Origin of the sequence: Ruegeria arenilitoris (genome assembly GCF_013031355.1) — a bacterium.
In the GTDB taxonomy this organism is placed as follows: domain Bacteria; phylum Pseudomonadota; class Alphaproteobacteria; order Rhodobacterales; family Rhodobacteraceae; genus Ruegeria; species Ruegeria arenilitoris_C.
The window spans coordinates 167,062-273,633 of record NZ_WPZO01000006.1; the positions used below are offsets into that span (position 1 = coordinate 167,062).

Sequence of the window (106,572 nt, forward strand, 5' to 3'; positions counted from 1 at the left end):
CCAATTCCGCCACATCCTGAACGCCATAGATGTATTTCGCGATCCAATAGAGCGATTGCAGATCGCGCAGCCCGCCCTTGCCCTCTTTGACATTTGGTTCGACCATATAGCGCTGGCCTTGCTTCAGGTGACGCTCGTCGCGCTCCTGCAGCTTGGCTTCGATGAATTGCCGCTCGCTGCCCTTGAACAGGTCGGATTTCAGACGGGTGTCCAGTTCAGCCCCAAGTTCCTTATCCCCGGCCAGATACCGCTGTTCCAGCATCGCGGTGCGGATGGTGAAATCCTCGGTGCCCAGCCGCAGGCAGTCCTTGATGGTGCGCGAGGAATGGCCGACCTTCAGCCGCAAATCCCACAGGATATACAGCATGGATTCGATCACGCTCTCGGCCCAGGCGGTGATCTTGTAAGGCGTCAGGAACAGCAGGTCGACGTCAGAAGCCGGAGCCATCTCACCCCGCCCATAACCTCCAACTGCTATCACGGCGATCTTTTCCCCCTGGGTCGGCGTGGCCAAAGGGTGCAGAACTTCGCTGGACACCTGCATCGCCGTACAGACAAGGCCGTCGGTCAGGTAGGTGTAGGAATGGGTCAGCGGCCGCGCGTCAAAGGGGCGCTTGGCAAAGGCATCGGCAATGGCCTGACGCCCGGCTTTCTGGGCGTCACGCAGAATGCGCACAGTCTCATTCCGCCGTGCGCCGTTGTCCGAGGCCTTGTCGAAGGCTTCCGACAGCTGCGCCATGACGGCGGCGCTGTCGAATATTTCATCGGCCGGGCAAATCAACTCACCCTTCGGGGTGAGTGTCAGCACCGGTTGATCAGAAACCGGCGCCTGTGAAGCTTTGTGGGGCAGGGTCAATCACTACTACCTGTTTATTCTGGATCGTGGCGACTGCCAGACCGCGTTCATTCGTACCGTTCGGACGCAGGCGGAAGATGCCGCCGACGCCCTGGAAACCGGCGTTCTGTGTGAGCGCCGAGGCGGTCAGCGCGTTGGATTTGCCCTGGCTGACCAAAGCGGCGATGGCTGCGATACCGTCATACGCCAGGCCGCTGATCGGATGCGGGGCTTCACCATAAGTGTTGTTGTACCGCTGGCGATAGGCCTGCGCCTTGGATGGATCAGGCAACGCGAACCAGCCGCCCTGTACGCCCGGCAGGTCCAGTGTCTGCGGTGGGATATCCCAGCGTGTCAGGCCAATAAATTGCGTGTTCGCCGGAGAAACGCCCGCTTCGGGCAACAACTGGGTGAAAAGCGGCAACGCACCAGCCGTGGTTGCCGTCAGGAACAGGGAATCCGCGCCCGACGCGTCCACGGTGGCTTTGACATTTGGAACTGCGTTGATCACGCCTTGCTGCGACCGATCATAGCCAATCGAGCCCGCGTTGTTCACACGGCTGCTGGCAATTGCATTGGCAATGGCGCTCTGGCCCAGCCGACCGGCAGCATCGTTGCTGTGGACGATGACCATCCCGTTCTTGCCCTGAGACCCGGCAAAGCTGACCAGCCGATTGGCTGTGTTGTCGAATGTCGGCCCCAGCACGAACACGTTGCCGCCAGCGATGCTGGTGTTGTTCGAGAAGGACAGCACATTGACGTTGTTGTTCAGCACGGCCAGGCCTGCGGAATTTGCCGCTTGCGCATAGACCGGCCCCAAAATGATTTTGGCTCCGTCGGCGACCGCCCGTTGCGCAACTTCGGCGGCCGTATTCGAGCTGCCGCGTGTGTCATAAACACGCAGATCAATCTTGACGTTCTGCAGGTCGGCCATCGCCAGACGGGCTGCGTTTTCAAGGCTGCGCGCCAGTTCTGCATCGCCCGACTGACCCGATCCGGCGGGCACCAGCAAGGCGACGGGGACAGGTTCGGAAGTGTTGATCGAAGGCCCGCCGCCAATGCCGGTTGTCTCACAAGCGGCCAGAAATGCTGCGGTTGCCAGTACGGCGGCGGTACGCGCCAGTTTGCGAACGGGCTTGCAAACGGTAAACATCTGAATGAAAACTCCCTGTCCCGGCGGCTTGGGGTACCACCAATCTATTGCGCCGCGATAATAAACGTCACGCTGTGAGGGTCCAGCTTTGAATTTCCAAAAAGTCAGATTGGGCGCCGGCCTGTATTTTGTTGCCACTCCGATCGGAACGGCGCGCGATATCACGCTCAGGGCGTTGGACGTGCTGGCCTCGGCGGATGTGATTGCCGCCGAAGACACCCGCAGCTTGCGCCGATTGATGGAGATTCATGGCGTCCCCCTCGAAGGGCGGCGCATCCTGGCCTATCACGACCACAGCGGCGCGGGTGCACGCGGCAAGATTCTGGACGCGCTGAGCGAAGGAAAATCAGTCGCCTACGCATCCGAGGCCGGAATGCCACTGATCGCTGATCCCGGCTATGATCTGGGGCGGCAGGCGGCTGAGGCCGGGCATGTGGTGACCTGCGCGCCGGGACCGTCGGCGGCTTTGATGGCGCTGACCTTGGCGGGTTTGCCGACGGATGCGTTCTTTTTTGCTGGGTTCTTGCCCAATGCCACAGGTGCCCGCCGAACACGGATCGAGGCGCTGCGTGACGTGCCCGGGACACTGGTGTTCTACGAATCGCCGAAACGTGTCGCGGCCTGCCTGTCGGATCTGGCCGAGGTGCTGGGAGAAGCCCGCCCCGCCGCGATGTGCCGCGAACTTACCAAAAAGTTCGAAGAGGTCCGGCGCGGGTCTCTGGGCGAACTGGCGGCAGACCTTCAAGGGCAGACGGTCAAAGGTGAGATCGTCCTGCTTGTGGCCCGCGGACATTCGGAAACTGTTAACGAATCCGACGTAGAAGAGGCATTGAAACGGGCCTTGGAAACGCATTCGGTGCGGGATGCGGCGGATTTGGTGTCGGAAATGTACAAACTGCCGCGTCGTCCGATCTATCAGAAGGCCCTGAAACTGGGAAAGGGGTGACATGACCGCGCGTTCCGTCCGAAGTTCGGTTTCCTATAACGCCGGACAGGCGGCGGAACAGCAGGTCGCATCCGAATACGAACGGCGCGGGTTCTCAATCGCGCATCATCGCTGGCGCGGGGCCGGGGGAGAGATCGATCTGATCGCCCGCAATGCAGACGGCGTCGTTTTCGTCGAGGTCAAGAAAAGCACCAGTTTAGAGGCGGCCGCGGCCCGGATCAGCCGCCGCCAGATGGACCGGATCTGTGCCTCTGCCGCGCAGTTTCTGGAAACGCAGCCGGGCGGACAACTGACGAATGTCCGGTTTGATGCGGCCCTAGTGGACGCCTCGGGGGCTGTTCAAATCATCGAAAACGCCTTTGGTCAGGCCTGACCCCCATTGAACCCATGGCCCCGCTGGGCCATGTATCTGGCGTGAAACTGAGGGACACGCCATGAACATCGCCTTTCAGATGGACCCGATCGGGGTCGTGGATATCAATGCAGACAGCTCTTTCCGCCTGGCCGAAGAGGCGCAGGCGCGCGGGCATTCGCTGTTTTTCTACGGGCCCGACCAACTGGCCTATCAGGAAGGGCGTATCACCGCGCGCGGCCACGATATGAAGGTGCAACGCGTGGCGGGCAACCCAGCCGAGCTGGGGCCTGAGCGTGAAGTTGATCTGGCCGATTTCGACGTGATCTGGCTGCGTCAGGACCCTCCGTTCGATATGCACTACATTACCTCGACCCACCTGCTGGACCGTTTGAAAGGACAGGCATTGGTGGTCAACGATCCGTTCTGGGTGCGCAATTACCCGGAAAAACTGCTGGTTCTGGATTTCCCGGACCTGACGCCTCCGACAACGGTTGCGCGTGACCTTCAGACGATCAAGGCGTTCAAGGAAAAGCACGGCGACGTGATCCTGAAGCCGCTTTATGGCAACGGTGGTGCGGGCGTGTTCCGACTGGATGCGAACGACCGCAACCTGACCTCGCTGCACGAGCTGTTCACCGGTTTCTCGCGCGAACCGCTGATTGTTCAGAAATTCCTGCCCGATGTCAGCAACGGCGACAAACGCGTGATTCTCGTGGACGGAGAGCCCGTCGGCGCGATCAACCGGGTGCCCGCCGCGGGCGAAACACGCTCGAATATGCATGTGGGTGGCCGTCCTGAAAAGATCAGCCTGTCCGAGCGTGATCTTGAGATTTGTGCTGCGATTGGTCCGTTGCTGAAGGAAAAAGGACAGGTCTTCGTGGGGATCGACGTGATCGGCGACTACCTGACCGAGATCAACGTGACCTCTCCGACCGGTATTCAGGAACTGGAGCGGTTCGACGGCGTGAACATCGCCGAAAAGATCTGGCAGGCGATCGAGGCCAAGCTTTAAGCCGCGACCTTGGCGCTGATGCGAAAGCTCAGCGCCTCGGCCACATGCGGGCGTCGGACATCCGGCGCTCCCTCCAGATCGGCAATTGTCCGCGCCACCCGCAGAATGCGGTGAAAAGCGCGGGCCGACAGGCCGAAACGCTCGGCAGCTTTCAGCAGCAGCTCTTTGCCCTCGGTGTCAGGGGCGGCGATCTCTTCCAACACATTGCCTTCGACATCGGCGTTTTGCCGGGTCGTCGTGCCAGCGAAACGGTCCGCTTGGATGGAACGAGCCGCTTCGACGCGCGCCGCCACAGTGGCAGAACTGTCACCCGAAGGCGGTAGATCAAGGTCGGTGAACCCGACCGGCGGCACCTCAATCCTCAAGTCGAACCGATCCATCAACGGGCCGGATATGCGGCCCAGATAATCCTCGCCGCAGACCGGCGCGCGCGAACAGGCGCGGGCGGGGTCGGTCAGATACCCGCATTTGCAGGGATTGGCGGCGGCCACCAACATGAACCGGCAGGGGTACTTCACATGGGCATTGGCGCGGGCGACCATGATCTCGCCTGTTTCGATCGGCTGGCGCAGGGTTTCCAGCACGGTGCGTGGGAACTCGGGAAATTCATCCATGAACAGAACGCCATTATGAGCGAGTGAGATTTCCCCCGGTTTCGCCCCCTTGCCGCCGCCGACGATAGCGGCCATCGAGGCCGTGTGGTGCGGCTCGCGAAACGGGCGAGTGCGGCTGATGCCACCTTCGTCCAGCAATCCGCACAGGGATTGGATCATTGAGGTTTCCAGTGCCTCTGTCGGGGTCAGTGGCGGCAAAATTCCGGGTAGGCGCGCGGCCAGCATGGATTTACCCGACCCCGGCGTGCCGATCATGATCAGGTGGTGACGCCCGGCGGCAGCGATTTCCAACGCGCGTTTGGCGCGTTCCTGTCCCTTCACATCGCGCAGATCCCGCGCGCTTGGGGTAAGATTCACCTCACCGGGTTGAGCAGCAGGCAGGGGCGATTGGCCCGAGAAATGGCGTACCACATCACCCAGCGACCCGGCTCCGATTACCTGCGTGGCGTCGACCCAAGCTGCCTCGGTGCTGGAGGCTTTGGGGCACAGCAGCGTGCGGTCCTCGGCCGCGGCTGTCATGGCGGCGGGCAGGGCGCCGACGACCGGGACCAAGGAGCCATCCAGAGACAGCTCGCCCAGTGAAACCGACCCTTCGGCGGCATCGGGTGGGATGATTTCCAGCGCGGACAGCAACGCCACCGCGATGGGCAGGTCGAAATGGCTGCCCTCTTTCGGCAGATCGGCGGGGGACAGGTTGATGGTGATCCGTTTCGATGGCAGCGCGATGGCCATTGAGCTTAGCGCGCTGCGGACGCGGTCGCGAGCCTCGGATACGGCCTTGTCGGGAAGGCCGACGATGGAAAAGGCGGGCAGGCCCGGTGAGACGGCGCATTGCACCTCGACCGGGCGGGCATCGACCCCTTGGAAAGCAACGGTATGAGAACGGGCGACCATGAACGACCTTTTTGGTTAACAGGTCGTTGCTGCCATGGCTGTGGTTTAAGAATCGTTAACGGCTTCTCTCATTGCGGTGAATTTTGGCCACGCGCCCGGGTCCGCGACGGTTTTGTCACGGCAGAACGCGTTGCAGACCCCCCAACGCCGCCCGTTCAATTCCAGAAAATGCGTGACTGGTTTGCCGGAATAGGGGCATGTGGCGTTGACTGAGGGACCGTCTTCGACAGGGGTTGCGTCCGAAGGCCCGCCGATTGGCCAGGGTTGCGATGGCAGGTTCATCGCATAGGGAAACGGATCATACGTCACGGTCAGCCCCATCGCGCGCCATTGCCGAACCGGTGTGTCTGCCAGAAGTTCCAGGCAATAGGTGCGGTTTGCCTCGGACACCGGCAATCCATACCCGATAATCCGCGCGGCAACTGGCGTGTAAAAAACGTCCGCCAGAGAATAATCGCCGAACAGCGGACCGGTTTCTGCACCGGATACAGCGCGCGCATGGGCCCAGAGCGTTTCGATCCGGTCCAGATCGGTCAACGTCTCGGGGGATGGGTCAAACCCCTGCCAGCAGTGCTGAAGCTGCATCGGGCATTCTCCGCGCAAGGCGTTGAACCCGGCTACCATCTCAGCGCAGAGCCACCGGGCGGTGGCGCGTGCCGTAGCATCCCTTGGCCACATCCCGGCCTCGGGGTGGCGTTCGGCCAGGGTCTCGGCCATAGCGAGGCTTTCGCCCACGACAGTACCGTCGGGCAGGCGTAGGGCGGGCACGAGGCGCGCAGGGGCAAGGGCTTTCATATCCTCGGCCATGGTGCCGGAATAAAGGCCGATCATGTGGTTTCGATAGGGCAGGCCAAACTTTTCCAGCATCAACCAGCCGCGCATGGACCAGCTGGAAAACAGGCGGTCTCCGATAAACAAATCATAGGTCATGCCGTAACGATGGCGTGGTATGATCAATCAGTAAATCAGTGATTTGTGCGGGGTATGATCACGGGAGGTGATTGATCCGCCCCACCGACCAGCGGTTGCCATGATGGGTGATATCTGTGACCGAGAGGTTGTCGATCCGGTGGCTGAACGCCTCATAGGCCGAGATATCAAGGGCGCGCTGGACCTGCGTCAGAATCACACCGAAATGGGCAACAATGACCAGATCGCGCCCGGTATGGTCGGCGATCAGGCGGTCGATCACGGCATCGACACGTTCGCGTACCTCGTTCCAGCTTTCTCCCTCGGGTGGGCGCACATCGCCGGGGTTGTCCCAATAGGCAAAGGCAAGGTCGGGGTCTTCGGCCTCAATGTCTTTGAATCCGCGCAATTCCCATGTGCCGAAATGAATCTCGCGCAGGTCACGGTGATGCGACAGGCGCTGGCGTGTGCCTTGAATGGCCGAGGCCGTATCAACAGCGCGGGACAGGTCGGATGAAATAACCAGAGCGCCTTCGGGCAAATGGTCGTGCAGACGCGTAATGGCAGCCTCATCGCTGAGATCGGCTGGAATGTCGGACCAGCCGACCATGGTCTTTGCATGGGTCGGTCCGTGACGCACAAGGTGCAGGCGGGTCACGGTAACTGTCCTTTCAGAACCAGCGGCAGACCCGCGGTGACCTGCACCGTCAAATCGGCCTGCGCCGCCAGAGCAATGTTTAGCCGCCCCTGCGCTTCGCGGAACCGGCGGGACAGGGCGTTGTCTGGCACGATGCCGTGCCCGACTTCGTTCGAGACGATCACGATGGGCGCGCGGCAGGCGCGCAACGCCTGCAATAGTGTTGTCTGAGCCGCCTCCAGATCGTTTTCAGCCAGCAGGTGGTTGGTCAGCCACATGGTCGCGCAGTCGATCAGGCAGATATGCTCAGGGGTCAGGTCGCCCAAAGCCGGACCAAGATCCAAGGGGGCCTCGACTGTCGCCCACCCTTCGCCGCGCTGGGCGATGTGGCGCTGCACCTTGTCGCGCATCTCGTCATCAAACACTTGTGATGTGGCGAGATATATCAGATTTTTTCTTGATGAAACAACAAGTTGCTCGGCAAATGCCGACTTGCCCGAGGCCGCGCCGCCCAGCACAAAGGTTAAATCCGGATACACTATAATTACCTTTCATGTGATCCGCTCGGTTTTGTTCTGCGTATCGACCATAGGTCGGCAAGGCAAGCCCGGCCACGCGCCTGCGAAAAGGGGAGATTTCCATGGCACTGGACAATGCGAACGATTTCTCGATGTCCCGGCAAGCGATGAAGGCCGAACTGCTGGACGCAGAGACAGAATTGCGGCTCGCTTATGCTTGGCGTGATGAGCGCGACGAACAGGCGCTTCACCGGCTGATCACCGCCTATATGCGGTTGGCAATTTCGATGGCGGCCAAATTCAAACGCTATGGCGCGCCGATGAATGATCTGATCCAAGAGGCTGGTCTGGGTCTGATGAAAGCCGCAGACAAGTTTGATCCGGACCGCGGCGTGCGGTTTTCGACCTATGCGGTCTGGTGGATCAAAGCGAGCATTCAGGATTACGTGATGCGCAATTGGTCGATGGTGCGAACCGGATCGACCTCGTCCCAGAAATCCCTGTTTTTCAACATGCGTCGGGTTCAGGCGCGTCTGGAACGTGAGGCCGCGACCGAAGGGATGGATCTGGACCGCCACCAGTTGCACCAGATGATCGCCGCCGAGATTGGCGTGCCCCTGCGCGATGTCGAGATGATGGAAGGGCGGCTGTCCGGCTCTGATTTCTCGCTGAACGCGGTGCAGTCGGCGGATGAGGACGGGCGCGAGTGGATTGATGCACTGGAAGACGAACGTGCGCAGGCCGCCGAAACGGTCGAAAACAATCATGACACCGAACGGCTGCGCGAATGGCTGGTGACAGCGATGCAGGCGTTGAATGACCGCGAAAGGTTCATCGTGCGCGAACGCAAACTGCGTGAACCGGCCCGGACTCTGGAAAGCCTTGGGAAGGAACTTGGGCTGTCCAAGGAGCGCGTGCGTCAGCTCGAGGCTGCGGCGTTTGTGAAAATGCGCAAGAGCCTTGAAGCTCAATCGCGTGAGGTGCAACACTTCATCGCATGAGACAGCTTGCGATTCTGCTTTGTGCACTTGTGGTTATGGCCCGCCCCGGCCATGCTGAGGATCTGATACCCGATGACGTTCTGACCGCGATGATGTCGGCGGACGTGGTCATTCTGGGCGAGGTTCACGACAATCCTCAGCACCATGTCATTCAGGCCGAGGCGTTGAAGGCCGTGAAGCCCTCAGCCGTTGTGTGGGAGATGGTGACCGAGGAAGGTGCGCAGCGTCTTGCGGACAAGGCTGTCTCCGACCCCGAGGAACTTGCGCGTATTCTGAAATGGATCGAATCCGGCTGGCCGCCACTCAGCATGTATTACCCGGTGTTTCAGGCCTCGGACGCGCCGGTTTATGGCGCAATGGTCCCGCGTACAGCCGCCCGTGCGGCGATGGAGCGGGGTGCAGCCACGGCCTTGGGGGCGGATGCGGCGCGGTATGGTCTGACCGTTCCACTGCCGGCTGACGAACAGGCCGTGCGCGAGGCCGATCAACTGGCCGCTCATTGCAATGCGATCCCGGAAACCGCTTTGCCGCAACTGGTCGCCATACAGCGGCTGCGCGACGCGGTTCTGACCCGCGCCATCTTGCGCGCAACGGATGAAACCGGCGGACCGATTGCGGTGATCACCGGCAATGGCCACGCACGCAAGGATCGGGGCATTCCGACCTTTCTGGCTCGTATGCGACCGGGGTTGAAGGTGTTTGTACTGGGCCAGTCCGAGGACGGCTTGGTAAACGGGGAATTCGACGCGGTGATCGACAGTCCTATCGTTGAGCGCGAAGACCCTTGCCTGGCTTTTGAAACACAGAATTAACCGCTGGAACTGTCCGGTCCGCTTGCCTAATGTCGGGACCGACCAGGACGGGAAGGGTTCATCATGCTGGCATCGAAACGCATTCTGCTGATCATCGGCGGTGGGATCGCGGCGTATAAGTCGCTGGACCTGATCCGGCGTTTGCGGGAACGCGGCGCGTATGTGACACCCGTACTGACCCGCGCGGCAGAGGAATTCGTGACGCCCCTTTCGGTGTCAGCTTTGGCCGGAGAGAAGGTCTATCGCGACCTGTTCGACCTGACGGATGAGGCCGAGATGGGGCATATTCAATTGTCCCGTTCGGCTGATCTGATTGTTGTTGCACCGGCGACTGCCGATCTGATGGGCAAGATGGCCGGGGGGCTGGCCAATGATCTGGCCTCGACCCTGCTGATGGCAACTGACACGCCGGTTCTGTGTGCGCCTGCGATGAATGTGCGGATGTGGGATCACCCGGCCACTCAACGCAACCTGAAACAGTTGCAGGCGGATGACATCCGTTTTGTGGGCCCGAACGAGGGCGATATGGCCTGCGGTGAATATGGTCCCGGACGCATGTCGGAGCCGTTGGAGATTGTGGCCGCGATCGAAGCGGAACTGGGTGATGGTCCGCTGAACGGCAAGCGTGTGCTGGTGACCTCGGGGCCGACGCATGAACCCATCGACCCGGTACGCTATATCGCCAACCGCTCGTCCGGGGCGCAGGGCGCGGCGGTCGCCCGTGCGATGGCCGCGCTGGGGGCTGAGGTGGTGTTTGTAACCGGCCCTGCAGATGTACCGCCGCCAGACGGGGTTCAAGTTGTGCCGGTGGAAACCGCGCAACAGATGTCCGACGCGGTTGATGCGGCGCTACCTGTCGATGCGGGTGTGTTTGCGGCGGCTGTTGCCGATTGGCGCGTGGCCAGTGCCTCAGACAAGAAACTGAAGAAAAGCCGCGACGGATTGCCCGTGCTGGAGTTTGCCGAAAACCCCGACATCCTGAAGCGTGTCTCGCATATGGACAAAGGCCGCCCCGCGCTGGTCGTTGGGTTCGCGGCTGAAACGGACGATGTGATCGAACACGCCACCGCCAAACGAGGGCGCAAGGGCTGTGACTGGATTGTAGCCAATGATGTCAGCCCGGCGACGGGGATCATGGGCGGGTCCGAGAATGCGGTGATCCTGATTTCAGACGACGGCGCCGAGGAATGGCCGCGCATGGGCAAGGATGAAGTGGCCAAGCGTCTGGCACGTAAGATCGCCGAAGCGTTGATCAGCTAAACCAAAGGAGCAGTGATGGTTGCTATTCGTGTGATCCGAGAGGAAGGGTCTGATCCGTCAGTCCCGCTGCCATCTTATGAAACCTCCGGGGCAGCCGGGGCGGATGTGCGGGCGAATCTGCCGGACGGGGCCTCGATCACGCTGGAACCCGGTCAGCGCGCCTTGGTGCCGACGGGGCTGCGTATTGAAATCCCGCAGGGGTTTGAAGTTCAGGTGCGTCCCCGTTCTGGCTTGGCGCTGAAACACGGCATTACCCTGCCCAACACTCCCGGCACGATCGACAGTGACTATCGCGGCCCGCTGGGCGTAATCGTCCTGAACGCCGGGCAAGAGGCGTTCGAGCTCACCCATGGCGAACGCATCGCCCAACTGGTCGTCGCCCCCGTGGTGCAGGCCGCGTTCGAGCCGGCGGAGGCGCTCAGCGACACAGTCCGCGGTGCGGGCGGGTTCGGCTCGACCGGGCGAGGCTGATGCTGCTGGTCCTGATTCTGGCTGCGGGTCTGTGGGGCATCGGCTATATTGCCGGAGTGTCCCGGACTGCCCGCATGACCTCGGTCGGGGTTCTTCTGCTGGGCGTCATAACGGCTCAGCTGGTACTGCCGGATGGCCATCCGTTGCGTGAGGCGACTGGCGGCTCTGCGGCGCTTTGGCTGATCTTGGGTGGCGTGGCCATTCTGGTTCTGGTTTACGGAAGGGTGCTGAAAGCGCTGAGAAACCGCGCAGCCCCTGCCGCCGCCAAGGAGCCCGCTATGCCATCCGACCAATTCTCTGAAACCGAACTGGAACGCTATGCCCGCCACATCGTTTTGCGTGAGCTGGGCGGGCCAGGTCAGAAGAAAATGAAAAAGGCCCGCGTTCTGGTCATCGGCGCCGGGGGGCTGGGAGCGCCGGCCCTGCAATATCTGGCCGCTGCCGGAGTGGGCACAATCGGCGTGATCGACGATGACGAGGTCGAAAATGCCAACCTACAACGGCAGGTGATTCACCGCGATGCCGATATCGGGATGCCCAAGGTCTTCTCGGCCCAGCAGGCGATGGAGGCGCAGAACCCCAACGTCACCGTTCTGCCCTATCACCGTCGACTGACCGACGAAATCGCCCACGACCTTTTCGCTGACTTTGATCTGATCCTCGACGGCACCGATAACTTCGACACCCGCTATCTGGCCAATCGAACGGCGGTGGCGCTGGGCAAGCCGCTGATCTCAGGCGCCCTGTCACAATGGGAAGGACAGCTCAGCGTCTTTGATCCTGCCAATGATGCGCCCTGCTATCAGTGCATCTTCCCCGAAGCCCCGGCCCCCGGTTTAGCCCCTTCTTGTGCCGAGGCGGGTGTGATCGGCCCGTTGCCCGGTGTGGTCGGTTCGATGATGGCGGTTGAAGCGATCAAGGTGATCACCGGGGCTGGACAACCCCTGCGCGGCGAGATGCTGATCTATGACGCGCTCTATGGTGAAAGCCGCAAGATCACCCTGTCGCGCCGTGCCGATTGTCCGATTTGTGGCGCTGGGGCGTAACCCGCTCTGGATCATCTGGCCTGCCGTTCCTAATTCTGTGGTCAAAGGAGACTTGTATGACCAATCCGATCCTGTCCGACTGGACCACGCCGTTTGAAATCGCGCCTTTTGCCGACATTGCCGATGACGATTTCGCCCCCGCGCTGGATCAGGCAATGCAGGCCCATAACACCCAGATCGACGCGATTGCGGGCAACCCGGACGCGCCCACATTTGCCAACACGATCGAAGCGCTTGAGGCTGCGGGCGAGGAGATGGACAAGGTTCTGTCGGTGTTCTTCACCGTCGCCGGGGCTGACAGCAATCCGGCGCGCGAAGAGTTGCAGCGCGAGTTCTCGCCCAAGTTGGCCGCGCATTTCTCGGGAATTTCCTCGAACAAGGCTCTTTTCCAGCGGGTGGCCGACCTGTGGGCGCGCAAGGACGAACTGGACCTGACCGGCGAACAGGCGCGGGTTCTGATGCTGACCCATCGGGGGTTCGTACGGTCCGGTGCGGCGCTTGAGGGTGATGAGGATGCCCGGATGCAAGAGATCAAGGCGCGGCTGGCCTCGTTGGGGACCTCGTTTACCCAAAACCTGCTGGCCGATGAGCGCGACTGGTTCATGGAACTGTCCGAGGATGATCTGGAAGGTCTGCCGGGTTTCGTGGTGGATGCCGCCCGTGCCGCGGGGCAGGAAAAGGGAGCGGCGGGACCGGTGGTAACCCTGTCCCGGTCCCTGATCGTACCGTTCCTGCAATTCTCGCCCCGCCGTGACCTGAGGGAAAAGGCCTATCGCGCCTGGACCGCGCGGGGGGCCAATGGGGGTGAGACCGACAACCGTGAAATTGCAGCCGAAATTCTTCAGCTGCGCGAGGAACGGGCCAAGCTGCTGGGCTATGACAACTTCGCGGCCTTCAAGCTGGAAACGGAAATGGCTCGCACACCGGACAAGGTCCGAGACCTGCTGATGCAGGTGTGGGAGCCGGCCAAGACCCGCGCTGATGCGGACGCCGAAACCCTGACACAGATGATGCAGGAAGACGGCGTCAATGGTCCGCTGGCAGCATGGGACTGGCGTTACTATGCAGAGAAACGCCGCAAGGCCGAGCATGATCTGGATGAGGCTGCGCTGAAACCCTACTTGCAGTTGGACCGTATGATCGAAGCGTCCTTTGCCTGCGCCAATCGTCTGTTTGGGTTGGAGTTTGCACGGCTGGACGTGCCGCTCTATCACCCCGATTGCCGGGCATGGGAAGTCACGCGCAACGGACAGCATATCGCGGTGTTCATCGGTGATTACTTTGCGCGGGGATCGAAACGCTCGGGTGCGTGGTGCAGTGCGATGCGGTCGCAGGCCAAGTTCCCCAAGGTGCAGGCTCCGGTCGTGATCAATGTCTGCAACTTCGCAAAGGGGGACCCGGCGTTGCTGTCCTATGACGATGCGCGCACGCTGTTCCACGAATTCGGGCACGCTCTGCACCAGATGCTGTCGAATGTGACCTATGAAAGCATATCGGGCACGTCAGTTGCGCGGGATTTCGTCGAATTGCCCAGCCAGCTTTACGAGCACTGGCTGGAGGTGCCCGAGGTTCTGGCCGAGTTTGCAACCCATGCCGAAACCGGCGAGCCGATGCCGCAGGACATGCTGGAGAAAGTGCTGAAGGCCGCCAATTTCGATCAGGGGTTCCAGACGGTGGAATATGTCGCCTCGGCTTTGGTTGATCTGGCGTTCCATGATGGTGCAGCCCCAGCCGATCCGATGGCAAAACAAGCTGAGGTGCTGGCCGGGATCGGGATGCCGCAGGCCATCGGGATGCGCCACGCCACGCCCCATTTCGCGCATGTTTTTGCAGGCGACGGATATAGCTCGGGCTATTACAGCTACATGTGGTCCGAGGTGATGGACGCCGACGCCTTTGCCGCGTTTGAAGAGGCGGGTGGGGCTTTTGACCCTGAACGCGCCAAGGCGTTGGAGGACAACATCCTGTCCACCGGCGGTTCGCGCGAGGCCGAGGACCTTTACCTGGCCTTCCGCGGACGCCTGCCGGGGGTTGAAGCCCTGCTGAAAGGACGTGGCTTGATCGCCGCCTAGTAGCCCAAATCACGATCCACGAGGTGCAGGAAGGGTTCGCCTTCCTCACCCCGCCGGATGTTTTCGCAAATCACCTGCGCTGCCGTCACGGGCCGCGTTTCCGATGCGATATGCGGTGTCACCGTCACATTCGGGTGCGCCCAATAGGGGTGGTCTTCTGGCAAAGGCTCGACTCGGAACACGTCCAGCGTTGCGTGGCCGACCCGACCCGAATTCAGAGCCTCAAGCAGTGCATCGTCGTCGATCAGCGGCCCTCGGCCGGGATTGATGATGTGTGCGCCTTTGGGCAGCAGGGCCAGTGTTTCGGCGTTCAGAGTGTTTGTGGTGGCCGGTGTGTCCGGCAACAGCAGGACAACGATTTCGGCCTGTGACAGGGCGGTGCGCAACCCGTCTTCGCCATGCAAACAGGTGACGCCGGGAATGTCCTTGGCGGAACGGCTCCAACCGGTGACGTCAAAATTCAGCGCGGCCAACGCGCGGGCCGCAGCCTCGCCCAACGCTCCAAGACCCAGAATGCAAACCCGGCGTTCGGTGGCCAATGGCGGTGCGTCAGGTGTCCAGACGCCGTCCTGAACAGTGATGTGCTGATCCATCCCAAGGTGATAGCGCAGCACATGGCCCACCACCCATTCGGTCATGCCCTGCGTCAGGCCATGGTCCACCATCCGTGCCAGCGGGACGGTCAGGGTGTCGTTGTCCGCGATCTTCTCAACCCCGGCCCAGAGGCTGAGTACGGCCCTCAGCCGCGTGTAGGGGGTGAAATCCAACAGCCCGCCGTTCGGGGCATAGACCACATAGTCGACCTGATCCGGCTCCAACTCGGTGCTCAGGCGAAAATCCAGCCCCGCTTCGGTCAGGTATTTGGTCAGCAGCGGCTCATAGACGGGCCACAGGGCAGGGCGCGCGGAAAACAGGATGTTCACGGGCATGGGGGGCCTTTCGGATCAGCGAGGGCGGTGGATATGGGCGCTTTGGACAATACCGAAGGCGGCCATCAGAACCAGCATGGCCGAGCCGCCATAGCTGACCATCGGAAGCGGTACGCCCACAACAGGGGCCAGTCCCATCACCATCGACATATTAACGGCAAAAAACAGAAAGAAGTTTAGCGCGATGCCCAGCGTGACCAGCGACGAGAACCGATCCTTGGTCGACAGCGCGGTGACCAGACAGAAGATCAGGATCAGGCCATAGAGGGTCAGCAGGGTGATGCCGCCGACAAACCCAAACTCTTCGGCTAGCGTAGTGAAGATGAAGTCAGTGTGTTTTTCGGGCAGGAAATTCAGCCGCGATTGCGTGCCCTGCATGAACCCACGCCCGTTCCAGCCCCCGGACCCCAGCGCGATCTTGGACTGGGTGATGTGATACCCCGCGCCCAGCGGATCGGTCGAGGGATCAAGGAAGGTGTCGATCCGGCGGAACTGATAATCCTTGAGCAACTGCCACTCGGTCCCGCGGCTGTTGAACACGGTGGCGATCAGGCCGACCACGGCGGCGATGACAGCGGCGAAATAAGCCCAGTGAACACCGGCCAGGAACATCAGCCCTCCGCCTGCCGCTAACAGCAGGATTGAGGTGCCAAGATCGGGTTGTTTCAAAACGAAGAATGTGGGGATCAGGATCAGGACAACCGGGATCAGCACCCAAAGTGGGCGCGACGTTTTATGAGATGGCAACCAGTCGTAATAGGCCGCCAAAACCATGACGAGCGCGACTTTCATGACTTCGGACGGTTGAAGTCGCATGAAGCCAAGGTCGATCCAGCGCTGCGCACCCATGCCGACCGTTCCGAAGAACTCTACAAACACCAGCAGAGCGATCGAGACGAGATAGGCCAGCACCGACATGTTGCGCCAGAACCAGATGGGCACCAGCGCGATAATGAACATGACGGTCAGCCCCAGCCCGAAACGCTCCATTTGCGGCTCGGCCCACGGCGTCCACGACCCGCCGGCCACGGAATACAGCATCAGGAACCCGGCGCTGGCCACGCTGATCAAAAGCAGCGTCAGCGGCCAGTTCATATACAGGAACTTGCGGAACCCCGAGGGCGTGGATTTTACGGCGTATTCAAGATAGCTCATGCGCGGTCCTTCTCGGTCGGACGCGCTTTGGGGCGACGGTCGCCCTCCAGCCGTTTTTGTTGTTCCTTAATGCGGTCTCGGTCGGCGGTCGGATAGGCCTCGAGTGGGGGTGTGCCGTTATAGAGCGCCTGCAGCATGATATCGCGGGCCACCGGAGCGGCGGCTTTGGAACCGCCTCCGCCATGTTCGACCACCACGGCCACGGCATATTTCGGATTGTCATAAGGCGCAAAGCTGACGAACAGGGCGTGATCCCGGCGTTCCCAAGGCAGGTCTTCGTTGCGGATCACGCCCGCGGCACGTTCCGCCTTGGTGATGTTGCGGACCTGACTGGTTCCGGTTTTACCTGCCATGCGGAACTCGTCCGCGATGATGCGGCTGCGATACGCAGTGCCGCGCCGGTCGTTTGAGACCGAGAACATCGCCTGGCGCACCTGTTCCAGATTGTTGCGGTTTACGGCCAGCGGTTCACCTGCGCCCGAGGGCTGTTCTACGCCGTTTACCGAGCGTACCAGACGCGGGGTCACTGCGCGCCCAGTGGCTATGCGCGCCGTCATCACCGCCAGTTGCAGCGGCGAGGCTAGCATGAAGCCCTGACCTATCGAGGCGTTTGCAGTGTCACCCACCAACCAGTCCTGCCCGTGCACACGCTGCTTCCATTCTTGGTTCGGCGCAAGTCCGGCGGCCACGGCGGACATCGGGATATCGTGTTTGACGCCCAGCCCGAAGATACGCGCCATGTCAGAGATCTTGTCGATCCCCACCCGCAGGGCCACGTCGTAATAATAAACGTCGCAACTGCGTTTCAGCGAAGTTTCCAGATCAACCGTGCCATGCCCGCCCCGTTTCCAGCAGTGGAAGCGGCGGCTGCCTACCTTCAGGTGACCGGGGCAATAGACTGTGTTCGAGGGGCCGATCACACCGGCCTCAAGCGCGGCCATGGCAGTGATCATCTTAAAGGTCGAGCCCGGGGGATAGGTGCCCTGCACCGTCTTGTTCGCCAGCGGACGGTAGTTGTCCTGGGTGAGTGTCCGGTAGTCGGCGACTGAGATACCACGCACGAACAGGTTCGGATCGAAACTGGGGGCCGAACTGATGGCGCGGATATCGCCGGTTTCGCAGTCGATCACCACGGCAGCGGCGCTTTCACCGGCCAGCCGGGCCTGCGCATATTGTTGCAGGTCGGCGTCCACTGAAAGCTGCAGATCGGCTCCGGCGGTGCCTTCCTGCCGGTCCAGTTCGCGCATCACACGGCCGGTGGCGTTGACCTCGACCCGCTTGGCCCCGGCCTTGCCGCGCAAAGCGATCTCTTGTTTGGCTTCCAGCCCGACCTTGCCGATCTGGAACCGGGGGATGCGCAGCACCGGTTCGGGATCTTCGATCTGGCTCAGGTCATAATCGCTGACCGGGCCGACATAGCCGACCACGTGGGCGAAGTCCTCATACCGCGGGTATTGCCGGGTCTGCCCCACTTCGGGGATCACACCGGGCAGGGCCGGGGCGTTGACGGCGACCTTCGAGATATCTTCCCACGTGACCTGATCGGCCAGCGTGACCGGCAGGAACGGGGCTGACCTGCGCATCTCAGTTTTGGCCCGCGCGATCTCATCCTCGGTCAGGGGGATCAATTGGGACAGTTTGGCAATCACCTCGTCCACATCGCCCGCATCCTCGCGCACCATGACGATCCGGTACGAGGGTGAGTTCTGCCCGATGACTTCTCCGTTCCGATCATAGATCCGGCCACGGGTGGGCGGGATCAGGCGGATGTTGATCCGGTTTTCCTCGGCCAGCAGGCGGTACTCATCGGCCTGATCCACCTGCATGAACCGCATTCGCGCGGCCAGCCCGCCGATAAAGGCGGCCTGCAACCCACCCAGTATCAGTGCTCTGCGAGGCAGGCGCTTGTAGGCGAGGCCCTGGGCTTTGGGTTTGCGCTGCTTCATCCCCGCGCCCCCATTGCGCCGGTTTCGGCCGAGGATTTACGCCGCACCCCGAATCCGTTCTGGCTGAGCAGAACGATCAGAGGATAAACCGCAATTGTCAGAACCACTTGGATCACTACCGGCCCCAATGCTGCCTGTTGCACCGACAGAATAGCAAGAATGATGCGATTCAGCATAAAAACAGCCGTGATGACCACGGCGACGGTGGTCCACTCGCTGACAAAGCCCGAATCCCGCAAACCAAACGCGGCCGAGCGCAGGTAAGCGGCGCCCAGAACCACCAGCGCCGCCAGCAGGCCGGGCGGGCGTTGCAGCAACAGATCGGACATCAGCATGACGAGGGCGACCAGTAGCGTCGGCACATACTCGGGCCGCCGCAGCATCCAGGCAAAGGTCAGCGCGATCAGCAGATCCGGAAAGGGCCAGCGGTCCGGTTTTGTATCCAGTGGCAAAAGGTGCAGGAACAGGATCAGTGCGGCCAGAAACAGGTACAGGCCCCGCTTGGACCAAAGCTGCGAGGTTTGGCTATCCATCACCCACCTCCGCTGGAGGCAGCGCGGCTTCGGGCTGGGTGGGGCCAACGATGCGGCCCGGGTCCCGAATGGTGGGGGCGGACTGGTACCGCAACACACGCAGGAATTCGAGCCGTTCGAAGTCTGCCGACAGACGTACCCGCAGACGGCCTCCGGGGTCGGCGGTGATCTGGCCGATCAGCAGGCCGGCCGGGAATACGCCACCATCGCCTGAGGTCACAACACGGTCACCGGGACGGACCAGTTCGCGGTTCTCCAGAAACTCGACGGCGGGGGCTGGGGTATTGTCGCCAGTGATCAGGGCGGTTTGGCCCGAGGGCTGAATGGTTGCCGGGATCGCGCTGGAGGCGTCAGTCATCAGGATCACCCGCGCCGTGTCCGGGCCCACGCCCGAGATGCGCCCGACCACACCGATCCCGTCCATCGTGGCCCACCCATCGGTGATGCCGTCGCGTTCACCCACGTTCAACAGCACGGACTGCCGGAAGGGCGAGCCGCTGTCAGCCATCACAACCCCGGTGATATAGGTCAGGCGTGGATCGAGGCGCACATTGTTCAGGTCCAGCAGCCGGGCGTTTTCCTGTTCCAGCTGTAGCGCGGCCTCTTTCCAGGCGCGCATCAGGCGCAACTCGCTGCGCAATTCCTGGTTCTGTTCGCTCAGGCGCTGATAGCTTTGGAAGTCGCGGGCCAGATTGACGACGGCAGTGACCGGGACCATCGCCCATTCCATCGACGGCACGACCCGGTCGACGACCTGTGCACGGAACCGTTCAACCCGCGGGCTGTCGATACGCCAGACCAGAAAGATGGCCAACAGGCACAGCACCACGATCCCCAACAGCAGGCGGCGCAAGGGGGTGGTGTATTCGTCGCGCTGTGATCGGTCTTTTGCCACAGGTTACCTTCCCGTGCTGCTCGTGCCGAGTTTACCCTAATTTTAAAGGGTGCGCGCCTTAGCTTTCGTAGTCAATCGCGTGGCGCAGTTGTTTTTCGTATTCCAAGGCCTTGCCGGTCCCCAAAGCCACACAGTTCAGGCTTTCGTCGGCAATCGACACGGCCAGACCGGTCTGTTCGCGCAGGGCCAGATCCAGATCGCCTAGCAGCGCACCGCCACCAGTCAGCATCACACCCCGGTCCACGATATCCGCAGCCAGATCGGGCGGCGTGGTTTCCAGCGCGGTCATCACCGCCTCGCAAATCTGCTGGACGGGTTCCGAAAGTGCCTCGGCCACTTGGGCCTGGCTGATTTCGATTTCCTTGGGTACGCCGTTCAGCAGGTCGCGGCCACGGATATGCATCGACTGGCCGCGGCCATCGTCGGGCATACGGGCGGTACCGATGGTGGTCTTGATGCGTTCTGCGGTGGATTCACCAACTAGCAGGTTCTGCTGACGACGCAGGTACGAGATGATGGCCTCGTCCATGCGGTCTCCACCAACGCGGACCGAGCGGGCATACACGATGTCGCCCAGCGACAGAACCGCAACCTCGGTGGTGCCGCCGCCGATATCGACGACCATGTTCCCGGTCGGATCGGTGATCGGCATCCCTGCGCCAATGGCCGCAGCGATAGGTTCAGCAATCAAGCCCGCGCGGCGGGCGCCAGCGGACAGAACCGACTGACGGATCGCGCGTTTCTCAACCGGGGTCGCACCATGGGGGACACAGACAATGATTTTCGGTTTCGAGAAGGTCGAACGTTTGTGCACCTTGCGGATGAAATGTTTGATCATTTCCTCAGCAGTGTCGAAATCGGCAATCACACCTTCACGCATCGGGCGGATCGCTTCGATCGAACCGGGTGTCCGGCCCAGCATCAGCTTGGCGTCTTCGCCAACGGCCAACACTTTTTTGACGCCGTCCTTGACGTGATAGGCCACCACGGACGGTTCAGACAGGATCACGCCACGCCCCTTGACATACACCAGGGTGTTTGCCGTCCCAAGGTCGATAGCCATGTCCGCTGTGAACAGGCCGCCCAGATTGCCAAAGATCCCCATGTTTCCCCTGATCCTGTATGTCGGTTTTTCTACTGCCCGCGACTCGACGGTTCCGGGACGGATGACTTATAGGGTGCCAGCACGCCCGGTAAAAGGGCTGATTCCGCGACAATCAGCACCTTTCCGCCTTATTGAGAGGGACTTTAGAAGGCAACATGCTCTCTTATCAACACATTTACCACGCCGGGAATCTGGCTGATGTGCAAAAGCACGCTTTATTGGCAATTGTGCTGGAGTATCTGACCCGTAAAGACAAACCGCTGACCTATCTGGAAACCCATTCGGGCCGGGGTTTGTACAAGCTGGACGCGGCCGAAGCGGTCCGCACGGGCGAGGCCGAGGCCGGCATCCGGCGCGTCCAGCAGGCCAAGTGGTTTGACGCGGACCATCCGCTGGAACAGGCGATCCGCGCTGTTCAGAATAGGCATGGGGCTGAGGCCTACCCCGGATCGCCGCTGATCGCCGCCAATTTGCTGAGAGATCAGGACAGCCTGCATTTTGCCGAGCTGCACCCGCAGGAACATTCCGTGCTGGCCATGGCGATGTCATCTTATGGGGCCAAGGTGTACCAGCAGGACGGGTACGAATTGGCGCAGTCTCTGCTGCCCCCGACGCCACGACGCGGTATGATGCTGATCGACCCAAGCTATGAGGTGAAGTCGGAATATGACCGACTGCCGGGGATCATCGGCAAACTGCATCGCAAATGGAATGTAGGTGTGATTGCGCTGTGGTACCCGATCCTGACGGACAATCGCCACACTGCGATGACTTCCGCCCTGAAATCTCTGAATCTGCCGAAACCCCTGTGCCACGAAGTCAGGTTTGACCCTGTGAGGGAAGGGCATCGCATGGTGGGGTCGGGTATGTTCATCATCAACGCGCCATACGGCCTTGAGGATGAAATGGCCCGCCTGTCAACGCTGTTCAAATCTCTGAGAGCTTAATTTTTGAAAAGGGGTGGTGCTCCCGCCTCGCTTGCCCGCATCAAAGATGCAGCCAACCGAGTTAGGCCCGGCAGCGCGCCTGCGGCGCGCTGCCGGGCCCAATACCCAAGAAGGGTCGGCGAAGCCGGGCCGCCGCGGGTGCGGGAGTCCCTGCCTGTCGATTAAGTCAGATCCTTGTAGCTGATCTCGCGCGCGTCAGCGCCGGGGCCGGTTTTCTCGCGACGCACCTTCAGCCGGTTCAGTGCGTGGATATAAGCCTTGGCCGAGGCCACCACCGTATCGGTGTTGGCGGATTGACCGGTGGCGATCATACCATCCTCTTCCAAGCGCACCGAAACCGTGGCCTGCGCATCGGTGCCTTCGGTTACCGCATGCACCTGATAGAGCTGCAGCCGGGCGGTGTTCGGATAGATCACGCGGATCGCCTTGAATGTCGCATCCACCGGCCCGTCGCCGTGTTCGGTGGCGATGACATCCTGGCCGTCCACTTCCAGTTCGACTGTCGATTCCGCCTGACCGCCGGTGCCGCAGGTGACCTTCATCGACACCAATTGCAGATGGTCGTTGCTCTCGTCATCATCCAGCGTCATCAACGCAATGAGGTCGTCGTCGAACACCTCTTTCTTGCGATCAGCCAGATCCTTGAAACGAACGAAGATGTCTTTGAGCTGGTTGTCACCAACCTCATAGCCCAGCGTTTCCAGCTTATCACGCAACGCCGCCCGGCCCGAATGCTTGCCCAAGGGCAGAGATGTCCCCGACAACCCGATATCCTCGGGACGCATGATCTCGAAGTTTTCGCGGTTCTTCAGCATGCCGTCCTGGTGGATACCGCTTTCATGCGCAAAGGCGTTCTTGCCGACGATGGCCTTGTTGAACTGCACGTTGAAGCCCGACACCGTCGCCACGCGGCGCGAGATGTGCATGATCTTGGTGGTGTCGATGCCCGTGTTCCACGGCATAATGTCGTTGCGGGTGCGCAGCGCCATCACCACTTCTTCCAAAGCGGTGTTGCCTGCCCGTTCACCCAAGCCATTGATGGTGCACTCGATCTGACGCGCACCGCCAGCCACGGCGGCCAGAGAGTTCGCGGTCGCCATGCCAAGATCGTTGTGGCAGTGGGTGGCAAAGATCACCTCATCCGCGCCCGGAACCGTTTCGATCAGTCGCTTGATCAGATCGGCGGATTCCAACGGGGCGGTATAGCCGACCGTGTCGGGGATGTTGATCGTGGTCGCGCCGGCCTTGATCGCAATCTCGATCACGCGGCACAGGTAATCCCATTCGGTCCGGGTCGCGTCCATCGGCGACCACTGAACGTTTTCGCAGAGGTTGCGCGCGTGGCTGACGGTTTCGTGGATTTTCTCGGCCATCTCGTCTTGGGTCAGGTTCGGAATGGCGCGGTGCAGCGGAGAGGTGCCGATGAAAGTGTGAATCCGGTTTTTCCCGGCGTGTTTCACCGCCTCCCAGCAGCGATCGATATCGGCGAAGTTGGCGCGGGCCAGACCGCAAATGCGGCTGTTTTTCGACCGTTGGGCGATTTCCGAAACCGCTTTGAAATCACCCTCGGATGCGATGGGGAAGCCAGCTTCGATGATGTCGACGCCCATTTCGTCCAGCAGCTCGGCGATCTCGAGCTTTTCGTCATGGGTCATGGTTGCGCCGGGGCTCTGCTCGCCGTCGCGCAAAGTGGTATCGAAGATCAAGACGCGGTCTTGGTCGGTCACGTTGGTCATGGGATTCTCTTTCTTCTTCTGTCCTAAAGCCTATGGCGCGCGGGCGTCCTCCTCTGAGCGGGCGCGCCGGATGGCACGCTCAGAGGCGGATTAGGATCAGTAGGCCACGCAGAGACGCACCGCGAAGGGCGGTGTCGGCGACAAGGATATCTGCGCGGTTGATCATGGGGATGAGGTTATACAGAGCCGCCCCGGAATGAAAAGAGCAATTTGCGACGTAACTGCAGGTGAGCGGTTTCTTTTCCGCGCCGCATTGATCCGCGCGGGCAGGCGGCTAGGTGGTTCGCCATGGAAAAAGCACTGATCATCGGCGCATCAGGGGGGATCGGACAGGCTGTGTGTCAGCGCTTGCGCGGGCAGGGCGTGGCGGTGACCGGCCTGTCACGTCCGACAGACGGCTTTGACCTGACTGACTCTGATGGTGTGGACCGCACTCTGAGTGCACTCACCGGGTCGTTTGATCTGATCCTTGTCGCGACTGGCGCGCTAGAGATCAATGGCGCGGCCCCTGAAAAGACCATCCGCGCCGTATCTGCACAGGCGATGATGGACCAGTTCGCCTTGAATGCCGTGGGTCCGGCCTTGGTTCTGAGCCATGCGGCACGCCTGTTGCCCTCTAATCGCCGCGCGGTCTTCGCCGTGCTTTCGGCGCGCGTGGGCTCGATCGGGGATAATCGGCTGGGCGGTTGGGTCAGCTACCGGGCGGCGAAAGCGGCAGTTAATCAGATCGTTCGCACGGCGGCCATCGAACTTGCCCGCACCCACAAACAGGCGATCTGTGTAGCGTTGCATCCCGGGACGGTGAAAACAGAGTTCACCCGGAAATACCTCGGACGACATCCAGCCGTTACCCCGGATGACGCCGCATCGAACCTGTTGGGCGTGATGGGGCAGCTGACCCCGGCCGATACCGGCGGTTTCCTTGACTGGGCGGGACAACCGGTGCCGTGGTAGCGGTTTTGCTTCAGCCGTCAGAACTGTCCGGGCCTGACGGGGTCGTCTCGGGGGCCGCTTCTGGAGCGGCATCGTTTGCCGTTGCCAGCGTGCCGTTGTTCCAAATGCCGGATTCCGTTTCGCCGTTGGCATAGCGTACGGTGCCAGCGCCGTGGCGTTTCGCGTCCACGAACGTGCCTTCGTAGACATCACCGTTGGGATAGGTCGCTGTCCCTTCTCCGGTTATCTTGCCTTCGGTCCATTCCCCGGAATAGGTGAACCCGTTCGCCATGATGATCTCGCCCTGCCCGTGGCGTTTCCCGGCCAGAAACTCTCCGGAATAGGTGGTACCGTCAGGGTAGGTGGACAGCCCGTTCCCCTGCCGCAAACCATCTGCCCAGTCGCCCTCATAGCTGGACCCGTCTGCCATGGTCAGAATGCCCTTGCCATGGGTTTTGGCGTTCTGAAACTGGCCTCTGTAGACGGTGCCGTTGGGATAAGTCGAAACCCCTTCGCCTTCGATCACCCCTGCGATCCAGTCCCCTTCGTAGGTCGAGCCGTCCGGATAGGTGATAAGGCCCTTACCCTCGGCCAGATCTGCCTTGAAATCCCCGACATGGACCGAGCCGTCCGGGTAGGTCAGCTCGCCCAGCCCTTCAAGCAGGCCTTCGGTCCATTCGCCGGTATAGAGGAACCCGTCCGTGCCGGTATAGGTTCCCTGCCCATGGCGCAGATCGTTGGCATAGTCGCCTTCGTAAACATCGCCTTTGGCATAGGTCATCTTGCCTTTGCCTTGCCGCCGACCTTCTGCCAACTCGCCCTCGTAAAGGTCCCCGTTGACATAAGCCAGGCGCCCGGTGCCGGTGATGCGATCTTCGACCCAGTCGCCGACATAGGTCATCCCGTCGGAACGGGTCAGGCTGCCCTGACCGTGGCGCTGACCATTGCTGATGTCGCCTTCGTAAATGCTGCCATTGGCATAGGTCACCTTGCCCTTGCCCTGTTTAACGCCTTCCACCCAGTCGCCGTCATACCCGTAGCCGCCCGGTTCGCTCAGCACGCCTTTGCCATGATGTCGGGCGTTCTGAAATCCGCCCTCATAGCGCACGCCGTTGGCGTATATGGCCGTGCCTTCGCCATTGATCGCACCGTCAGCCCATTCGCCGTCGTAACTACCACCATCGGCATAGATGATCTTGCCACGCCCCTCGGGCTGACCCTTGGCGAACATCCCCTCATAAATTGAGCCGTCAACGTAACGGGCGATGCCCGCGCCCTTGATTTCACCCTCGACCCATTCGCCGCTGTATTCGAACCCGTTGGGCAGGCGGTAGGTGCCAGTCCCGTGGCGCAGGCCGTTTTCAAAGGTGCCTTCGTAGACGCCCCCGACCTCGTCATCCACCTGAACGTCCTGTGCGGTTGCACCTGCAGCAATCAGAGCCATCGCGGATGCGGCAATTGAAAGGCGAAAAGCGTTCATGATCGGTCCTGCCTGTCCGGAGTTCTTCCTTTTTCGCAAAACTACGGCACGCGCAGGGGCAGAGCAACGGGTTTTGCCGCATTTGCCTTTCACTCGCGCAATGATCTGCTAAATGGCAGTAAGACCGACGAGGGCAAGAGGGCAGCATGGCCGACCGTTTCCGCATCACTCTGGCGCAACTCAACCCCACCGTGGGGGACATCGAAGGCAATGTCGCCAAGGCGTTAGCCGCGTGGGAACAGGCGCGCGAGGCCGGGGCCGATCTGGTGGCGTTCCCCGAGATGTTCATCACCGGCTACAATACGCAGGATCTGGTGATGAAGCCGGTGTTTCATCAGGCGGCAATGGCAGCGGTCGAAAAGCTGGCCGCGCAATGTGCCGACGGCCCGGCGGTGGCGATTGGCGGTCCCTGGGTCGAAGGCGGCAGCCTGTATAACGCCTACCTGATCCTCAAAGGCGGCCGAGTTGGCAGCAAGGTGCTGAAACATCACCTGCCCAATGAAACCGTGTTTGACGAGGTGCGCCTGTATGACTCCGGTCCGTTGGGTGGGCCTTATGCGGTTGGCAATACGCGCATTGGCAGCCCAATCTGCGAAGATAGCTGGCACACGGACGTGGCCGAAACGCTTGAAGAAACCGGGGCCGAATTCCTGCTGATCCCCAATGGCTCACCCTATTTCCGCAACAAATACGACGTTCGCCTGAACCATATGGTCGCCCGCGTGGTCGAGACGGGCCTGCCGTTGATCTACCTCAACATGGTTGGCGGGCAGGACGATCAGGTCTTTGACGGGGCCACCTTCGGTCTGAACCCGGGCGGAGAGCTTGCGTTCCGGATGCCGGTTTTCGATGAGGTTATTTCCCATATCGACCTTGAGCGCGGCGATGACGGTTGGCGCATCGTGCCGGGCGAGATCGTGCCGCAGCCTGATGAATGGGAGCAGGACTATCGCGCGATGGTGCAATCGCTGCGCGATTACATGGGCAAGACCGGGTTCAAAAAGGTTCTGCTGGGCCTGTCTGGCGGGGTTGATTCCGCCTTAGTCGCCACCATTGCCGTGGATGCCATCGGGGCTGAGAATGTCCGCTGCGTGATGCTGCCTTCGGAATACACCAGTCAGGCCTCACTGGACGATGCCGAGGCCGTGGCCAAGGCGCTGGGCGTGCACTACGACTATGTGCCGATTTCGGACAGCCGGGCGGCAGTGGCCGAGACTCTGGCCCCGCTTTTTGCAGGTCGTGACGAAGACCTGACCGAAGAAAACATCCAGTCCCGCCTGCGTGGATTGCTGTTGATGGCGATCTCGAACAAGTTTGGCGAGATGTTGCTGACCACTGGGAACAAATCCGAGGTCGCGGTGGGTTATGCCACGATCTACGGCGACATGAACGGCGGCTACAATCCGATCAAGGACTTGTACAAAACCCGCGTTTTCGAGACCTGCCGCTGGCGCAATGCCAATCATCGCGACTGGATGATGGGTCCCGCGGGCGAGGTGATCCGCCCCTCGGTCATCGACAAACCCCCCAGCGCTGAACTGCGCGAAGATCAGAAGGACAGCGATAGTCTACCCGATTATCCGGTTCTGGACGCGATTCTGGATATTCTGGTCGATCAGGAGGGCTCGATCGCCGATTGCGTGGCCGCCGGTTTCGACGAGGCCGACGCGCGGCGGGTCGAGCATCTGATCTATATAAGCGAGTACAAGCGCTTTCAGTCCGCCCCGGGAACGCGGCTGACTAGCCGGGCGTTCTGGCTGGACCGCCGGTATCCGATTGTGAACCGCTGGCGGGACCGGGGCTGAACTGAGCGGGAGTCGCTTAAAGACGTCAATAATGATGTTTCGTAATTCGATCTATTTTTCCAATGATTGGATTATTGTTTCCCAAAAGCGGATAACGTTTTGATTTTCCGGGCGGTCAGGAAACTGATCGCTTGAAATTGAGACATTTTTTTGCCACATTTTGGCTTAATTGACGCCTCACATGGGGCGGTGTGACCTCAATTCGATGTATGAACTGTGGCGCACATATGGTGAATATCTGAGTTAACGATTTGGTGTTATTATGTATGAGGGATATGACAAGCCGCTTCACCCACCGTTAAGGTACAAGTCTATGGAATCCGAGGGGCGGGTTCTGGACGAGGCCAAGCTTGACACGGCGATTGCTGATCTTCTTCGGGAAGAAGAAAGCGAAGAGCCCGAGCCTGCGGCCGAGGCAGCGAAACCCAAAGCGGCCTTCCCGATTCTGCCCGAACAAGCGGAATTGGACGAAGAGGTGCAGCCCTGCAATACTGGCCTTGCGGCAACCTTGCGCCAGAAATGGGCCGAACTGAGCGGCGCCGCGTAAACTTCCAGTGAATTCAAGCAGTGCGGCGCGGGTTTTCTCGCGCCTGTTGGCGTGTGCGCCACAGCTGCAAAAAAACATCTCGCCTGCGGCAGAAGGCATGTTGCCTAGGCGCCTGTCCCACGCATTCATGGCGGCCCGAGCCATGATGTAAGAGCGGTTGATGCCCGGTCCCAAACCAACCCCCGTCGAACCCGATCTGCACCTGCCCAAAACCGTAGACGTCGTTGTCATCGGTGGCGGAATCATCGGTGCATCGACCGCGTTGGAACTGGCTGAACGCGGGGCCTCGGTGCTGTTGTGCGAAAAGGGGCAGATCGCGGGCGAGCAAAGCTCTCGTAACTGGGGGTGGGTCCGTCTGGGGATGCGTGACCCGCGAGAGATTCCGCTGATGGTCGAGTCGCTGCATCTTTGGCAGGGGCTGGATCAACGCGTCGGGCGAGAAACGGGTTATACGCGCGCGGGCATCCTGTTTGGCGCTTCGGGCAAGCGCGGCAGAGGCAACCTGGAACGTTGGTTGCGCCACGTGGACGGGTTGCAGACCGGTGCGAAGCTGGTTTCGGGGGCCGAGTTGAACGATCTGCTACCGGGCAATCAGGTCTATCATGAGTGTGCCCTTTTTATGCCGCAGGATGGCCGCGCGGAACCGCAACTGGCCGCCCCCGCAATTGCCGAGGCAGCGCGTGATCGCGGTGCCGTTCTGATGACCAATTGCGCCGTCCGCAGCGTCGATGCCAGGGATGGTCGCATCGCAGGTGTATTCACCGAACGAGGCCGCGTGGCCTGTGACTACGTCGTTCTGGCGGGCGGGGCCTGGTCGCGCCTGTTTGCCGGGAACGCGGGGATCGACCTGCCGCAATTGAAGGTTCTGAATACGGTTCTGCGGACCTCACCGGTGGAAGGACCGGAAGCGGCGCTCTGGTCCGACGATTTTGCCATGCGGAAACGGGCGGACGGGGGCTATTCCATCGCGTCGGGGCATGAAAACACGGTGGATATCGTGCCTGACAGTTTTCGGTTGGCGCGGCAGTTCCTGCCCGCATTTGCACAGGAATGGCGATCGCTGCGGTTTCGTCTGTCAAAGCGTTGGAGCATCGAGGCGCAGCAGGACCGAACCTGGCTGCCCACAGATGTCTCTCCGTTCGAACACTGCCGCGTGCTGGACCCCGAGCCCTCGCCCAAAGCTCTGCGGCAGGCCTGGGCCGCAGCGCGCAAAGGGTTCCCGGTGTTGGAGCAGACCGAGCTTGTCCAAAGCTGGGCCGGCCTGATTGACGTCACACCGGATGCGGTGCCGGTGATCTCGGGCGTAGATCACTTGCCGGGCATGTTCATCGCAACCGGGTTTTCGGGCCATGGGTTTGGCATCGGCCCGGCAGCGGGCCGTTTGATGGCTGATCTGGTTGCTGGAACCCCGCCCTGCGTCGATCCGGCCGCCTTCCGCCTGTCCCGTTTCACGGATGGCTCAAAGGTGCGGCCGGACCCCGGATACTGAAGGCCTAGCCCATCATCTGATAGCTGACCGGCACAAACCGGAACCCGTCACCACGGGTTTCGACAAAGCCAGCGGCAGGGAAGGGCATGTGATAGCCGATCATCGGCACCTTGTCGGCAGCCAGCATTCCCAGAACATTGCGCCGCGAGGCAGTGGCCGCCGCCTTGTCCATGTCAAACCGCACTTCCCATTCCGGATGGGCAAAGGACCAGACATAGTGGTTGGCCAGGTCGGCGGTCAGAACCAGCCGCTGACCGTTGCTTTCCAGATGATAAACCGTGTGGCCGGGCGTGTGCCCATACGCCGCGACGGCGGTGATGCCCGAGGCAACTTCACCGCCGTCTTCGACAAATGTCATTTTCTCGGCCAGTGGTGTCACCTTGGCGGCCACCAAATCTCCGACCCGGTTTCCTGCCTCCTGCGCCGCCCAGAAATCATACTCGGGTGATGCGGTGACATAACGTGCATTTGGGAAGGTCGGCGCGTCATTCGTGGTCATACCACCGATATGGTCGGGGTGCATGTGGGTGATGACAACGACGTTGATCTGATCCGGGGTGACACCCGCATCCGCCAGCGCTGCCTGAATGCCACCTTTGCCAAGGCCAGTGTCGAACAGCACCAATTCGGACCCGGTATTGACCAGCGTCGGGGTGAAGAAGAACTGCGCCACGTCCGGCGAGATGAAGTTGTCGGCCGACACCTTGGCGAAATCCTCATCCGAGGCACCACCGCCGAAAATCTCTTTGGCCCCGTCACGTGGCAGGCTGCCATCCAGCAACGTGGTGACGGTGAAATCACCCAGTTTGAAAGATTTGGCGATGGTCGAGTTCGCCTTGGTCTCAGTTCCCGCAGCCAAAAGCGGGGTCGCTGCTGCGGCAAACGGCAAAGCAGCCGCAGAGCCCAGTGCGGCGCGGCGTGTGAGTTTGATGGTCATTGTGGTTCTCCCTGTCAGAACACCTGTAGGTGAGTTAGGACGGCAAGAGGTCCTTGCCAGACTATACCCCTATGAAGTGGGCTGTGTGGATGAACATGTCGTGTTAATTCTTGTTCATGCCCCGATCAGAAAACAAAACCGTCCCCTCTGGAGAAAGTGTCGAGCGCTTTTTGTCGGCCGTGGAACCGGCGTCAAAAGCCGCCGACGCGAAGGTGCTGAACGCCCTGTTTCGCAAAGCGACCGGGTTTGAGCCCGTCATGTGGGGCCCATCGATCGTGGGCTATGGCCGCTATCACTATCGCTACAAATCCGGGCGTGAGGGCGACTTTCTGGCCACAGGTTTTTCCCCGCGCAAGGCGGCACTGTCGATCTACATCATGCCCGGCTATGCGGACTTCGGCGATATCCTGTCCCGGCTGGGCAAGCACAAGCTGGGCAAGTCCTGCCTCTATGTGAACAAGCTGGCGGATATTGATCTGGACGTTCTGGCCGAGTTGATCCGCGCCGGGCTCGAGGATCTCGAGCAGCATTGGCCAGTCGAACCGACCTGAATTGCTTGTCGGACAATTCTCCAATTGGGTCGCTGCAAATGGTGTTCGTCTGGACAATTGGCCCGTCCTGTGACATGAGCCGCGCCAACAGGAGACACCCATGACCACCACCCGTTTTGCCCCGTCGCCCACCGGTTACATCCACGTGGGCAACCTGCGCACCGCCCTGATGAACTATCTGATCGCCCGCAAGGCCGGCGGCACGTTCATCCTGCGTATCGACGACACTGATCCCGAGCGGTCGAAAGAAGAATATGTCGACGCCATCAAGCAGGATATGGAGTGGCTGGGCCTGCATTGGGACCGGATTGAACGTCAGTCCGACCGGCTGGACCGCTATGCCGAGGCCGCCGACAAGCTGCGCGAAATGGGCCGGTTTTACGAGGCGTTCGAAACGCCGACCGAGCTGGACCTCAAGCGCAAGAAACAACTGAACATGGGTAAGCCGCCGGTCTATGACCGCGCCGCGCTGAACCTGTCGGATGCCGAGAAAGAGGCCCTGCGCGCCGAACGCGGCAATGGTGTCTGGCGCTTCAAGCTGGATCATGAACGGATCGAGTGGAATGACGGCATTCTGGGCGACATCTCGATCGATGCGGCTTCGGTCTCTGACCCGGTTCTGATCCGCGGTGACGGTCAGGTTCTCTATACAATTGCGTCCGTTGTCGACGACACCGAGATGGGCGTGACCGATGTGGTGCGTGGCTCGGACCATGTTACCAACACCGCGACGCAGATTCAGATCATCGAGGCGCTGGGCGGAACCTGCCCGCGTTTCGCGCACCATTCATTGCTGACCGGCCCGCAGGGTGAGGCGCTGTCGAAGCGTCTGGGCACGCTAGCCTTGCGTGACCTGCGCGAACAGGGCGTGCAGCCGATGGCGCTGCTGAGCTTGATGGCGCGCCTGGGCTCGTCCGATCCGGTTGAGCTGCGCTCGGATATGGCGGAACTGATCGAAGGGTTCGACGTCAACCGTTTTGGCGCGGCGCCGACCAAGTTCGACGTGCAGGACTTGTTCCCGCTGACCGCCAAGCACCTGCAATCGCTGCCGCTGGCCGATGTTGCGGATGCCGTCGCCGAGGCTGGCGTCCCGGCAGAGTTGGCCGAGCCCTTCTGGGCGATGGCGCGTGAAAACATCACCACTCTGGGTGATCTCAAAGGCTGGTGGGAGCTGTGCCGCGACGGTGCGGAGCCTCTGATTGCTGATGAGGACCGCGACTTCATCGCTGAAGCCGTGGCTCTGCTGCCCGAAGGCCCGTTCGATGGCGAGACCTGGGGCACCTGGACCAAAGCCGTGAAAGAGGCCACTGGTCGCAAGGGCAAAAGTCTGTTCATGCCGTTGCGCAAGGCACTGACCGGGATGGAACGTGGGCCGGAAATGGCGACCCTGCTGCCGCTGCTGCAGGTAATCCGCGCGCGCGGCTGATAGCAACAGAACAGAATTCAGAAAGGCGGGGTTCAATGGCCCCGCCTTTTTCTATGCGGTCTGTACGATCGAAACCGACAAACGATTTAGACGGTCATCGACGAATTCCGTCTCGGCCGGTTTCAACTGCTGGTGCCGGGGATAGCGGGGTTCCGCCCGGTCGTTCAAAATCGGCGCGTCCCATCCATCGGTCGTGGCAAAGAACTGGTCCGCACCGTCCTCACCAAAGGTACGCAGATACCCCTGCACGACCACGTCGATATAACTGAGCAACAGCGGATGGCGATTGCTCGGCTCGGCGTGACGGCCCTGCGGCACCGCGTAAACGGCGATTTCAACATCATGGGACAGGGGGTGCGTGACGGCGTGGGTTGTGGGAACCCGGTCATAGGCCCATTCCCGTTCGTCCAGTGCTGCCCAGTCGTTTTTCGGAACATGGGCGATCATCCCCTCGATCAGGGATTCGGGGTCCGGGATTGCGGTCAGAAAGGCCACGGGGCGCAGGTCGGTGTGCCGCCACGCCCGTCGCCAACCCTTCAATTGCGCTGGATGTGGGTCGGGAAAATCATGGGTCGCAAGGTTCACGAGGCTGCCATAGCCAAAGAAATAGGGGTCTGCCATGCGCCGTCAGGTCCTTTTTGAGCGATTGATGTATGTCAAACCGCTTTTTTGTCGGACATGCAATAAGGTCGCATCTTGAAATTTGGGAGGTCTCGATGAGGATTACCAAACGGACAAATATCGCGGTGCGCCTGTTGATGTATTGCGCGGCGCATCAGGATCGGCTGGTGACAAAGGCCGAGATTGCCGATGTGTGCAACATTTCGGAAAACCATCTGGCGCAGGTGATCAACCAGCTGAGTCAGTTGAATTACCTGAGCACGCAACGCGGTCGCAACGGTGGCATGTCTCTGGCACGTCCGGCTGATCAAATTCGCATCGGCTCGGTGTTCCGCCATGTCGAAGGCAACCTGCCGATTGCCGAATGCTTTGCTGATGCAGACAACACCTGCCCCCTGACGGATGCCTGCCGGTTGCGGCTGGCGCTGCAGGACGCGGCCGAGGTGTTCTATGCCTCGCTGGACGAGATTACGCTGGACGCGCTGGTATGCGACAACGACCACTTGCTGCAAATCCTGCAACCGGTCGCCTGCGTGCGCTGAGGTCAGTCGGTGGCCCGCAGAATGCGGGCCGGGCGTACGGCCAAGGGACGCAGGGCAAAGGCAAGGCCCGCGCCCAAGGTCACCAAAATGCCGGCCAGAACGATGCTGAGGGCTGAGGTCCAGATGACCGAAAAGCCGGTGTCGAAGATGTAAGTGGCAACGGCCCATCCGCCCAAAATACCGGTCAGCAACGCAACGGTCCCGGCCGCCGCCCCAAGCAGGGCCGAGCGCAGGGCAAAGCTGATCAATATGCGCCGTCGGTCCGCGCCCAGCGTCTTCAGGATCGCGGATTCGTACCGGCGTGCGGTTTCACCGGCGGCGGCGGCTCCGATCAGCACCAGAAAACCGGTCAGCAAGGAAATCCCTGCGCCGTACGAGGTCGCTGCGGCCAGCCCGGCCAGCAGGCCCGAGACGCGGTCAATCGCGTCCCGCACCCGAATTGCGGTGATGTTGGGGAACTGGCCTGCCAGATCGCGCAGGATGTCGGCCTCGGCCTGTTCTTCGGCATAGACGGTGGCGATGAAACTGTGCGGTGCCCCGGCAAGGGCGGATGGGTTCATCGACATGATGAACCCAATGCCTGCGGTCGAAAAATCGACCTCGCGGAAAGAGGTGACTTCTGCGGTGATGTCACGGCCCAGAATGTTCACGGTCAGTTCGTCGCCAAGGGTCAGGCCCATTTCCTCGGCTTCTTCTGCGGCAAAACTGACTTGCGGCGTGCCGGAGTAGTCCTCGGGCCACCATGCGCCCGCGGTGATGCGGGTGTTTTTGGGCGGTGTGGCGGAATAGGTCACGCCGCGATCCCCATCCAATACCCAGTGATCGCCCGCGACATCGCGGGCGGGCTGGCCGTTGATCTGGGTGATGATCCCACGCAGCATCGAAGCGCTTTCAATGCGGCTGACGGCGGGGTCGGTTTCCAGCCGTTCGGTAAAACCGGGCATCTGGTCTTTTTGAATGTCGACAAAGAAATACGACGGGGCCACGTCGGGCAGGTTGCCCGAGATTGCATTGCGCAAGGTGCCGTCGATCTGGCCAACAGCGGCAAGCACCGAAAGGCCCAGCCCCAGCGACAGCACGACCGAAGCGGCCCCTTCACGCGGGTCCGAGATCGCCGACAAGGCCCATCGCAGAGCAGGGCGGCCACGGGCGGCTGTGGTGCTGACGCGGGCCAGTTTTCGGATCGCAAAGGCAGAAAGGGACAGCAGAACCAATGCGCCCACCAGCCCTGCGGACGTCCAGAGCGTCAGGCGTACTGAACCGCTAAACCAAGTGGCGGACGCGATCAGCAGAGACAGCCCGAGCCCGGTTGCGACCACGAAGGATGAGCGTGGAAGGGCGCGCGCCGATGACAACGCATCGCGGAACAGGGTCGCGGCGCGGACCTCCTCGGTTCGCGCGAGGGGCCAGAGGGTGAACAGGAACGCGGTCAGCAACCCATACAGAGCGGCCTCGGCCAGGGGGCGTGGGTAGAGCGTGAAAACCGCAGGGACGGGCAGGCGGACCTCGATCAGTGGGGCCAATGACAGGGGCAATGCCGCCCCCAGCGCGATCCCCAACGCAATGCCGATACCCGACAAAACCCCGATCTGGATCATGTAAGTTTGGAATATCGTGGCACGATCCGCGCCCAACGTGCGCAGTGTGGCGATGGTTTCGGTCTTTTGCGCCAGATAGGCCCTGACGGCGGCTGATACGCCTATGCCACCTACCGCCAGACCGGACAGGCCTACCAGAACCAGAAAGGCACTCAGGCGCGCGACAAATTCGGCAATCCCCGGCGCTCCGTTGCGGGCATCAGTCCAGCGCATTCCGGTGCCTTCGAAGCTTTGTTTGGCTTCGGCGGACAGCAGTTCGAGGTTGGCCTCTGGTGGCAGGTTCAGCCGGTATTTGGTGGAAAACAGCGTCCCCGGTGTCAACAGGCCGGACGACTGCAGATCCACGGTTCGGACCAAAGTGCGCGGCCCCAAGCCAAAGCCATCCGCAGCGCCGTCGGGTTCATGGATCAAGGCAGCCGTCAGCACGAAGTCCTGTGTGCCAAGCGCAAAGCGGTCTCCGACAGAGAGGCCCAGCCGGTCCATCAGCACCGGGTCCATGACCGCTCCGGGCGGGCCCTGTTGGTCGGCCAGCGCTGTGGAAAGCGATTGGTCGGGCTCCAGCTTTGGCGTGCCCAGTAGCGGATATGCTGCATCAACGGCTTTCACCTGTGTCAGGGCCCGCTGGGTTTCGCCTCCTTGTTGCACCACGGCCATTGAGCGGAAATCCACAACCTCGGACACTTCGGTCGCGGTTTGTTGCATCCACGCGCGCTCGTCATCGCTGGCGAAGCGGTAGGTGAATTCCAGTTGCGCGTCCCCGCCCAGCAACGCCGCGCCTTCCTGCGTCAGCCCGGTCTGTATTGCAGATCGCACCGACCCAATAGCGGCAATGGCAGCCACCCCAAGCGCAAGACAGGCGAGAAACACCCGGAAACCCCGCACACCGCCGCGCAATTCCCGGCGCGCCAGACGCCCGGCCAGACGCAGGCTCATTCTGCGGCCTCTTGGTTCGCGTCCTCCGCAATGGTGCCATCCCGTAACCGGATCACTCGGTCACATTTGCGGGCCAGACTGTGGCTATGGGTGACCAGAACCAGCGTGGCGCCGTGCCGGTCACGCAAATCGAACAACAGGTCGACAATGGCCGCACCCGTTGTTTCGTCCAGGTTCCCAGTCGGCTCATCTGCCAGCAGGATCTGGGGGCGCGGGGCCGAGGCGCGCGCCAGCGCCACCCGTTGCTGCTCACCCCCCGACAACTGCGCGGGGTAGTGGTCGCGCCGATGCGACAGGCCCACCGCGTCCAGTTCGGCCTCGGCACGGGCAAAGGCATCCTTGTGCCCGGCCAGCTCCAGCGGAGTGGCCACGTTTTCCAGCGCCGTCATGGTGGGGATCAGGTGAAAGTTCTGAAACACCACCCCCATCGTATCGCGCCTGAATCGGGCAAGCGCGTCCTCGTCCATCCCGGACAGGTCATGGCCCAAAGCAATGATTTCGCCCCCAGTCGCTTGCTCCAAACCGCCCATCAGCATCAGCAGTGATGACTTGCCAGAGCCAGACGGCCCCACCAGACCCAGCGTTTCGCCTTGGGCGACGGTCAGCGTTATGTCATGCAGGATATTCACCCGGCCGGCATTGCCATCCAGCGACAAAGCGGCATTTTGGAGCGAAAGAACGGGTGTCGTCATGGGTCTTTCCGGATGGGGACGGTCAATTGGGATATGGAGCGGTTCAGATGTTGCGCAAGGCTTTGATGTCGATGCTGTTTGTGTTCTGCGGCTTTGCGGCCACAGCCGAGCAGGTGGTGATTGCCGCTTTAGGGGATTCGCTGACCCAAGGCTATGGGCTGCCCGAACAGGACGGCTTTGTGCCTCAGTTGGACCGTTGGCTGCAGACGCAGGGCGCGGATGTGCGCTTGATCAACGCTGGTGTGTCCGGGGACACCACCGCAGGCGGTGCGGCGCGGGTGGACTGGACCCTGACGCCGGATGTGGACGGGATGATCGTGGCGCTTGGCGGCAACGACCTGCTGCGGGGTGTCGACCCGGCAGTGTCGCGGGCCAATCTGGAAACGATTGTCAAAGCGGCGGGTGCGGCGGATGTCGGTGTTCTTTTGGTCGGAATGCAGGCGCCGGGGAATTACGGGGCCGACTACAAAGAGGCGTTTGATGCCATCTACCCTGATCTGGCGGGCCAGTATGAAACCAGCTACGCCCCCAGCTTTTTCTCCGGCCTGACCGCTGAGGGCGACCCGGACGCCGCCCGCCGCTATATGCAGCCGGACGGCATTCATCCGAATGCAGATGGCGTGGCTTTGATCGTCGAAAACCTGGGACCTTACGTGCTGGAGCTTGTCGCCGCGGCCCGGAAATAGTCAGACAACGGTCACGACGGTCCCGATCGGCACACGTTCATAGAGGTCAATCACGTGTTCATTCATCATTCGGATGCAGCCGTTTGAGACCGCATGACCGATGGTTTGCGGCTGCGTGGTGCCGTGAATGCGGAAATAGGTATCGACGCCATTCTGGAACAGGTACAGCGCCCGCGCGCCCAACGGGTTGTCGCCGCCACCGGGCTGGACATAGTCATTGTCCTTGAACCGGGCATAGGTGATGGGCTCGCGTTCGATCATCTCGTCGGTCGGGCGCCAGGTTGGCCATTCTTTTTTAACGTCGATGGTGGCGGTGCCGGTAAATTCCAGCCCGGCCTTGCCAACCCCGCAGCCATAGCGGACCGCCTTGCGCGGTTCCGTCACGTAGTACAGATAGAAAGACCGGGGTGCGACCAGCAACTGACCCGGCAGGAACTGCTTTTTAATCCGCACAAATTGCGGTGTGGGGTCGTATTCGACAGCTTTCTTCTTTGCCGCCGCAACGCCGGGCACGAGGCTGGCGGCTGCGGTCGCGGTTAGAAAGGTACGGCGCGTGAACATGGCAGCTCTCTTCAAAACAACAGACAAATCTTGATACCAATGTCGGAAGGATAACCGATCTGGTCAATTGCCGTCGGGAAGTAAACCGATTGTGATGTCATCACGGGGACACACATTCAGGCGCAAGCGCGTAGGCAGGCCCGCGGTCAGAAAAGAAAAGGGCAGAGATCGCTCTGCCCTTTCAAAAGCTTATGCAAGCACGATGTTGTCGGCGCTTTCGCGGCCGTCACGACCGGCGCGCAGCTCGTACGTGACCTTCTGGTTGTCGGCCAGACCGGTCAGGCCCGAACGTTCCACGGCCGAGATGTGAACGAAGATGTCTTTGCCGCCATCTTCGGGTGCGATAAAGCCGTAGCCTTTGGTGGTGTTGAACCATTTTACGGTGCCTGCGGGCATATCCGTGTCTCCTGTTTAGTGCTGCCCACGGAGTTGCGGCAGCCCGGCGTCGTTGTCTGGATCGATAGACTGAGCGCCGTAGAAGGAGACAGTAGGTCGAAATAGAAAAACGTTAGCCCTTTAGATATGGCATCGGCAACGGCGCGGGGCAAGGGAGGAGTCCCGTCCTAAAGGAAACTAAAGATCCGCGAATATCCGAAGTGGATAATCAATCTGGTCTGATGGGGCCGCGCGAAAAGTTACCGAAAGCACGCCCGGAAAACAGGCAGGGCTGGATCAAATTCCGTACATTTCGCTTTCGGTAGGAAACATCAGCCGGATCGCGTGCAAGCTTTTGTCGGACAGAGCAATGGGTTTTCCACCACTTTCGGGGTGACCACCCGCATCCGCCTGGTTGACATGTGGAATCAAGTCTTCGCGCCGTGAAAAAGCGGAATACCTGGGTTTCTGTAGCCGGTTGGAGAGCCATCCATTCAGTTCATCTATGTTTTCGAGCCGAAACAGATGATCGACGTGGTTAACACCCGCCCGGTCAATGGAATAGGCCTCAAGGCTGAGGGGCGACAGGTTCTGTGTGGAGATCCAACTGGGGGCCAATTCTTCCCACCCGTCCCTCATGCCCAGTTTGCCGTGCTGGACCCAGTCCTCGAACTCCATCGTCGTAGTTTCGTCCCAACCGGGGTCAAAGTTGTAGCGGCACTCGGCATCGGGTTTGAAAAACCGGTAGCAGGACCAAAGTAAATCAACCGGGTTTCTCGTGGTCATGAAATACGAAAGCCCAGCGTGTTCGGGATACAGTTCTGCCAGCTTTGCTTTGACATAAGGGGCAGTGTCGTGGGGGTGAAAATGCTCGGATTGGTACGCGATGTCGACGGCAAAATCTCCGGCTTTTTCTGACATGTGTCGGGTCAGATATCTGCGGACCGATGTGGAGCCACAGCGTGGCTTGGATATGAACACAAGCCCTTTCGAGAAAAGCACTCTCACAGAATTGATCCTTTGTTACTTGACATCCCCTCTTGTCGAGATGGTGACAGATTGAACCAGATTTGAGTAGTTGCCAAGTCGACCGAATGAGTTTCACACAGAGAGACCCCGGCCGCGGACGACCGGGGCATGGCCATTGCGCACGCAGGCCCTCTTGCGTTGGCCTCCCGCGTTTTGAAAGATCTTGGCGGAGCCCGACCAAAGAGGGCACCAATTGGCGATGCTCAGTCGGTGGCAGGCAATTTAGCCACGACGTTCCTGTATTGGGCCGATGCAATAAAACATTCCGGCAGCTGGTCGATCATCTCATCAATCGGGTCATACAACCGATCGGCGCTGGTCTTGAACTCTTCCGGGATGTCTTTTGGGGTTCGCTCGCGCCGTTTGGGCGGTGTGAATTCCAACCCGGTAAACCGCGAAATCGTTTCCTGATGGTCCCAAAGCGCGTCATAGCGAACGCATAGAACAGGAACGTCTTCGAACGTGACCCATTCCTTGATCTGCTTTGCCTGCTGCAGCACGTCGCGTTCGAACAGCTCATCATAGGTGCCGGTGGCGTGCAGATGATAGAAGTGCTGATCAATCCAGTCCGCGCCGTATCTTTCCATTGCGGAAAAGACGGAAAACGCTGAATCCTTGGTTGGCCCGAAACAAAAAACGACCCGGGTATTCTCGGGCCATGTGGATAGCGGCTGAGGGAAGTCGTGTGTCTTGTACACGCACGGAGCGTAGAATTCCGTGTCACTCAGCCGGGCAACAAAATCCACCTTAATGGCTGATACCGGATCGATCTCTTTCAACGCCTCAGCAAGAGCCAGAAAGGTCAACGTACTGCCTGACCGGCCATTGCTGGCCACAATAACGCAGTTTTTCGGTGCGTTTTGTGGAATGCGCTGCAGCCGCCGAATAGCAATCCGTTTGCGGACGCTGCGCTTCCACTTGTCGACGCGTTTATCGATAAAGTCGATCATCGTGCGAATTTTTTGTGCTTGAGGCGCTTGGGCTCCAGCGCATCCGGACCCAGACGGCGTTTCTTGTCCTCTTCGTAGTCTTCGAAGTTGCCTTCGAACCATTCCACGTGGGCATCGCCTTCAAAGGCCAGGATATGCGTGCAGATACGGTCAAGGAAGAACCGGTCGTGTGAGATGACCACAGCGCAGCCCGCGAAATCGACCAGCGCGTCTTCCAGCGCGCGCAGGGTTTCAACGTCCAGATCGTTAGTCGGTTCGTCGAGCAGCAGCACGTTGCCGCCCTCTTTCAGCAGACGGGCCATGTGGACGCGGTTGCGTTCACCACCCGATAGCAGCGAGACCTTTTTCTGCTGGTCGCCGCCCTTGAAGTTGAAGGACGAGCAATAGGCGCGGGAATTGACCTGTGCGTCGCCCAACTGGATGATCTCGGCACCGCCGGTGATCGCCTCCCACACGGTGTCGTTATCCTTGAGGTCGTCGCGGGACTGGTCGACATAAGACAGCTCGACCGTGTCACCCAGCGTGATGGTGCCACTGTCGGGCTGTTCCTGACCGGTCAGCATCTTGAACAGGGTCGATTTACCGGCACCGTTGGGGCCGATGACGCCGACAATGCCGCCGGGGGGGAGGGCGAAGTCCAGCCCTTCGATCAGTTGCTTGTCGCCCATGTGTTTCGACAGGCCCTCGACCTCGATCACCTTGCCGCCAAGGCGCTGGCCATTGGGGATGACGATCTGGGCGCGGGTGAGCTTTTCGCGCTCGGACTGCTCAGCCAACTCGTTGTAAGCGTTGATCCGGGCCTTGGATTTGGCCTGACGGGCTTTTTGGCCCTGACGCATCCATTCCAGTTCGCGCTGCAGGGTTTTCTGCTTGGACTTATCCTCGCGCGCTTCCTGCTCCAGCCGTTTGGCTTTTTGTTCCAGCCATGCGGAGTAGTTGCCTTCATACGGAATCCCGCGGCCGCGGTCGAGTTCCAGAATCCAGCCGGTGATGTCATCCAGGAAATACCGGTCGTGGGTGACGATCAGGATGGTGCCCTTGTAGTCGATCAGGTGCTGTTGCAGCCAGGCAATGGTCTCGGCGTCCAAGTGGTTGGTCGGTTCGTCGAGCAGCAGCATGTCGGGCGCTTCCAGCAGCAGCTTGCACAGCGCCACGCGGCGTTTCTCACCACCCGAGAGGTTGGCGATGTTGGCATCGTCCGGCGGACAGCGCAGCGCCTCCATCGAGACGTCGATCTGGCTGTCCAGATCCCACAGGTTTTCCGCATCGATCGCGTCCTGCAGGGTGGTCATTTCCTCCATCAGCTCATCCGAGTAGTTCTCGGCGATCTCCATGGCGATCTCGTTGAAGCGATCGACCTTGGCCTTTTTCGCGGCCACGCCCAGCATGACATTCTCGCGGACAGACAGCGATTCATCCAGCTGGGGTTCCTGCGGCAGATAGCCGACCTTGGCACCCTCGGCCGCCCATGCCTCACCGGTGAAGTCGGTATCGAGGCCCGCCATGATCTTCATCAGCGTCGATTTACCCGCGCCGTTGACGCCGACAACACCGATTTTCACGCCGGGCAGAAAGCTCAGGTGAATGTTTTCAAAACACTTCTTGCCACCGGGATAGGTCTTGGAGACACCCTGCATGTGGTAGACATATTGATAGGCGGCCATGTCGCGTCCTCTGGGTCGGGGAAATTAGGTTGGCCGGTGTGATAGCTGATGGTTTGGGTGGGGGCAATGGGATTGCATGCTGCGACAATTATGGCCGTCAAGCGGGTTTGCACCGCGCTGATGATCGCCGTAAACCGGGCTGAAAATGCAGCAGGCGGTCCGGATTTGGCAAACGCAGGGGTGAAATGCAAAACAGGTTTGGCGCTGTTTGCAGCGCTGTGTTTTGCGGTGCTTGCGGGTCTGCATCTGGCGCGGCCGATCCCGACGGGTCCGGATCCCGTGCTGCTGGGGTTTTCAGCAAGCGATATCTGCGGGTATGGCGAGGCGGAAACGCAGTGCCCGACCTGTGTGCTGGTCATATCCGCCCTGCCGTCCCTGTATCCAAGCCTGGCCTCCGCTTTTCAGGCCGAAGGCGAGCGGATTGCGGTCCGCTTCGATGAGGCTCTTGTCTCACGGATGGTTCTGACGCCGTATTCGGCGCGATCTCCGCCTTTCGTCGTGTGATGAAATCACCAGAGAAATCTGGGAACTCACTACGAAAAAAGGAAAAATCATGAAACTTTTGAATATTGTATCCGCAGCGGTCATTGCCGCTGTAACCGGAACCTGTGCGCTGGCGCATGCCACCTTGGAAACGCAAGAGGCCGAAGTTGGCAGCTTTTACAAAGGCGTGATGCGCGTTGGTCATGGTTGCGACGGGCAGGCGACCCTGAAGATGCGGATCGTCATCCCCGAGGGCGTGATCTCGGTCAAGCCGATGCCCAAGGCGGGGTGGGTGCTGGAAACCGTCACCGGCGATTATGCACACAGCTATGACTATTACGGCAAAACCCTGACCTCGGGCGTGAAAGAGATCATCTGGACTGGTGAGCTGTCGAATGATCACTATGATGAGTTCGTGTTCCGCGCCAAGCTGGACGGCTCTCTGACGCCTGATCAGATGTTGTTCTTCCCCACTGTTCAGGAATGCGCCAGCGCCGATCAGCAATGGATCGAAATCCCGGCTGAGGGACAGGACCCGCATGAATTGGAACATCCGGCACCGGGTCTGCATTTGAAAGCGGGTCACAGCCATAACCACTAGGCCCGAAACCTGATACAGGAAAAGGCGGTGCGAATTGCATCGCCTTTTTTTGTCGAATCGATGGGTCAACTGGAAATGAGGCTGCACAGATGTCCAAACTGGCAGAATTGATTGCAACATGGGCGCAGCCCGGCCGAATTGACTGGATCGGAATGCGTCCCGAACGCAGGGCTGGGATGCAGGTTGCGGACAGCGTCATGATCTCGACCAGCGGCCTGGATGGTGACCGGGGGCGTGCCGGCAAGCGGGCGGTGACTCTGATCCAGCAGGAGCATCTGGCGACGATTGGGTCCTATCTGGGGCAGGGGCCGGTTGCCCCCGAAATTCTACGGCGCAACCTGGTGGTGTCGGGGATCAATCTTGCTGCGCTCAAGGGTCGTGAGGTGCAGGTGGGCAAGTCGATCCTGCGCTTTATTGTGATCTGTGCGCCGTGCAGCCGGATGGAGGAGGCGCTGGGTAAGGGCGGGTACTCGGCCGTGCGCGGGCATGGCGGGTGGTGTGCCGAAGTGGTGCGGCCCGGACGGGTTCGGCTGGGTGATCCTGTGCAACCTGTTGATTGACAAGCCGCTTGAGTTCTGAACATCAGCAAGGAATGTTGCGCAGCGCCATTCCATATGCACGACCGGGGCAGGTTATCGGTCTGTTTGGCGGGTCATTTGATCCGCCGCATCAGGGGCATGTGCATGTAACGCTTGAGGCGATGAAGGCCTTCGGACTGGATCGGGTGTGGTGGCTGGTGTCACCGGGCAATCCGTTGAAAGAACGCGGACCTGCGCCGTTGCAACGGCGGGTCAGGGCCGCGCAGGCTGTCATGCAACATCCTCGGGTCGAAGTGACAGATATCGAGGCGGTGACCGGAACACGTGCAACCGCGGATACATTGGCGGCGTTGCAACGACTTTACCCGCAGGTGAAATTCGTCTGGCTGATGGGTGCCGATAACCTGGCGCAGTTCCACCGCTGGAAGGATTGGCGCCAGATCATGGACAGCGTGCCGGTCGGTGTGGTGGCGCGGCCGGGGGATCGAATTTCGGCCCGCATGTCTCCTGCAGCCCGGCTGTATGCGCGCTATCGCATCGACGGTCAGGCGCGGCATCTGTTGGGGCGGGCGCAGGCTCCGGCGTGGTGTTTCGTGAACGTGCCGATGGTGGATGTCAGCTCGACCGAGCTGCGCACGCGTGGCGAATGGGATGGCGGGGTGTTGCCTGAATAGCCAAGATGCGCGCATAATCGCATTCAGTGGTTGTTTGCTTGTGATCTCTGGGATTTTAATTGACCCATGGTTGATCGTCTTTCACGTCGTTTGTTTCTTGCCGGGTTAGGGACCTCGATTTTTGCGGGTCCGGCTCTGGCTGATGCCCCCGTGCAATCGTTGCGGCCTCAGTTGCGGGGGGAATTGCCCACCGGAGCAGAGCGGCTGATTCAATCCGCAGGGCTGAGAGGCGAGGTGGCGTTTGCCGTCGCTGATGTGGAAACAGGCACGCAGCTTGAAGAGTTTGGCGGCGATCAGGGCCTGCCCCCCGCCAGCGTTGCCAAGGCGTTGACGGCGCTTTACGCGCTGGACGTTCTGGGGGGCGACTACCGGTTCGAAACCAAATTGATCGCCGATGGTCCGATTGAAAACGGCGTGCTGCAGGGCGACCTGATCCTTGTGGGGGGCGGAGATCCCCTGTTGGATACTGACGATCTGGCGGCATTGGCGGCCAATCTGCGTGAGGCTGGGATTGCCGAGGTACGCGGCGCGTTTAAGGTTTATGACGGGGCGCTTCCCTATGTCTTCAGCATCGATCCGGGGCAGCCGGATCATCTGGGTTACAGCCCGGCCGTCAGCGGCATTGCTCTGAACTTCAACCGCGTGCATTTCGAATGGAAGCGCGGCGGCACAGGTTACGATGTGACCATGGATGCCCGCACGGCCCGTTACAGGCCGTCCGTGGATATGGCATCAATGCGGGTCGAAAAGCGGAGCCTGCCGATTTACACCTATCAGCCAAGCGCCCGGCAGGATCGCTGGACGGTGGCCAAAGGTGCGCTGGGCAATGGCGGCGCGCGCTGGTTGCCAGTGCGCAAACCGGCGCTTTACGCAGGGGACGTGTTCCGCACGCTGGCGCGGGTGAATGGAATCGTGCTGGGCCGTGTGCAGATCACACGCGAAGCCCCGCAGGGCACAGTTCTGGCAGTGCATCAAAGCGACCCGCTGGAGAGTATTCTTCAGGGCATGCTGAAATACTCGACCAACATCACAGCTGAAATGGTTGGAATGGCGGCTTCGAAAGCGCGGGGTGCTGAGCTGCAGGGTCTGGCTGACTCAGCTGACGAGATGAACCGCTGGGCTTCAGAAACCTACGTAGTGCGCGGCATCGCGATGGTGGATCATTCGGGGCTTGGTGATGCGTCACGCGTCGCGCCTGCTGATCTGGTGACAGCTTTGGTCAAGGCGCATAAGGACGGGGCACTTCAGCCGCTGCTCAAGAAATTCAAGCTTTTGGACAGTCAGGGGCGGCCGGTCAAGGATCACCCGATCAGAGTGGATGCCAAGACCGGTACGCTGAATTTCGTGTCGGGGTTGGGCGGGTTCATCACGGCTCCGGATGGATCAGAGCTGGCCTTTGCCATCTTCACCGCAGATGTCGGTCACCGTGCGACCATCCCCCGTGCGTTGCGCGAACGCCCCGACGGCGCGCGCAGCTGGAACAACAGGTCGCGCAAACTGCAGCGCGCGCTGATCGAACGCTGGGGGATGCTGGCGGGCAGCTGAGATCAGGTGGTGTGGCGCGCCCGTGCGCCGCGCTCGATTGCGGCGGCGTGCAGACGGTCGATATTCAGCTCGTACCGGATTTCTTCCAGCAGGCGTAGCTCGGTTTCGGCAAGCGACCCATCCGCCGCGGCCACGTCACAGGCCAGCGCATAGGCCGTTTCGTGCAGCCGCTCGGGCAAGTTGTCGCGGATCAGGCCGAACAGGGCATCCAGCCCGTCCTCTTGCTCGAAAAGGTCGAACACGGTTTGTGACACGCGACGGGTGCGGTCGATGTCATATTCGGCAAATACCGGCAGCATGTTGACCGCGCCTTCGATCTTGACCAGCTCGGCTGTGCGGATGGTCTCATCTGAGGCAGAGACCGCAACCATGATCGCGACAAGGCAATCCTGTGGGGACATCGGGTGGGGTACTTGTTCGGTCATGGTGTCGTCCTGATTGGTCTTTTCTGCGCCCGCACGATAGGAGGGCTGGCGGGCAGGTTCAACGGATTTTGCCGGATTGGGTCACAGAATGGGCAACGGCCCCCGCGTTTTGGTCTGGCGCAGCACGAAATTGCTGCGGGTGTCACGCACCAAACCAGACTTCAGCAACCGCTGCATGATGAAGTGTTCAAGGTCTTCGGGCGTTTTGGCATAGACCTTCAGGATGAAGTCATGATCCCCGGTGATCGAGGCGCATTCGACGATCTGCGGTTCGGTCTCAACCAGTCTCAGGAACGCGGTGATGTTGTCCTCCTGATGGTCACGTAGGGCGACGTGGACATAGGCGATGGCGTCCAGACCTACGGACTTGGCCCGTACCTGCGCGATATAACCCGACACCACGCCGGACGCCTCAAGATCGCGCACACGCCGCCAGCATTGCGAGGCCGACAGGCCGGTGCGGTCGGCAAGGTCCTGCATCGACAGGCGGCCATCGGTCTGCAGCTCTTGCAGAATGGCAATGTCAGCGGATTGAAGCGTTTGTTTCATAAAAGGTGATCCAGCGATATATATTTGCCAAAGTATCGGCAAAACCACGTTACAACAAACCAAAATCATCAGGACGGGCGGCTATACTTTCCTCAAGGAGGAAAAAGTGATGCCAAAATCGACCAAATACGTCGCCAAGGTGGCTGATGCGCGCGGCCATATCGCCTATACGGCCGAGGAAGACGCGGTTTGGGCCGATCTTTATGCCGCGCAAGAGAAGAATGTGCAGCGCTACATGGCTCGCGATTACCTTGCGGGGCTGGAAAGGCTGGACCTGCCGAAAACCCGTGTGCCGTCCTGCGCTGATATCTCGGAACGACTTCTGGACATGACCGGCTGGCGGGTCCAGCCGGTGCCCGCGCTGATCGGGTTCAAGACCTTCTTTGGCATGTTGGCAGACCGGGTATTTCCCGCCGCATCCTTCATCCGCTCGCGCGAGGATTTCGATTATATTGAAGAGCCGGACATCTTTCATGAAATCTTCGGCCACACGCCCTTGCTGAGCGATCCGCGTTTTGCAGCCTTCAGCCATGCCATCGGCAAAGCCGGGGCGAAGGCGGGCGACAAGGATTATTCGTGGCTGATCCGTCTCTATTGGTTTTCGATTGAATTCGGCCTGCGTCGTCAGGACGGAGAGATCAAGGCGTTGGGGTCTGGGCTCGCGTCCTCGCCAACCGAGCTGGTCTATTCCGTGGAAAGCGATATTCCCGACCGCGATCCGTTCGACATTCTGACGATCCTGCGCACGCCCTATCGGATCGACGTGCACCAGATGGGCTATTTCGTGCTAAACTCGCCTGAGGAACTGTTTGCAGCCGCGGATCGAGATCTGCTGGCGGATGTGCGCCAGGCACAGTCCCTTGGGTTGCTGCCAAACAAGTTCCCGGAAAAAGCAACCGCAGCGGAGTAAACGGATCATGACCACATCAGGAGAAACCTGCAGCCTTTCGGACCGCACCTGCGTGCCTTGTTCCGGCGGTGTCCCGGCTTTGACTCGGGATGAGGCAAACACGCATATGGCGGAACTGTCGTCCGACTGGAAGCTGGACGCGGATGCAAAAGAACTCAGCCGCCACTACAAGTTCAAAGGGTTCGCCAAGGCGACCTATCTGGCCAATCTCTGCGCCTGGCTTGCTGATCAACAAGGGCACCACCCGGATATCAGCTTTGGCTGGGGTTATGTTGACGTCAAACTGACCACCCATGAAATCGGTGGTCTCAGTGAGAATGATTTCATTTGGGCGGCCAAACTGGACCAGTTGACCGCGTAAATCGGCTTTCCCATCAGGAAAAAACCCGCAGTTTATTGACTCATGCTGCACCGGCACAATAGGAGGGGCCGGTCGGTTGCAAAGGGCGACCGGCGCTGTTTTTCCCGATGGAGCAAATCTGATGTCTGAACTGCGTGAAACCGCGATGTCGTCCAAGGCCTGGCCTTTCGAAGAGGCGCGCCGGTTGCTCAAACGCTATCAGAAGGGCGCTCCGGAGAAGGGGTACGTGCTTTTTGAGACCGGCTACGGCCCCTCGGGCCTGCCGCATATCGGCACTTTCGGCGAGGTCGCGCGCACCACGATGGTCAAGCGCGCGTTCGAGGCATTGTCGGATATCCCGACCAAGCTGATCTGTTTCTCGGACGATCTGGACGGGATGCGCAAGGTGCCCACCAACGTACCTAATCCAGAGATTCTGGAACAGCATCTACAGCGCCCGCTGACCTCGGTACCGGACCCGTTCGGCGAATATGACAGCTTTGGCGAGCACAACAACGCGATGCTGCGGCGTTTTCTGGACACGTTTGGTTTCGAGTATGAGTTCTACTCGGCCAAGGAGTTCTACGAATCCGGACAGTTCGACGAAATCCTCAAGCGCGCGGTCGAGCGCTATGACGAGATCATGGCGATCATGCTCAAAAGCCTGCGTGAAGAGCGCCAGCAGACCTATTCCATTTTCCTGCCGCTGCATCCCGAAAGCGGACGGGTTATGTATGTGCCGATGAAAAAGGTCTGTGCCGAGACCTACACCGTGACCTTTGACGATGAGACGGGCAAGGAGTGGACCGTTCCTGTCACCGGCGGCAACGTGAAGCTGCAGTGGAAGCCGGATTTCGGCGCTCGCTGGGCCGCGCTGGGCGTCGATTTCGAGATGTACGGCAAGGAACACGCGACCAACGAGAAGATCTATGACGCGATCTGCCGTGCGCTGGGCGGCCGTGCGCCCGAGCATTTCTCGTACGAGCTATTCCTGGATGAAAACGGCCAGAAAATCTCAAAATCGTCCGGTAACGGTGTGTCGATCGACGAATGGCTGACCTATGCGCCGACCGAGTCGCTGGCGTATTTCATGTATCAGAAGCCCAAAACCGCCAAGCGGATGCATTTCGACGTCATCCCCAAGGCGTATGATGAGTATCATCAGCAATTGCGGGCCTATCCGGGTCAGGATCTGAAAGCGCAGTTGAATAACCCTGTCTGGCATATCCACGGCGGCAACGTTCCCGAGTCCACGCTGATCGTGCCCTTCGCGATGCTGCTGAACCTTGCGTCCGTTTCCGGGGCCGAGGACAAAGAGGCTCTGTGGGGCTTCATCCGCCGCTATGCGCCCGAGGCGACAGCGGAAAGCCATCCCGATCTGGATCAGGCGGCAGGGTTCGCGGTGCGCTACTTCAACGACTTCGTGAAGCCGACGCGTAAGCATCGCGCTCCGACCGATCAGGAACGCGAAGCGCTGGAGGCGCTGAAAGCCGCGCTTGAGGCCTATGACGGACCGACCGAGGATGAGGCGCTGCAATCAGTGGTCTACTCCATCGGGCGCGAGCGGTTCGACCCGATGCGGGGCTGGTTCACCGCGCTTTACGAGGTGCTGCTGGGTGCATCACAGGGCCCGCGTTTTGGCGGCTTCATTGCGCTCTATGGCGTGCCCGAAACCATCGCGCTGATCGACAAGGCGCTGGCCGGAGAGCTGGTCTGATTTGACCTGATACCGCGTGGGGCTACCCTTTGATCAGGAGGTGGCCCCATGCGTCGTTTACTGTTTGCAATATCTCTGAGTGTCGGCTTAGCCTCCGGTGCATTTGCCCAGAGTGACGAGATCGAGGCCAATATCGCGGCGCAGATACAGGCGTTCAAGGCGGATGACTTTGACACCGCGTTCACCTTTGCCAGCCCCAATATCCAACGCCTTTTCCAGACGCCCGAGAACTTTGGGGTGATGGTCAAGCGCGGCTATCCGATGGTCTGGCGGCCCGCAGATGTGCGGTTTCTGGAACTGCGCGAAGTGGCGGGCTCGCTGTGGCAGAAGGTCATGATCACCGACGGCGCGGGCCGGGTGCATATACTCGACTATCAGATGGTGCCGTTGGAAAACGGCTGGAAGATCAACGGCGTGCAGCTGCTGGGCAACTCTGATCCGGCCGCCTGATGCAACACCACCGTCACGGTGACATGAGCGGCGGTTAATTCCTTTTCGGTACTTAGGCTTTTGCGTTCGGGGCGGTGCCTCCGGGCACTGGGTTTATGCGCGCTGATGCGGCGCGATTGGGAAAGGGATTTCTATGAGTAAGGCAATCACCGACGGCATCGAGTTCATGCCGCCTGCTTTCGCAAATGGTCTGAACGTGTGGTCCAGTGGCGATGGCACGCCGGGCTCGCCCACCTATGATGGGTCGGGCACCGGCGCGTTTGTTCCGGCCGATGCGGATTTCGGCGGTTGCCTTGAGATTCTGAAGGTCAGCACCACGCAGCGTCTGCGCTATATGGGGCAGACGCCATTGCTGCCAGGGTGCTATCTCCAGGTAAAGGCGCGGGTCAAAGCGATCAGCGGCCCGCTGCCCGAAGTGCGCATCGCCGGTTGGGCTGGCGGTGCCGGAGATGTTCAGGTCACCGGCGTGGTTGAGCAGGGCCCGGTCACTCAGCTTTCCGGCTATGGCACGGTGCATGAGATCACCGCCATTGTCGGCACCGGCCAACGCCCCGGCGTGGACATGCCGTGGGGCGTGCAGGCGCTGTACGGGCATTTTGGACTGGACATCGATGGTGCAAACGGGGCCGTCATCCGGGTCGATGATATCGAGATCACGGATGTCACCGGTGTGTTCCTGCGCAATCTGATCAGCCTCGTCGATGTTCGCGATTTCGGTGCCATCGGTGACGGTGTGGCGGATGACTCGGCGGCTTTTGAGGCGGCGGATCAGGCCGCGAACGGGCGCACGGTTTTCGTGCCCGAAGGCACCTACCTGCTGGCACAGAACACATCGATGGCATCCGAGATCGATTTCGAAGGCACGGTCACGATGCCCGACGACAAGATGCTGCTGCTGACCAAAAATTTCGACCTGCCGACCTACATAAACGCTTTTGGCAACGAAACGCTGGCATTCAAAAAGGCGTTTCAGGCATTGCTGAACAACTCGGACCATGAATCGCTTGATCTGGGGGGGCGCAAGATTTCGGTCAGTGAGCCCATCGACATGGCCGCCGCGGTGCCGAACCGGCAAAGCGGATTCTCGACACGCCGCGTAATCCGCAATGGCCAGTTCGACGTCCAGAGTAGCTCGGCCTGGGATACTGAGACCTTCACCTCGGTCGCGACCTACAACCCGAACGACCCCACCCGCCTGGTGAATGTGGCCAACGTGGCCAATATTCCGGTCGGCGCTCTGGTGCAGGGCAGCGGGGTCGGGCGTGAAATCTACGTCCGTTCCAAGAACGAGGGCGCAGGTGAGATCACGCTGAACGCCCCGCTGTATGATGCGGCCGGTACGCAGACCTTCACCTTCCAGTCCTTCAAATACCTTCTGGATTTCAGCGGGTTCAGCACGCTGCGCAAGTTCGGGATGGAAGAAATCGAGTTCCAGTGCAACGGCCGTAGCAGCGCGATCCGTCTGGCCCCGTCGGGCAGTACTTTTGCTGTGACGAACTGTTTCATCAGTCGCCCCAAGGATCGGGGCATCACGTCCATCGGGACCGGATGTCAGGGCATGCTGATCGACAATTGCCAATTCCTGTCCACCGAAGAATCCTTCAATGTGGAGGATCGCAAGTCGATCGCGCTGAACTCCACCGCCAATGACGTCAAATTGCGTCACAATCGGGCAGTGCGGTTCCGGCACTTTGCCATTCTGGGCGGCACCAACAACATGATCCTGGGGAACCACTTTTTCCAGGGCGACAGCATCCCACAGGGTGTTCGCAGCGCCGGTCTGGTCATGATCGGCACGTATAACAGCTCGACCATTTCAGGAAACTATGTTGATAACTGCTCGATCCAGTGGACCAACGAAAGGGACGCCTACCCGGTGTATACTGCGGGGTATTCGTTCAGCTCGATGGCCATCACCGACAATATCTTCTATTCCAGTGAAGTTGCGCCCTGGTTCACGTATCTTGTCATTCGGCCATATGGTGCGGGGCACTTCCTGAACGGAGTTATCGTGACCGGGAACAAGTTCCGCTCGTCAAGCGGCAGAATCACCCGGGTGGAACGGGTCGACACCACCTATGCCGATCTGAACAAATACGCGCATCGGGATGTGACGTTCGAGAGCAATACGTTCCACGGGGTGGACCAGAAAGTGTCGAACCCGCTGCGGGTCAGGTATGCACAAGGTTCCGCATCGCAAGCCTGGACCGTCCAGACTTCGGCTCAGTTGCCGTTCGGTGGTCTTGCTCGCAGCTGTGATGCGGTCACGGTCCTGGGTCCGTTAAGAACTGCGTTCGGGTCGCTGACCTTTGCCAACCCGTATGTCGAGTTGGAGCAGGGCGCATCGAATGACGCGATCAACCTGCGCTGGCCCGAGGCGCTGAGCGGCGAGGTCTCCGCAATCGTGCGAATGGAGCGCTGATTTTACGGCTGGCCGCCCTGTCGCGGGGCGGCCAGTTCGCAGGCCTTAGAACTCATTCCAAATCGCCAGCTTCAGCCCCGTATCGCTGCGCGCATCATTGCGTTCAAGGCCCAGAACCCAGGTGGCGGAACTGTTTTTCGTTCGGATCATGACTGAAGGCCGGGCTCTCCAGAACAGCGAATGGTCGGGCGTATAGGCAGTTTCGATCTGTATCAGTGGGTTCAGCAGCCGATCACCGGACAGACCCGCCGTGATATCCAGCTTGCGATACAGGGCGTCATGTGTGCGCAATTCCAAAGCGGTATCGACGGCCACCCAGCCATTCCCCCAGCCGGTTTGGAACCCTTTGCCATATGAGAGGGTTAGCTTGTACATGGCCCAAGCGTCCCGGTGCCGGTGATGGGCGCCCGCGCCGAACTCGGCCGCAAAACGCCCCCATTTGTCAAAATCGGCCACCGGAAATCGGGCAAACAAAAGCGCGTGACCATAAAGGTCGCGATTTTCCTCGAAATCCAACCCGATTGTCAGCTTCGGCCTGTACCCAAATTCCGCGTAAAGCCCTGTTTTGTAGTCATACGTGCCGTCGGGGTCCTTGAAGGCGGTGACCGAGGCTGCGGTGAATGCCGATCCCTTTTCCCGTAGCCACGCCCCAGACCATGCCGGAGCGGCGGCAAGCAGCAAGGACAAAAGAAGGACGATCCGGCACATGCGCGCAGAATCCGTCAGCATGGTTAACGGATGGTTAGTAATCTGTTCATTTTTTGGAAACTACAAAGAAGTCTCGCCCGCAAATGAAACACGAGACCTTTGCAATTCCTGTGTTAAGCTTGTGAAACGATAAGGAGAATCCAGATGCCGAAGATTTCCAAGAGCGCGAGCGTCCAGACAGTTATCACCACCTTTGAAATGACGCCGGGTACCTGCCACGATCTGCTGGAGGCGCTGACCGACGCCTATGCCGAGTTCATCTCGAAACAGCCGGGTTTCGTTTCTGCCGGGCTTCATGTGAACGATGCCCAGACGCGGATCGCCAATTATTCCCAGTGGGAACGCCGCGAGGATTTTCTGGCCATGCTGCGCACTCCGGAAATGCGCGACCGCAACCGCAAGATCAACGAGCTGTGCAAAAGCTTTGAGCCGGTGATGTACGACGTGGCTGAAACTTTTGGCAGTTCCTGATTTGGATCAAAGCCTTAACGCCCAGTCCCGCCCAAGTTGGATGTAGGAAAACGGAGGTGCGCGCCATGTATCATAACATTCTTGTTCCCATTTCTTTCGATGCCGAACGGGATATTTCCGGTCCACTGAAACTGGCCGAGATTCTATCGACGCCGGACGCCCAGGTAACCTTGCTGCATGTGGTCGAGCACATCCCGAACTATGCGATCTCTTACATGCCGCCTGAATACCTGACCGAAGCCCGCAAGGCGATTCAGACCGAGCTGGACGAACTGGCGGCGAAACTGCCCAACGCGACGGGCGTGGTGATCGAAGGGCATTCCGGGCGCACCATTCTGGACTGGGCAGAAGCCCACAAGCCGGATCTGATCATCATGGCATCGCATCGGCCGGGCATGCAGGATCTTCTGCTGGGCTCTACCGCGAACCATGTGGTCCGCCATGCCGCCTGCGCGGTTCACGTGGTGCGCTGATCGGGCATAAGGTCAGCAGAGGCAAGGCGCCAGGCCTTGCCAAAGCCACCGTTCAACAGGGCCTCGGAAATCTCGAAACGAACAAAGCCGAAATCGGTAAAATCGACATAGAGCTTCGCTTTGGGGCGCAGGGCCAGATACCTTGCGCGCAGGTGGCCGTGTTCTGAACTGTCACGCGCAACGAACCGGGCCTCGGCGTGTAAGGTCAGACGCGGGTGGGTCAGGGGGTCGCCTGTCTCTCCCGGCTCGCCGATCAACAATGCGCAGGCCGGATTGGCGTGCAAAGCCCGCGTATGATCCGCCAGGGTCGAGATCAGGGTTATCGGCCTGCCAGCCTCATCCATTGCCAGCGCGATACGCGACACCGACGGCAACGTTTTGCCCGGTTGCAAGGTGGCGAGGGCGCCATAGGTTGCGCCCTCAATCAGGTCGCGGGCCAGGCCGCGGGCCGTGTCATCGACCGGACGAAAAGGGTTGGCTTCAACCATGTTTGATGTGCTCCGTGGTGTCTGCAACGGGCTGAGCATAGCTGCTTCACCCGGCCGGTACGAGGTCTTGTTACAGGTATTGCCCGAGCCTCGGTTTCGCCACAAATCCGGGTTAGGGGAATGATATGCCAGTCGATCAGCCCAAGCCCGAAACGGAACCGACAACTCCCAAGGTATCGAGGCGCCAGAAACGTGCGGACGCCTTGCGCAAGCGCGCGCTGTCTCCGGTCCGGATACTGATCATGATCCTCATGCTGCCATTGACGATCCTGAGCATCGTCGTAGCCGTTTACCTGCGCACATCCGGCTTTGAACGTGAAGAGGCCCTGATCCATTTGATTGCCCTCGCCGGGTGTGACGCGGTTGAAAAGGTTGTGCCAGGCCCGTTTCTGGCCGGAGGACCGGGGTATCATCCACGCAACGACCCCGACGGCGACGGCGTTGCCTGCGAAACCATCGCGCCCACCCCGGTTTCCGGCACGGTCCCGCAGCAGACTGGCTCGCGGCCATCACGAACCGTCGGAACCGCCAAATTCGTGCGCCCCTGATTGGCTCTTGCGCGGGTTCTGCGCGATTCACCGATGCTGTGTTACACTGCGCCGGACGTGCCGCTTATGGCCGTCTTTGGGGGATTTCGCCCTGAAAGGGAGGAAAGAAATGTTTGCACGTATTACTCAGTTCAAAATGAAGCCCGGCATGCGGGATGCCGCCGAGGCGAAAATGAATGAGCTTAAAGATCAGATTATGGGCATGAAAGGGATGCACAGCTTTACCAATGCCATGAACGAGGACGGTACCGGTTACGTTGTTGCAGTTGTCGAAAGCGAGGAGACATCGAACGCGAACGCGCCCAAAGTGGCCGAGTTGTGGGGAAATTTCGCAGAATTCCTTGAAGGTCCGCCATCCCCTGCCGGGTTTGATGTGGTCGTCCACTGGGATAAAGCCCTTTAAACGCTTGCATATTTCCGGGTGATCGCCGAGATTCGGGCGATGACCCGCGATGACTTCAACGCCTTTTGTGCCAGCCTCAAAGCCACCAGTCATGTGGTGCAATGGGGTAATGCGGATGTGTGGAAAGTGGGCGGCAAGGTCTTTGCAATTTGCGGCTGGAATGACGGCAAGGACGCCTTCACCTTTAAGGCAACCGATCTGGCGTTTGAGGTGCTGGGCGATGAGCCCGGCATCCGCCCAGCACCCTATCTGGCCTCACGGGGGATGAAATGGCTGCAGGTCTATGAGGAACGCGGCATGTCCGACGCATCCCTGCGTGAACACATCGTGACATCCTATGATCTGGTCGTGGCCAAGCTGACCAAGAAGTTGCGGGCGGAGCTTGGGGTTTAACCCTTCATCGCCTGCAGCAGTTCCAGCAGACGTTTTCGGTCGTCATCATCGGCATAATCCCCGGTCGCCAGACGTTGCGCGATGTTCAGGCGCAGGCGTTCGTGCTGGGTGCGGACCTCTTCACCTGCGGTTTCGGCCAGCGTTTTCATGATCACCGCCACCGCCTGCTGCCGCTTGGTGGTGGGGTTGGCGATGTAGTCGACAAGGCTCTGCTGACCGGAATCGAGGATGTTTTCGGCCAAATCGCGCAGTTGCTCGCCATTGGGCAGCAAAGGGCTGGGTGCACCCTCGGGCGGCAGGATTTCCGGCACGCTGCGCGGGGTCTCGGCCAGCGCGTTTGCACCGTCGACAAAGGCCTCAGTGATCATCCGAGTGATCCTGATCGCGCGCGGATCCTTGAACAGGGCCGAGGCGATGGCCACGCCGTAATCGGTATAAACCCACGGATTGATCCGCCGCCCCCCGCGGCCCTTGGGTTTTGAAATCACATTCTGTGATTGCAAATCGGCGACTTCGGCATCGGTCAGCTGAAAGCGATAGCCCTCGAACAGGTCCTTGTTGCGCGAGACGGCCTGATTGAAGGCACTGACGGATTTTCCGTAGAACTGCGCAAGATCCTCGGCCAGCACAACGCGGGTACCGCGCACCCGGTGAATGGCGCTTTGGACCTCATGCGTGCTGGGCAGGGTGTTTGTCATGGCTAACCGTTTGGAATCACAATTTGTGATTTCAAACGTGGAGGAGGGAGCGCTGGGCTGCAAGTTTGAAGTGTAGGGCAGGCGAGATTGACTCCCATGAGCAGATCATTCGCTTTGTCGCTCAACATGCTCAAAACTGTGCCCGAACCAACTGAGCTCACCCGTAACACGCACTATGTCACCGGGTTTAAGGCGCGAGGCAGAATAGCTGTCCAGTCCACAGTTCAGGAATTCAAGATCAGGGGCATGACGGGGAATAAAGTAAATGCAACCGCGCGTCCGACGGCTATCTGAAACGTGGGCAACCTCGTACTCAATCGTTTCCACGGGGTTCTCGGTGAGAGTGTTCCATGCGAGTGGTACACCGTGATATCTGAGCGTCCACAGTCCGATAACGGCAATAAGCGGCGCCCCTACCAACAATCCAAAGACTTTCGCAGTTGTGCCCACTTGAATCTGCTTCCTGTGCGGAGGCCTAATCAAAGTACGAAAAAAACCCGGAAGAACGGTAATAGCTCCGACGCCTACAAGAGCTATCCAGAAGTTGGTTGTTACCCATTGGTTCCAGCCAGTAGCGGGAACGGCGTTTCCAAAGAACCCTGCAAGGCTAGGAAATATGAGAACAAGCCATAAAGGGAGTTCGACTAAGTGATCCCAGATATCCCGTTTCCGAAGATTTTCTTTGGGGATTGTTTCTTTCTTCTCGGGCTGAACGTAGCCGCCGGTCTGAAGCAAAAAACTGCGAGCCGAGCTAAATGTTAGGCCAACTGGACATATGAAAACGACAAACAGAAGGCCCAATGCCGCCATCATGTACAGCGCTATCCATTGTGGGAGATACTGTGAGTACAGGCCGTGAGGTGGTTTGAAACCCCTGCTAATGGCAGCAAGTGCTAAGACAACCCATACTCCAGTGGCGATAACAAAAATCGCTCTGGGACCGACCGACAAGCACGTTCTTAACATCCGATCATAGAGCGAGGGGATGAGAAATATTGCTGTAATAGAAAACATAAACAGGCTGATGCCCGCCATGAGGGCAAACTTGTCGCTGCCTACCTGCCAATGTGCTGATGATGCACTGACGGCCACAGCAGTGGCTACGAGACCAATTAAGCCTAACGTTCGACCTGCTAAATCACTCGCCAACAGAGCCCAGTTCATTTCAATGCCTTTAGTTACAATAGCTGACAGCGTTATACTTCAGCATTCACCTTAGGCAAGAATATGGCGGCAGCTATTCACCTCTTCCGTCGCTTCACATTCCCACCCCGCTGGCCCGGCCGCCCAGCCGTTGACCGTCCGCGTGATTTCACCGCGTCCTCCGAGGCTTTCTCGACCGCCCATTGGCGCGCCATGGGGTCGTCGGCGACGGCCAGATCGACCGCTTCCAGACGTTTGATCTCATCGCGGATATTGGCGGCCTCTTCGAATTCCAGGTTCTCGGCGGCTTTGCGCATTTGCTCGCGCAGACCGTCCAGATGGGCCTCGAGGTTGGCGCCGTGCATCGGTTTATCGATGGTGGCGGTGACGCGGTTCATGTCCACGTCGCCTTCGTAAAGCCCGGCCAGAACGTCCTCGACATTCTTCTTCACCGTCTCAGGCGTGATGCCGTGTTCCTCGTTATAGGCGATCTGCTTGGCGCGGCGGCGGTTGGTCTCGTTCAGTGCGCGTTCCATCGAACCGGTGATCTTGTCGGCATACATGATCACGCGGCCATCCGCGTTCCGCGCGGCGCGGCCGATGGTCTGGACCAGAGAGGTCTCGGATCGCAAGAAGCCCTCTTTGTCGGCGTCCAGAATGGCGACCAGCCCGCATTCGGGGATGTCGAGCCCCTCGCGCAGCAGGTTGATCCCGACCAGCACGTCGAACGCGCCCAGACGCAGGTCTCGCAGAATCTCGATACGTTCCAGCGTGTCGATATCCGAGTGCATGTAGCGCACCTTGATGCCCTGTTCATGCAGGTATTCGGTCAGGTCCTCGGCCATGCGTTTGGTCAGCGTTGTGACCAGCGTGCGATAGCCGCTGGCGGCAACCTTGCGCACTTCGTCCAGAAGGTCGTCCACCTGCATGCTGACGGGGCGGATTTCGACCTCGGGGTCCAGCAGGCCGGTGGGTCGGATCACCTGTTCGGTGAAGACGCCGCCGGTCTGTTCGATCTCCCATTTCGCGGGGGTGGCCGAGACAAAGACGGATTGCGGGCGCATGGCGTCCCATTCCTCGAACTTCAGCGGGCGGTTATCCATGCAGGAGGGCAGGCGGAACCCGTGTTCGGCCAGTGTGAACTTGCGCCGATAGTCGCCCCGGTACATGCCGCCGATCTGCGGAACGCTGACATGGGATTCATCGGCAAAGACGATGGCATTGTCGGGGATAAACTCGAACAGGGTCGGGGGCGGCTCGCCCGGTGCGCGGCCCGTGAGGTAGCGCGAGTAGTTCTCGATCCCGTTGCAGACGCCGGTGGCTTCGAGCATCTCCAGATCAAAATTGGTGCGCTGTTCCAGACGTTGGGCTTCCAGCAGTTTGCCTTCGCCCACCAGTTGGTCCAGCCGGATGCGCAGTTCCTTTTTGATGCCGATGATCGCCTGCTGCATGGTCGGTTTCGGCGTCACGTAGTGCGAGTTCGCATAGACGCGGATCCGCTCCATCGTGTCGGTCTTTTCACCGGTCAGCGGGTCGAATTCGGTGATCTGTTCCAGTTCCTCACCGAAGAAGGACAATTTCCACGCGCGGTCCTCAAGGTGGGCGGGCCAGATTTCCAGGGAATCGCCGCGTACGCGAAACGAGCCACGTTGAAACGCCTGATCGTTACGGCGGTATTGCTGGGCGACCAGATCGGCCATCACCTGCCGCTGGTCGTAATCCTTGCCGACCTTCAGGTCCTGAGTCATCGCCCCGTAGGTCTCGACCGAGCCGATACCATAGATGCAAGAGACCGAAGCGACGATGATCACGTCATCCCGTTCCAACAGCGCCCGCGTGGCCGAGTGGCGCATCCGATCGATCTGTTCGTTGATCTGCGATTCTTTCTCGATGTAAGTGTCGCTGCGCGGCACATAGGCCTCGGGCTGGTAGTAGTCGTAGTAGGAGACGAAATACTCGACCGAGTTTTCGGGAAAGAAGCCTTTGAATTCTCCATACAACTGCGCCGCCAGCGTTTTGTTGGGGGCTAGGATGATGGCGGGGCGCTGGGTTTCCTCGATCACCTTGGCCATGGTGAAGGTCTTACCCGTACCCGTCGCGCCCAGCAGAACCTGATCGCGTTCACCGTCCAGCACACCGCCTGCCAGTTCCTTGATCGCCGTTGGCTGGTCACCTGCGGGGGAAAATTCGGTGTGCATGACGAAGGCCTTGCCGCCCTCCAGTTTCAGGCGGGCGCGGACATCTTCGGCGGTCAGCTGGGTCTTGTCGGAATGAGCGTAAGCCATCAGGGGAGATTCCTTTCGCGCCTGATTTTGATCTGTTTTTGTTCTTGTTCAAGGGGGCATTTCAAACGCTCTAAGTTGCGACAATTGCGGACTTGTCCACGCCGCGCGTCTGGCGCATAAACACCCCTAGCCAAGTGAGTACGGAGAGGCGACATGCGCGCACGGATTTACCAGCCTTCGCGAAACGCGATGACCTCGGGGATGGCCAAAACCCGCAAGTGGGTTCTGGAGTATGCCCCTGCTTCGTCGCGCGAGGTTGATCCGCTGATGGGCTGGACCTCGTCGAACGACACGCAGACCCAGGTGCGCCTCAAGTTCGACACCAAGGAAGAGGCGCTGGATTACGCCAAGGACAATGGGATCGACGCGCAGGTCAGCGAACCGCACAAGCGCAAGCCCAACCTGCGGGCCCGTGGCTATGGCGAAAACTTCGCCACCGACCGGCGCGCGCCCTGGACCCACTGAATTGATCGACATCTGCGAGGCTGATCCGACCTCGGACGCGCTGCGCCCGGTGGTCGAGGCGCATTTTGCCCATAGCGAAACCGCCGGCCCTGCGGAAAGCAATCACACCATGGATGCCAAGGCGCTGGCCGGGCCGGGGATTCGGTTCTGGGCCATGTTTGAAGCCGATCAGCTAGTTGGGTGTGGTGCGCTCAAGGCGTTGCCGGATGGCACGGCCGAGGTGAAATCGGTGCATATTCTGGCGCAGGCACGTGGGCGCGGTCTGGCGCGCAAGATGATGATACATCTGGCCGATCTGGCCCGAACCGACGGGATCTCCGCATTGGTTCTGGAAACCGGCGCGACGCATTTGCCAGAGTATGACGCGGCCCGAAAACTCTATGAGGCGCTGGGATATTCCTATTGCGGGCCGATCTACGGATACGAGGCCGATCCAAACAGCGCCTTCATGCGCTTGGGTCTTGAACCCCGCCCGTAAAAACCGCAAGAAGGGCACAGCGGTCCCGTAGCTCAACTGGATAGAGCAGCTGACTTCTAATCAGCAGGTTGAGGGTTCGAGTCCTTCCGGGATCGCCATATCAAACACCCAAAATCCGGGTTCTGGAAGTCGGATTGCCGGCCTGTGTTCGAAAGAGAACGCATTCTTGTCGAATGCGCCTCTTTCGGGATTTCAAGACAACCTGCGATCAGGATGTCTTTTCAGCCACTTTTATCGCCCCGATATAGTGGCAACCTGTGTTTCCTGTCTCGCTCACAACATCGTAGTTGAACTGCCGAACTTTTTCGTTGTGCGTGGAGATCTGATCCTGCGTTGCTGCGTCACCCGCTGCCTTCAGTTTCTGACCTTCAGCGTTGAGCTGGGATTGCCTTTTGTAAAATCGATCAAGGTAAACCTGATGCGCCTGCTTTGCGGCTGACGTCGCGTTGGCCTCGTCCAGTTTTGTGCACTCATACCGAATTAGATGAGATTTGGTTGGCGTGGGATATGCGAATTGCGGAGCGCTTGGCGCGCAAGCGGACACCAGTCCAAGAGACGCGGCGGCGAGCGTCAGTTTTTTGATTGATAGCATGGTTTCTTCCAATGATTGTATTGCGGTTCCGTTACACACTTAAGTTTTAAGCACAATCAAGTTTACCGCGCATTTGGGCCAGCCAATCATGAAAGGAACCTTGTTCCTTCGCCCGCTCGGGAGCAGTTTTAAGGCGCAAAGTCGTTCAACGGATAAATTCAGTAAGAAAAATTCTTGCAACCGGTTGCAAAGATACTCATGGTATCCCCAAATTTGGAATCGGGAGAACCGCATGCTGAGAATCGGACTGCTTGGCGCCGGGCGCATTGGCCGGGTACACGCACAGGCCATTGCCGCGCATCCTCAAAGTCAGCTTTGCGCGGTTTCCGACGCGATTTCCGAAGCGGCTGAAAGCCTTGCTGCAGAGCAGGGGGCTGCGGCTCGTGACTCGCAAGACATCATCGCGGACCCGTCAATTGATGCGGTGCTGATCGCAACGCCGACGGATACTCATTCTGACCTGATCGAAGCCGCCACACAGGCTGGCAAGGCGGTTCTGTGCGAAAAACCCGTTGATCTCAGCCTTGAGCGAGCGCTGGCGTGTCAGGCGGTTGCAGCCGAAACTGGCCGCCCGGTCATGGTCGGGTTCAACCGCCGGTTTGACCCCAGTTTCTCGACCCTGAAGTCGGCCGCCGACAATGGTGAGATCGGTTCGACCGAGATGCTGTCGATCACCTCGTTTGATCCGGCGCCGCCGCCGATCAGCTATGTTAAGGTTTCGGGTGGTCTGTTCCGGGACATGATGATCCATGATTTCGACATGGCGAATTATCTTATGGGCCAACTGCCCGAACGGATTTCCGCCGTTGGCTCCTCGATCGTCGACCCCGAGATCGGACGTGCCGGAGATGTGGATACTGCAGTGGTCACAATGACTTATGCGGATGGCAAGATCGTGGTGATCAAGAACTCGCGGCGGGCGGTCTACGGTTATGATCAACGGATCGAGATGCTGGGATCGGGCGGGTTGCTGCAAGCCCATAACGTTCTTGAAAATGCCGTGGTCAAATCGACGGCCGACGGCGTGACCGGCGCCAAGCCGACCTACTTCTTCCTGGAACGCTACATGCCCGCCTATCGCGCGGAATGGGACGCGTTCGTTCAGGCCGTGCTGAACGGCTCGGCAATGCCGGTGACACTGGAGGATGGTGTTGCCGCGCTGGCGATGGCCGAGGCCGCAACCCGCTCGGCACAATCCGGGCAACCGGTCGCAATGGCTGACGTTTTGAAACCGGTTGCAAAATGAGTCGATATCCGGAAACTGGCGCAAGCTCCGTCTGTTTCCGGAGCGGAGGAGATTCGGTGGATCCGAATGATTGGGGCTGATGCCCCGGCAATAGACAGATTGTTTTTATGGGAGGAAACCAAATGAACAAATTCGTAAAAGGCGCATTGGCTGCCGGTGCTCTGGCCCTGGCCACGCCCGCATTTGCGCAGGAAATCGTGGTTGTGTCACACGGTCAGGCGAATGACGCGTTCTGGAACGTCGTCAAGAACGGCGTTGAGCAGGCGGGCAAGGATGTCGGTGTCAACGTGGAATACCGCGCGCCTGAGACTTTCGACATGGTGGCCATGTCGCAGCTGATTGATGCTGCCGTGAACCAGGAGCCGGACGGGCTGATCGTTTCGATCCCCGACGCGGACGCGCTTGGCCCGTCAATTGAACGCGCGGTTGCGGCTGGCATCCCGGTGATCTCGATCAACTCGGGCGCCGAAGTTGCCAAGGACCTGGGCGCACTGCTGCATGTCGGTCAGGATGAGTACGATGCCGGCAAGGCCGCAGGCGAAGCTCTGGCGTCGATGGGCGGCAGCAATGCGATCTGCGTGAACCACGAAGTGGGCAACGTGTCGCTGGACTTGCGCTGTGAAGGCTTTGCCGAGGGCTTTGGCGGCAACGTCACCGTTCTGCCGACCTCGAACGACCCGTCCGAGATTGAATCGAAAGTGGCCGCCGCACTGGCTGCAGATGAAAGCGTCGACACCGTTATGGCTCTGGGTGCCAGCTCGGCCGGTGAGCCTGCTGTTGCAGCCGTCAAAGCCTCGGGCCGGGACGTGAATGTTGCCTCGTTCGACCTGTCGGCCAATTTCCTGCAGTCGGTTGTTGACGGCGACGCGGCCTTTGCCATCGACCAGCAGCAATACCTGCAGGGCTACCTGTCGGTGAACTTCATGGGTTTGCACGCCAAATACGGCCTGATGCCGGGTGGCGATGTTCCTTCGGGCCCGAACCTGGTGACTGCCGACAAGGCCGGTCAGGTGATCGAACTGTCGTCGCAGGGCATCCGCTAAGCGCCCCGGACAGTGACAAAAGAAACGGCGCCCAGCGCGCCGTTTCCATCTAAAAGGGAGAAGAACATGAGTGAGTCAGCGCCCGTCGCAGCCGACGAAAGGGTCAAGAGCGAACCGTTTCTGACCAAATTAATGAAACGCCCCGAGCTTGGTGCCATGGCCGGTGTCATTCTGGTGTTCATCTTCTTCGCGATTACCGCGGACAGCTCGATGTTCACCCTGGCCGGAGTGATGAACTTCATGACGCCTGCGGCTCAGCTGGGTATTCTGGCCATTGGCGCGGCGTTGCTGATGATTGGCGGAGAGTTCGACCTGTCGATCGGTTCGATGGTCGCCTTTTCCGGCCTGTTCTTCGGCGTCTGCGTGGTGACCTGGCAACTGCCGCTAATCGCCGCGATCCCGATGACGTTTGTTTTTGCGGCCTTTGTTGGCGCGATCAACGGCAATATCGTGATCCGCTCGGGCCTGCCGTCCTTTATCGTGACGCTGGCGTTTCTGTTCATCCTGCGGGGGTTGTCTCTGGTCGGGTTGAAAATGGCGACCGGGGGATCGACCCAGTTGCGCGGTGTGCGTGACGCGACCGAAAATGATTGGTTGGCGCCGTTCTTCTCGGGCGAGGCATTTGGCAGCCTGTTTAGCTGGATGGCCGCCAATGGCATCGTTGACACATTCAAAAGTGGTGCGCCGAAAGTGCCGGGTATCCCGGTCGAAATTCTGTGGTTCATCGTGATGGCGTTGGCCGCGACCTATGTGTTGCTGCGTACCCCGGCGGGGAACTGGATCTTTGCCTCGGGCGGCGACAAGACCGCGGCGTCCAACTCGGGTGTTCCGGTGAGCCGCGTCAAAGTCTCTCTGTTCATGCTGACGGCCTGCTGCGCCGCGCTGGTGGCAATCATCACGGTGATGGACGCGGGTTCGACCGATGCGCGCCGCGGCTTCCAAAAGGAATTCGAAGCAATCATCGCGGCCGTGATCGGGGGCTGTCTGCTGACTGGTGGCTATGGATCGGCTATCGGGGCGTTCTTCGGCTCGATCATCTTTGGCATGGTAGTCATCGGCCTGACCTATACCGACTTTGATCAAGACTGGTTCCAGGTCTTCTTGGGCGCCATGCTGCTGATTGCCGTTCTGTTCAACAACGCGATCCGTAAACGCGTAACCGGGGAGCGCTGATATGACCGAAGATACCAAGTTCCACCACGGCGATGCGACCGATGCGGCGCCTATCGTTGAAATGAAAGACATCGAAAAGCACTTTGGTAACATCATCGCCCTGGCCGGTGTCAGCTTTGACGTCAAACCGGGGGAATGCCACTGCTTGCTGGGTGACAACGGTGCGGGCAAGTCGACCTTCATCAAGACCATGTCCGGGGTGCACAAACCCACCAAGGGCGAGATCTATTTTGAAGGCAAGCCGCTGCATTTCGATACCCCGCGCGATGCGATGGAGGCAGGCATTGCGACCGTGTTCCAGGACCTCGCGATGATCCCGCTGATGAGCGTGACGCGGAACTTCTTCATGGGGCGCGAGCCGACCAAAGGAAAAGGTCTGTTCAAGCGGTTCGATGTGGAACAGGCCAACGATGTCTGCATGGAAGAGATGCGCAAGATGGGCATCAATCTGCGCGGACCGGATCAGGCAGTCGGTACGCTTTCCGGCGGTGAGCGGCAGACCGTTGCGATTGCGCGCGCGGTTTATTTCGGGGCCAAAATCCTGATCCTGGACGAACCGACCTCGGCCTTGGGTGTGCGCCAGACCTCGAATGTTCTGGCGACCATTGACCGAGTACGCAGTCAAGGCGTTGGCGTTGTCTTCATCAGCCACAACGTGCGCCACGCACTGGCGGTGGGCGATCGGTTTACCGTGCTGAACCGGGGCAAGACTCTGGGTACGGCGAAACGCGGCGAGATCACGCCCGAGGAACTGCAGGACCTTATGGCCGGTGGTCAGGAAATGGCCGAGTTGGAAGGGTCTCTGGGCGGAACGGTTTAAAACCGTTCCCCCCTTTCGGGGCCGGGTGGCCCAACCTTACGAAATTGCAGGATTGGCCAATACGGCCTTGTGTTGAAAAGGGATCACTATGGGCAAGACAGTCCGACTGACCGCAGCGCAAGCTTTGGTGCGCTATCTGGGTGCGCAGATGAACGAGGCCGGAGAGCCGTTCATCGCAGGTGTCTGGGCCATTTTCGGCCATGGCAACGTAGCAGGGCTGGGTGAGGCATTGCACGCTGTCAAAGACAGCTTGCCGACCTATCGTGGCCATAACGAACAAACGATGGCGCATTGCGCGATTGCCTATGCCAAGCAGATGCGCCGTACACGGACTATGGCCGTTACGTCTTCGATCGGGCCGGGAGCCACGAATATGGTCACGGCGGCGGCGCTGGCGCATGTGAACCGACTGCCGGTTCTGTTCCTGCCGGGTGACGTGTTTGCAACCCGAGGCCCCGATCCGGTGTTGCAGCAGATCGAAAATTTCGGTGACGGCACGCTTAGCGCCAATGACTGTTTCAAGCCCGTCAGTCGCTACTTCGACCGAATTTCCCGGCCCGAACACCTGCTGACCGCCTTGCCGCGCGCCTTCCGGACCATGACCGACCCGGCCGATTGCGGACCGGTGACGCTGGCTTTCTGTCAGGATGTGCAGGCCGAGGCCTATGACTATCCCGAAAGCTTCTTTGAACCGCGCGTTTGGTATCAGCGCCGCATCCGTCCTGATGAGGGCGAACTGGCCCGTGCCGTTGCGGCGATCAAGGCGGCCAAACGCCCGGTTATCGTCGCGGGGGGTGGGGTGCACTATTCGGGTGCAACTGATGCGCTGCAGAGCTTTGTGGAAACGCACAACATTCCGATCACAGAAACACAGGCTGGCAAATCCGCGCTGGCCTGGGATCATCCGTTGAACCTTGGTCCCATCGGCGTGACCGGCGGCGAACCCGCCAACGACGTCTGTGCCGAGGCCGATCTGGTGCTGGGCGTCGGTACGCGCTTTCAGGATTTCACCACCGGCTCGTGGGGCCTGTTCTCGAACCCCGAGCGTGAGATGATCAGCCTGAATACCGCCGCCTATGATGCCGAGAAACACGGCGCCATGCCGCTGCAATCCGATGCCCGCGTCGGGCTTGAGGAGTTGGGATCTGCCTTGCAGGGATTCCGCGCCGACCCGGTGGCCGACACTTTGAAAGCGGACTGGTTCGGCAAGGTCGACAAGCTGACCGACGCGCCGGGTGACGGCAACGCTCTGCCCACCGACATGCAGGTGGTTGGCGCGGTGCAGCGTGCCTCGCATGACGACACGGTTGTGATGTGTGCGGCGGGCACCATGCCGGGTGAGCTGCACAAGCTGTGGAAAGCACCGCGCCCCGGCGCTTATCACATGGAATACGGCTTTAGCTGCATGGGGTATGAGATCGCGGGCGCCATGGGCATCAAGATGGCCCAGCCGGATCGTGACGTGATCTGCTTTACCGGTGACGGCACCTATATGATGGCGAACTCGGAAATGGCCTCGGCGGCAATGATGGGGATTTCCTTCACTGTTGTGATCACCGACAACCGCGGCTTTGGCTGCATTAATCGGCTGCAAATGGGCACCGGTGGGGCAGAGTTCAACAACCTGCTGGATCACGCGTTTCACGAAACGCCCTCGACCATCGACTTTGCGGCACACGCAGCGGCGATGGGGGCAACCTCGGTCAAGGTCAGTTCGATTGCCGAGCTTGAAGACGCACTAGCCAAACGCGGTGACATCAAAGGGCCTTACGTGGTGGTCATCGATACCGACCCGTACCCCTCGACTGAATACGGCGGCACGTGGTGGGAAGTGGCCGTGCCCGAGGTCAGCATCCGCCCCGAAGTGAATGAAAAACGCGCGGCCTATGAAGTCGCCATCAAGGAAAGAAACACCAAATGAGTGTGAAAATAGGGATCTCTCCGATCGCATGGCAGAATGACGATCTGCCGGATCTGACGGCGGCCTATACCATGGAGCAGGCGCTGAAAGAGGCGCGCGAGATCGGCTATATCGGTGTCGAACGCGGCCAGCGGATGCCCAGCGATACCGAAGGGCTGCGCGCTTATCTGGATGGCAACGATATCGCGCTCTGCGGCGGCTGGTGTTCGGGCAATACGCTGGTGAATGACTTCGCGACCGAGCGTGAGGCTGTCCGCGAGCAGGTCGAGCAGTTCGTGGCGTTGAACAGCCCCTGCATCGTCTATGCCGAGTGCTCCAACACAGTGCAGGGTCAGATCGGGACGCCGGTCAATGACCGCCCCAAACTGTCCAAGGATGAGGTTCTGGCTTACGCGGCCAAGCTGACCGAGCTGGCGAAATGGATGGCTGATCAGGGTATGCCGATGGCCTATCACCACCACATGGGCACGATCATCGAAAGCGAGGATGACGTAAACTGGCTGATGGAGGGGACGGGTCCCGAGGTGAAGTTGTGTTTCGACACCGGCCACCTGCTGTTCGGTGGCGGCGATGTCATGGCGACCCTGAACCGCTGGGGCGACCGGGTGCATCACGTGCATTTCAAGGATATCCGTCCGCCCATCGTGCAGGACACGCGCGAGAATAATCGCAGCTTCCTGGATGCGGTGATCGCCGGGGCCTTTACCGTGCCCAGCGATGGCTGCATCGATTTTCAGGCGGTCGCCAATGCGCTCAAGGCGATGGATTACGAGGGCTGGATCGTGGTCGAGGCCGAACAGGACCCGGCCAAGGCGCCGCCTTACGAATTTTCCAAGAAGGGCTACGACCATATCGTCGATGTCTGCGGACAGGCAGGATTAGAGATCACTGCGTAACTCGCCGGGCAAAGACGCAACACCAAAAGCCATGAGAAAGGAGCATGTCATGGTGCATCAAGACCTTGGATACGTCGGCTATTTCGATCGAGAATCCTGCGATCTGGATGAATTCAAGGTGTTGACCTCTCAGAACCTTTCGGCTGATGCGGTGCCCCATGCCGCGTCGGTTGAAAAGAACGTACCTGTCTATGACATGCAGACCCTGCGCCCAGTGCTGGGGCAGGCCGACGAACGTCAGGGTTTGCTGGCGGAATGGGGCTGGGTTCTGAGCAAATCAGCCGGAGTGATCGTCCTAAAAGCGGCGTACCAAGATACTTCGGTAATCGACCGGGCCACCGAAGTGTTCCGCCAGATCATCGACGAAGAACGTCAAAGCGGTGCGGGAGAGGGCGATCATTTTGCCGCCTCGGGCGCGAATGACCGGATTTGGAACGCGCTGCAAAAGCAATGCTTGCGCGACCCGGAAGGTTTTGCGCTGTATTTCGCGAACACAGCGATTGCAGCCGTCTGCGAAGCGTGGCTGGGCCCGAACTATCAGATGACCGCGCAGGTCAATCAGGTGCGTCCGGGGGGTAAAGCGCAGCAGGCACACAGGGACTACCATTTGGGTTTCCAAAGTGCCGACAGCGCCGCCCGATATCCTGCTCATGCCCACTATCTGACCGCTGCACTGACGTTGCAAGGGGCGGTTGCCCATTGCGATATGCCGGTGGAAAGCGGCCCGACCAAGTTGATGCCTTTCTCGCAGCTCTACCCGTCGGGCTATCTGGCATTTCACGATCCCGCGCATCGGGACCATTTCGAAGACAGCTATATCCAGCTGCCGCTGTCAAAAGGCGATGCGGTGTTCTTCAATCCCGCACTATTCCATGCTGCCGGAGAAAACAGCAGCGCAGATATAGACCGCATGGCGAACTTGTTGCAAATTTCCTCGGCCTTCGGGCGCGCGATGGAAGCGGTAGATCGGCGTGCCATGTCGCAGGCGGTGTTCCCCCATCTGATTGCGTTGAAACAGCGCGGTGACCTGAGCGCCTCGGAGCTTGATGCGGCGATCGCGGCCACCGCCGAAGGCTATCCCTTCCCGACCAATCTGGATACGGATCCTCCGATCGGGGGCAACGCGCCGGAAAGTCAGGCGGATATCCTGTGCCAGGCGGTTTCGGAAGGCTGGAGCGAGACGCAACTGGCCGATGTGCTCTCGGCCCTGCAGGCAAGGCAAGCTGCCTGAAACAACACAGGGGTGCGCCGTTCGCCCACCCATCAAGGAGACGACACCATGGCAGACCTGCTCAAGAAACCGTTCGGAACCCGCGGCAAGGTCCACGACATTACTCCGGCCAGTGCAGGGTGGCGATATGTCGGTTTCGGCCTCTATCACCTGCGTGCGGGCGATACCGCAGTTGAGGCGACCGGCGACCGCGAGGTTATTCTGGTCATGGTCGAAGGCAAGGCACAGATCACCGGGGCCGGGCAGGATTGGGGCGTTCTGGGCGACCGGATGAACGTGTTCGAAAAGACGCCGCCGCATTGCCTGTACCTGCCGAACGGAACCGAGTGGGAGGCCGTCGCCGAAACTGACTGCGTCATCGCGGTCTGCTCGGCCCCCGGCAAAGGCGGGCATCAGGCCCGGCGGATCGGCCCCGACGGCATTACCCTGACCGAGCGTGGCAAGGGCGTAAACACGCGCTACATCAACAATATCGCGATGGAGAACGAGGACTATGCCGACAGCTTGCTGGTGACCGAGGTGTTTACGCCCAACGGCCACTGGTCGTCCTACCCCAGCCACCGCCATGACGAGGATGATTATCCCCGGATCACCTATCTGGAGGAAACCTATTATCACCGCCTCAACCCGGCCAACGGCTTCGGCATCCAGCGGGTCTACACGGATGACGGCCAGTTGGATGAGACGATGGCCGTGTCCGATGGCGATGTTGTGACCGTCCCGCGCGGCCATCACCCTTGCGGCGCGCCCTATGGGTTTGAGATGTATTATCTGAACGTCATGGCCGGACCTCTGCGGAAATGGCGCTTTGTTGCGGCCCCTGAGGTCGAATGGATCATGGAGCGTGACGGATGACCCGAGATTTTGCCACCTATCCCAGCCTGAACGGCAAGACCGTCATAATCACTGGCGGGGCAGGGGGTATCGGCGCCGAAACGGTTCGCGCTTTTGCGGCCCAGGGGGCGAAAGTCGGTTTTCTGGATATCAACGCGGATGCCGGGCACGCGCTGCTGGCGGAACTGGACGGCGAACACGCCTTTTCACAATGCGACCTGCGCGACATTGAAGCGCTGCGTGAGGCCCTGTACCAGCTGTCGGAAGAATTGGGCGCAGCGCATGTTCTGGTCAACAACGCCGCCCATGATGACCGGCACGACTGGCGCGAGGTAACGCCGGATTACTGGGACGAGCGCATGGCGACCAATATCCGCCACATGTTCTTTGCCATCCAATCTGTCGCCCCCGCGATGATCGAACGGGGTAGTGGATCGATCATCAACCTCGGCTCGAACTCGTGGTGGGAGGCGGGCGCGGGCTTCCCGGCCTATGCCACCGCCAAGTCCGCCGTGCATGGCCTGACCCGGACTATGGCGCGCGAGCTGGGCGACCACCGTATCCGCGTGAACACGGTGGTGCCCGGTTGGATCATGACCGAGCGTCAGAAGGACCTCTGGGTCACGCCCGAGGCGCTGGCCAAACAGGTCGACCGCCAATGCCTGCCCGATCCGATTGACCCGGTCTATGTGGCGCGGATGGTGGTATTTCTGGCCTCGGATGATGCCGCCATGTGCAGTGCGGGGAATTTCATGGTTGAGGGTGGCTCGATCTGACCGTCCCATATTCTGAGGTTTAGCATGTCCCAACCATTCCAACTGGCAGCCTGTGCCGAAATGCTTTGGCTGGATAAGCCAATCGATTGGCGCGCCGCACGCCTGACGGAAATGGGATTCGGTGTAGGTCTGTGGAACTGGCCTGAGTGGGATCTCGATAAACTCGAACGCGTCGGCGCGAATTTCACGATCATGAACGGCTATCTCGAAGGCCGTCTTGCGGATGACGAAGGCGCAGATATGTTGCTGAAATCTGCGCGCGAAACAGTGCAGATCGGCAAAAGTTTGGGTGTGGATCGTCTGAACTTGCACGGAACGGGTTTAGGCGATGGCGGTATCCCAATCTGGCAGCACAAAACCGTAACTGGAGCGATGTGGTTAAAGGCGCAGGACACATTACACCGCATCTGCGATCTGGCCGAAGAAGAGGGCATGGTGTTCACGCTGGAAAACCTGAACCTGTTGGATCACCCCGGATGCCCCTTTGGTTCGACAGCGGATGTGTTGGCGCTGGTCTCAGCCATTGATCGTCCTCAATTGCGCATCAACCTCGACCTCTACCACACGCAAATCGGCGAGGGTGATCTTATCCGATGGTGCGAGAAGTGCTTGCCCTGGATCGGAGAAGTTCAAGTTGCCGATAACCCGGGCCGATGTGAACCCGGGAGCGGTGAAGTCAACTATGCCGCTGTTGCGCGGGCGTTGAATGATATGGGCTATCGTGGACCCGTAGGAATGGAGGCCTTTGCGGCAGGCGATCCGGAAGAAGCGCTCGAAGCCTTCCAGAGCGCATTTTCTCTTTGACGGCCTATCTCTGCGGCGGCGCTCCAAAGGCACGGATCACGGCGCGCGCAGCAGCTTCGACCGGGTCGTGGGTCTCTTTCAGGATGGTGACACGGTCGAACCTATCTGGGTCGCGGTTCACCGCTTTGCGCAGTGCGGCACCGAAGGCCATGCGCAGCTCGGTTCCGATGTTGAATTTGCAGATCGAGGTCTCGCGGGCGAGGCGCTTGCGCTGCTCGATCGGAACGCCAGAACCGCCATGGATCACCAGGGGCACCTCTGTCATGGCGTCGATTTGACGGATGCGGTCCTCGTCCAGACCGCCTTCCTTGTTTTGTTGCAGGTGGACGTTGCCGACCGAGATGGCCATCGCATCCACGCCGCTTTTCCGCGCGAACTGCGCCGCCTCGGCCGGGTCGGTGCCGTTTGAGCCTTCACCGCCGGAATAGCCGACAAAACCGATCTCACCCTCGCAGGAAATCCCGGCTGCATGGGCCATTTCCGCAATCGCGGCTGTCTCGTCGATGTTCTGCTGCAGCGATTTGCGTGAGCCGTCGAACATCAACGAGGTGAACCCGCTGTCGAGCGCGATCTTACATTCCTCAAACGTATAGCCGTGGTCCAGATGGGCGACCACAGGAACCGAGGCGTTCTCGGCCAGATGCCGGAACATCTTGCCCAGAACGGGCAGCGGCGTGTGTTCGCGGCAGCTGGGGCCAGCCTGCAGGATCACAGGGGCGTTTTCGGCCTCGGCCGCGGCCACATAAGCGCGCATGTCTTCCCAGCCCAGGGTGACAAGGCCGCCTACGGCATAGCCTTGCTCATAAGCGGGGGTCAGGACGTCTTTCAGCGTGACAAGGGTCATTTGAATTTCGCGATCATGTCTTTGATGCCCGGAATGGTCTCGATCTGATAGGCATGGGTCGGTTGGAAATACTGCACCAGCGAGCGCTGGCTGAGACCGCCGAGGATGGTGAAATAGTACATCTCATATCCCGGAAGCACGCAGCAGGGGTGGTAGCCCTTGTCGATGCAGATCGTTGAGCCGTCGACGATGTGATAGGCATCGCCCGGTTCATTGTCCTCGCGCTGCAGCATCTGCAGGCCGGACCCCCAATTGGGTTTGAAGCGGAAGTTGTAGGTCTCGTCGTGGCGGCTTTCATCCGGCAGACGGTTGGTGTCGTGCTTGTGGCTTGGGAAGCCGGACCAGCCGCCTTGGCCTACCGTGAACAGCTCACTCACCAATAGGCGTCCGACCTTGTCATGCTGTTTCTGGCCGAGGATGTGCTTGATCTTGCGATGGGTTTTGGTGTCGTCGCTGCCGTATTGCACAAGGTCATGTTCTCGCACATCGAAGGGCTCCAGCACCTTGTCGTATTTGGCGCCCGCGATGAACACCTCGGCCTCGTCCGAGACACAAACCATCCGCGCCTTGGCACCGACCGGGACGTAAACACCTTCGGGTTCGCCATCCCAGACATCCTCGCCCCGGTTGCCCAGTTTGGCGAATTGTACGCCTTCGACATCAACATCCACGCTGCCGGTGGCGGGCGCGATACAGGTTTCATAGCCCGGTACTTGATACTCGAACGCCTCGCCGCGGCGCAGTTTGACGATGTTGAAATAGTTCAGCGGCACCGTGGGGTCGTCGGTATCAACGATGGGTTTGTTCTGGTTGTCATAGGGCGCGATATGCATGGGAGCCTCCTATGTGGTCGGGCCGGGGTGATCGGCAAGGAATGAGTCCAGTTGTGTTGTTGTTGGCATCGCCTGGGCGCAACCGGGCTGAGACACAACGATCGAGGCACATGCTGATCCGCGCATGACCGCGTCTTTCAGCGAATGCCCCGCCGCGATCGACGCCAACAGACCAGCCATGAAACTGTCGCCCGCGCCGTTGGGTTTGATGGCGGTGACAGGGTAGATGCCGGTGCAGATTTCCTGACTGTCCACCAGCGTCACCGCGCCCTGTTCACCTTTCTTGTAGATAACGATTCGGCCCGGTTTTTCCGCCAGTTCCTTGGCCTTGGCGAAACCCTTTTCGATACCTCCGGCCATGAAACCGAACTCTTCGTCATTGCCGACGATCAGGTCACTGGCTTCCCCGGCGCGCGACAGAACGTCGGCGGCCACTTCGGGCGAGGGCCAGCTATAGGGGCGGTAATCGATGTCGAAGATCACCGGCAGCCCGGCTGCACGGGCATTGTCAAAGGCGCGAAAGGTGGCGCTGCGTGACGGCTCGGCAGCAAAGACGGTGCCCGCCGAGATCACGGCGGAGAAGGCGGAATAGTCGACCTTGTCCACGTCCTCTTCGGTGACCTGAAAATCGACGGCCCCATTGCGATAGATGACGTTTTGGAAGTTCTCGATCCGGCTTTCATAGACCGCCAGCGACATGCGGTATTCGCCGCCGACAACGCGGATATTGGACGTGTCGACGCCATAATAGCGCAGGCGATTCAGGCAGAATCGCCCAATTGCATCGTCTGAGACCGAGGTGACCAGTGACGCCTGGCTGCCCAGCTTGACCAGACCCGCACAGATATTGGCCGACGATCCGCCCAGATCGGCGTGGAACGTATCAGCATCTTCGCTTTTGACGCCAATGGGATCGGCGAACATGTCCATGCCCGCACGCCCGAACACGGCGAACCGGTTTCCTTTGATACCGTCTATCAAAGCGCTCACGTCATATTCCTCCGGCAAGCTGGGGTCGGCAAAGTTTGGACCTTGCGTTGAATCGATTCACACGATACTCATTTTGCAACCGGTTGCAAATGATATGTTCGGAGCCGTGACAGATGCCTGAAATCGGAATTGGAATTGTAGGTGGCGGCTATATGGGCAAGGCCCATTCGGTTGCCATGTCGGCTGTGGGGGCGGTGTTTAACACGGCGCTGCGTCCACGTCTTGAGATGATCTGCGCCTCGAGCCCCGAAAGCGCCGAACGGTATCGGGCGGCCTATGGGTTCCGCCGCGCGACCGAGGATTGGCGGGTGTTGGTCAACGACCCGGCAGTCGAGGCCGTCGTCATCGCCTCGCCCCAGAACACCCACCGCCAGATCGCCGAAGCGGCCTTTGCCCTGGGCAAGCCAGTGCTGTGCGAAAAACCGCTGGGCGCGTCGATGGCGGATGGTGCGGCAATGGTGGCTGCGGCCGAGGCGGCCGGTGCCGCCAATATGGTTGGCTTCAACTATGCCCGCACCCCCGCCACGCAATACGCGCGAACCCTGATCGCCAAGGGGGAATTGGGTGACATCACATGGTTCCGGGGTGAGCATACCGAAGATTTCTATGCCGACCCCGAGGCCCCGGCCACGTGGCGCACAACCGGCATGGCCAACGGCACGATGGGCGATCTGGCACCGCATATGATCAACGGCGCACTGGCGCTGATGGGGCCGATTGCCGAGGTCATGGCTGAGATCGAAACCGTTCACCGCACCCGCCCCGGGGGCACCGTGGACAATGACGATCAAGCGCAGATCATGTGTCGGTTCGAAAGCGGCGCCATGGGTAACATCCATGTCAGCCGCGTCGCGACAGGCCGCAAGATGGGCTACGCCTACGAGGTTTCGGGCACCAAGGGCGCGCTGCGATTTGATCAGGAAGACCAGAACGCCCTGTGGTTCTATCGCCACGAAGGTCCCGAGGCACAGCGCGGCTTTACCAAGATCCTGACCGGCCCGGCGCATCCGGACTACGAACCCTTCTGTCAGGGTCCGGGCCACGGCACCGGATATCAGGACCAGATCATCATCGAGGCCAAGGATTTCCTGCAGGCGATCCATACCGGACAGCCGATCTGGCCGACCTTCCATGACGGACACGAGGTCAACCGTGTCGTTGCTGCGGCGCTGATGTCGTCACAGCAGCGGCAATGGCAAAACATCCGCGATTTCTGATCGCAAACGGCAAAACACCTAAGAGAGACAATTACCATGGCAAAGCTGAAATGGGGCATGATTGGTGGTGGCGAAGGCAGCCAGATCGGGCCCGCACACCGTCTGGGGGCTCAGGCGGACGGCATGTTCGAATTCGCAGCCGGTGCGCTGGATCACCGCCCTGACGTGGGCCGGGAATATGCGCAGCGGCTGGGCGTGGCCGCTGACCGCGCCTATGGCGACTGGCAGGAGATGCTGGCGGGTGAAAAAGACCGACCCGACCGGATTGATCTGGTGACAATTGCCACGCCGAACTCGACCCATTTCGAAATTGCCAAGGCGTTCCTTGAGGCCGGGTTCAATGTGCTGTGTGAAAAGCCGATGACCATGACCGTGGAAGAGGGCGAAGAGATTGTCCGCGTGGCCGAGGCCTCGGGCAAAATCTGCGCGGTCAACTATTGCTACTCCGCCTATCCGATGGTGCGGCAGGCCCGCGCGATGGTGCGGGCGGGCGATATTGGCAAGGTACGTCTGGTCGTCACCAATTTCAGCCACGGCCACCACGGCGACGCCACAGACGCCGACAATCCTCGTGTGCGCTGGCGGTATGATCCGGCGATGGCGGGGGTTTCGGGCCAGTTCGCCGATTGCGGCATTCATGCGCTGCACATGGCCAGCTTCATTTGCGATGACGAGGTAAAGACCCTGTCCGCCGACATGGCCTCGACCATTTCCAGCCGCGAGTTGGAAGACGACGCCATGATCAATTTCCGGATGGAGGGTGGCACTGTGGGCCGCCTGTGGACCTCATCCGTGGCCATAGGCCGGCAGCATGGTTTCGACATTCAGGTGTTTGGTGAAACCGGCGGTCTGCGTTGGGCCTCGGAACAACCCAACCAGTTGATCTATACCCCCGTTGGTGGACGCACTCAAATCATCGAAAAAGGCGAGGGTGGTCTGCATGACGAGGTGCAGCGCCTGTCCCGCGTGGCAATCGCGCATCCCGAAGGGTTTCCGCTGGCGGTCGCGAACATCTATTGCGATCTGGCCGATGCGATACGGGGCGAGGCCCGTGACGGTCTGCCCGGCGCGTCCGACGGGGTCCGCTCGATTGCCGCAGTGCACGCGGCCGTGGCATCGGGCAAAGCGGACGGCGCCTGGAAAGACGCGCGCCCGCCGATGTTCCGTTGATCAGGGGCGGGGCCGCAATGTGCCCCGTTCAATCACCCGGCAGGGGAAAATCCGTGCCTCCGGATAGCGTTTGGGGTCTTTCAGCATCTCCTCGACCAGATCGACGGACGAGGTGATGATCTGCTTGATTGGCTGATGAATGGTGGTCAGGTCGACGCTTTCCCACCGCGCCATCTCCATGTCGTTCAGACCAATGATGCCGATATCAGTCCCCGGTTTCAGCCCGTGATCGCGTAGGGCCGATAGCGCGCCGATGGACAGAATGTCGTCCCCGCAGAAATACCCCTCGGCGGGGGTTTCCGCCAGCAGGCGCAGCATCTCAGCGCGCCCGGCCTCAAAGGAATAGGCCCCAGCGAAGGAATGCGAGACCTCAAGGTCGGGGTGCTTTTCAACCTCTTCCATAAAGCCGCGATACCGGTCCATTGCCGAGGTCGCATCCTGCGGCCCGCCCAGATACCCCACGCGTTTATAGCCGCGCGCCAGCAGCTCTCGCGCCGCCATGCGACCGCATTCCACGTTGTCGATCCCCACGACGTGCACTTCGGGCGAGGTGGCCGACCGGCCGAAGGTATGCACCACCGGCACGCCGGCGTCATGAAACGCCTTGGCAAAGCTGGGCGGCAAGGTCGATGAAGCAACGATGGCGGCATCTACCGAATATTGTCGCAGCATCCGCACCGAATTAGCCGGTTCGGTCTCGTCCGTCAGGTTCACGATCAGCGGCCGGAGCCCGCGTTCCTGCAGGGCGCGGGTGAACTGGTCGAACACCTCAAGAAAAATCGGGTTGTGGAAGTTGTTCGAGATCAGTCCGATCAGCTTGGTCCGCCCCGTGGTCAGCGACGAGGCCAGCGCGTTGGGGCTGTAGCCCAGCTCTTTCGCGGCCTTTTCAACCTTGCTGCGGGTCTTGGCGGACACCGAAGCGCCCTCGGTAAAGGTGCGCGAAACGGCCGAGCGCGACACGCCCGCCAATGCGGCGACATCTTTCAGGGTGACACTCATGACTGGCGCCCGCGGATCGGGGGAAGGCTGGCAAGCAATTTCATGGCGGAATACTACGCGGCAACGGTCAAAACTTGCAATCGGTTGCAAGCGTCGGGCTCAAATTTCGCAGGCCCCGTGTCATTTGCGCGATTCGAACGGGCAAATGGTGGGTGATGAGTGCCTCAAACGCCCGACATCTTCGATGTGAACGAAGTGCTCTATCCCAAACCGCACGTGCAACAAGGTGCATTTTTTCACTGCCGCAATCAGTACGCTCTTGGAGATAAATCTAGAGCTGTCAGCGGCTTAAAGGTTGCGATATCTTCTTGTCGGTTCATGTTGGGCAAGTCATGGACAGCCAATCCAAAACTTACCAATGGAATTACGAACCAAGGCGGAACTTGGTCGGTGTCATTCCGGTCTGGCCTCGAAAAAGCGGGTGAAATGGGACTTGTCTGAGTAGCCGAGCATCAGACCGATCTCGGTAATTGTCATCTTGTCTTCTTTGAGGTGCTCTTTGGCAACATCGACGCGCAGCCGCTTGATTTCGCGAGGTAGCGTTGTACCTTGCTGCTGAAGCGCTTTCAGAAACCGCTCCGGCTGTATTCCCAGCAATCCGGCCACCGCCTCCGGCCCCAATTCTGTTTCATCCAGTTTTTCTCGTAAGACAGATCGCAAAGCAGCCACCACGGTTACTTCTTCATCTTGTCGAGGCGAGGTTATGGGCATGGTAGAATCCTGTGTGCCGTGGTGCAAAAACAACCATTCCACGGGAAAACTAATTTGCATCCCGGGATCAGTTCCAAGACCAACTTCGATCCCTTTGTAGTCGATAGGCAGTCCATTAATGTATCTGCTTTCCCATCGCACACGGGAAGAATCCCAGGAACCTCCAACGACGGTTTGCAATAGCCGTACATATATTGCAGCACCAAAACCGGTAACCTGAATGGGTGGGACAGTTGGCTCCTGTTGCCTCTCGATACGATACGTTGCTTTGTCTGCTTCGATGACAAGGCTGTGCCGCACAGAGTTGGACTCCTGCGGTACAAGTCCCACGAAACGGGTGAAAAACTCGAACAGCGTCCTTGACGATTGCAGGGCTTGAGCGAAGGGGGGCCATCCCTGCAGGTCAAATGTCTCTCCTACATTCAGGCCAAGGTATCGATCCCCTGACAAGTCCGAGAAGGCATTTAACAGACCGTAGACCAGCTCTGAATGGACGTAGACAGATGGGTCAGACAACAGTTCGGCTTTCAAGCCGACCTGATCCAGGGCTGGTTGCGGATCGATCTCGCGGTCAGTGAGATACTGTAAAAAAGGGGCCGCTAATGCGAGGCGAATAAAGCCCTCGCTATGCTCTTGAGAGGTGGAGTTGAAAGGCATGCGCGTCACCCTTGGAGCGATTAGTCGTCTGGCTTAGTGGCCATTTTTGCAATCACATTCGAACATCCTAATTCAAAAGTGGCAACCGAGCCAAAATTTTCCGAACTACAGTTGGCAAAACATGAATGTGAAGGGAGTATTTATGTCCAGCTTGCAAGCATCGATCGTCGCAGCAGCTTTTGTAGCGGCTTCCTTTTCTTTTTTGACGCCTTCGCAGGCTCAGGAACAGACGCCTCGACAAGTTCTCTTTACGAACGTGAACATCTTCAACGGAGTGGACGGTGAACTCGTCGAAAACGGTTCGGTGCTGGTTGAAGGCAATCTGATAAAGGCCGTTTCTGCAGACCCAGTCGATGCTCCTGATGCGTTCAAGGTTGATGGAGAAGGCCGCACCTTGATGCCCGGCTTGATCGACATGCATTCACACCTTTGTCTGCGCGATGGTATTCCTTGGGCGCGCACCGATTACGACCAGATGCTTGCAGGTGCTTATACGTCTCTTGTCTTAATCGACTACCTCGATCAGGGGTTCACAACGACGCGCGACACTGGGTGCAATGTGCTTGGCATCGCTAAGGGCGTGAACAATGGCGTTATCCCCGGCCCTCGCATTTATCCTAGTGGTGGTGTCATCAGTCAAACTGGTGGGCATGGTGACATCGGCTTCTTCAATGACATGCCGGGAACCGTGGATGACCTTGAGAAACACGGTTGGTCCTACATCGCGGATGGTGTGACCGAAGCGCGGCGCGCGGCGCGGCACAATTTCCGGGGCGGTGCTACGCAGATCAAGGTGATGGCCGGGGGCGGTGTCGCGAGTGAATTCGACCCGCTTCACATGACGCAAATGTCCGTAGAGGAAATGGAAGCTATCGTCGAAGTCGCGCGAGACTACGGCAGCTATGTGACTGTTCACGCCTATCACGACCGTTCCGTTAATCGGGCCATCGATGCCGGAGTACGGACAATCGAGCACAATTTTCTTGTGTCCGAGGAAACCATAATTCGCATGGCAAATGAGGGTGTCGCGTTGTCAGCCCAAGCGGTCATGTCGTTGGAGGCTTTCGCGGACCCCGAGAGTATCACGTTCTTTTCCGCCGATCAGAAAAACAAGGCGCGTGCTGTGAATGCTGGCGCGAAGCAAATGTTTGAATGGGCTTTGAAGCACGATGTGCTGATCGTCACAGGTGGCGACATGTTCGGGCCCGATGTGGGTCGTCAGGCGGAAAACCTGATTTGGTTCAATAAAATTGCCAACAACAACTTGCTAACGCTGCAGACCGCCACATCGAACGCCGCCGAAGTTCTGAGTTGGAGCGGCGAGATGAGCAAGTATAAGGATGGGCCATTGGGCGTGATCCAAGAGGGTGCTTACGCTGACATCATCTTGGTGGACGGCAACCCGCTGGAAGACCTTGACGCAGTTCTGCGCGGTAACGTGGACTTCGTTATGAAGGATGGCCTCGTCTACAAGAACTGGCTGCCTGACGAAAACGCGCCCGCATTCCGGCCAATCAACCCAAATCGTAACGCGTATTTGTCGCGATAGGTGATCCCCCACATGCGACGCGCGGGCCATCAGGACATCTGCGCGTCGGCACGATGACAGTCAGGAAGCCTCAATGAGATTACTTTTTGCAGCTTTGATGTCGATAGGTGTTGCCGGGACAGTGGACGCCGAAGTCAATCTCGATTGGGCTGATCTTGTAGACGTATCCGCGCAAGCGTTTGAAGATCCTTTCGAGGATTTGAGCTACGATCAAATGGATGACTTAGTCATGGTCGTACGTTTGCGCCAACGCCTCGAGAAGCCAGAAATACCCCTTGAAGAGCGAGAGAAGTACAAGGCCCGTCTTGCTGAAACGGAAGAACGGTTAGCCCAAGCCGATATTGATGTAGCGTGGCTTCTCTCGCAGAGGTGGTTGGTCGCAGAACGTAGAAAAGAAGCCGCATGGGCAGGAAACCCCCAACTGGATGGACAAACAGTGACAGTTGCCGGATTTGCGATACCCGGTCCGATTGACGATACCGGAGTTGCAACCGCGTATTTGGTTCCTGAGCGAGGGATGTGCAGCCATTTGCCACCACCGCCACCCAATCAGATGATCAGAGTACGTTTGAAAGACGGATGGGCGCCCTCATACGTACATGAACCCGTTCAGTTAACCGGAAGACTGAACATAGAGCCATCCGAGCGCCAAGTCATGGTCGTCGATGGCCTAATGCCGCTACGCGCCACATTCGATCTGGAAGTCGAAGCTGTCAGAACATTAGGCAGTGAAAATGACAGACGCGAAATGGAACAGAGCGCCGCTGATCGCATCCGGGCTGCGATGGATCGCAAAACGGGTGGGGAAAGAGCTTCGGAATGATCAGAAACCTGCTCGCTGCACTGGTCATTGCATCCGCTGGCTCGGTCTCGGCGCAAGGACTGTCCGGACCCTCTTCGGTCCAAGCTGACCTGGAACCCGGAGATGGGCTGACCGATCCACAATATCGTTCGGACTTTCCGCGCAACATCGCACCGGGTTGGTTCCGGTGGAAAGACCGGTTGGCCGATAGCGGGTTTCGCTTCAACATAGATTACCTGGCGTTGGGTCAGACCACGAATTCGGATCTGGGCACCGGCGAAGCGGCCAGTGGTATCGTTCGGTTCTACGGTAGTTGGCAGGCCACCGAACGTGGTTCTCTGACATTCAAGATCGAAGACCGGCACAGTTACACCGATGTTGCCCCACAGTTTCTCGGGCTGGATGGCGGAGCCCTTTCGATCACAGGAACAGCGTTCAACGATAATGGTTTGCTGCTAACCAACCTGTTTTGGACCCAAAGAGCCGGAGACGGCTCTTGGACACTGCAAATCGGTCAGATCGACGTGACTGACTTCGTGGATATTTATGGTTTGGTCAGCCCCTACAGTAGTTTCCAGAACCTGTCGTTCAACACAAACCCGACAATTAACACGCCCAATCAAGGCCTTGGTATTGCCGGTGGGTTAAAGCTGAGCGAAAATTTCTACGCCGTTGCGAGCGTCTCAGACGCAAACGCAGATCCGTCTGATCCAAACTTTGACGTGTTTAGCGATGGCAATCTCTTCAAATCACTTGAGCTTGGTTACACTTCCGGCTTTGATCGCATCTACTTCGACAATATCCACCTGACCCTCTGGCATGCGGATGCAGCTGACGATGGTAGCCGTCCAGAAGACTACGGTGCTGCGTTTTCAGCGGCATGGTTTTTAGACAATAAATGGATGCCGTTCTTTCGGGCAGGGGCTTCAAAGGGGACGGCGGCACTGTATGATCGATCCGTTTCTGCCGGGCTGGGTTACTACGGCCGCAATACTGACCTGGCCGGGTTGGGTCTGAACTGGGCCGAAGCAAGAGGCGTAGACAGTGACCAATTCACGCTTGAAGCATTCTATCGCTTTTCAATCTCACCCGGACTGCAAATCACACCATCGGTGCAGTTCATTTCCGACCCGCTTTTGAACCCCAATCAGGATAACATCACTCTGTTCGGCATACGAACCCGGATCGTTTTCTGATGCTGGTTGGCAGCAGCGGCCAGAACCAAACGAATAAGAGAGGATTCGCCATGAAGACCCTGTTGGCCGCAACTGCCATAGTGATCGCCTTCGGTGGCGCACTGCACGCCAGTGAAGAAAGTAAGACATGGGACGCGTCAGACGAGGCGAAGCAATTTGTGCATGACACGATCGTCCTTGGCATGTTGGCGAGCCCTTATGGTACTGGCTGGACCGAATATGAGCAGCTCCACACTTACTTTGAACGTGCTCGGGACAACGGCATTACAGGGCATGAGATGACTTTGGCCGCGGCGGATATGTCCTTCGATACCTTGCTTGAGCAGCACTACCACTTCCGCGCGGCGATGGCACAGCAACCGGAAAATTATCTCATCGTGAATGAAACCCGCGATATCGAGGCTGCCCATATACAAGGTAAGACGGCAGTCATCTGGAACAGCCAAACCGCCACGATACTGGATGGCGACCTCAAGAAGATGGCATTGCTCAAGGATATGGGGATCAAGAGTATGATCCTGGCTTACAACGACATTTTCCGTACCGGCTCGGGGCAGTTGGCGGCCTACAACGGGCGCGACATCGGTCTGACACCCTGGGGGAAGTCGGTGATCGATGAAATGGTGAGGTTCGGCATCCTGCTGGACCTGAGCCATACAGGTTCCAAAACGGCCAACGATGCCATGGACTACATGGACGAAAACTATCCCGGCGTGCCCTATGTTTACACCCACTCTGTCCCTGCTGGTCTTTACGCCAACGAACCCTACGCCACGCCACGCGGTTGTTACCGGGCCATTCCCGACGATGAAGCGCTGCGTGCGGCCAAGTCGGGCGGTTATATTTCTCCGACATTCACAGAATGGATGATGGACGGTGTTTGGCCCGAGGACATCTCGCCCAAGCAGGCTGCCGATATGATCGACTATTACGTCCAACTTTTGGGAGTCGACCATGTTGGGATCGCAACGGATGACATGTTCTCACTCGAACTCGTCGTGCAGTTCGCAACTGCTAACGCAAGCATGTACGACGATGGCGGCTACATGATCGATGCCTTCAATAAAGGGGCTACCGGCAACGGTGAACTTGCCAAAATCCTTGCTGCGATAACGGATGACCTTTGGGCGCGTGGCTATTCAAACGAAGACCTTGCAAAGATTTATGGCGGCAACAAGATGCGGGTTTATGCACAAGTTTGGGAAGGCAAACCACCCGAACAATTCCTGAAAGAATACCCAGAACGTCTGCGCCTAAGGCAAGAGCTTCGTGATGGGTTCTATTCTCGATAAATTTGAGAAACTTGCCAAAGAAGATAGATGCCAATACGAGCCTTTGATCAGTGTTGGATTTGGCATGACTAAACGACCCATGATGTACTCCCGCAATGTACTCCGAGCGGCAGCGGATCATCCTTATTTTAAAGGACGCCAGTAAAACAAGGGCTGTTTGATGGTGGGTGATGAGAGACTCGAACTCCCGACATCTTCGGTGTAAACGAAGCGCTCTACCCTAATCCGCACGTGCAACAAGGTGCTGTATTCTACTTTCGCCACCGACACCCATAGAAAAGATGTCTAGTGTTGTCAGTGGCTTGATCCTTTCACACTTTATAGGAAAGCTCAAGCTCAGGAGAGTGTGCTATGCAGAACTGATCCCGGTATTGGAGCGACAACTGCAGCCCATGTGCAGCGGAGATGCAGCGGTCATCGTCGTATCAAAAGGGGGTATGGGGGCAATTGTCGACGCATTGTTGTTAGATGCCCCCTCGAAAAAATGCACCGTAAATTCTTCTACTGAGCCTACCCTGCTTTAAAAGCGCAGGCGGTCACGGATATTCAGCACCGGCACTGAAACCGTTCGCAAATATCACCGTGCATTCATCTAGGTGCTAGCCAACAAGCCAACGCCAATTGTCGCCAGTTGCCGCCTTGACTAGGAACTCGTGAACGCCCATGTTCACATCGTCATTCAGTTGGGGACCCTTGGGTCTCTGGGGATGGTGGGGGGTTCAACTCCTCTGGTGTTATCAGGACTCGCTTCGTTTTTTCTGGTTTTAATCATCGCCTCGAAACATTTGCTACGTAAGGGTGCCAGCAAAGAAAGGAGTTCCACTATGGAAAAAAAGTCAAACGTTAATGCCAACATCAACCTGTCTAAGTCCGTCCACGAAGCTCTTCATGAATTCGCAGTGTCGTTCGGAGCGGGTTTCCTTGGTGGCGCCATCCCATCCATTGCCCCGCTACGTTGAGCAGCGTAGCGGGACTCGTCCGTCTAACCCAATCAGGACTTTCGAAGCACCTTTAGTGTACGCGATTTGTGACAGTTCGAACTTGCCGCAGACGTTGGTCTACGTGCCGCATGGTTCAGCTTGAGAAAGCCCAACTAAATACCTATCGTCGAATTTAGGAAGGTAGGTGTTTTGGACTCGTATCTCGATATAGCACACAAGGTACTTCGCGCGTCCCGCAGACCGATGTCTGCGAAAGGCATTCTGAACGCCGCCTATCGAGCTCAGATTGTTCCCGAGCACCTGCGTGGGAAAACTCAGCACAAAACGCTCCAAGCACGTTTGAGCGAAGATATTCTTCACCATCGGTCTACATCGCTATTTTATCGGACTGAACCGGGAAAGTTCTTTCTAAGCGAGTTGATGTCTGACCCGGATATCCCCGATAAATTCAAGGAGATATTTCCAGCACGAAGAAGAACCCGCGACTTGCAGAATGATAATGCGCTCGGGATCAGCCGGAAGTTTCTCAAGAATTGGCGTAACACGACAGGCAATAGTGATATTGTCGAAATGCTCGCTGAGGCTGAGCGACAGGAAGCCATTCGCTACCTGCCTCAGTCTGGGAATTCTGAGTACGCAACCGTTTGGACATTCTCACTCGTTAGGCGAAATGACGAAGTACTATCTTATCGAATAGGTAGATATCGCGACGACCGTGAGGCCTTTGCAAACAAGAGGACTATTGGGTTTCCGGGTGCGGTCACAATTAGTGACAGGTCACTGTTCTCTCAAGAAGACTACGGGGCGACAGAAAATGCATTTCGAGTACTCTTGCTTGATTTAGACTTGTCGTCACAATCCTTTTTAGAGGAAAACCCCAAAAAACCTTCTCCCCTTTTTGTTTTCGAGACAGAGGGAGATGACGGGGTAAGTGTATTATTAATTGTTCTCGAATGGATATGCCCAGACTGGTTTGAACCGACAACTCGGAAATTATCCTTGAATGACCCATGTTGGCTAAATTTTTCGGTTCAACCCAACAACATTGACGATTTTGAACCTTGGAGTAAAACAACCTTACGCAGAATTGTGTCGCGTGAGTTTGCGGAAGAGTGACTATTAAGAACGTTCCCCCTGAAAAAGCGGCATTCATCCGGTACGAGTTGGAAAACGGCGACGACCGAAGAAAAAAGGTGGCGCTTCAAGAAATCGCTCGGACCTACCGAAGCGGGGGTCGCTTCGCGCCTGACATTCGCAATGGTTTAGAGCTTACCATAAATGGATTGCTTAGCGCCCGACAGGACGCCAAAGTGACACGCTGGTGCTTAAACTGCATAGCACAGATGGGAACTCGTTCAGGCTCGATGCATTCAGTTGAACGGATGCTTCAACAACAGGTTGGTGATCCTGAGATTATTGCAGCCGCAGTTGCGGCAGCCGCGAAGCTTTACGCCGGGCAACTGGACGAGTGCGATGCGCTTGGTACGGTTCAGCCGGAAATCAAGACACTAGCTGCACTACAAATTGTTCCGCCTTCGAAGCTCGACTTAACAGGGTTCAAGATCGATGTTGATGCAGCCGACGACGAGGTTCTCAAACTTGCACTTATCACTGTCGGCCTGAACAGAGCTTTTGAGAACATGTTCCATCCAAGGCATACCAATGCGGAGTTGGTAAAGGCTTTGGGTCAGCACGACAACAGGGTAGTCAAGCAATACTCGGTCTGGTCCGCGATTGAAAACCATGGGCTAAGCATCCACGACTTGGGGATTCCTTTTGCCAATCTCGATAGCGAACCTTCGAATGTTCAAGCTAAGATGCTGCAGCTTGGCGCAGAAAAGATCGTTGACCTAAAAGAGCGCCAAGAAGTTATTCAAAAAGGTTCATACTTGCCGACGGTCGAGGCTCGGGAGGGACTCGCTAAGGGCTTGCAGTCGGTTTACTACGATGGCTTAGAAGGTGTGACTTTGGACTGGTACGATATTGAAGGAAGCCTTCGCGTCCGTGAATTGCTTGCCGAACACTTTGCCCGATATGGTTCAACTTGTGGTCCGTATGAAGAAAAGGCACTTGAGTTGTTTGAAGCCGAGTCGACGCTAAAGAAGCGGCTTTATCTCGGAGCCGAGGGCACGTCACTTTTCGGAAAGCTGAAAGCCAACGACCTTAGGGAGGGCACCCCTGATATGTTCGGCGGCGACCTCGACCCTTTAACGACCCGACTAATTGAGGAGAGAAAATTGCCGACCGTGAACGTGCTAATGATGTGCGCATCCCCGAAGGACGCAGGCGATCCTCTGCGGCTTGATCAAGAAGCACGCGATCTCAAAGAGCAGATCAGGCTTGTCGAAAAGCCCAAGCAGGATGTTGTTGTGACGCACGCTTGGGCGGTTAGGACCGACCAAGTTCAAATGGAAGTTTTGAACAATGTTCCCGACATCCTGCATTTTAGCGGCCACGGCGGCACAGGACTGCTTTGCTTCGAGGATAAGAATGGCGATATGGCTACTGTATCTGCCGCCGCTGTCGAAGGGCTGGTCAAGCTCAGCGACAGCGTTCAGTGCCTCGTCTTAAACGCCTGCTATTCGGAGAGCATTGCAACTCAGGTAAGCGCCCATGTTAAGGCCGTGGTTGGATGTTCTGTCGCCATTGGAGATGACGCTGCGATTGCCTTCACAAGAGCCTTCTATCGCGCTTTACGGCACGGCCACCCTTACCGCCGCGCATTCGATCTGGCGCTGAATGATCTGCAGTTGTTGGGTATGGAAAGCGAAGCGAAGAAATACAGGTTTGTCACCGGCAGCAACTAGTAATTTTGGAGTACGGGCCGGACCTGCGGTTGGCCCTACCTGCCGGTTCCAACGACACCACTAAGATGTCTGGTCCTAATGCTTCTCATCTCGCACAATACTTGCGTTGCGAACTTCTGCGCACTGCCGCTTTTCGTAAAGAGCTTAATATGCCGAGCAGCCTGAGTTGCCCGAAAACAATTACTAATCTCTGCCGTTGACAGCTGACATCTAGGACAGCCGTGGTGAGATGCCCGCAGGTGACTTTTGTTAAAGTAGGCCGAACTACCGGCTCAAGGTAGCTAATGAGCCTGCACGGGGACTTCTGGAATCGAGGCTTCGCGAAGATGCCGGTATTAAGCACAGCTTGACCTGAATGCTCACCTTCGGCTTGGCTTGAACAGTTCATGGAACCTGCCCCACCCAAAGAAGACAGATTACATCCCGCAGGGGCGAGGCTTACGCCCCGCCCTTTGCTAGGTTGTCCCGCTTCCAAAGAGGTTGCAGGTTGCTGTAGTGGCAAAGTTCGATGAGGTGTTCCAAAGACCGCGCAGCTGAGAGAGGGGTAATATGGTCCACCTCCCATTGACCATACCGATCCCATGTCATGCCGTCTGTGAAGCGTGCCTCAATGTGCTGTTTCAAGTCCTCCTGAGAGCAGTCAACCGAATTAGACGGGCTCGCCCGCCCCATCAGCACTTGTCCCGACCGGTTTAGTACCGACCTATACATCCGGTAAGATGGGTCGACTGCTCGACATCTCCGATCTCGCTGCGCCGTTTGCTCTGCATTGCACTGCACACACTGGCGATTGCTAACGTACCGCTCGGACACGTGCCCATACTTACACGGACGACCCGTCCAGAAACGAGAAAGGCCGCACAGGGCGGCCTCTTCACGAGTCAGGAACGTCTGTTCCGCAGCTATGTCAAACGGCATTAGGCTACTGCCGCCACCTGACGACCCTCCAACCGGGCAAGCAACTCAACCTGTCTCGGACCTTTCGCACATACGGGTCCACTATTGACTTGACCCGACAGCAGCCAGTTCAGCAGAAGATTCCGCATTCTCTGAGATGGCATGTAGAGTGTTACCCTATGCCTTGGAGTGTAGGCGCGACCGGTTCCGTTTAGACCTCCGACCCGTATTGCGGATCGGAATAGCCACTGCACCAGTTCTGTCAACGCATAGGCATCCGAGAACCTACGAGCCTCCTTGCTGTCGCGTTTCATGCGTAGGAAGGTCAACAGTTGTGGGTTGGGGTGTTGATCATATAGGTACACCGCTGTTGTGCACCCGACATGGTCATTAGTGCCGCGTGTAGTGTTGGGCACAAAGCTGACACCGTTTGTGGTCCACTCCTCGTCAAAGGTCTCCGTGTCCTTGTTGTACACGTCTTCCTTCATTGCGCGACCGAACAGCCGTGTATGCTTTGATAGCCTACCTGCCTTTGGCTTTTGGCCTGTTACTGCCCCATGCCACAGGTCACGTGCACAAGTCAGCATAACGGTATTGAGGTTTACTCCATACAGTTCTCTATCCTTGAACTTGCGTAGCTTCTGACCAATCGAAGAGCACTCCCGATGTGTTTTGATCGACTTTAGCTGTGCGCAATGTGTCCACTTTTGGCTCCCTATCTCTGGCATGGGTAGAACCGTTAGCGCGTTAGCAACGTCTTCTCGCCATGCTGCCTCATCTACTGCATCCAGACGCTCCACCTCCAGTGTGAAGCATTCGGGGTGGTCTTTCCGCAGTTTTTGCAGGTACTGCAGCAGCACCGATCCTTCCGAAAGGTACGTGTAAATCGTCACGGACTTGGGCTTGAGCAAGAGTTCTTTGGGAATGGCGAGCACGAACAGCTTCTCGCTTATGCGATAAAGTGCACCCGACTTGGCCTTTTCATATAGTGATCGGTTAAGTGTCTTGTCCCCTATGCGGTATAGCTCATCCCACTTTTCTGTTGGAACAATACGTCCGTCAGGCTCCTCTTCTGCCATGCCAAGACCGAGGTAAACTGCATCAAAGTCAATCTTTCGGATTGTCTGGTCCACCTCGAAGGGGTTTACGACCTCGTCGATGATGAGATTGTATCCACTAAGCAAGTGATCGACTTCGATGGTCGGTTTGCCGTGGCTGTCGAACTCAGTACATCTCGCAACCCCGGTGTCTTGGGTTGCCAGAGTTCCGAGACGGTAGAATAGTTGATGAGTACAAGCGATTGACTTACCCGCCCGTATCAACTTTTCGCAGTGATCGCGTTTGTTGCCGCCGTTGCAAATGGGCTGTGTCAGAATGAAATCGGAACCCGTTCGGGCACCTTTGATGAACCGTTCCACCTCACTTAGATACGGGACAACGGCTATGTATTTTTCCGACTTTTTGAAGTTGCGGTTGATTTCTGTGGATTTGCCATACCCACAGGGTTTGTCGACAATAGTGATGTGGGGCATTCAAGCCTCCTGTGTTCGGTCCATTGGACCAGTTTGGGGAATGCGCTCTGGTGGATACCGAGCAAATGGAACTGCCCCGTTGGGGCGACTGGGAGGAAATCCCGGTGAACACGCAATGGCTAAACTAGAGGGATCAAAAGCCCTCTTTTTAGTACCTTTGCTTACAGGTCAGCGTGATTTAGTGTTTATTTACTTATACTTACTTGCCGATTACTCCACTCGCATTGGAGTGAAGGAAGGCCAAGTCGTCTAAGCGACCCGATCAACACTGACCAAGCGAAACCTGTATGCTCAACTGAGGGAGGGGTTTTGCTCAAATGAGGGATTGGTAACGCTTGTTAGTTCACAAGACGGAGGGTTAGCGCCTGTGTGTTCACAAGAGGAAGGGTTAATGCCATTTCCAAATGTGTGCGGGACAGAAAGCCAGCCAAGGGACAGCCGAAAGGCTAGGGGAGCAGTGTTGTCGCTTGATAGGGAGTAGGGTGGTCAAAAATTGACGCATCGAGAGACTACGACCACCCTCCACAGCATCACGCCGTTTTAGGCATGTTCGACGGCTGCCAACTTTGCCACGATGTCATCGGTCTGCAGGTGGGTGTAACGCATCAGCATCCGCAAATCCCGATGTCCGCTGATCATTTGGACCTGCGCCAACGATAATCCGCTTTCAACAAAGCGGGACACCGCCTCGTGTCGAATGTCATGAAATGTAAGGTCTACCACGCCTGCCCGTTGCCTGAGGCGCTCAAAGGCTAATCGCACAGAATTACCAGACAGGGGCAAACACCGGTCGTTCCCGCGTGGCAGGTCCATCAAAACGGCAACGGCATTAGGGCTGAGAGGCACTGTACGGGCGCGACCGTTTTTGGTTTGGGGCAAGAATACTGTCCGACGCTCAAGGTCTACATGCTTCCATTGTATCGACAGCAATTCCCCTCGGCGCATCCCGGTTGCCAAAGCAAGCGTCAGCAATGGCTTCATCAGCGGAGACCGAGCTTGGTTCACGGCTTCCAGCAAAGCCTGCCATTCTCCCTGCCGCAATCGTCTCTCTCGGCGGTTGTCGATCTTGGGCCGCCGGACAGACTTGACTGGGTTCCCCTGTGGCAGGTTCTGCCCCCAATCCTCACAGGCGACATCAAGGGCGTGCTGCAACCAACCCAGCTCCCTCACCACAGTCGCCGCCTTCATGGATTTAATGCGCTGGTCACGATAGTGGACAAAGTCAGCGGATCGCAGCTTGCTGACCTTCCTGCTGGCTAACTTGGAGCACTTACGCAGGAACCCGTTGATTGCGTAACTTTCATTATCTGCGCACCGTTTCTTGCTCGTGACATTATCTCGGTATTTTCGCAGCACTTCACCAAGCGTCATCTCGGATGCACCCACACTGAGGGCTGGGGTTAGCAATCCCCTGTCGGCGCTCAACTCCGTCTCACGAGCCCACTTCGTCGCATCAGCACGCTTTAGAAAGGACTTGGATCGGGATTGCCCGTCCTTCCGAACCGTCGCCTGCCACTTTCCGCTAGGCCGTTTTACGATTGTTGCCATGGCCCATATCTCCTGTGTTGGAGACATCTTTTCTGTCGAAGTGCAGCGGAGGCGCAGCGGACACAGTTTCATGCGCAGAACAGCAAAAGGTGCTAGTCGCGTAAGACCTTGATACATTGTGGGGAAAGGATGGTGGGTGATGAGAGACTCGAACTCCCGACATCTTCGGTGTAAACGAAGCGCTCTACCAACTGAGCTAATCACCCGTGACGGTGCATGTAGCCAAGCCAGCGCGCGGGCGCAAGAGGGTCTGGCACAATTTCTTTGATGCAATGCCAGCTCTGGCGGATTTCTTGATCCTGCCCCTCGTTTATTTCGTTCATTTTCGGCAGGCTGCAACGTGGGCCACGGGGAAAGTCGCTTGCGCGTCCTATGCGCCCTCAGATATTCCCGAGGGGACTGCAACCTTCCAGACGGGAGAGCACATGATCCTGTCCCTTGCCCGCCGATGTGCAATCACAACCTTGGTGTTGGGCACTTTGACGCTGGCCCCGATCCGGGCCGGAGCGGGGGAGGTTTTGGTTTTCGCTGCCGCCAGTCTGAAAAACGCTCTGGACGAGATCGCGCCGATCTTCGAACAGCAAACCGGGCATGAAGTGACGGTGTCCTATGCGGCCTCGTCCGTGCTGGCGCGGCAGATTCAGCTGGGGGCACCTGCGGATCTGTTCATTTCGGCAAATGTGGACTGGATGGATGTTCTGCAGGATCAGAACCTGATCGACGCGGATTCGCGGGTGGATTTACTGGGCAATGAGCTGGTTCTGATCGGCGGGGCGGGTCAGGATCAGATCGGCCGAATGCAGCCGAATGTCGATCTGTCTGCAAAGCTGGGGAGCGGGCATCTGGCGATGGCGCTGGTCGACGCGGTGCCGGCGGGGATTTACGGTAAGGCGGCGCTGCAGAATCTGGGGCTGTGGGAGGGTGTGCAGACCCGGATCGCCCAAACCGACAATGTCCGCGCGGCGCTTGCACTGGTTGCGGCAGGGGCCGTGCCGCTGGGGATCGTCTATCAGTCGGATGCGCAAGTCGAAGACCGGGTTCAGGTTGTGGCCTCGTTCCCGCCTGATCTGCACCCGCCGATCATTTACCCGGCAGCGGTGACCGCATCCGGCACAACCGAAGCAGATGCGTTTCTGAACCACCTGCAATCGGATGTGGCCCGGGAAGTCTTTGAACAACAGGGCTTTGCCCTGCCGGGGCGCTGACGGATGGGATGGTTGGGTCCGGCAGAGCTTGAGGCGCTCAGACTGTCGTTGCGTGTGTCCTTCTGGGCGACGCTGGTGACTTTGCCGTTTGGCATTTTTGTAGCTTACGCGCTGGCCCGCTGGCGGTTTCCCGGTCGTCAGCTTCTAAATGGGCTGGTGCACCTGCCGCTGATCCTGCCGCCTGTGGTGACCGGGTACCTGCTGCTGTTGACCTTTGGTATCCAGGGGCCAATGGGCAGGTTGCTGGCCGAGTTTGGGATCGTCGTGGCCTTTCGCTGGACCGGCGCGGCGTTGGCAGCGGGAATCATGGCCTTTCCTTTGATGGTGCGCGCCATCCGCCTGTCGATCGAGGCGGTGGACCCGAAATTGGAACAGGCCGGGGCAACGCTGGGCGCGTCTCGGCCCTTTGTGTTTGCCACCGTCACCCTGCCGATGATCCTGCCTGGCGTGATCGCCGGTGCCATCCTTGCCTTTGCCAAAGCGATGGGAGAGTTCGGGGCCACGATCACCTTTGTCTCGAACATCCCTGGCCAGACCCAGACTCTGCCCTCGGCGGTCTATGCCTTTCTGCAGGTGCCGGGGGGCGAAGGCGCGGCGACGCGATTGGTGATCGTTTCGATCATCATCGCCATGGGCGCACTATTGCTGTCGGAATATGTCGGTCGTCGTGCGGCCGCGCGGGTGTCCGGGTCATGAGTCTGTCTGTCCACCTGCAGCACGATTTGCCTGACCTTACGCTGGATCTCAGCTTTGATGCGCCCTCAGGCGTAACGGTTCTGTTCGGGCGGTCCGGTTCGGGCAAGACCACCGTAGTCAATGCGGTGGCCGGTTTGTTGCGCCCCCAGGCGGGGCGCGTTGCCGTGGACGGGTGGGAGCTGTTCGACACCAAGAAAAACCTATGGCTGCCACCACACCGTCGGCGCTTGGGGTATATCTTTCAGGAAGGCCGCCTGTTCCCGCATCTGACTGTGCGACAGAACCTGTCCTATGGGCGCTGGTTCGCGCCAAAACGGGCGCGTCGCGAGGACCCGGACAAGGTGATCGAGATGCTGGGCATCGGCCATCTGCTGGATCGCCGCCCCGCGGGCCTGTCGGGCGGGGAAAAGCAGCGTGTCGCCATTGGTCGCGCCCTACTGGCCAGTCCGCGGCTGATCCTGGCAGATGAACCTCTTGCCGCGTTGGACGACGCGCGCAAGGCCGAGATCCTGCCCTATTTCGAACGGCTGCGGGATGAAGTTTCGGTTCCGATTCTCTACGTCACCCATTCCGCGGCCGAAGTCGCGCGGCTGGCGACCTCGGTTGTTGCTTTGCAGGATGGCAAGGCGGTGCGGCACGGCCCGGCCTCTGAGGTGATGGCCGACCCGTCGATCGCTCCGGCGGGCGTGCGGGCCGTGGGGGCGGTGTTGAAGGTTCGGGTTCGGGACCATCACGCCGATGGGTTGACCGAACTGGATGCCGGTGGCGCGCGACTGTTCCTTCCACGCATCCCGCATCAGGTGGGGGAAGAGCTGCGCATCCGTATTCCGGCGCAGGAAGTCATCCTGTCCAACAAACGGCCCGAGGGATTGTCGGCCCTGAACATGCTGGAAGGCGCGGTTGATACGATCCGCGCGGGCGACGGGCCGGGGGCCATCGTTTCGGTCCAGACCCCGGCAGGGCCGGTGCTGGCGCGCGTCACCCGCCGCTCGGTCGAGGCGCTGGGGCTGGAGCCCGGCAAGCCGTGCTATGCGGTGATCAAGACAGTTGCTCTGGCACCGCAGGATGTCGGCGGGCGGCTGGGCAATCGCTAAACCTGGACTTTACTCATCATCCGGGCCCCCTATGATTTATGGAAATGCCCGAGTGTGTTTCAGGCCAAGGATTTGTTGCTATGCGGTTTCTCAGAATTTCAGGCGCAGTTGTTCTGCTTTTGCTACCAACGCTGGCGCAAGCCGTCGGAATTGGTTTTGCCGTCAGGCCCGGGTATCGTGCGACGGTCACGCAGTTGAAAAATGGTAATTACCAGGTGGCCACCCATGGCTCGTCCGCGGCAATCGCCTATTGGTGCGGCATTGGGGATTTTGCCATCCGAACACTCAGGCTGCCGACAACTCAGCGCATTTACGTGGCCAAAGCCTATGACAAGCAGACACGGACCGTGCAGTTTTCGCTGACACCACCCGAGGGCGGTGACACTTCAAAGAGTTATTCGATCTCGGTCAGCCGTGTGGGCGAGAATATGTCGGCATCCGGGGCGCAGAGCCGTTGCTTTGACAACCTCATGGATTTTGATTTCTGAGCGCAGTCAAATCCACTTGGCCATCGGCGGCAGGCTCATCAGTACCGCATCGGGATCATGCCCGGTTTCCAGCCCAAACTTGGTGCCCCGGTCATAAACCAGGTTGTATTCGGCATAGAGACCACGATGCACCAGTTGGGTATTCTTGTCGTCGTCACTAAATCCCTGCACGCGGCGCTTTTCCACCAAGGGCAGAAAGGCGGGCAGGAAGGCGCGACCGATATCCTGCGTCAGCGCGAAATCCGCCGCCCAATCGCCGGTGCAATAGTCATCCATGAAAATGCCGCCGACTCCACGCGCGCGTTTGCGGTGAGGGATGTAGAAATACTCGTCCGCCCATTCCTTGAGGCGCGGGTAGTGACCCGGGCCGTGCGGGTCCAGGTGCGCCTTCTGCGTGGCGTGGAAATGGGCGGTGTCGTCGTCGTATTCGATACAGGGATTCAGGTCTGATCCGCCGCCGAACCACCACGCGTGCGGCGTCCAGAACATGCGGGTGTTCATATGCACTGCCGGAACATGCGGGTTCTGCATATGCGCGACCAATGAGATGCCCGAGGCCCAGAAACGCGGATCATCCGCCATGCCCGGAATACCCTTGCGGGCAGCCATCGCCTGCTGCGCACGGGCGCCCAGCGTGCCGTAAACGGTCGAGATATTGACGCCGACCTTTTCGAAAACCCGCCCGCCGCGCATCACCGACATCAGCCCGCCGCCTGCGTCCGAGCCGTCCTCGGATTGGCGCGTGGTTTCCTTGACCTCGAACCGACCGGCCGGGGCATCGGAAAACGGCCCGGTGTCGTGGCTGTCTTCCAGCGCTTCGAACGCGGTGACGATTTCATCACGCAATTGACGGAACCAGGCAGAGGCGGTGGATTTCTCGGTGTCGAACATGGGGATCAGTGGGCCGGGGCTGCGACGGGGTCCAGCAGGGTGCGACCGCCGTCAATGGTCAGAATTTGTCCGGTGATGAACCCGGCGGCGTCCGAGGCCAGATATTGCGCCGTCTCGGTCAGTTCCGAGGGTGCGGCGATCCGGGCTAACGGAGTGTGCTTTTCGATATCGTCCCGGAAATCGCGGTTTTCTTTCAGGGTGGATTGCAGCGAGGCACTCATCACCGAGCCCAACGCGATGGAATTCACCCGGATACGGTTCGGGGCCAGCGCCACGGCCAGCGAACGGGTCATCTGGTCCAGCGCGGCGGTCGATACGGAATAGGCCATCAGGTCAGGGTGCGTACGCCGGGCAGCAATCGATGACAGGTTGATGATCGACCCGGCGGGATTTTCGTCATCGTCTCCGGCCTGCTTGATCATCCGTTTGGCGACCAGTTGGCTCAGCCGAAGGGCAGGCATCAGGTTCTGGTTCAGCAGGGTGCGGACCGAGTCATCTTCGGTATCCAGCGGGTCGGAGGGGATCACCTGCCGCGCGCCGTTGATCAGGATGTCCACCTGATCGAACGCGTCGAGGGTGGCCGACAGCAGATTGGCGATGGTCAGCTTTTCGCGCAGGTCTCCGGCGAAGAACCGGATGTTGCTGTCATCAGCCTGCTCGCCCAGTTCCTCGGTCAGCCGTTTTTCGTCCATATCGGCAAACATCACATTGGCACCTGCATCGGCAAAGTGGCGCCCGATGGCCAGCCCGACACCGTTGGCCCCGCCGGTCACGATTGCGGTCTTGCCAGCTATGGAAAAGGACATGCGTATTCTCCTGAGTTGCGGCGCAGGTTAGCCGGGATCACCGCCGAGGGCGAGAGGCATGAAAGACCTTGAACCGATTGTCGCCGGTCACTTCTTCGACATGAGAAAAAGCGTCGGTCAAAGCGGCCTCGTAGGGTAGGTGGCGGTTGGCCACCATCCACAGAGACCCGTTGCGGGTCAGGTTCTTGGCGGCCGACCGGATGAAGCCTTGCCCCAGCTCCGGTTCGGCACTGCGGCCAGTGTGGAAGGGCGGGTTCATCACCACCGTGTCGATGGGCTCAGACGCGCGCCAGGTGACCGCATCCGCCCAGTGAAATTGTGCGCGCGGGTCGGCTACATTGGTTTGGGCGCAGTTCAGGGCGGTGTGGTCGGCCTCGACCAGATGCAGGGCCTTCAGGCCCGGAGTCTGCAGCAGCCCGGCAGAAAGGTATCCCCATCCTGCGCCAAGGTCTGCGACACAGGCGCCGAGCTTGGCGGGCAATGCCGCCAGCAACAAAGCCGAAGCCGGATCGATGCCATCCGCAGAGAACACCCCCGGCGCGGTCTGAAAGCCGTCTGCGGTCTGATGTTCGGGCGCAGCCCAATCCGCAAAAGCCTGGCGATCCGACTGGAACCAGAAAATTTTGCCATGGGCCTTGGAGATCGGCCCCTCGACCGCGACGCGTTTGCGGATGTCTTTCAGCAGGCTGTCCACGCCATCGGTCTTGGCACCGTCCACGACGACGACTCCACTGGCGCGGGCGCAGGCTTGATGCACCATCGAGCGGGCCAGCGCCTTGGCGCGCGGCAGGATCACGATGGCATCCTGACAGGGATCATCCGCCTCAGGCACGACCGCGAACCCTTGATTGGCAAAGTGATCGTGGAACGGTTTGAACGGCTGCACCATCTGCGTTTCACGCGGCAAGGCCGACAGGTCACTGGCCAATGTCGGCCCAAGCACCGTCAGCGGTTGCGACAGCGAAAGGCCGCTTTGCAGGGCAAGATCAAGACGAGGGGACATGAGTGCTGTAGAAAGAGCAGCGCGGGCTTACTCTTCCCGCTCCATTGTGCATTGCAGCGGGTGCTGGTGCCGGCGTGCGAAATCCATGACCTGACCCACTTTGGTCTCGGCAATCTCGTGGCTGAACACGCCCACGACGGCGACGCCTTTCTTGTGGACGGTCAGCATGATCTCGAACGCTTGTGCGTGGGTCATGCTGAAGAAACGCTCCAGTACATGCACCACGAACTCCATCGGGGTGTAGTCGTCATTCAGCAGCAGAACCTTGTACAGCGGCGGGCGCTTGGTCTTGGGGCGCGTCTGCACCAGGACCGACGCGTCGGGGTCGTCCTCCGGTTTGTCAGACATGATCCATTTGTGTTCAAGCATCGCGTTCTACTGTCCGATTCAGGCTTCGGTTTATCTGTGCGCTTATATAACGTCGTACCAGCCAGAGAAAAGAGCCAGCAGGACGTATTCGACATGGGTCAAAACCTTACCACAATCGGCTTCGATGCGGATGATACTTTGTGGCACAACGAACGTTTTTTTCAACTGACGCAGGCCCACTTCACCGATTTGCTGGCCGATCATGCCGAGAAGGACCATCTGTTGGAGCGGCTTCTGGCGGCCGAAAAGCGCAACATCAGGCATTACGGATACGGCATCAAAGGTTTTACCCTGTCGATGATCGAAACTGCGATCGAGGTGACCGAAGATCGGGTTCCGGCCTCGGTCATTCGCCAATTGGTCGAAGCCGGGCAAGAGATGCTGGCCCATCCGATCGAGTTATTGCCCCATGCGCGCGAAGCAATCGAGGGTGTCGCGGCGACTCATCAGGTGGTGCTGATCACCAAGGGCGACCTGATCGATCAGGAACGCAAACTTGCGCAGTCCGGGTTGGGTGAACTGTTCGACGGGGTCGAGATCGTGTCCGAGAAGACGCCGCAGACCTACCACCAGATTTTCAATCAGTACGAGGGCGGGCCTGCATCGGCGATGATGGTTGGCAATTCGATGCGGTCCGACGTAGTGGCCCCGATTCAGGCGGGGTGCTGGGGTGTGTATGTTCCGCACGGGCTGGTCTGGGAGGTCGAGCAGGCCGAAACGCCCGCCGACAATCCCCGATACCGCGAGTTGCAGGATCTGGGTCAACTGTCCAACCTTGTGCAGCGGCTTGGGTGATGTTGCCGAATGGTCTCAGTTTCGAAAATTCGGTGTGGTGCCGCGGCAATTTCTGGTCACATTCAAGGATGTTGTGGGGCGCGCAGCCTGTTTGGCCATATGTTGTAGGTCGCGCGAAGGGCAACCAAACAGCGATTTGATGAGCTTTTAGTTTATTTCATTGGGTCCCTGTGCTAGCCTTGAGGGTAATAAAATAATTACAAGCTGACCGGGAAAACCCGGCGGCCCGAGGTAGACAGAGGCAAAGATCGTGCAGGTTCGGCGGACAGTTCCGGCCCGAATGGGCTTATTTCTTATAGCATTCTTGTGGCTGCTCTCCTTTGCGCCGTTGCAAGGGGTGGCCGCGCCTTATGCGGCAATGGTGATCGACGCGCGCACCGGTGAGGTGCTGCATTCGCGCAACGCCGATACACGGCTGCACCCGGCTTCGCTGACCAAGATGATGACGCTCTACATCGCGTTCGAAGCGGTGCGGAACGGCGAGATTGACTTGGATACGCAGGTTCGCATCACCCAAAAGGCCGCGTCCGAGCCGCCCTCGAAGCTGGGTCTGCGCACGGGGCAGACAATTGCCTTTCGCTATCTGATCCGCGCTGCAGCAGTGAAGTCGGCCAATGACGCCGCCACCGCCATCGGCATCGCCATCAGCGGATCCGAGGCCGCCTTTGCCCGCCGCATGACGCGGACGGCCAAGGCCATGGGCATGAGTCGCACCACCTTCAAGAATGCGCACGGCCTCACCGAATCGGGCCACCTGTCCACAGCGCGGGACATGACCACGCTGGGCCGTCATCTGTTGTATGATTATCCGCAGTATTACAACCTGTTCTCGCGCCAGTCGACTCATGCGGGGATCAAGACGGTTCCGAATACGAACCGCCGCCTTCTGGCGGCCTATAAGGGCGCGGACGGAATCAAAACCGGCTACACCCGCGCTGCGGGTTTCAACCTTGTGGCCTCGGCCAAGCGCAAGGACGAACGGATCATTGCCACCGTGTTCGGCGGCAAATCCGGTGCATCGCGCAATGCCAAAGTGGCCGAGCTGCTGGACATGGGCTTCCGCCGCGCTCCGTCGCGGGCGCCGATCCGCAAACCGGCCCGTCCGGTTTATGCCGGGAATGCCGGGCTGGGCGCGACCGTCGCAGCCCTGACCGGCGCGCCGAAAACCAGCCTGCGGCCGGTGCTGCGCCCCGGACCTGGTGCCGCCGTGCAGGTGGCCGGCACCGTTGCGGCGACCGCCGCCAAGAATGGTGCACGTATTCAGAACGGTATCGCCGCAGCTATAGCTGCAGCGGATGTCCAGTCGCCGACCGACGACACCACGCGCCCCGCCGCGCGGCCGGAGGATCTGGTTCTGGCGTCGACCGATCCAACCGTACAGCCCGAGCCCGAACAGGAAATCGTCACGCGCCTGTCCACATCCGGCGGGCATCTGTGGGGCGTGAATGTGGGCCGCTATACCACCCGATACGAGGCGGAGAAGGTTTTGCTGAAAACCGCCCTGTCGGAAATGACCACTCTGGAAGGAACTCTGCGCAAGGTGAACCAAAGCTCGCGCGGGTTCGAGGCGACGTTCCAGGGCATGACCCGCGAACAGGCCGATCTGGCCTGCCGCAGGCTTCAGGCCCGGAATGTCACATGTTTCATGATCGGGCCGTCATAAGACCCGACATACTCTCTCCTGAATGGGTCTGGGCTGCGAGGAAACTCGCAGCCCTTTTTTATTAGGGTGCCTTAATCGAACACATGCCCGTGCTGGTATTGTTCGTCCTGCCCGGCGGCGGCTGTCAGGGCGGCCACGTTATCCTTGGTGAAGAACCCGTCATAGTGGTGGCAACGCTCAATATACTCAGTGATCAGCAGCGTGTATTTCGAGTGTTTCGAGAATATCTGCTTCAGGTTCGGGTCGTCTTTGCACTCACCCACCACATGCGCCAGGAACGCAACGCCCTTGTCCTTGAGCGTGTTGACCACGAAATCGACGTTCTTTTCCCCTGCATTGTGATCGCCATCCTGAATCTCAACCGCCATGTGATGCAGACGACGGCCGAAATTGCGGACGAAATCCTCGGTCGGCATGGGCAGTTGTTCAAAGGAATTGACGAAGGAGGGCGTGTTGTTCGCCGTGAACACTTTCGCAGGTGACTTCTTGTCGTCATCCACATTCGCGTTACGGTTCACGTTGGTCGACGAGTTCATGTCGAAAATGTTGTACGCTCCCCAGAAGTAATAGGGCACCATGGTCAGGAACTCGAGGATCGCGTCCTCACGCTCACCGGCCAGAATGCGGGTGGCAAGGTGGTCGATCCCCAGCATCAGGGGAGAGATCTTGCTGTCCGACCCAAAAGCCGCAGCCTGATCCAGCTGCGCCTGTTCCGCGTCGCTCAGCAGTACGCGATCGCCCAGCCCAAGACTGTCGGTGTCGTTGAAATCCAGCGTCGAGTACCCAACCCGGTTGCAGGTGAAATCCGACGGTGTGGTAAAGCAGAACCCATTTTGCGTGTAGAACGGGTTCTCGGTATCGCCTTCATACTCAAAGCGGATGTTCTGGGCTTCGAGTGTCTTGGTTAGGGTCTTCAGGTCGGTCGCGCCGTAGATCTCTCCGACATAGCGAGTCTGCGGCGTGTTGCGCGCCAATGGGTACATTCGGTTGATGCGCGGGATGAAGTCCTCAAAGCTGGGGTTCAGCGGTGCCATCACGATCATGGCTGGATAGTCGGAATGCGAATGCAGGACCGAGAATTTGTGGGTCTGACCCATATAGGTGGCCGTGTGGCGATACGGGGTCATCACATACAACTCGATCAGCGTATCGAACAGCGCCGTGGTTTCCACCTGCAGTACGATCGCCCGCATCGGGCCGACCTGATCGGCAACACCTGAACTGGTGCGCCGCTCGTAGATCATCGGCAGGTATTCGTTGAAGAAGTCCGAGTTCTTCTTGTCCCCTCGGGGCTGGTAGGACATCAAATCAAAAGACATTAAAACACCTCCTTGCGCTTGCCCGGTGGCAGACGGGCGCGGCCTTGCCTGGATTTCCAATAATCAGAACATGCACTTGCAGGCATGCTAGGGTCTGAAATCCAAGGGGGCAACAGTAAGAAAGTGGGGCGGCGTTCTTACGTCTGCGTGGCTATCGGGTGAATTTTGTCACCTCGACCCCGCCAGCGATCAGGTTCTCGCGCACCGACCGGGCGATTTGTACCGCCGTGGGCCCATCGCCATGCAGGCAGATCGTGTCGATCGAGGTTTCCAGCCGTTTGCCGGTTTCGGTGACGATGGCGCCTTCGCGAACCATGTTCAGGATTCGCGGCCCCGCAAGGTCCGGATCATGGATGACCGCACCGGGCAGGCTGCGATCCAACAGCGTACCGTCATCATTATAGGCGCGGTCGGCAAAGATTTCGCCAACCCATTTGCAACCCAGTTCGCGCACGGCCTCTTCCTGTTTGGTGACGGCCAGAACCATGATGATAATGTCCGGGTCCACGTCCAGCGCGCCCTGATAGCAGGCCCGCGCCATGTCGGTATCGACCGAGCACATGTTGGCCAGTGCCCCGTGCAGTTTCAGATGCCGCACTTCGGTCCCGACCGCCTTGGCCATCCCCATTGCCGCGCCGAGCTGAAAGCGCACCAGATTGCGCAAGCTGCCATGGGGCACCTTCATATTACGCCGACCAAACCCTTGCAGGTCGGGAAAACCGGGATGCGCGCCAATGCCTACTCCGTTTTCGGCCGCCAGTGACATCGTCTGTGCCATCACGTCCGGGTCGCCCGCGTGAAAGCCGCAGGCGATATTGGCCGAGGTGATGATCTTCAGCAGGCTCTCATCATCGCCCATCTTCCAGGGGCCAAAGCTCTCCCCCATATCGGCATTCAGATCGACGCTGGGCATCGGCAACACTCCTTACTCGGTGGCAGAGATCATTCCGCCGATCAATTGGTAGGACAACAAGTCCGGGATGTCATGTGGATCACGCACCAGTGGCTCGACCCGTGCCCGCAGCCGCGCCAGTTCGGCCAGATAGGCCGCGTGCAGGGCGACGGCCTCGTCCATCGTCACGAATTCAAACTGTATCTGACCACCCGCCGGCGTCTGCGCCGCGCGGGGCAGATCACAGGGCAGGACAGTGGCAATGCGGGGGTAACCTCCGGTGGTCTGACACTCGGGCAGAAGGATAAAGGGATTGCCGGTGCCGGTCATTTGAATGTCGCCGGGGGTGATGACCTCGGACAATATGTTCAACTGGCCTTTGGCGGCGAAACCTTCGCCATCGCTCTCCATCTGCATTCCCATCCGGTTCGCCCGCGCCCCGCGCCGGAACAGCGTCCGGGCAAAACGGTTCAGCGTGTCCTGATCGAACAGGGGGGTCTGAAAGCTGGCGACTATTCGCAGGGTGCCTCCGGCGAACCGCTCATCGGGTCGCAGCTTCATGCCAGCGCTGCCAGAGAATGGGCCGGCTGGCAGGATGTCACCCGCCTGCACTGCGCGCCCGACCTTCGCGGTCAGGTGGGTCGAACGCGACCCCAGAAACAGTGGCGCATCGATTCCACCTCCCAGATGCAGATAGCCATAGGTTCCCTGCGTCACCGCACCGATGGTCAGCTTCTGCCCGGTCTCAAGAGTATGAGAGGCATTCCAGACAATCGGACTGCCGTCGATACTCGCCTGCATCGGTGCCCCGGTCAGGGCGATGCTGACAGGTTGAGTGGCCTCAAACGTGCCGCCCATCCCGGCCATTTCCAAGGCGGCGCAATCTGGGCTGTGCCCCAACAGGGCCGCACCTTCGTGAAGGGCCAACTGATCCGCCGCACCGGACCGCGACAGGCCCTGATCCAGATAACCCGAGCGCCCCTGATCCTGCGCAGTGCAGGCCGGTCCGATCTGATGCACCAGCAAGCTCATGCGGGGATCTCCGTGCAGGTCGCGCCGCCCGTGCCGTCATTGGTCGCGCGGATCGCTTCCAGTTCGTCCCGACTGACCGGAAGGAACTGCATCTCATCCCCGGGGCGCAGGGCAAAGCTCTGCTTGGCTTCGGGGCGGAAACACCGAAATGCGGTCTGGCCCACATGCCGCCACCCGGTTGGGGTCGGCCCCGAAAACAGCACGAATTGCGAGATCGCCAAAACTAGCGCCCCTTCAGGCACCATCGGGGTCAGTTCCTTGAGGCGTGGAATGTTGAACTCGGGACCCAATGGACCGAGGTAGGGCTGACCGGGTGCAAAGCCGATCGTCAGAACGCGCACACGAGTATTGCTGAGGCGTTTGATGGCTTCGGCTGGCGCTAGCCCCGCTGCGGCGGCGGCCTCATCCAGTTGTGGCGCAAGCTGGCCACCATAGACGGTCGGCACCTTCCACAGACGACGCCCGGCGGGCAGCGATGCCTGATACCAGTCCTGCTCCTTCATCATCAGCTCAAGACGCGCCTGGATCTCTGAGTGTGGCAGGCGAAGTGGATCAAACCGGATATAGGCCGAAGCAAGAGAGGCCGAAGTCTCCTCCACCCCCTCCCAGTTCCGGGAATCGATGGCATTGCGGAACGCGAGGGCGGCGCGATTGGAGGGTTCCGCCATCGTATCGGCAAACGAAACCAACAGACCGTCCAGGCCAACGGTTCGTATGCGCGGGAAAGAGGCTGCCTGCTTGGGTATCATATCACAATGCGTTCGGACGTTTCTTTGCCGCGAGGTGATCTTATCCGGAGCCAATGCGCAAGCCCCGGACCCGACCCCGAGTCTCTTTCCATGCCCAAAATGCGAGTCGAGTCGGCAAAAACGACCGAAAACTGAATCGGTTTCTAGCGACCGAGTCGGGCTGGACTTGTGGGTGCGGCGGGCGGACTCACTATATATAGAGTGGGTGCGGACGTGGCTGGATAGAAGCTCTGTATTTCATCACCGGCATTTGAGTGATTTGGCAGGGGGTGCTCTGCCGATGTGACGTATAACTATCTGAAAATACTTTAGAAAAAAAGAAAATGCAAAAAAAACGCGCGGGATGTGATTTTCCACTTGCGGCTAGTGTTGGTTATACTTAGAACCCCCTTCACCGGCGCTGCTGAGGCGCTCGGGACACACCGGCGAGACGGTGGGACG

At 59.3% G+C, this 106,572-nt stretch carries 105 protein-coding genes and 2 tRNA genes (1 of these 107 only partly in view); 60 read left to right on the plus strand and 47 right to left on the minus strand.

The window, feature by feature from the left end:
- Both GOX63_RS15610 and GOX63_RS15615 read right to left on the minus strand, forming a co-directional pair.
- Positions 1–808, minus strand: partial view of a [protein-PII] uridylyltransferase gene (locus GOX63_RS15610; RefSeq protein WP_367647211.1) — the start only. 1,964 nt of this gene lie to the left of the window's left edge; only the first 808 of its 2,772 coding nucleotides appear in the window; it begins with the start codon at positions 806–808; its stop codon lies off the left edge, out of view.
- Positions 809–815: 7 nt separating this feature from the next.
- The gene (locus GOX63_RS15615) at positions 816–1,988 is read right to left on the minus strand and encodes a penicillin-binding protein activator (protein ID WP_170546327.1); all 1,173 of its coding nucleotides are present in this window, start codon (positions 1,986–1,988) and stop codon (positions 816–818) included.
- Between the two features lie 88 nt (positions 1,989–2,076).
- On the opposite strand from GOX63_RS15615, the gene rsmI reads away from it, so the two are divergent.
- The 3 genes from rsmI to gshB all read left to right on the plus strand — a co-directional run bounded on the left by rsmI (position 2,077) and on the right by gshB (position 4,301).
- Complete coding sequence (gene rsmI, locus GOX63_RS15620; protein WP_170546330.1) at positions 2,077–2,934, plus strand: 16S rRNA (cytidine(1402)-2'-O)-methyltransferase; 858 nt, start codon at positions 2,077–2,079, stop codon at positions 2,932–2,934.
- A 1-nt stretch (position 2,935) separates the two neighbouring features.
- Positions 2,936–3,307 (plus strand): YraN family protein, encoded by a 372-nt coding sequence (locus GOX63_RS15625; protein ID WP_170546333.1) that lies wholly within the window; start codon positions 2,936–2,938, stop codon positions 3,305–3,307.
- Between the two features lie 61 nt (positions 3,308–3,368).
- Positions 3,369–4,301: a glutathione synthase gene (gshB, locus tag GOX63_RS15630; RefSeq protein ID WP_170546336.1), complete on the plus strand. Its 933-nt coding sequence runs from the start codon at positions 3,369–3,371 to the stop codon at positions 4,299–4,301.
- Here the strand turns inward: gshB and GOX63_RS15635 are convergent.
- The 4 genes from GOX63_RS15635 to cobU are packed head-to-tail and all read right to left on the minus strand — an operon-like array spanning position 4,298 to position 7,894.
- Positions 4,298–5,809: a YifB family Mg chelatase-like AAA ATPase gene (locus tag GOX63_RS15635; RefSeq protein ID WP_170327139.1), complete on the minus strand. Its 1,512-nt coding sequence runs from the start codon at positions 5,807–5,809 to the stop codon at positions 4,298–4,300. The genes gshB and GOX63_RS15635 overlap by 4 nt on opposite strands.
- Before the next feature lie 45 nt (positions 5,810–5,854).
- Positions 5,855–6,739, minus strand: a complete 885-nt coding sequence (locus GOX63_RS15640) for a glutathione S-transferase (protein ID WP_170327309.1) — start codon at positions 6,737–6,739, stop codon at positions 5,855–5,857.
- Positions 6,740–6,797: 58 nt separating this feature from the next.
- The gene (locus GOX63_RS15645) at positions 6,798–7,376 is read right to left on the minus strand and encodes a histidine phosphatase family protein (protein WP_170327138.1); all 579 of its coding nucleotides are present in this window, start codon (positions 7,374–7,376) and stop codon (positions 6,798–6,800) included.
- Positions 7,373–7,894 carry a bifunctional adenosylcobinamide kinase/adenosylcobinamide-phosphate guanylyltransferase gene (cobU, locus tag GOX63_RS15650; protein ID WP_170327137.1) on the minus strand — a complete coding sequence of 174 codons (522 nt, stop codon included), beginning with the start codon at positions 7,892–7,894 and terminating at the stop codon, positions 7,373–7,375. Before cobU ends, GOX63_RS15645 begins: the two co-directional genes overlap by 4 nt.
- Before the next feature lie 101 nt (positions 7,895–7,995).
- Here cobU and GOX63_RS15655 point away from each other — a divergent pair, with 101 nt between their 5' ends.
- The 6 genes from GOX63_RS15655 (at position 7,996) to GOX63_RS15680 (ending at position 14,535) form a co-directional block, all read left to right on the plus strand.
- Positions 7,996–8,874: an RNA polymerase factor sigma-32 gene (locus tag GOX63_RS15655; protein ID WP_170327136.1), complete on the plus strand. Its 879-nt coding sequence runs from the start codon at positions 7,996–7,998 to the stop codon at positions 8,872–8,874.
- Positions 8,871–9,686, plus strand: coding sequence for a ChaN family lipoprotein (locus GOX63_RS15660; RefSeq protein WP_170546339.1), 816 nt, complete (start codon positions 8,871–8,873; stop codon positions 9,684–9,686). Before GOX63_RS15655 ends, GOX63_RS15660 begins: the two co-directional genes overlap by 4 nt.
- Positions 9,687–9,749: 63 nt before the next feature.
- Complete coding sequence (gene coaBC, locus GOX63_RS15665) at positions 9,750–10,946, plus strand: bifunctional phosphopantothenoylcysteine decarboxylase/phosphopantothenate--cysteine ligase CoaBC (protein ID WP_174826807.1); 1,197 nt, start codon at positions 9,750–9,752, stop codon at positions 10,944–10,946.
- Between the two features lie 15 nt (positions 10,947–10,961).
- Positions 10,962–11,417 (plus strand): dUTP diphosphatase, encoded by a 456-nt coding sequence (gene dut / locus GOX63_RS15670; RefSeq protein ID WP_170327134.1) that lies wholly within the window; start codon positions 10,962–10,964, stop codon positions 11,415–11,417.
- Positions 11,417–12,463 (plus strand): HesA/MoeB/ThiF family protein, encoded by a 1,047-nt coding sequence (locus GOX63_RS15675; protein WP_170327133.1) that lies wholly within the window; start codon positions 11,417–11,419, stop codon positions 12,461–12,463. The genes dut and GOX63_RS15675 overlap by 1 nt, the downstream gene beginning before the upstream one ends.
- A 56-nt stretch (positions 12,464–12,519) precedes the next feature.
- Entirely contained in the window at positions 12,520–14,535 is a 2,016-nt protein-coding gene (locus GOX63_RS15680; protein WP_170327132.1) for a M3 family metallopeptidase, read from the plus strand.
- On the opposite strand, the gene GOX63_RS15685 is transcribed toward GOX63_RS15680, so the two are convergent.
- Genes GOX63_RS15685 through GOX63_RS15710 form a run of 6 tightly spaced genes read right to left on the minus strand, consistent with a single transcriptional unit; the run spans position 14,532 to position 21,098 of the window.
- Positions 14,532–15,464, minus strand: a complete 933-nt coding sequence (locus tag GOX63_RS15685; protein ID WP_170327131.1) for a 2-hydroxyacid dehydrogenase — start codon at positions 15,462–15,464, stop codon at positions 14,532–14,534. The genes GOX63_RS15680 and GOX63_RS15685 overlap by 4 nt on opposite strands.
- 15 nt (positions 15,465–15,479) lie before the next feature.
- Positions 15,480–16,619: a rod shape-determining protein RodA gene (gene rodA / locus GOX63_RS15690; protein WP_170327130.1), complete on the minus strand. Its 1,140-nt coding sequence runs from the start codon at positions 16,617–16,619 to the stop codon at positions 15,480–15,482.
- Positions 16,616–18,565, minus strand: coding sequence for a penicillin-binding protein 2 (gene mrdA / locus GOX63_RS15695; protein ID WP_170327129.1), 1,950 nt, complete (start codon positions 18,563–18,565; stop codon positions 16,616–16,618). Before mrdA ends, rodA begins: the two co-directional genes overlap by 4 nt.
- Positions 18,562–19,098: a rod shape-determining protein MreD gene (locus GOX63_RS15700; RefSeq protein WP_170327128.1), complete on the minus strand. Its 537-nt coding sequence runs from the start codon at positions 19,096–19,098 to the stop codon at positions 18,562–18,564. Before GOX63_RS15700 ends, mrdA begins: the two co-directional genes overlap by 4 nt.
- Entirely contained in the window at positions 19,091–19,993 is a 903-nt protein-coding gene (gene mreC, locus GOX63_RS15705; RefSeq protein WP_170327127.1) for a rod shape-determining protein MreC, read from the minus strand. Before mreC ends, GOX63_RS15700 begins: the two co-directional genes overlap by 8 nt.
- A 58-nt stretch (positions 19,994–20,051) precedes the next feature.
- Complete coding sequence (locus GOX63_RS15710; protein WP_039523195.1) at positions 20,052–21,098, minus strand: rod shape-determining protein; 1,047 nt, start codon at positions 21,096–21,098, stop codon at positions 20,052–20,054.
- A gap of 155 nt (positions 21,099–21,253) precedes the next feature.
- Between GOX63_RS15710 and GOX63_RS15715 the strand changes: the two genes are divergently transcribed.
- Positions 21,254–22,045, plus strand: coding sequence for a 23S rRNA (adenine(2030)-N(6))-methyltransferase RlmJ (locus tag GOX63_RS15715; protein WP_170327126.1), 792 nt, complete (start codon positions 21,254–21,256; stop codon positions 22,043–22,045).
- Between the two features lie 161 nt (positions 22,046–22,206).
- On the opposite strand, the gene GOX63_RS15720 is transcribed toward GOX63_RS15715, so the two are convergent.
- Complete coding sequence (locus GOX63_RS15720; RefSeq protein WP_170327125.1) at positions 22,207–23,781, minus strand: 2-isopropylmalate synthase; 1,575 nt, start codon at positions 23,779–23,781, stop codon at positions 22,207–22,209.
- Positions 23,782–24,069: 288 nt separating this feature from the next.
- On the opposite strand from GOX63_RS15720, the gene GOX63_RS15725 reads away from it, so the two are divergent.
- Positions 24,070–24,735 carry an SDR family NAD(P)-dependent oxidoreductase gene (locus GOX63_RS15725; protein WP_170327124.1) on the plus strand — a complete coding sequence of 222 codons (666 nt, stop codon included), beginning with the start codon at positions 24,070–24,072 and terminating at the stop codon, positions 24,733–24,735.
- 10 nt (positions 24,736–24,745) lie between these two features.
- Here the strand turns inward: GOX63_RS15725 and GOX63_RS15730 are convergent, their stop codons facing one another.
- Positions 24,746–26,194 carry an MORN repeat-containing protein gene (locus GOX63_RS15730; protein ID WP_170327123.1) on the minus strand — a complete coding sequence of 483 codons (1,449 nt, stop codon included), beginning with the start codon at positions 26,192–26,194 and terminating at the stop codon, positions 24,746–24,748.
- A 146-nt stretch (positions 26,195–26,340) separates the two neighbouring features.
- On the opposite strand from GOX63_RS15730, the gene GOX63_RS15735 reads away from it, so the two are divergent.
- From GOX63_RS15735 to GOX63_RS15745, 3 genes are all read left to right on the plus strand, one after another.
- A complete protein-coding gene (locus GOX63_RS15735; protein ID WP_170327122.1) occupies positions 26,341–27,999 on the plus strand; it encodes an NAD+ synthase in 1,659 nt (552 codons plus the stop codon).
- A 313-nt stretch (positions 28,000–28,312) separates the two neighbouring features.
- On the plus strand, positions 28,313–28,546 hold the full coding sequence (locus GOX63_RS15740; RefSeq protein WP_170546341.1) for a hypothetical protein: 234 nt from the start codon (positions 28,313–28,315) through the stop codon (positions 28,544–28,546).
- Positions 28,547–28,706: 160 nt separating this feature from the next.
- Positions 28,707–30,035 carry an NAD(P)/FAD-dependent oxidoreductase gene (locus tag GOX63_RS15745; protein ID WP_170546344.1) on the plus strand — a complete coding sequence of 443 codons (1,329 nt, stop codon included), beginning with the start codon at positions 28,707–28,709 and terminating at the stop codon, positions 30,033–30,035.
- 4 nt (positions 30,036–30,039) lie between these two features.
- On the opposite strand, the gene GOX63_RS15750 is transcribed toward GOX63_RS15745, so the two are convergent.
- Positions 30,040–30,972: an MBL fold metallo-hydrolase gene (locus tag GOX63_RS15750; protein WP_170327119.1), complete on the minus strand. Its 933-nt coding sequence runs from the start codon at positions 30,970–30,972 to the stop codon at positions 30,040–30,042.
- Positions 30,973–31,088: 116 nt separating this feature from the next.
- Here GOX63_RS15750 and GOX63_RS15755 point away from each other — a divergent pair, with 116 nt between their 5' ends.
- Positions 31,089–31,523, plus strand: coding sequence for a DUF1801 domain-containing protein (locus tag GOX63_RS15755; RefSeq protein ID WP_170546347.1), 435 nt, complete (start codon positions 31,089–31,091; stop codon positions 31,521–31,523).
- A 100-nt stretch (positions 31,524–31,623) separates the two neighbouring features.
- Entirely contained in the window at positions 31,624–32,949 is a 1,326-nt protein-coding gene (gene gltX, locus GOX63_RS15760) for a glutamate--tRNA ligase (RefSeq protein WP_170546350.1), read from the plus strand.
- A 51-nt stretch (positions 32,950–33,000) separates the two neighbouring features.
- Here gltX and GOX63_RS15765 read toward each other — a convergent pair whose 3' ends face one another.
- Positions 33,001–33,570: a gamma-glutamylcyclotransferase family protein gene (locus tag GOX63_RS15765; RefSeq protein WP_170327116.1), complete on the minus strand. Its 570-nt coding sequence runs from the start codon at positions 33,568–33,570 to the stop codon at positions 33,001–33,003.
- A 95-nt stretch (positions 33,571–33,665) separates the two neighbouring features.
- Between GOX63_RS15765 and GOX63_RS15770 the strand changes: the two genes are divergently transcribed.
- Positions 33,666–34,112, plus strand: a complete 447-nt coding sequence (locus GOX63_RS15770; protein WP_170327115.1) for an RrF2 family transcriptional regulator — start codon at positions 33,666–33,668, stop codon at positions 34,110–34,112.
- A 2-nt stretch (positions 34,113–34,114) separates the two neighbouring features.
- Here GOX63_RS15770 and GOX63_RS15775 read toward each other — a convergent pair whose 3' ends face one another.
- Complete coding sequence (locus tag GOX63_RS15775; RefSeq protein ID WP_170546354.1) at positions 34,115–36,643, minus strand: ABC transporter permease; 2,529 nt, start codon at positions 36,641–36,643, stop codon at positions 34,115–34,117.
- Positions 36,640–37,335, minus strand: coding sequence for an ABC transporter ATP-binding protein (locus tag GOX63_RS15780; protein ID WP_170546357.1), 696 nt, complete (start codon positions 37,333–37,335; stop codon positions 36,640–36,642). Before GOX63_RS15780 ends, GOX63_RS15775 begins: the two co-directional genes overlap by 4 nt.
- Before the next feature lie 47 nt (positions 37,336–37,382).
- Between GOX63_RS15780 and GOX63_RS15785 the strand changes: the two genes are divergently transcribed.
- Positions 37,383–38,021 carry an arylesterase gene (locus GOX63_RS15785; RefSeq protein WP_170327112.1) on the plus strand — a complete coding sequence of 213 codons (639 nt, stop codon included), beginning with the start codon at positions 37,383–37,385 and terminating at the stop codon, positions 38,019–38,021.
- On the opposite strand, the gene GOX63_RS15790 is transcribed toward GOX63_RS15785, so the two are convergent.
- The 5 genes from GOX63_RS15790 to ettA all read right to left on the minus strand — a co-directional run bounded on the left by GOX63_RS15790 (position 38,022) and on the right by ettA (position 42,600).
- Positions 38,022–38,582, minus strand: coding sequence for a L,D-transpeptidase (locus GOX63_RS15790; protein WP_170327111.1), 561 nt, complete (start codon positions 38,580–38,582; stop codon positions 38,022–38,024).
- Between the two features lie 189 nt (positions 38,583–38,771).
- Complete coding sequence (locus GOX63_RS15795) at positions 38,772–38,978, minus strand: cold-shock protein (RefSeq protein ID WP_170327110.1); 207 nt, start codon at positions 38,976–38,978, stop codon at positions 38,772–38,774.
- A 276-nt stretch (positions 38,979–39,254) separates the two neighbouring features.
- Positions 39,255–39,878: a hypothetical protein gene (locus GOX63_RS15800; protein ID WP_170327109.1), complete on the minus strand. Its 624-nt coding sequence runs from the start codon at positions 39,876–39,878 to the stop codon at positions 39,255–39,257.
- Positions 39,879–40,189: 311 nt separating this feature from the next.
- Complete coding sequence (locus tag GOX63_RS15805) at positions 40,190–40,936, minus strand: hypothetical protein (protein ID WP_170546360.1); 747 nt, start codon at positions 40,934–40,936, stop codon at positions 40,190–40,192.
- A complete protein-coding gene (gene ettA / locus GOX63_RS15810) occupies positions 40,933–42,600 on the minus strand; it encodes an energy-dependent translational throttle protein EttA (protein WP_170327107.1) in 1,668 nt (555 codons plus the stop codon). Before ettA ends, GOX63_RS15805 begins: the two co-directional genes overlap by 4 nt.
- A gap of 66 nt (positions 42,601–42,666) precedes the next feature.
- Between ettA and GOX63_RS15815 the strand changes: the two genes are divergently transcribed.
- The 5 genes from GOX63_RS15815 (at position 42,667) to dacB (ending at position 46,442) form a co-directional block, all read left to right on the plus strand.
- Positions 42,667–43,104: a hypothetical protein gene (locus tag GOX63_RS15815; RefSeq protein WP_170327106.1), complete on the plus strand. Its 438-nt coding sequence runs from the start codon at positions 42,667–42,669 to the stop codon at positions 43,102–43,104.
- A 49-nt stretch (positions 43,105–43,153) separates the two neighbouring features.
- On the plus strand, positions 43,154–43,684 hold the full coding sequence (locus GOX63_RS15820; protein ID WP_170327105.1) for a YcnI family copper-binding membrane protein: 531 nt from the start codon (positions 43,154–43,156) through the stop codon (positions 43,682–43,684).
- 89 nt (positions 43,685–43,773) lie between these two features.
- Positions 43,774–44,244 carry an MOSC domain-containing protein gene (locus tag GOX63_RS15825; protein ID WP_170327104.1) on the plus strand — a complete coding sequence of 157 codons (471 nt, stop codon included), beginning with the start codon at positions 43,774–43,776 and terminating at the stop codon, positions 44,242–44,244.
- A 32-nt stretch (positions 44,245–44,276) separates the two neighbouring features.
- Positions 44,277–44,897, plus strand: coding sequence for a nicotinate-nucleotide adenylyltransferase (locus tag GOX63_RS15830; protein WP_170327103.1), 621 nt, complete (start codon positions 44,277–44,279; stop codon positions 44,895–44,897).
- A gap of 66 nt (positions 44,898–44,963) precedes the next feature.
- Positions 44,964–46,442: a D-alanyl-D-alanine carboxypeptidase/D-alanyl-D-alanine endopeptidase gene (gene dacB / locus GOX63_RS15835; protein WP_170327102.1), complete on the plus strand. Its 1,479-nt coding sequence runs from the start codon at positions 44,964–44,966 to the stop codon at positions 46,440–46,442.
- Between the two features lie 2 nt (positions 46,443–46,444).
- Here dacB and GOX63_RS15840 read toward each other — a convergent pair whose 3' ends face one another.
- Both GOX63_RS15840 and GOX63_RS15845 read right to left on the minus strand, forming a co-directional pair.
- A complete protein-coding gene (locus GOX63_RS15840) occupies positions 46,445–46,867 on the minus strand; it encodes a tellurite resistance TerB family protein (protein ID WP_170327101.1) in 423 nt (140 codons plus the stop codon).
- Between the two features lie 81 nt (positions 46,868–46,948).
- Positions 46,949–47,416 carry an Lrp/AsnC family transcriptional regulator gene (locus GOX63_RS15845; RefSeq protein WP_170327100.1) on the minus strand — a complete coding sequence of 156 codons (468 nt, stop codon included), beginning with the start codon at positions 47,414–47,416 and terminating at the stop codon, positions 46,949–46,951.
- 109 nt (positions 47,417–47,525) lie between these two features.
- Here GOX63_RS15845 and phhA point away from each other — a divergent pair, with 109 nt between their 5' ends.
- The 5 genes from phhA to GOX63_RS15870 all read left to right on the plus strand — a co-directional run bounded on the left by phhA (position 47,526) and on the right by GOX63_RS15870 (position 53,255).
- Complete coding sequence (gene phhA / locus GOX63_RS15850) at positions 47,526–48,326, plus strand: phenylalanine 4-monooxygenase (protein WP_170327099.1); 801 nt, start codon at positions 47,526–47,528, stop codon at positions 48,324–48,326.
- Between the two features lie 7 nt (positions 48,327–48,333).
- Entirely contained in the window at positions 48,334–48,687 is a 354-nt protein-coding gene (locus tag GOX63_RS15855; RefSeq protein ID WP_170327098.1) for a 4a-hydroxytetrahydrobiopterin dehydratase, read from the plus strand.
- Positions 48,688–48,808: 121 nt separating this feature from the next.
- Positions 48,809–50,383 (plus strand): lysine--tRNA ligase, encoded by a 1,575-nt coding sequence (locus GOX63_RS15860; RefSeq protein ID WP_170327097.1) that lies wholly within the window; start codon positions 48,809–48,811, stop codon positions 50,381–50,383.
- Between the two features lie 48 nt (positions 50,384–50,431).
- Positions 50,432–50,833 (plus strand): DUF4864 domain-containing protein, encoded by a 402-nt coding sequence (locus GOX63_RS15865; protein WP_170327096.1) that lies wholly within the window; start codon positions 50,432–50,434, stop codon positions 50,831–50,833.
- Between the two features lie 133 nt (positions 50,834–50,966).
- Entirely contained in the window at positions 50,967–53,255 is a 2,289-nt protein-coding gene (locus tag GOX63_RS15870) for a glycosyl hydrolase family 28-related protein (protein WP_170327095.1), read from the plus strand.
- Positions 53,256–53,300: 45 nt separating this feature from the next.
- Here the strand turns inward: GOX63_RS15870 and GOX63_RS15875 are convergent, their stop codons facing one another.
- Entirely contained in the window at positions 53,301–53,984 is a 684-nt protein-coding gene (locus GOX63_RS15875; protein WP_254435978.1) for a hypothetical protein, read from the minus strand.
- 123 nt (positions 53,985–54,107) lie between these two features.
- On the opposite strand from GOX63_RS15875, the gene GOX63_RS15880 reads away from it, so the two are divergent.
- Positions 54,108–54,434, plus strand: a complete 327-nt coding sequence (locus GOX63_RS15880; RefSeq protein WP_170327094.1) for an antibiotic biosynthesis monooxygenase family protein — start codon at positions 54,108–54,110, stop codon at positions 54,432–54,434.
- Positions 54,435–54,499: 65 nt separating this feature from the next.
- Positions 54,500–54,907 (plus strand): universal stress protein, encoded by a 408-nt coding sequence (locus tag GOX63_RS15885; RefSeq protein WP_170327093.1) that lies wholly within the window; start codon positions 54,500–54,502, stop codon positions 54,905–54,907.
- Here GOX63_RS15885 and GOX63_RS15890 read toward each other — a convergent pair.
- Positions 54,892–55,395, minus strand: coding sequence for a HugZ family protein (locus GOX63_RS15890; protein ID WP_170546363.1), 504 nt, complete (start codon positions 55,393–55,395; stop codon positions 54,892–54,894). The two genes, GOX63_RS15885 and GOX63_RS15890, sit on opposite strands and share 16 nt — an antisense overlap.
- Positions 55,396–55,520: 125 nt before the next feature.
- Here GOX63_RS15890 and GOX63_RS15895 point away from each other — a divergent pair, with 125 nt between their 5' ends.
- From GOX63_RS15895 to GOX63_RS15905, 3 genes are all read left to right on the plus strand, one after another.
- A complete protein-coding gene (locus GOX63_RS15895) occupies positions 55,521–55,943 on the plus strand; it encodes an excalibur calcium-binding domain-containing protein (RefSeq protein ID WP_170327091.1) in 423 nt (140 codons plus the stop codon).
- A gap of 109 nt (positions 55,944–56,052) precedes the next feature.
- On the plus strand, positions 56,053–56,346 hold the full coding sequence (locus GOX63_RS15900; RefSeq protein ID WP_170327090.1) for an antibiotic biosynthesis monooxygenase family protein: 294 nt from the start codon (positions 56,053–56,055) through the stop codon (positions 56,344–56,346).
- Between the two features lie 39 nt (positions 56,347–56,385).
- Positions 56,386–56,739, plus strand: a complete 354-nt coding sequence (locus tag GOX63_RS15905; protein WP_170327089.1) for an MmcQ/YjbR family DNA-binding protein — start codon at positions 56,386–56,388, stop codon at positions 56,737–56,739.
- On the opposite strand, the gene GOX63_RS15910 is transcribed toward GOX63_RS15905, so the two are convergent.
- From GOX63_RS15910 to uvrB, 3 genes are all read right to left on the minus strand, one after another.
- Positions 56,736–57,437 carry an ORF6N domain-containing protein gene (locus GOX63_RS15910; protein WP_170546366.1) on the minus strand — a complete coding sequence of 234 codons (702 nt, stop codon included), beginning with the start codon at positions 57,435–57,437 and terminating at the stop codon, positions 56,736–56,738. The two genes, GOX63_RS15905 and GOX63_RS15910, sit on opposite strands and share 4 nt — an antisense overlap.
- A 105-nt stretch (positions 57,438–57,542) precedes the next feature.
- Positions 57,543–58,601: a hypothetical protein gene (locus tag GOX63_RS15915; protein ID WP_170327087.1), complete on the minus strand. Its 1,059-nt coding sequence runs from the start codon at positions 58,599–58,601 to the stop codon at positions 57,543–57,545.
- 77 nt (positions 58,602–58,678) lie between these two features.
- The gene (uvrB, locus tag GOX63_RS15920; protein WP_170546369.1) at positions 58,679–60,865 is read right to left on the minus strand and encodes an excinuclease ABC subunit UvrB; all 2,187 of its coding nucleotides are present in this window, start codon (positions 60,863–60,865) and stop codon (positions 58,679–58,681) included.
- A 153-nt stretch (positions 60,866–61,018) separates the two neighbouring features.
- Between uvrB and GOX63_RS15925 the strand changes: the two genes are divergently transcribed.
- The 3 genes from GOX63_RS15925 (at position 61,019) to GOX63_RS15935 (ending at position 61,906) form a co-directional block, all read left to right on the plus strand.
- Positions 61,019–61,330 carry an ETC complex I subunit gene (locus GOX63_RS15925; RefSeq protein ID WP_170327085.1) on the plus strand — a complete coding sequence of 104 codons (312 nt, stop codon included), beginning with the start codon at positions 61,019–61,021 and terminating at the stop codon, positions 61,328–61,330.
- A gap of 1 nt (position 61,331) precedes the next feature.
- On the plus strand, positions 61,332–61,808 hold the full coding sequence (locus tag GOX63_RS15930; protein WP_170546372.1) for a GNAT family N-acetyltransferase: 477 nt from the start codon (positions 61,332–61,334) through the stop codon (positions 61,806–61,808).
- A gap of 21 nt (positions 61,809–61,829) precedes the next feature.
- Positions 61,830–61,906 (plus strand) — tRNA-Arg (locus GOX63_RS15935).
- A 110-nt stretch (positions 61,907–62,016) separates the two neighbouring features.
- Here GOX63_RS15935 and GOX63_RS15940 read toward each other — a convergent pair.
- Complete coding sequence (locus GOX63_RS15940) at positions 62,017–62,400, minus strand: hypothetical protein (protein ID WP_170327083.1); 384 nt, start codon at positions 62,398–62,400, stop codon at positions 62,017–62,019.
- Between the two features lie 232 nt (positions 62,401–62,632).
- Here GOX63_RS15940 and iolG point away from each other — a divergent pair, with 232 nt between their 5' ends.
- From iolG to GOX63_RS15990, 10 genes are all read left to right on the plus strand, one after another.
- On the plus strand, positions 62,633–63,646 hold the full coding sequence (gene iolG / locus GOX63_RS15945; RefSeq protein WP_170546375.1) for an inositol 2-dehydrogenase: 1,014 nt from the start codon (positions 62,633–62,635) through the stop codon (positions 63,644–63,646).
- Positions 63,647–63,768: 122 nt separating this feature from the next.
- Positions 63,769–64,689: a sugar ABC transporter substrate-binding protein gene (locus tag GOX63_RS15950; RefSeq protein ID WP_170327081.1), complete on the plus strand. Its 921-nt coding sequence runs from the start codon at positions 63,769–63,771 to the stop codon at positions 64,687–64,689.
- 66 nt (positions 64,690–64,755) lie between these two features.
- The gene (locus GOX63_RS15955) at positions 64,756–65,862 is read left to right on the plus strand and encodes an ABC transporter permease (protein ID WP_170546378.1); all 1,107 of its coding nucleotides are present in this window, start codon (positions 64,756–64,758) and stop codon (positions 65,860–65,862) included.
- A gap of 1 nt (position 65,863) precedes the next feature.
- A complete protein-coding gene (locus GOX63_RS15960; RefSeq protein WP_170327079.1) occupies positions 65,864–66,682 on the plus strand; it encodes an ATP-binding cassette domain-containing protein in 819 nt (272 codons plus the stop codon).
- A gap of 88 nt (positions 66,683–66,770) precedes the next feature.
- Positions 66,771–68,603 carry a 3D-(3,5/4)-trihydroxycyclohexane-1,2-dione acylhydrolase (decyclizing) gene (iolD, locus tag GOX63_RS15965; protein WP_170327078.1) on the plus strand — a complete coding sequence of 611 codons (1,833 nt, stop codon included), beginning with the start codon at positions 66,771–66,773 and terminating at the stop codon, positions 68,601–68,603.
- Complete coding sequence (gene iolE / locus GOX63_RS15970; RefSeq protein WP_170327077.1) at positions 68,600–69,499, plus strand: myo-inosose-2 dehydratase; 900 nt, start codon at positions 68,600–68,602, stop codon at positions 69,497–69,499. The genes iolD and iolE overlap by 4 nt, the downstream gene beginning before the upstream one ends.
- A gap of 49 nt (positions 69,500–69,548) precedes the next feature.
- Positions 69,549–70,730, plus strand: coding sequence for a phytanoyl-CoA dioxygenase family protein (locus tag GOX63_RS15975; protein WP_170327076.1), 1,182 nt, complete (start codon positions 69,549–69,551; stop codon positions 70,728–70,730).
- Positions 70,731–70,778: 48 nt separating this feature from the next.
- Complete coding sequence (gene iolB / locus GOX63_RS15980) at positions 70,779–71,585, plus strand: 5-deoxy-glucuronate isomerase (protein ID WP_170327075.1); 807 nt, start codon at positions 70,779–70,781, stop codon at positions 71,583–71,585.
- Complete coding sequence (locus GOX63_RS15985; protein ID WP_170327074.1) at positions 71,582–72,340, plus strand: SDR family NAD(P)-dependent oxidoreductase; 759 nt, start codon at positions 71,582–71,584, stop codon at positions 72,338–72,340. Before iolB ends, GOX63_RS15985 begins: the two co-directional genes overlap by 4 nt.
- Before the next feature lie 24 nt (positions 72,341–72,364).
- A complete protein-coding gene (locus GOX63_RS15990) occupies positions 72,365–73,144 on the plus strand; it encodes a TIM barrel protein (RefSeq protein WP_170327073.1) in 780 nt (259 codons plus the stop codon).
- Positions 73,145–73,148: 4 nt separating this feature from the next.
- Here GOX63_RS15990 and GOX63_RS15995 read toward each other — a convergent pair whose 3' ends face one another.
- The 3 genes from GOX63_RS15995 to iolC are packed head-to-tail and all read right to left on the minus strand — an operon-like array spanning position 73,149 to position 75,811.
- A complete protein-coding gene (locus GOX63_RS15995) occupies positions 73,149–73,988 on the minus strand; it encodes a class II fructose-bisphosphate aldolase (RefSeq protein WP_170327072.1) in 840 nt (279 codons plus the stop codon).
- Positions 73,985–74,821, minus strand: a complete 837-nt coding sequence (locus GOX63_RS16000; protein WP_170327071.1) for a 5-deoxy-glucuronate isomerase — start codon at positions 74,819–74,821, stop codon at positions 73,985–73,987. The genes GOX63_RS15995 and GOX63_RS16000 overlap by 4 nt, the downstream gene beginning before the upstream one ends.
- Positions 74,822–74,830: 9 nt before the next feature.
- Complete coding sequence (iolC, locus tag GOX63_RS16005) at positions 74,831–75,811, minus strand: 5-dehydro-2-deoxygluconokinase (RefSeq protein ID WP_170327070.1); 981 nt, start codon at positions 75,809–75,811, stop codon at positions 74,831–74,833.
- Between the two features lie 113 nt (positions 75,812–75,924).
- Between iolC and GOX63_RS16010 the strand changes: the two genes are divergently transcribed.
- Entirely contained in the window at positions 75,925–77,028 is a 1,104-nt protein-coding gene (locus GOX63_RS16010) for a Gfo/Idh/MocA family protein (protein WP_170327069.1), read from the plus strand.
- A gap of 36 nt (positions 77,029–77,064) precedes the next feature.
- Positions 77,065–78,198: a Gfo/Idh/MocA family protein gene (locus GOX63_RS16015; protein WP_170327068.1), complete on the plus strand. Its 1,134-nt coding sequence runs from the start codon at positions 77,065–77,067 to the stop codon at positions 78,196–78,198.
- Here the strand turns inward: GOX63_RS16015 and GOX63_RS16020 are convergent, their stop codons facing one another.
- Both GOX63_RS16020 and GOX63_RS16025 read right to left on the minus strand, forming a co-directional pair.
- Complete coding sequence (locus GOX63_RS16020; protein WP_170327067.1) at positions 78,199–79,197, minus strand: LacI family DNA-binding transcriptional regulator; 999 nt, start codon at positions 79,195–79,197, stop codon at positions 78,199–78,201.
- Positions 79,198–79,590: 393 nt separating this feature from the next.
- Positions 79,591–80,565: an AraC family transcriptional regulator gene (locus GOX63_RS16025; RefSeq protein WP_170546381.1), complete on the minus strand. Its 975-nt coding sequence runs from the start codon at positions 80,563–80,565 to the stop codon at positions 79,591–79,593.
- 121 nt (positions 80,566–80,686) lie between these two features.
- Here GOX63_RS16025 and GOX63_RS16030 point away from each other — a divergent pair, with 121 nt between their 5' ends.
- The 6 genes from GOX63_RS16030 (at position 80,687) to GOX63_RS16055 (ending at position 89,152) form a co-directional block, all read left to right on the plus strand.
- Positions 80,687–82,114 carry an amidohydrolase family protein gene (locus GOX63_RS16030; RefSeq protein ID WP_170546384.1) on the plus strand — a complete coding sequence of 476 codons (1,428 nt, stop codon included), beginning with the start codon at positions 80,687–80,689 and terminating at the stop codon, positions 82,112–82,114.
- Positions 82,115–82,187: 73 nt separating this feature from the next.
- Complete coding sequence (locus GOX63_RS16035; RefSeq protein WP_170546387.1) at positions 82,188–82,937, plus strand: DUF3299 domain-containing protein; 750 nt, start codon at positions 82,188–82,190, stop codon at positions 82,935–82,937.
- Positions 82,934–84,112 (plus strand): carbohydrate porin, encoded by a 1,179-nt coding sequence (locus GOX63_RS16040; protein WP_170546390.1) that lies wholly within the window; start codon positions 82,934–82,936, stop codon positions 84,110–84,112. The genes GOX63_RS16035 and GOX63_RS16040 overlap by 4 nt, the downstream gene beginning before the upstream one ends.
- Before the next feature lie 50 nt (positions 84,113–84,162).
- Complete coding sequence (locus GOX63_RS16045) at positions 84,163–85,404, plus strand: membrane dipeptidase (protein WP_170327064.1); 1,242 nt, start codon at positions 84,163–84,165, stop codon at positions 85,402–85,404.
- 1,130 nt (positions 85,405–86,534) lie between these two features.
- Entirely contained in the window at positions 86,535–87,461 is a 927-nt protein-coding gene (locus GOX63_RS16050; protein ID WP_170546392.1) for an HTH domain-containing protein, read from the plus strand.
- Positions 87,458–89,152: a CHAT domain-containing protein gene (locus GOX63_RS16055; RefSeq protein ID WP_170546395.1), complete on the plus strand. Its 1,695-nt coding sequence runs from the start codon at positions 87,458–87,460 to the stop codon at positions 89,150–89,152. The genes GOX63_RS16050 and GOX63_RS16055 overlap by 4 nt, the downstream gene beginning before the upstream one ends.
- 917 nt (positions 89,153–90,069) lie before the next feature.
- Here GOX63_RS16055 and GOX63_RS16060 read toward each other — a convergent pair.
- From GOX63_RS16060 to GOX63_RS16070, 3 genes are all read right to left on the minus strand, one after another.
- Complete coding sequence (locus GOX63_RS16060) at positions 90,070–91,581, minus strand: hypothetical protein (RefSeq protein WP_170546398.1); 1,512 nt, start codon at positions 91,579–91,581, stop codon at positions 90,070–90,072.
- Between the two features lie 540 nt (positions 91,582–92,121).
- Positions 92,122–93,129 carry a tyrosine-type recombinase/integrase gene (locus GOX63_RS16065; protein WP_170546400.1) on the minus strand — a complete coding sequence of 336 codons (1,008 nt, stop codon included), beginning with the start codon at positions 93,127–93,129 and terminating at the stop codon, positions 92,122–92,124.
- Positions 93,130–93,259: 130 nt separating this feature from the next.
- Positions 93,260–93,335, minus strand: a tRNA-Val gene (locus tag GOX63_RS16070).
- A gap of 219 nt (positions 93,336–93,554) precedes the next feature.
- Here GOX63_RS16070 and modA point away from each other — a divergent pair.
- From modA to GOX63_RS16090, 4 genes are all read left to right on the plus strand, one after another.
- Positions 93,555–94,334, plus strand: coding sequence for a molybdate ABC transporter substrate-binding protein (gene modA, locus GOX63_RS16075; RefSeq protein ID WP_170546402.1), 780 nt, complete (start codon positions 93,555–93,557; stop codon positions 94,332–94,334).
- A gap of 3 nt (positions 94,335–94,337) precedes the next feature.
- A complete protein-coding gene (modB, locus tag GOX63_RS16080) occupies positions 94,338–95,030 on the plus strand; it encodes a molybdate ABC transporter permease subunit (protein WP_170327062.1) in 693 nt (230 codons plus the stop codon).
- Positions 95,027–96,124, plus strand: a complete 1,098-nt coding sequence (modC, locus tag GOX63_RS16085) for a molybdenum ABC transporter ATP-binding protein (RefSeq protein ID WP_170327061.1) — start codon at positions 95,027–95,029, stop codon at positions 96,122–96,124. The genes modB and modC overlap by 4 nt, the downstream gene beginning before the upstream one ends.
- Before the next feature lie 80 nt (positions 96,125–96,204).
- Positions 96,205–96,612 carry a hypothetical protein gene (locus GOX63_RS16090; RefSeq protein WP_170327060.1) on the plus strand — a complete coding sequence of 136 codons (408 nt, stop codon included), beginning with the start codon at positions 96,205–96,207 and terminating at the stop codon, positions 96,610–96,612.
- 6 nt (positions 96,613–96,618) lie between these two features.
- Here GOX63_RS16090 and hemF read toward each other — a convergent pair whose 3' ends face one another.
- Genes hemF through clpS form a run of 4 tightly spaced genes read right to left on the minus strand, consistent with a single transcriptional unit; the run spans position 96,619 to position 99,681 of the window.
- The gene (hemF, locus tag GOX63_RS16095) at positions 96,619–97,503 is read right to left on the minus strand and encodes an oxygen-dependent coproporphyrinogen oxidase (protein ID WP_170327059.1); all 885 of its coding nucleotides are present in this window, start codon (positions 97,501–97,503) and stop codon (positions 96,619–96,621) included.
- A gap of 5 nt (positions 97,504–97,508) precedes the next feature.
- Complete coding sequence (locus GOX63_RS16100; protein WP_170327058.1) at positions 97,509–98,309, minus strand: SDR family NAD(P)-dependent oxidoreductase; 801 nt, start codon at positions 98,307–98,309, stop codon at positions 97,509–97,511.
- 37 nt (positions 98,310–98,346) lie between these two features.
- Positions 98,347–99,312: a class I SAM-dependent methyltransferase gene (locus tag GOX63_RS16105; protein WP_170327057.1), complete on the minus strand. Its 966-nt coding sequence runs from the start codon at positions 99,310–99,312 to the stop codon at positions 98,347–98,349.
- Positions 99,313–99,339: 27 nt separating this feature from the next.
- A complete protein-coding gene (clpS, locus tag GOX63_RS16110; protein WP_170327056.1) occupies positions 99,340–99,681 on the minus strand; it encodes an ATP-dependent Clp protease adapter ClpS in 342 nt (113 codons plus the stop codon).
- Between the two features lie 93 nt (positions 99,682–99,774).
- Here clpS and GOX63_RS16115 point away from each other — a divergent pair, with 93 nt between their 5' ends.
- Positions 99,775–100,476, plus strand: coding sequence for an HAD family hydrolase (locus GOX63_RS16115; protein ID WP_170327055.1), 702 nt, complete (start codon positions 99,775–99,777; stop codon positions 100,474–100,476).
- Between the two features lie 280 nt (positions 100,477–100,756).
- Positions 100,757–102,139, plus strand: a complete 1,383-nt coding sequence (locus GOX63_RS16120) for a D-alanyl-D-alanine carboxypeptidase family protein (protein WP_170327054.1) — start codon at positions 100,757–100,759, stop codon at positions 102,137–102,139.
- Positions 102,140–102,210: 71 nt separating this feature from the next.
- Here GOX63_RS16120 and GOX63_RS16125 read toward each other — a convergent pair whose 3' ends face one another.
- The 4 genes from GOX63_RS16125 to GOX63_RS16140 form a co-directional block, all read right to left on the minus strand.
- A complete protein-coding gene (locus tag GOX63_RS16125) occupies positions 102,211–103,458 on the minus strand; it encodes a hypothetical protein (RefSeq protein WP_170327053.1) in 1,248 nt (415 codons plus the stop codon).
- A 151-nt stretch (positions 103,459–103,609) separates the two neighbouring features.
- The gene (locus GOX63_RS16130) at positions 103,610–104,371 is read right to left on the minus strand and encodes a LamB/YcsF family protein (RefSeq protein ID WP_170327052.1); all 762 of its coding nucleotides are present in this window, start codon (positions 104,369–104,371) and stop codon (positions 103,610–103,612) included.
- A 12-nt stretch (positions 104,372–104,383) separates the two neighbouring features.
- Positions 104,384–105,382: a biotin-dependent carboxyltransferase family protein gene (locus GOX63_RS16135; protein WP_170327051.1), complete on the minus strand. Its 999-nt coding sequence runs from the start codon at positions 105,380–105,382 to the stop codon at positions 104,384–104,386.
- The gene (locus GOX63_RS16140; RefSeq protein WP_170327050.1) at positions 105,379–106,131 is read right to left on the minus strand and encodes a 5-oxoprolinase subunit B family protein; all 753 of its coding nucleotides are present in this window, start codon (positions 106,129–106,131) and stop codon (positions 105,379–105,381) included. The genes GOX63_RS16135 and GOX63_RS16140 overlap by 4 nt, the downstream gene beginning before the upstream one ends.
- Positions 106,132–106,572 lie beyond the last annotated feature (441 nt).

Bases quoted from the DNA above. Each gene is read 5' to 3' on its own strand.
- GOX63_RS15750 (WP_170327119.1), bottom strand. From the start codon at position 30,972: ATGACCATCAAACTCACACGCCGCGCCGCACTGGGCTCTGCGGCTGCT.
- GOX63_RS15795 (WP_170327110.1), bottom strand. From the start codon at position 38,978: ATGCCCGCAGGCACCGTAAAATGGTTCAACACCACCAAAGGCTACGGC.
- GOX63_RS16060 (WP_170546398.1), bottom strand. From the start codon at position 91,581: ATGCCCCACATCACTATTGTCGACAAACCCTGTGGGTATGGCAAATCC.
- GOX63_RS15845 (WP_170327100.1), bottom strand. From the start codon at position 47,416: ATGAAACAAACGCTTCAATCCGCTGACATTGCCATTCTGCAAGAGCTG.
- GOX63_RS15755 (WP_170546347.1), top strand. From the start codon at position 31,089: ATGCCCCGATCAGAAAACAAAACCGTCCCCTCTGGAGAAAGTGTCGAG.
- GOX63_RS15735 (WP_170327122.1), top strand. From the start codon at position 26,341: ATGGCCGACCGTTTCCGCATCACTCTGGCGCAACTCAACCCCACCGTG.
- GOX63_RS16125 (WP_170327053.1), bottom strand. From the start codon at position 103,458: ATGTCTTTTGATTTGATGTCCTACCAGCCCCGAGGGGACAAGAAGAAC.
- GOX63_RS16020 (WP_170327067.1), bottom strand. From the start codon at position 79,197: ATGAGTGTCACCCTGAAAGATGTCGCCGCATTGGCGGGCGTGTCGCGC.
- GOX63_RS16130 (WP_170327052.1), bottom strand. From the start codon at position 104,371: ATGCCCAGCGTCGATCTGAATGCCGATATGGGGGAGAGCTTTGGCCCC.
- GOX63_RS15770 (WP_170327115.1), top strand. From the start codon at position 33,666: ATGAGGATTACCAAACGGACAAATATCGCGGTGCGCCTGTTGATGTAT.
- ettA (WP_170327107.1), bottom strand. From the start codon at position 42,600: ATGGCCGCCTATCAATATGTCTACCACATGCAGGGTGTCTCCAAGACC.
- GOX63_RS15895 (WP_170327091.1), top strand. From the start codon at position 55,521: ATGCCAGTCGATCAGCCCAAGCCCGAAACGGAACCGACAACTCCCAAG.
- GOX63_RS15870 (WP_170327095.1), top strand. From the start codon at position 50,967: ATGAGTAAGGCAATCACCGACGGCATCGAGTTCATGCCGCCTGCTTTC.
- GOX63_RS15790 (WP_170327111.1), bottom strand. From the start codon at position 38,582: ATGTTCACGCGCCGTACCTTTCTAACCGCGACCGCAGCCGCCAGCCTC.
- mrdA (WP_170327129.1), bottom strand. From the start codon at position 18,565: ATGAAGCAGCGCAAACCCAAAGCCCAGGGCCTCGCCTACAAGCGCCTG.
- iolD (WP_170327078.1), top strand. From the start codon at position 66,771: ATGGGCAAGACAGTCCGACTGACCGCAGCGCAAGCTTTGGTGCGCTAT.
- GOX63_RS15875 (WP_254435978.1), bottom strand. From the start codon at position 53,984: ATGCTGACGGATTCTGCGCGCATGTGCCGGATCGTCCTTCTTTTGTCC.
- GOX63_RS16065 (WP_170546400.1), bottom strand. From the start codon at position 93,129: ATGGCAACAATCGTAAAACGGCCTAGCGGAAAGTGGCAGGCGACGGTT.
- GOX63_RS16040 (WP_170546390.1), top strand. From the start codon at position 82,934: ATGATCAGAAACCTGCTCGCTGCACTGGTCATTGCATCCGCTGGCTCG.
- GOX63_RS15815 (WP_170327106.1), top strand. From the start codon at position 42,667: ATGGGATTGCATGCTGCGACAATTATGGCCGTCAAGCGGGTTTGCACC.
- GOX63_RS15910 (WP_170546366.1), bottom strand. From the start codon at position 57,437: ATGACAAACACCCTGCCCAGCACGCATGAGGTCCAAAGCGCCATTCAC.
- GOX63_RS15785 (WP_170327112.1), top strand. From the start codon at position 37,383: ATGTTGCGCAAGGCTTTGATGTCGATGCTGTTTGTGTTCTGCGGCTTT.
- iolB (WP_170327075.1), top strand. From the start codon at position 70,779: ATGGCAGACCTGCTCAAGAAACCGTTCGGAACCCGCGGCAAGGTCCAC.
- GOX63_RS15800 (WP_170327109.1), bottom strand. From the start codon at position 39,878: ATGTCAGAAAAAGCCGGAGATTTTGCCGTCGACATCGCGTACCAATCC.
- GOX63_RS15740 (WP_170546341.1), top strand. From the start codon at position 28,313: ATGGAATCCGAGGGGCGGGTTCTGGACGAGGCCAAGCTTGACACGGCG.
- GOX63_RS16045 (WP_170327064.1), top strand. From the start codon at position 84,163: ATGAAGACCCTGTTGGCCGCAACTGCCATAGTGATCGCCTTCGGTGGC.
- GOX63_RS16105 (WP_170327057.1), bottom strand. From the start codon at position 99,312: ATGTCCCCTCGTCTTGATCTTGCCCTGCAAAGCGGCCTTTCGCTGTCG.
- GOX63_RS15820 (WP_170327105.1), top strand. From the start codon at position 43,154: ATGAAACTTTTGAATATTGTATCCGCAGCGGTCATTGCCGCTGTAACC.
- GOX63_RS15825 (WP_170327104.1), top strand. From the start codon at position 43,774: ATGTCCAAACTGGCAGAATTGATTGCAACATGGGCGCAGCCCGGCCGA.
- modC (WP_170327061.1), top strand. From the start codon at position 95,027: ATGAGTCTGTCTGTCCACCTGCAGCACGATTTGCCTGACCTTACGCTG.
- GOX63_RS16000 (WP_170327071.1), bottom strand. From the start codon at position 74,821: ATGCATATCGCGCCCTATGACAACCAGAACAAACCCATCGTTGATACC.
- hemF (WP_170327059.1), bottom strand. From the start codon at position 97,503: ATGTTCGACACCGAGAAATCCACCGCCTCTGCCTGGTTCCGTCAATTG.
- GOX63_RS15925 (WP_170327085.1), top strand. From the start codon at position 61,019: ATGCGCGCACGGATTTACCAGCCTTCGCGAAACGCGATGACCTCGGGG.
- GOX63_RS15885 (WP_170327093.1), top strand. From the start codon at position 54,500: ATGTATCATAACATTCTTGTTCCCATTTCTTTCGATGCCGAACGGGAT.
- GOX63_RS15675 (WP_170327133.1), top strand. From the start codon at position 11,417: ATGCTGCTGGTCCTGATTCTGGCTGCGGGTCTGTGGGGCATCGGCTAT.
- clpS (WP_170327056.1), bottom strand. From the start codon at position 99,681: ATGCTTGAACACAAATGGATCATGTCTGACAAACCGGAGGACGACCCC.
- GOX63_RS16035 (WP_170546387.1), top strand. From the start codon at position 82,188: ATGAGATTACTTTTTGCAGCTTTGATGTCGATAGGTGTTGCCGGGACA.
- GOX63_RS16120 (WP_170327054.1), top strand. From the start codon at position 100,757: ATGGGCTTATTTCTTATAGCATTCTTGTGGCTGCTCTCCTTTGCGCCG.
- GOX63_RS15765 (WP_170327116.1), bottom strand. From the start codon at position 33,570: ATGGCAGACCCCTATTTCTTTGGCTATGGCAGCCTCGTGAACCTTGCG.
- GOX63_RS15975 (WP_170327076.1), top strand. From the start codon at position 69,549: ATGGTGCATCAAGACCTTGGATACGTCGGCTATTTCGATCGAGAATCC.
- gltX (WP_170546350.1), top strand. From the start codon at position 31,624: ATGACCACCACCCGTTTTGCCCCGTCGCCCACCGGTTACATCCACGTG.
- GOX63_RS15890 (WP_170546363.1), bottom strand. From the start codon at position 55,395: ATGGTTGAAGCCAACCCTTTTCGTCCGGTCGATGACACGGCCCGCGGC.
- GOX63_RS15655 (WP_170327136.1), top strand. From the start codon at position 7,996: ATGGCACTGGACAATGCGAACGATTTCTCGATGTCCCGGCAAGCGATG.
- modB (WP_170327062.1), top strand. From the start codon at position 94,338: ATGGGATGGTTGGGTCCGGCAGAGCTTGAGGCGCTCAGACTGTCGTTG.
- GOX63_RS15880 (WP_170327094.1), top strand. From the start codon at position 54,108: ATGCCGAAGATTTCCAAGAGCGCGAGCGTCCAGACAGTTATCACCACC.
- GOX63_RS15635 (WP_170327139.1), bottom strand. From the start codon at position 5,809: ATGGTCGCCCGTTCTCATACCGTTGCTTTCCAAGGGGTCGATGCCCGC.
- GOX63_RS15855 (WP_170327098.1), top strand. From the start codon at position 48,334: ATGACCACATCAGGAGAAACCTGCAGCCTTTCGGACCGCACCTGCGTG.
- GOX63_RS16030 (WP_170546384.1), top strand. From the start codon at position 80,687: ATGAATGTGAAGGGAGTATTTATGTCCAGCTTGCAAGCATCGATCGTC.
- GOX63_RS15995 (WP_170327072.1), bottom strand. From the start codon at position 73,988: ATGACCCTTGTCACGCTGAAAGACGTCCTGACCCCCGCTTATGAGCAA.
- dacB (WP_170327102.1), top strand. From the start codon at position 44,964: ATGGTTGATCGTCTTTCACGTCGTTTGTTTCTTGCCGGGTTAGGGACC.
- gshB (WP_170546336.1), top strand. From the start codon at position 3,369: ATGAACATCGCCTTTCAGATGGACCCGATCGGGGTCGTGGATATCAAT.
- GOX63_RS15615 (WP_170546327.1), bottom strand. From the start codon at position 1,988: ATGTTTACCGTTTGCAAGCCCGTTCGCAAACTGGCGCGTACCGCCGCC.
- GOX63_RS16115 (WP_170327055.1), top strand. From the start codon at position 99,775: ATGGGTCAAAACCTTACCACAATCGGCTTCGATGCGGATGATACTTTG.
- GOX63_RS15700 (WP_170327128.1), bottom strand. From the start codon at position 19,098: ATGGATAGCCAAACCTCGCAGCTTTGGTCCAAGCGGGGCCTGTACCTG.
- GOX63_RS15915 (WP_170327087.1), bottom strand. From the start codon at position 58,601: ATGAACTGGGCTCTGTTGGCGAGTGATTTAGCAGGTCGAACGTTAGGC.
- GOX63_RS15780 (WP_170546357.1), bottom strand. From the start codon at position 37,335: ATGACGACACCCGTTCTTTCGCTCCAAAATGCCGCTTTGTCGCTGGAT.
- GOX63_RS15950 (WP_170327081.1), top strand. From the start codon at position 63,769: ATGAACAAATTCGTAAAAGGCGCATTGGCTGCCGGTGCTCTGGCCCTG.
- iolE (WP_170327077.1), top strand. From the start codon at position 68,600: ATGAGTGTGAAAATAGGGATCTCTCCGATCGCATGGCAGAATGACGAT.
- phhA (WP_170327099.1), top strand. From the start codon at position 47,526: ATGCCAAAATCGACCAAATACGTCGCCAAGGTGGCTGATGCGCGCGGC.
- dut (WP_170327134.1), top strand. From the start codon at position 10,962: ATGGTTGCTATTCGTGTGATCCGAGAGGAAGGGTCTGATCCGTCAGTC.
- GOX63_RS15725 (WP_170327124.1), top strand. From the start codon at position 24,070: ATGGAAAAAGCACTGATCATCGGCGCATCAGGGGGGATCGGACAGGCT.
- GOX63_RS15985 (WP_170327074.1), top strand. From the start codon at position 71,582: ATGACCCGAGATTTTGCCACCTATCCCAGCCTGAACGGCAAGACCGTC.
- GOX63_RS15830 (WP_170327103.1), top strand. From the start codon at position 44,277: ATGTTGCGCAGCGCCATTCCATATGCACGACCGGGGCAGGTTATCGGT.
- GOX63_RS15940 (WP_170327083.1), bottom strand. From the start codon at position 62,400: ATGCTATCAATCAAAAAACTGACGCTCGCCGCCGCGTCTCTTGGACTG.
- GOX63_RS15865 (WP_170327096.1), top strand. From the start codon at position 50,432: ATGCGTCGTTTACTGTTTGCAATATCTCTGAGTGTCGGCTTAGCCTCC.
- GOX63_RS15745 (WP_170546344.1), top strand. From the start codon at position 28,707: ATGCCCGGTCCCAAACCAACCCCCGTCGAACCCGATCTGCACCTGCCC.
- GOX63_RS15960 (WP_170327079.1), top strand. From the start codon at position 65,864: ATGACCGAAGATACCAAGTTCCACCACGGCGATGCGACCGATGCGGCG.
- GOX63_RS15720 (WP_170327125.1), bottom strand. From the start codon at position 23,781: ATGACCAACGTGACCGACCAAGACCGCGTCTTGATCTTCGATACCACT.
- coaBC (WP_174826807.1), top strand. From the start codon at position 9,750: ATGCTGGCATCGAAACGCATTCTGCTGATCATCGGCGGTGGGATCGCG.
- uvrB (WP_170546369.1), bottom strand. From the start codon at position 60,865: ATGGCTTACGCTCATTCCGACAAGACCCAGCTGACCGCCGAAGATGTC.
- GOX63_RS16090 (WP_170327060.1), top strand. From the start codon at position 96,205: ATGCGGTTTCTCAGAATTTCAGGCGCAGTTGTTCTGCTTTTGCTACCA.
- rodA (WP_170327130.1), bottom strand. From the start codon at position 16,619: ATGAGCTATCTTGAATACGCCGTAAAATCCACGCCCTCGGGGTTCCGC.
- GOX63_RS16010 (WP_170327069.1), top strand. From the start codon at position 75,925: ATGCCTGAAATCGGAATTGGAATTGTAGGTGGCGGCTATATGGGCAAG.
- GOX63_RS15905 (WP_170327089.1), top strand. From the start codon at position 56,386: ATGACCCGCGATGACTTCAACGCCTTTTGTGCCAGCCTCAAAGCCACC.
- GOX63_RS15685 (WP_170327131.1), bottom strand. From the start codon at position 15,464: ATGCCCGTGAACATCCTGTTTTCCGCGCGCCCTGCCCTGTGGCCCGTC.
- GOX63_RS15715 (WP_170327126.1), top strand. From the start codon at position 21,254: ATGCTCTCTTATCAACACATTTACCACGCCGGGAATCTGGCTGATGTG.
- GOX63_RS15625 (WP_170546333.1), top strand. From the start codon at position 2,936: ATGACCGCGCGTTCCGTCCGAAGTTCGGTTTCCTATAACGCCGGACAG.
- GOX63_RS15805 (WP_170546360.1), bottom strand. From the start codon at position 40,936: ATGATCGACTTTATCGATAAACGCGTCGACAAGTGGAAGCGCAGCGTC.
- GOX63_RS15840 (WP_170327101.1), bottom strand. From the start codon at position 46,867: ATGACCGAACAAGTACCCCACCCGATGTCCCCACAGGATTGCCTTGTC.
- GOX63_RS15955 (WP_170546378.1), top strand. From the start codon at position 64,756: ATGAGTGAGTCAGCGCCCGTCGCAGCCGACGAAAGGGTCAAGAGCGAA.
- GOX63_RS16135 (WP_170327051.1), bottom strand. From the start codon at position 105,382: ATGAGCTTGCTGGTGCATCAGATCGGACCGGCCTGCACTGCGCAGGAT.
- GOX63_RS16100 (WP_170327058.1), bottom strand. From the start codon at position 98,309: ATGTCCTTTTCCATAGCTGGCAAGACCGCAATCGTGACCGGCGGGGCC.
- GOX63_RS15860 (WP_170327097.1), top strand. From the start codon at position 48,809: ATGTCTGAACTGCGTGAAACCGCGATGTCGTCCAAGGCCTGGCCTTTC.
- GOX63_RS15775 (WP_170546354.1), bottom strand. From the start codon at position 36,643: ATGAGCCTGCGTCTGGCCGGGCGTCTGGCGCGCCGGGAATTGCGCGGC.
- GOX63_RS15640 (WP_170327309.1), bottom strand. From the start codon at position 6,739: ATGACCTATGATTTGTTTATCGGAGACCGCCTGTTTTCCAGCTGGTCC.
- modA (WP_170546402.1), top strand. From the start codon at position 93,555: ATGATCCTGTCCCTTGCCCGCCGATGTGCAATCACAACCTTGGTGTTG.
- GOX63_RS15710 (WP_039523195.1), bottom strand. From the start codon at position 21,098: ATGGGGATCTTTGGCAATCTGGGCGGCCTGTTCACAGCGGACATGGCT.
- GOX63_RS16025 (WP_170546381.1), bottom strand. From the start codon at position 80,565: ATGCCTTTCAACTCCACCTCTCAAGAGCATAGCGAGGGCTTTATTCGC.
- iolG (WP_170546375.1), top strand. From the start codon at position 62,633: ATGCTGAGAATCGGACTGCTTGGCGCCGGGCGCATTGGCCGGGTACAC.
- GOX63_RS15680 (WP_170327132.1), top strand. From the start codon at position 12,520: ATGACCAATCCGATCCTGTCCGACTGGACCACGCCGTTTGAAATCGCG.
- GOX63_RS16140 (WP_170327050.1), bottom strand. From the start codon at position 106,131: ATGATACCCAAGCAGGCAGCCTCTTTCCCGCGCATACGAACCGTTGGC.
- GOX63_RS15900 (WP_170327090.1), top strand. From the start codon at position 56,053: ATGTTTGCACGTATTACTCAGTTCAAAATGAAGCCCGGCATGCGGGAT.
- GOX63_RS15730 (WP_170327123.1), bottom strand. From the start codon at position 26,194: ATGAACGCTTTTCGCCTTTCAATTGCCGCATCCGCGATGGCTCTGATT.
- GOX63_RS15660 (WP_170546339.1), top strand. From the start codon at position 8,871: ATGAGACAGCTTGCGATTCTGCTTTGTGCACTTGTGGTTATGGCCCGC.
- GOX63_RS16015 (WP_170327068.1), top strand. From the start codon at position 77,065: ATGGCAAAGCTGAAATGGGGCATGATTGGTGGTGGCGAAGGCAGCCAG.
- GOX63_RS15990 (WP_170327073.1), top strand. From the start codon at position 72,365: ATGTCCCAACCATTCCAACTGGCAGCCTGTGCCGAAATGCTTTGGCTG.